Here is a 115,343-nt window from a genome sequence, read left to right as displayed (position 1 = left end):
AACGCAATTGGCGAAAACTCGCTGCTTCGGTGTCACTGCTGACCGTTGCCTTGGTGTGCAGTCAATCGGGACTTGCCGCCGATACTCCGAACTTCGTGCTCTTGATGGGGGACGATCATGGTTGGAGTGAGACGGGGTACAACGGGCATCCGCACCTCAAAACACCGGTGCTGGATGAAATGGCCAAAACGGGACTGCAGTTCGACCGTTTCTACGCCGGTCATCCAACGTGCTCGCCCACGCGGGGAAGTTTCCTGACGGGGCGGCATCCGAACCGATACGGCACATTTGAACCCGGATATTCCATCCGTCCGGAGGAAATCACGATCGCACACCTGCTCTCGTCGGCCGGGTATCGTTGTGCTCACTTCGGCAAATGGCATCTGGGGCCGGTCAAGGCTGCGTCGCCGACCAACCCCCGTGAGATGGGATTTCAAGAGTATCTCTCACACGACAACTTCTACGAAATGAATCCGATCTTCTCTCGCAATGGTCAAAAGCCAAAGGAGTACCCTGGTGAGGGGTCGGAAGTCACGATCGACGAGACAATCAAATTCATCCACAACGCCAAGGAACTAGACAAACCATTCCTAGCCGTCGTATGGTTCGGTTCGCCGCATGAACCGTATAGTGGTCTCGAAAAAGATTTGGCGTTGTATGCAGACTTGCCGGAATCCTACGCCAAACGAACAGTTCGGTTGACCTCGATGAAAACGGGACGGCCGACGACCCGCCCACTTCGTGACGTGCTCCAAGAGCGGTATGCCGAAATCACTGCGATGGACCGTTCGATCGGTACGCTTCGCGACTACTTGAAGAAATCGGGACTACGCGAAAACACGATGGTCTTCTACTGCGGTGACAACGGCAGCCCGCCAAGCACCGACCGCGTTACGACGCCGTTTCGGGAAGACAAGGCCTCGGTCTACGAAGGTGGAATTCGCGTACCTGGCGTGATCGAATGGCCAAGTCGAATCAAGAAGCCGAGCCGGACGCAAGTTCCCGCTGTCACCAGTGATCTTCTGCCAACACTATGTGAGCTGGTGGGAGTGGACGTCCCCGAACGGCCGATCGACGGCATTTCATTGGTCGAGGTGTTGGATGGCACGATGACCGAACGCCCCAAACCGATTGGTTTCTGGCAGTACGACACACAAAATATTCGCGGCCAGACCCCCCTGCCCGAGCCGTACATTGATCCGAAATTGCAAGAGGGAACCACGCCGCTCGTGAAGTACCTGCAAGGCAAACTCACTCGCAGCTTCAATAACTTTGAGCAACCACCCATCAAACCCGCCGACTTCACCGGCCCGCGTTCCTTCGTTCACAACCGCTACAAGCTCGTCATTGATGGCGAAGGTAACGGCATGGAAGTTCCGGAACTCTACGATCTGGTCGAAGATCCGGCCGAATCAAAGAACATCGCGGAATCGAACATCGAACTGACACAGAAATTGACCAAAGAGCTTCGCGACTGGCAAGAGTCCGTACTCAACAGTGTCACCGGCAACGACTACCCCAATTGAAAGCTCATCGTCGTCCGCTACACAATCAATGGACGAAAGAAAACCCCGTCAACTCATGAGAGTTGCGGGGTTATGAGTGAAGGCGCAGGGACTTGAACCCTGGACCTACGGATTAAAAGTCCGTTGCTCTACCAACTGAGCTACGCCTTCGTGGGTGATTGTTAAGCTGTTGAGGAATGTTAGCGTCTGGATTCGAAAATGCAAACCCACAAAGCAACGCGATTCCAAGCTTTGCCGGAATTCCCACGAACCCACGGACTTTGGGGTGGGCTCCTATCTGAATGTTCATTGTGGTGAGTCGTTCGATTTGTTGCCCGTTCAGAACAATTAGAACATTGTTGAAATCCGGTGTTGCGTGTTCATTGAACTATTCCCTCGGTTTCCTGGACACTCCTCCGCCGGCCTCCAGAAGAAGTTTCAGCATACGGCCATCCATTTGTTCGAGAAACGAGCACACGAATGCACGGGTGGCGAAGTCGCGTGTCTGGTCTGTTTGACCACTTCACCCAGAGGTCGCCGACGGCTGCTCGTCGCTGTTTCGCCACTCGCAAATGACCAGGGACAAGTCCGGGAGACTGATTTTGCATGCGGTATCGCTCGCACACGGACAGCATTGATCGATAGGACGCACTTGGTGTGGACGGCGAACCGGAAAGATCGACGACAGCGGTGTTGCTACATGTTCCAATGAGTGTGCGAGCGACATACGCTTGCTCAACCACGACCAAGCAGATCTCGAACCTCATGAATTCACGATCAACCAAGCTTCAAACACTTGAGTTCTCCCCACGAACTCGTTATTTTTCACCTCACCGATCCCTTGGCGCAGTTGGCTAGCGCGCTTCCTTCACACGGAAGAGGTCACTGGTTCGAGTCCAGTAGGGATCACTTTTGAGGCAAGAAATAGCGATGACTTACGACACGCCGAATTGGTCCACTAAGGACAAATTCGGCGTGGTCCATTAAGTGGTCCACTATTCTGTGATTTTTGTTGCAATCTGAGCGGCAATCTGGTGGATATGTCCGGGACCGGCAACGATTCGGCGCTGTCGTATTTCGGCCCCCATGCCGATCCCATCTCGAATCATGTGTGGTTTGGCAACCTCGGATGCTCTGGACCCCTGAATAGAAAAGCATCTCATCCATCTCGGGACAAGATGCGACAGCCGACGCTGCGACTCTCGGTCGAGGCCTGATCTGCCTCGGCGCTGGCGGTCTGGGAGGCTCACCCTTCACCGAACGATTTTCTCGTTTTGTATCGCGTCCGGGCTCCGGCTATCTGGAGCGGCAGGTGCTCCCCGATCGGAACGACGACGTGCGGCGAGTGGCAATTCCTCTTGCACAGATTTCTGAACTTGCAGATGGCGAGGACTGAGATGAACCAGTTCAAGAACCGCGGAAGCGGTTGCCTGCTCGGTTTGGCTGTCGGTGATGCTCTGGGAGCGGCTGTCGAGTTCAAGCCGCCTGGTTCATTTGCGCCCGTGACTGGCTATCGGGCTGGTGGCCCGCATGGTCTCAGCCCCGGGGAGTGGACCGATGACACCAGTATGGCTCTCGCGATGGCCGAGAGCATCGCCCAAGTCGGCTGGGACCTCGACGATCAAGCTCGGCGATATGTCGATTGGTGGCGAAACGGAACTTATTCCGTGAACGGTCGCTGTTTCGATATTGGAATCACGACGCGGGCCTCGCTCGTGCTGTTTGAACGGGATGGGGATGCTCGGAACTCGGGTGATCGGGCCGAGCGTGCCAGCGGCAACGGTTCGATCATGCGATTGGCTCCGGTACCCATACGCTATTTGGATCACTTTCCAAATCAAATCGAGCAACTGGCCACGCTCGCAGCGGAGTCGAGCTTGCCCACGCATGGCAGTCCTCAATGTCTATCAGCCTGTCAGTACATGGCTCTCATTCTGGCCGGGTTGATGCACGGATTGGATCGGGACACAGTGCTGGCTCCTGACTGGGAACCGCTCGAACAACTTCGACGACTTCAACCACTTCATCCTGCAGTAGACGTGGTTGCATTGGGCAGTTTTCGAAGACTCCAGCCGCCAGAAATTCAGGGGAGCGGTTATGTCGTCAAGAGTTTGGAGGCGGCTTTGTGGGCGTTTCACGATGCTCAAGATTTCCGTGAAGCCGTGCTTAAAGCGGTCAATCTGGGAGACGACGCCGATACGACGGGAGCCGTCTGCGGACAGTTTGCAGGAGCGTTTTGGGGAGAAGCCGGCATCCCACAGGAGTGGCTCGACGGACTCGCCAAGCGGGAGATGCTTGAACAAGCCTTAACGGGTTTGATTGTGAACAACGGTTAGAAAGCGGATCTTCGGCAAACTTGGTGAAGCTGGCCCTCGTGGTGCCGCTAATACTGATGGTCCTTTGGAGACTCCAGCAATTTTGACTCGAGGCAGGTCCAGATCATCAAAGTTGCGGAAGATTCACTATCCGACCGTTGTTCACACTCCGTTCCGAAGCGTCCTCCCATCGACTCAGATAGTATTTCTGCCTCGGCAAACGCTGGCGGAAACTCTCACCGGTCCATCAAGTTCGCAAAGAGCTTCCTCTAACTTTGATTTTCTATGGTACTGGAGATACCGTCACGCCATTGTGCTTCAACACCATGACTTCGACAAAAACGTTCTTATCCAACTTGGGATTGCGACCCAAATAGCACAGTATTTCCACCAGTGAAACTCTTCCCAAAAGAGCCTTCCAATTCGACCGATCCATATTTGTGTATGTGTTGTGCAGATTGGACGTTAAAACGTCCGCGAAATCTGTGGATCGGCCACGGCATTCACCAATTCTCAGCGGGGGAAGTCAGGAACGTAGGAATTGTACGGTGACGGGTATTCGATCCGCCTGATTGTCCGGCATTTTGCGAATCGGAATGTGCAAACGGTTGGATGTTCCGTTAAATTATTTGCCTGCCAATTCGTTGCTCAACTCAATTCGCAGGGTCGGATTTGATGGCGAAACAAAATTCGCGGACTCAAATTGAATATACGCCACACACGTTCTTGGATACGGTCCGGAAACACAAGATCCTCCCGGCTGCCGACGTAACGCAGATCGAACAGCAAATTTTGCCGAATGTCGCCAACGCGACCGATTTGGCCCGCAGTTTGGTTCAACGTCAGCAACTCACCGAATTTCAGTGCAAACTCATATTGCGAGGGAAAGCGAAGTCGCTACGTGTGGGCGGGTACGTCGTGCAAAGCCGGATCGGTGCCGGTGGCATGGGCGAGGTTTTCAAGGCTCACCACCACCGTCTCAAACGGCAAGCGGCAATCAAGGTGTTACCGCATACGGCGGTCAAGGATGAAGAAGCGGTCCAGCGGTTTCATCGCGAGGCCGAGGCCGCCGCACAGTTGACGCACCCGAACATCGTGCTCACTTATGATGCCGACGAAACCCGGGGCATTCATTATCTCGTCATGGAATACGTCGACGGCGTGGACCTGTCGGCGTTGGTGAAGCAAACCGGACCGATGCAATTGGAGAAAGCTGTCGGTTGCATTCATCAGGCGGCTCGTGGGTTGGAATATGCCCACTCACAGGGCATCGTGCATCGGGACATTAAACCGCACAATCTACTGTTGGATACCAATGGCACCATCAAGATTCTCGATATGGGGCTGGCCCGCGTCGAGAACGCCGAGAATGACGAACTCACCGCAACCGGGCGCGTGATGGGAACGATCGATTTCATGTCGCCCGAGCAAGCTGCCGACACGAAATCCGCAGATGCCCGGTCCGATATTTACGCGCTCGGCTGCACTTTGTTTTATCTGCTCAGCGGTCAATCGATTTATCCTGCCGACACAATTTACGCCAAGATTTTCGCTCATAAACAGCACCCGATTCCACCGCTAACCGATGCCGCTCCATCCGCACCGCAGAGTCTGGACGATGTCTACCAAAAGATGGTCGCCAAGAACCCGGAAGATCGCTATCAATCGATGACTGAAGTCTTAGCCGCTCTTGAGAATTGCCAGCTCTTGAACGCGGACTCAACGATGCCATCATTCGATACGCAAATGCGCGAGATGGCGACTTTCGACACCAAGACTCCGGAAACGATCGCCTGGGAACACCCCAACAATTCGGGAGCGACGATTCCCAGCTCCAACGCGATGCACGAAACCATCGACACCGCGGTCCTGCCCAGCAGCGAACCCGCTAGCCGTAAGAGCAGATGGCTGGGAATCGCAGCCCTGGCATGCGTGATGACACTCGTCGCCGGAATTGTGATCAACCTCGAAACGCCTGCCGGCACCGTTATCTTGCAGGTGGACGATCCGAATGCGGTCGGCGCGTTCGTCACAATTGATGGCGAGAAGAAAGTCACCATCAAGACCGCGGACAACCCCGTGCCAATTCAAGTTACCGCAGACGAAAAAAGACGCACCCTCAAAGTCACCAAAGACGGCTTTGAGGCCTTCACCAAAGAATTCACCGTCAAGTCCGGCGACCAACAGACACTTCGTGTTCGACTAGAGCCGATCGCCAACGCAACGACTCCAGCAGTCACGACCGCTCCACCAACTCTCTCTCCTGAGCTACAGAGGTTTTCTGACGCGGTATCGAAGCTTCCACCGGAGGAACAAGTCAAAAGGGTGGTGCAGAAACTACAGGAACTCAACCCGCAATACGACGGGAAGCACTCTTATCATATCGAAGAGGGAAAAGTCACAGAGCTGTCTTTCAAGACCCTCGAGGTCGCTGATATCAGTCCCGTGCGAAGTCTGCGACACTTAAAACGTTTGCGATGCACCGGACTCAAAGATTCGAAGGGAAAACTTGCCGATCTGTCTCCATTGACTGGGATGGAATTGGAGTATCTGATCCTCAAATGCAACGAATTAGATGACCTGTCCCCACTAGCGGGTATGCCACTCAGAGAACTCGCAATTCCATTTACAGATGTTGCAGATCTTTCTCCACTCAACGGCATGCCACTTACACATTTGGACCTATGGAGGTCGAATGTTTCGGAACTAGCTCCACTTGAAGCCATGCCACTGACATGGCTTTCCTTGAACACGACCAACGTCTCTGACATTAGCCCACTCAAGGGGATGCCACTCATTTATCTGGACCTGGGGTTAACCAATGTATCTGACCTGACTCCTCTTCGGCAAATGCCACTCAAGACGGTCCTCATTGAGCCAATCCCCGCCGCGGATCTTTCTCTTCTCCGAGAACTACCTTTGGAAACACTCAAGGTGAAGATCGGGCTGTTCGACCAAACTCGTCAGGATCTTGTCCGTTCCCTACCGATTATCAAGCTAAACGGGGATTGGAATAACGAAACCCCCGTTGATGAATTCTGGAGGGAATTCGATGCCGATCGGGCGGCTGCCGAGTCGTTCGCCTTGACGACTACCAAGCTGCCTGCCCAGGAACAAATTGCCGCGGTCGCCGCCAAACTCAAGGAGCTGAACCCAGACCAAGCCATCGAATTCAAATACCTTCTTGAAGATGAAAGGGTCACCGACGTGACCTTGAGTCATGCAAAGAACATCACACCTTTGCGGGCCTTCTCCCATCTCAAATCGTTGACCTTTGTCGACGGGCCTCACTGGCTCGATTTGTCTCCCATCAACTCCCTGCCGATTGAAGAACTCAATTGCAAAGAAACCACTGCATGGCAACAACATTTCATTCTTCGGGAAATAAAATCTCTCAAGACCGTCAATGGTCTACCGGCTCGGGAGTACCTTGACTCGCTGTTAAGCCACACGCAAACCCCCGAAGATCGAGTTGCCGCGGTTGCGAAAAGACTGCAGGAACTCAATCCAGGATTCGACGGAGTTATCCATCACAAAATTGAAGGTGGCGAGGTCACGGAACTGCGTTTGCTGACGCATCATGTCGCCAACATTAGCCCATTAAGAAGTCTGACACATCTAAAGCGGATCAGCTGCACTGGGACTAGCGAACTGAAGGGAATTCTGGTCGATTTGTCCCCTCTGCTTGGGATGAAGTTGGAGAAACTTAGTCTCTCGAGCAATCGCATCACTGACCTCTCACCTCTTGAGGGAATGTCGCTTGTCGAATTGGACATATCCAGAAATAGCCAACTCGACGATCTTTCCCCATTGACTGGCATGCCGCTAGTGTACCTGAGAATGATCGAAAACAATGAGATTCACGATCTTTCCGCGCTAGAGGGAGCACCATTGAAGTTGCTACTCTGCCGTGGAGTTCCGATTCACAACCTATCGCCTCTCAAAGGTATGCCGCTGACAGAGTTGTTGCTCTGGAACACACAGGTGTCCGACTTATCTCCGCTTGCGGGTATGCGACTCACCAGGCTTAGCATCGGTGGAACACAGGTGACGGATCTCTCCGCACTAAAGGGAATGCCGCTCGCCAACTTGAATCTCTGGAAGACGAAAGTTTCAGACCTCTCGCCACTCCACGGAATGCCACTCACCTTTCTAAGCCTTGGACAAACAGATGTCAGTGACCTGACTCCTCTTAGGGATATGCCACTCGAGGAACTAGATTGTCAGAGAACAAGAGTGTCCACCCTCACACCACTCAAAGGCATGCCGCTTACGAGGTTGCATCTTGGCTACACTATGGTTTCTGATGTTTCCCTTCTTGAGGACATGCCATTAAAGAAGCTCTATCTGGGTGACACTCAAGTCAGCGACCTGACTCCACTCACGGGAATGCCGCTCAACGTACTTGAGATTTCGGGATTAGATGTTGTCGATCTCACGCCCATAGCGGACATGCCTCTCGAGTTACTTGACTGCAGAAACACCCTGGTGAAAAATTTCTCAGTACTTAGGAATTTGCCGTTGAAGTCGCTAAGGATTGATATCGGACAGTTTGATGTTCAGCGCGAGGAACTAGTTCGATCACTTCCTATTCAAGAACTAAACGGGACTTGGGATAACAAGACCCCGGTTGACGAATTCTGGAATGAATACGACGCTCGTCGCACGTCTATTGAAACCTTCGCCACAACAACAGCCAAGCGAACTGCCCAACAACAAATTACAGCCGTAGGAAACAAACTCAAGGAATTGAACGCCGATCAAATTGGCGATTTGAAACCGGCCATCGAAGGTGACGCAGTCGTTGATCTTACGCTATATCTAAATAGTGAATCTGAGGACATCACTCCATTGCGGGCCTTCTCTCATCTAAAATCTCTGACATTGGTTGCCGCCCCAGACTACCTGGACCTCTCCCCAATTATTTCTCTCGCGATCAAAGAACTCAACTGCGACGAAGACTTGGCACGGCGACAAGCATTCATACTACAGGACTTCAAGTCCCTCAAGACCATCAATGGCCAACCAGCGCAGGCTTACTTAAAGTCACTGTTCAAGACAGGCTCGGAAGCGTCTACGACCCGATAGACCAAACTACGTCGGCCAGCTGGCAACGGCCGCCCTCCGACGGTGCGATGCGAGTGCCGTGGCTAGCACCAACTGTTAGCTCTGGGGATCTCTAAACGTTCTGCTGTGGCTGAGCGTCAAATAAGGTACAATGAAATCTGAATTCGTACTCTGGACAGAGCAGTCGACTCGGAATGCTAGTCGCCAGCGTCCTACAAGACGGTCGGGTAGCCCCATTCGTCCCAAGTGAGGGTGTCGGCCGCTTCGAACTGCATCGTTTCGAATGTAATGAGGGCGTCCTCCAGTAATTCGATTGCGGATTCGTCTCTTTCGAAGGACTGAAACGCCACCGCTGGCCGCCCTTCGTCGTTTGGTTGTGCTGCGTTTGATCGATGACGAGGATTTTATTGTTGGCCAATGGACACTCTTGACGAACGTGGATTCGTCTGAGGTCTCCGCCCAGACAGTGGCGCTTTGGTACTAAAGGCGCTGGCAAATCGTGTCGTTCTACAAGCTGTTCAAAAGCCACGCTTACCGGAATTGCTGGTGCCCGGTGAGCTGTTGTTGGCTCTTGAGTTGTGCTCGCGCTGGGGCATGATCATGCTGGGGTTGTGGTCTGCATGGGGTGGTGCTTCTGTCGGATCTTGTCGTATGCGATGACGGGCGATCCGCTGGGCGTGACCATACTTTGACTCAGCCTGGAAACTTGGATTGAAGCAGGACGATCGGAATGAGTTTAGATTGTGTGTGTGCGAGGATTTCGTTTTGGGTTTGTCTGATGGCGAGCCTTCTGTGCCATCGAGAAATCGTGGCTGCGAAGCGTCCCAATGTCCTATTGATTTTGACGGACGACCAGGGTTACGGTGATCTCAGTATTCACGGGAATCCGTACTTGAAGACACCGGCAATCGATCAGTTGGGGCGGGACGGTGTTCGTTTTGAACGATTCTATGTGAACTCGTTTTGTGCACCGACACGGGGGGCGTTGTTGACTGGACGGTATCCGCTTCGTTGCGGTGTCTGGGGAGTGACCCACAACAAGGAAACGATGCGGCTGAGTGAAGTCACGATTGCTGAGGCTCTACAGTCAAATGGGTATCGGACGGGGTGTTTCGGCAAATGGCACAACGGCGAACAATTCCCGTATACGCCGAATGGTCAGGGATTCGACGAGTTCTTCGGCTTCTGTAACGGACATACCAATGCGTATTTTGACGCCGAACTGACGCACCAATCGAAGGATGTAAAGACGAAGGGCTACATTACCGACGTTCTCACGACGCAGGCGATTCGCTTCATCGAACAAACGGACGACCAACCGTTCTTCTGCTACCTCTCTTACAATGCTCCGCATTCGCCTTATCAAATCCCAGATGAATACTACGAAAAGTTTCGACAGAAAGGGTTCGATGAGAAAACGTCGGCGTTTTATGGGATGTGTGAAAACATCGACGACAACGTGGGGCGTTTGCTCGAAGTTTTGAACGCAAACCGGATCGCAGATGACACCATTGTGCTCTTTCTAACCGACAATGGCGGGACGGCGGGCGTCAAACATTATAATGCGGGAATGCGTGGCGGCAAAACGAGCGTGCACGAAGGTGGATGTCGCGTGCCGTTGTTCGTGCGGTGGCCGAAACGGTTGCCGGCTTCAAGTGTGGTGTCTCGGTTGGCGTCTCATATCGACATCTATCCGACGTTGCTCGAACTCTGCGATGTCAATCCGCCCGATGGCCCGAAGATTGATGGCGTGAGTTTGGTTCCGCTTCTGAAGAATGCCGATGCCGACTGGAATGAGCGGGTGTTGTTTACTCACAACCCAATTTCCGAATCGAATCGGTATCCAGGTGCAGTGAGAACACCACAATATCGGTTGGTCCGCACGATCCCGGGTCCCCAAGGCGGTTCGAGTGCGAAGCCGAAAGATCGGAACGCGTCGGCCTGGAAATTGTTCGACATGCAGCAGGATCCCGGCGAGAAACACAACATCGCCAGTCAGCATCCGCAAGTTGTGAGAGAACTCAGTGAGCAATACGAAGCCTGGATCGACGACACATCACGGACCCCGTTGGAGCGATTCGCGATTCCCGTAGGCTTCCCCCAGGAAAACCCGGTTACGCTCAATGCTCCGCAAGCGTATCACGACGGGCCCATGAAGTTTGATCATGGACCGGGGTTCGCGCACGATTGGCTTACCAATTGGACTGACGAGGACGCCAAAGTTTGGTTCGACATCGATGTGCAACACGCCGGGACGTACGAAGTCGAAATTCTCTACGGGTGTCCGAAGTCGGAGGCCGGTTCGACAGTCCAAGTCCAGATCGGTGATGCATCCCTGACCGGTCCCCTGCCCGCTGCGGAAGCGCCGGTTCAGCCACTCCCCAACCGAGATGAGCGAAGCCGACAACGTTACGTCAATCGGGATTGGGGGCGATTTCGAATCGGCCACCTTGCTGTGCCAGCCGGTCGGCAACGGTTAGAGTTGACCGCTCAGAAAATTGCCGGCGAGCGGTTCATGGACTTTAAAGGAGTCATGCTGAAGCGTCTCGATTCGTCGAATTAAAACGAGCGGTGAAGGACGAAATCGGTCAACGATTCCAGGATTCGCCGGGCGGGAGAGTCCGGCAGGATCGACAACCGCGAGTTCGCCGCCAAGATCAACTCTTCCGCACGTTGACTGGTGTAGCTCAAGGCATCGGAGGCCTCGAGGTACGGCAGGAGTTTCTCACCCGTGTTTTCGTCGGGGGTTGCGATGAGTTCGCGGATGGTGGTGGCATCGTCCGGAGGTGCGGTGGCGAGTAGTCGAATGACTGGCAGTGTCAATTTCTGCTTGAGCAAATCGGAGCCGAGCGTTTTGCCGGTGCGGTCTTCGTCGCCTGTCAGATCGAGCAAGTCATCTGCAATCTGGAACGCCAAGCCCAGTGATCGTCCGTAGTCTGACAAGGCTTCGATAATTTCGTCGCCAGCACCGGCGTACATCGCACCAAGTTGTCCGCACAGGGCACACAATTCGGCCGTTTTGCCATCGATGATTTCAAAGTACCGTTCTTCGGTGAGATCGATGTTGCCACGTTCGGAAATTTGGGTCAGTTCACCCTCGCACACGACGTTCGTCGCACGACCGATCAGACGGCATGCAGTCGTCGAATCCAGACTCGCCGCCAAGTGGAATGCGTGGGTGAAGAGGTAGTCGCCGAACAACACACTTGTTTCGTTGTTCCAGCGTGCGTTCACTGTTGCGACGTGTCGTCGCGTGTCGGCTTCGTCGAGAATGTCATCGTGAACCAGTGTGGCCGTGTGAATCATTTCCACGACCGCCGCCAGAACATGGTGGTCCTTCCGGATTCCTCCACTGGCGGCCGCCGAAAGCAATAGTAAGATCGGACGCAGACGCTTGCCTTGGAACTGGAGGGCATGCCCGAAAATATCGCGGACGCAGGTTCGGCGACTGCGCAGTTCGTCGCGGAAGATGCGGTCGGCTTCCTCCAACGATCCGCCCAGGAATTCGTGGATGCGGGCAAGCAAATTCTGTCCGGAAACTTGAGGATTCATAGGCCAACCGCCTGAGAACGTTGTGAACGCCAAGCCATAGTGTGAAACATTAAATTGAAGGGCGTTTGATCGCCGTTTGGGAACGAGGTGGTTCAGTCGTTGACTGCGGGAGTTTCACGTTTGAAGTCTCCACTTTTACCACCCCGTTTTTCGAGCAACTGAATCGGTCCGATGGTCATTTCACGATCCACTGCCTTACACATGTCGTAAATCGTCAGGGCCGCGACGCTGGCGGATGTGAGCGCTTCCATCTCCACTCCAGTGCGGGCGCTAATTTTTGTTGTCGAGACGATCTGAACTGTTCGCTCGTCAAGGACTTCAAAGTCGATCGTGACGGAATCGAGACCGAGTGGATGACACAACGGAATCAGATCGGCCGTCCGCTTGCTGGCCATGATACCTGCCAATCGAGCGACTTCGAAGACGTCTCCTTTGGCAAACTTCCGGTCGAGAATCAGTTGTAAAGTCTCGGGCCGCATCGACATGCGAGCTTCAGCGACGGCCGTTCGCGTGGTGATCGGCTTTTCACCGACATCAACCATACGGCTGGCTCCGCGTTCGTCAAAATGGGTCAACTCGGCCATGGAACCACAAGTGGTTTGCGTTTAAGGAAAAACGTCTTCACATTCGCCGCTGCACTATAGTCCGCCCACTTTCGACCGACAACCCCGCCCAATACCGCGAAGACGGCTTCTTGGAGAGCTTGCAGCCCGTACCGGTAGAAATGTCACAATCTGAATGATTTCGAGGGCTGGCAAATGAAACCGAAGTCTGCGACGATCTCGAAAGAACCGTATTGCCTGATCGTTTATTGCCTCCATTTGACAGGGTTGTCGGGATGATTGTCGTACTGCATCCGGGGCGTTCCGAGGAAGAAATTCAGCGGGTTGCTTCGCGAGTTGAAAGCTTGGGCCTTAAAGCTCACGTGATCGTTGGGACGGAACGCACCGTTGTGGCGGCGGTTGGGTCTCAGCGTCGTGATGACGATCGGGAAGCGTTAGAACGCTTGGACGAGGTCGATAAAGTGGTGCCAATTCTGGCGCCGTACAAGGTTGCCAGCCGGGAGACGAAGCCGGAACCGTCTGTGGTTCAGGTTCGGGATTTGGTGTTCGGTGGTGGACATATTGGCGTGGTCGCGGGACCGTGTTCGGTGGAGAGCGAAGAGCAGATCATCGAAACGGCTCATCGTGTCAAAGCAGCCGGAGCGACGGGGCTGCGCGGCGGTGCGTTCAAACCACGAACAAGCCCCTACGCATTCCAAGGGCTTAAGGAAGAAGGGTTGAAACTTCTCGCTGCCGCTCGTGACGAAACCGGTTTGGCTGTCGTGACCGAGGTCATGACGCCTGAACACGTCGAGTTGGTGGGAAAATATGCGGATGTGCTGCAAATTGGTGCGCGGAACATGCAGAATTATCATCTGCTGCAAGCGGTCGGCGAGACGAAAACGCCGGTGCTGCTCAAGCGGGGACCGTCGGCAACGATGGATGAATTCCTGTTGGCTGCGGAGTACGTGTTGGATCAGGGCAATCAGCAAGTGGTGCTCTGCGAACGCGGTGTGCGGACGTTCGAGTCTCACACTCGGTTCACGCTTCCGTTGGCGACCGTGCCGTACCTGCAAGAGCGGACACACTTGCCCATCGTGATCGACCCCAGCCACGGGACCGGAATTGCGTCGTTGGTTCCGTCGATGTGCCGAGCGGCTGTCGCTGTCGGTTGCGATGGATTGTTGCTGGAAGTCCATCCGAATCCGGCGGAAGCCGTCAGCGATGCCGCCCAAACGATTTCCCCCGACACATTTGCCACGATTATGGACGAATGTCGCAAAATTGCTGGCGTTCTCGGGCGAACCGTTGATGGACAGGCTTGAAGTTCCCCAATCTTAGGGGGTAAACTCGAGATGTGCGTTGTCGGTCGTCTTCAATTCGCTCGCCGGCCACCCGCCTACCCCTGTCCCACCATTTTCCAATAGGAGTGTTGCTGATGACCAATCGCAGCCGTCGTGAGTTTCTCGAAAACTCCATGTTTGCAACCGCCGCCGCCGTCGCCGCTGGTGCATCCACTCAAACCGCTTTCGCCAAAGACGAGCAATCAGACAGCCCGAATGAATTGCTGCGTGTCGCGGTCGTCGGAGTCCGAGGACGTGGTCGATCCCACTTAGGAGCATTTTCCGGTCGCAAAGACACCGAAGTTGCGATCATTTGCGACGCTGACGAAGCCGTTGGTCAAGCTCAAGTCGAAGCAATCCACAAGAAGACCGGCAAAAAGCCGAAGTATGTCAAAGACATGCGGGAAGCCTACGACGACAAGAGCATTGATATCGTCAGCATCGCGACCCCAAACCACTGGCATGCCTTGGCAACGATTTGGGCCGTTCAAGCCGGGAAAGACGTGTACGTCGAAAAACCCGTGAGCCACAACGTGAGCGAAGGCCGTCGGATGGTGCAAGCCGCCCGCAAGTACGACAAGATCGTGCAAACGGGAACCCAATGCCGTTCCACCAAAGCTACAAACGAAGCCGTCGACTACGTGCAATCCGGGCAAATCGGCGATTGCAACTTCGCTCGCGGTCTGTGCTACAAGCCGCGTGGTCCCATCGGACCGGCTGGCAAATACGATGTTCCTGGTAGCGTCGACTACGATTTGTGGACGGGACCGGCCGCTCTGCAACCGTTGACCCGACCGAAACTGCACTACGATTGGCACTGGGTCTGGAATACCGGCAACGGCGACTTGGGCAACCAAGGCATCCACCAAATGGACATCTGCCGATGGGGTATCGGTGCCACTTCCGTTGGCAAACGCGTGATGGGTTTCGGCGGACGCTTCGGCTATGAAGACGCCGGTGAAACCGCCAACACCGAAGTCACGTTCCACGATTATGGCGACAAGAAGGTCATCTTCGAAGTCCGTGGTTTGAAGACCGGTGCCGAACGCGGTGCGAAGATCGGTGTGATCTTCTACGGTAGCAACGGCTATGTTGTGATGACCAGCTACAATGGTGGTGCCGCCTTCGACTTGGATGGCAACGTCGTCAAGAAGTTCAGCGGTGGCGATGATCACTTCGGCAACTTCGTGAAAGCCGTCCGCAGCCGCAAAGTCAGCGATCTAAACGCCGACATCGAAGAAGGCCACTACTCCTCCGCGATGTGCCACCTCGGCAATATCTCGATGCGAATGGGCGAAATGGTCACCGCGAAGGAAGCCGAAGCTCGCTTGTCGGACGACAGCGAACTTGCGGAAACTTACGATCGGTTCTCCGCACACCTGCGTGAGAACGGTGTCGATTTGAGCCAAAACAAAATGCACTTCGGACCGATGTTGGAAATCGATCCAGAATCCGAAGAGTTCATTGGCGAGCACGCACGGGCCGCGAATCCTTGGTTGACTCGCGAATACCGTAAAGGGTTCGAAGTCCCCAGCGAAGCAAACTTGTAAGCTCGGCGATTTGGGACGAATGTTGAAATGACGAACAGAGACCCGGTTTCTTTTGGGGGCCGGGTCTTTTTCTTGAAGGAGCGAGTTGCGGATGGCGGAAGTATCGCCAGACGAGCCGACGGACCGACTGCGAGCTTGTCTCAAGCAATATTGGGGATACGATGATTTTCGCCCGCTTCAAGAGCAGGCGATGCGGTGCGTCATGGAGGATCGCGACTCCGTCGTTGTCCTGCCGACCGGCGGTGGCAAATCGCTGTGTTACCAAGTTCCGGCCCTATGCCGGGAAGGTTTGGCGGTTGTCGTTTCGCCGTTGATCTCTCTCATGAAAGATCAAGTCGATGCCCTGCGTGAGTGCGGTGTGGCGGCGGCTTGCGTCAACAGTTCACTTTCCGCGTCTGAGCGGATGGAAGTCGCCTCGGCAGTTCGGCGGGGAGAAATTCGCGTCCTGTATGTCGCACCTGAGCGGATCGTTCAGGAACGAACCAAAGACTTTCTCGAAGACTCCAACCTCAGTTTTATCGCCGTCGACGAAGCCCACTGCATCAGCGAATGGGGTCACGACTTTCGACCGGAATACCGCGAACTCAAGGGACTCCGCGAACGGTTTCCCGATGTCGCATTTCATGCCTACACCGCCACTGCGACCGAACGTGTCCGCTCCGATATCGCCGAAAACTTGGGCCTCAAAGATCACGAACTTCTGGTGGGTTCGTTCGATCGGTCCAATTTGTTTTATCGAGTAGAGCGACGACGCAATCGGCTGTTACAGATTCAAAAAGTTCTCGATCGGCATCAGGGAGAATCAGGAATCATTTATTGCATCAGTCGTCGCGATGTGGACGAACTGAGCGAGACGCTGAACGATCTTGGTTATAAAACCCTTCCCTATCATGCCGGGATGGATGCGGAGGAACGCCAGAAGAACCAAGAGGCATTCATTCAAGATCGCACGGAAACGATCGTCGCAACCGTCGCGTTTGGCATGGGAATCGACAAACCGAACGTGCGGTACGTGATTCACGCGGGGATGCCGAAGGCTCTGGAGAACTATCAACAGGAAGCCGGTCGCGCCGGTCGCGATGGGCTTGAAGCTGAGTGTTGTCTGTTTTACTCCGGTAGTGATGCCCAATTGTGGCGGCGGATTCTAAATGAGGAGTCCGCGGGCAACATTGACGCGGCGATGGCCTCGCTCGAAGCGTTGGATCAATTTTGCACGGGTGTCTCTTGTCGACATCGTTCGTTGGTCACGTACTTTGGACAGGACTGGCCCGACGAACCGTGCAACGCCTGCGACGTGTGCGTGGGTGATCTTGATTTGCTCGATAATCCGCTTGAGACGGCTCAGAAAATCGTCTCTGGAGTTGTCCGGTTGGATCAGCGGTTTGGCGGTGATTACGTCAGCTTGCACCTGACCGGTTCGCGGGACAAACGCATTCTCGAAAACCGGCACGATCAGCCCAGCACTTACGGCATTTTGCAGCAGCACGATCGGCGTGCGGTTCGCGATTGGCTTGAACAATTGGTCTCGCAAGGATATCTCGAAAAAGTTGGTGAGTATCGCGTCATCCACGTGACTGCGAAGGGACGGGAATTGCTACGCGGGGCGGCATCACCGCGATTGCTGCAATCGCGAAAACGGAAATCAACAGCCGAAGCGTCGGCGGAAGTTCGACGAGAGAGTTGGGACGGTGTCGATCGCGGTTTGTTCGAGCGATTGCGGGAACTTCGGAAAGAACTCGCCGATGAACGCGGCGTGCCGGCTTACATTGTGTTCGGTGATGCAACGCTACGGGAATTGGCTCGACAGAAGCCGACGTCGATCGAGGAAATTCAAGAGGTCAAAGGTGTGGGCGAGAAAAAACTTCGGGACTACGGCGATGTTTTTACTCAACACATTCAAGCGTATCTCAAGAACGACACCGATCCGAACCGGACGGCAAAAGCTGGTGTCTCCAAGAACACAGGGCGGAAGATTTCATCGGCCTCACGCCGGGCTTGGCAGTTCTTTCGTGATGGCATGACGTTGGCCGAAGTGGCCGAGACGACCGGACGGGCCAGCAGTACGGTCACTGGCTATCTCTGTGACTTCTTGCAATCCGAGGCCCGGACAGATCCGCTTCCGTGGGTCGATGCCGACACGTTCGAACGGGTTCGCACAAAGGCGACGGAACTGCAAACGGATTCGTCGAAACAGTTGTTTGAAGCACTTGGCGAAACTGTTTCCTACGACGAGATCCGCATCTCCCTGACATGCGTTGCCAACGAATTGGAATCATGTTCTCAGTAGCGATGGTTCAAGGCAATGGTTGAGGGCGGACCGGCATCGTCCACCGCGAGGCTCTCTGTGAAGGGCTCAATCTTCCCTGTCTTGGCTACTGCTCGACAAGGAGTCGATCGATGAGTGAAGAAAATCTGGAATCACTGGAGCCGATCGAAGACGTCATCGATGCCGTTCCGCGTTGCAACGTGTGTGGTCGCGAACTGGAGTTCGGTACGGGCGAATCGCGGCCTGGGCTGATGATGCGTTGCGCTTCCCGCAACTGTGGCGTGGTGTTGGAGCAGCAGGTCGACGGCGACTTTTGCACCCGCACCTTTCAGTTTGCCAAGACGGATCATCCAGCGGCCGAGCGGAACGTCACGAACCACTATTCGCTACTCGTGCTGCCATTCTTGCTCGACGACGCCGACCGTAAGCAACCGTTTGCGGCCATCGACAAGTCTGCGCGTTGGCAACGACGAGAATTCTCGCCGACCGTAAAAACCGATGTGGATCGGACGGAATATTTTCTGCCCTACATTCGACGTTTTCTCTTTCCGAGCTTGTTCAGTTCGGCACAGGACGCCTCGGAGTTGCAGACGTGTCGGCACTACGAATTCCCGCTAGAATTGCTCGGTGGCAGCAGTGATGGCATGCGTTATCAGGCAGATTGCCGGGACACATTCAAAGACCTTAGACAGACCTTTCCGCTGAACTTGGACCGAATCGAGTTGACGGTTTTCAGTTATCGCGTCGGATTTTTGATCCTGAGATTCCGCTGCGATGACGAGGAAGCCACGTTCTTCGATCAGATGCGGTTGGCGCACGTCTTGCGATTCATCCGGAAGCCCCACGACGAATTCACGCTGCCGTTGTTATCGCCACGACCGACGGTGGAAGGATTCTCGTCTGCATCGACCACGTACGATATGCCACGTTTAGTTTCGTGGCTACTGGATGAGTTCCGACGCGATACTCGTCCTTCCGCGAATACCCCAACCGATCAACCCATCGGTGGACCGTCATTGCACAGTCGCTTGCCAGTTCGGTTGGTGTACGATGATCGGCTGCTGGTGTACACGTTTAGTTGTCTCGACAAGGAATCGTGTTTGGACGATCCGGACACCAATCGCACGCTGCTCGCTCGGCATGTCGTGGTGCGATTCGATGACGAGACGCAAGCGACCGGTCGCGCTCGCACGCCGGATCGGCCCGGTGACGATTGGCGACGCAAACGATGGGAAAGCTACTCGAAAGACGGTGGTTGCCTCGTGGTTTTCGACACCGACGAGTATCATCGGACGGCCATCGGCGGGTACTGGGAAACCTATTACTTCGATGTGTTCTTACTCGCGGCGTTGCAGCGAGTGACGTTGCTGTCGTTGTTCGAACGCATGGCGGACATCCGTAGTTTGACAGGCAGTTCTCACGAGTCCCGCGTACAACTCCGGAACATTCGGTACGACTTGTTGGTGTTCAAGAACCAATGTTGTTTCAGCCAGATCACCAACCGCGAACGCGGTTTGACTCTGTGGCGAAAATGGCAGAATGTGTTCGAGACGGAATCTCTCCTACGTGAAGTGAACGAGCAGTCTGAGCAGCTCGATGGCTTCCTAGAGATTCGGTCACGCGACAAGAACGAGCGTCTTCTAAGATTGGCGGGGGTTGTCACGACCATTACTCCGGCAATCTTTGGCCTGGAAGTTGTATTTGGAGAGGAACCGTGGTTGGCGGGCGTGAAATGGGCGTTGTTGATTGCCCTGTTCTTTGGTGTCGGCTTGTCCGCCTTGATTATTTTGAATCGTGAACGACGTGAAATGTAGGTCGAAAGAGGACAGACAATGCGCCCGAAGATTGCCGCGTTTCCGAAGTGTTATCTCGACGACATCGCTGGTTCCAAGACGATGACCGTTTTCGAGTGGATCGAGATGGCCCGTGCGTTGGATGCCGATGGGCTGGAGATGTACGAGGGTTTTCTCCCGAGTTTGAATACCGAAGATGTGGATCGTGTAGGAACCGCGATTCGGGATGCCGGTTTTGAGATGCCGATGCTGTGCTGCTCGCCGGACTTCACGAACCCCGATGCTGACGCTCGAAAGAAGGCCGTCGAACATCAGGCTCGTATGATCGAGGTCTCGCGTCAACTCGGTGGCGTGGGAACGGTTTGCCGAGTGCTGAGTGGGCAACGCTATCCGGACGTGTCCCGCGAAGATGGTCTTCGCTGGGTTGTCGAGTCGATTGAGGAGATCCTGCCAATCGCCCGAGAACATGGGATCGTCTTGGGGTTGGAGAACCACTACAAGGACGGCTTTTGGAGCTACCCCGAATTCGCACAGAAGCAGGATGTCTTCCTGGAATTGTTGGCTGGGATTCCCGAACGGGAGTTTTTTGGAGTGCAGTACGATCCATCAAATGCAATTGTCGCCGGCGACGACCCTGTCGAGTTGCTGCGAAATGTGGCGGATCGCGTTGTCAGTATGCACGCCAGCGATCGGTATTTGACTGACGGGACCACGCTGGAAGAACTTCGTCAATCGGATGGTACTCTTGGGTACTCGCCCAATCTGTGTCACGGCGTGACTGGTCAGGGGCTTAACGACTACGACGCGATTTTTCAGATTCTGGCCGACCACGGTTATCAAGGATGGATCAGTATTGAAGACGGGATGAATGGGATGGATGAAATGGCGGAGTCCCTCGCGTTCCTCCGCCGGATGGTTGAGAAGTACTTCCCCGAAGAGTAATCGGGGTTATTTCGTCATCTCTTCAAACAGTCGTCGTTGCTCTCGCATAGCGGCGACTTTGTCTTTGGGATTCGTGCGGCATTCGAGCAGAATCCAACCCGAGTAGTTCGCCTTCTTCATTAATTGGAACAGTTCGTCATAGGGATATTCGCCGACGTTGAATTCACGGACGTGTGTTGTGCTGGCGAGACGATCTTTGACGAGATTGAAGTTGTGTTCCAACCCTTTCCCTTTGAGATCGACATCGTTGGAATTCCAGCAGACACCAACATTGGGATGGTCGGCGACTTCGAAAATGGCCTCCATCACAGGAAGCTCGCTAGTGCCGCGTCCATGAACTTCCACGCGAATTTCCTGACCATACTTTTGGCCGTAGGCCGCGACTTCATTCAGTGATTTTCCGATCTGCTCAATCGTCTCTTCGTGTGGCACGCCTTTCACGAATGCGTTCGGCTTGACCTTCACACCGCTACCACCGCAGTCGTGCATGAGCTGCACGTACTTCTTGGTGAGCTCAATGTTCTGCTGAAGTTTCTTCGGATCGTTCGAGTGATATTCCGCATTCGATCCATAGCCAACCAATTCGACGGAACTATCCGCGAATCGGCGACGAACGTCTTTTCGTTCGGCAGCATTGAGCGATGGTTCCACACCATGGGCATGTTGTGTCCGGACTTCGACGCCACCGAGTCCAGCTTCCTCACACGAGGAAATTAGTTCGGGAAGCTTCATATCTTTTCCCCAAAGATACGTCACTAAACCGAGCTTCATCTGACTAGCGGACTTCGATTCCGCAGCCGCGAGAGGGGCAACTCCAAGCCCTGTTATCGTGGCGGCAGTAGCGGTGGCGGCGAGGAACTCGCGTCGTGAAAGTGTGGGCATCGGGAACTCTCAGCAAAAATTGAAAATGGTGAATCTGAACGTCATCTGCTATCGAAAACAACGTAAACAATTCTTCCGCAGAATGTGAGTGAGTGGAGATAATTCGGTGGGAATGCCTTGGAGAAGTCTATTCGCTGTCAATGGCTCAATCCATCAACGATTGCTTGCGGATTGCCCCGGTTCGACGCAGAATGAGGACGTGATGCTGTGAGCCCCTTGGGAACCGCATGAGGACTTGATGATGAAGACGTTCTCCCAACCTCATTTTTTGTTCTTGCTGACGATGGGAATTCTGATCGGCGGCAACGGTTCGGCCGCGGAGTTTCCCCAGGTTCGTGGCGTTGCCTCTCAACCATTGGTGGCAGCGACGAAGCGGCTTGTCGAGGCATTGAAGTACGTCGGGGCACCGCTGTACGCAGCGGATCAAAAACGGCTCGAAGCTGCATATGTCAACAAGGACGCCACCGACGCGATTGTGCAAGTCCAAGCGGTTCTCGACCCGTATTGTGTGGCGGCAGTGGACATCAACGCGGAAAGCCGAGTCCATGTGATCGAAGGGCCGGCGAAAAAAGAACTCATCCAGCAAGGTTGGCGAACATTCCTTGTGAAAGTTCACAACCAAGCCGGAATCACGCCGAAGCTCGTGGTGGAAAGTCCGAATGCGAAGCCGGTCTACATGCGGGGGCGTGGTGCTCGGCAACGTCCGCAAACCGAGCAGACACTTGTACCGCCGGGTGAAGTTGAACAGCGTTGGCTCAGTGTCGGGATGTTCGACAAGCCACCGTTGAAACCCAAGTTGTCGGGCTTGGAGCTTGAGTATCGAATCGTTCAACTCTACAGCCGTGATGCCGGGCGGCGTGAAGCGGAGTTAGCGTTTCATGTCGGACAAGGCACGCAGGATCTTGGGTTTCGCAATGCCGTTCCCATTCTGTTTCACTGCGAGCCAGCAGTCGAAGTGGCATTGGAAGTTCGTGATTTCGACGGGTCTCCCACGACGGCCGCTTTCGTGATCCGCGACGAACACGGTCGTGTCTATCCGAATCCAGCCCGGCGGTTGGCACCGGATTTCTTTTTCCACAATCAGATCTACCGAGCGGATGGTGAGATTGTCACCCTGCCCGCTGGTGACTACACCGTGACGGTTTCTCGCGGTCCCGAGTATCACACACAAACGAGGAAGCTGACGATTCCTGAAGATGTTGCCAGTTACAAAACTCGATTCGATTTAACGCGTTGGACGCACGCCGCTGACCGTGGTTGGTGGTCTGGAGATCATCATGTGCACGCCGCCGGGTGTGCTCACTACGACAGCCCAACCGAAGGCGTCACTCCGGCTGACATGCTTCGGCATATTCTGGGCGAAGATTTGAATGTCGGTTGCGTTCTTTCCTGGGGGCCGTGTTGGTACACGCAGAAGCAGTATTTTGAAGGTCGCGTGTCGGCGTTGTCTCGGCCGGATTACTTGATGCGGTACGATGTGGAAGTCAGCGGGTTTCCGTCATCGCATGCAGGGCACTTGTGTTTGCTGCGGTTGTCAGAAGACGATTACCCCGGCACGAAAATGATCGAGCAATGGCCGAGTTGGACGCTGCCAGTGCTGCAATGGGGGCAAGAACAAGACGGTGTCGTTGGCTATTCCCACTCTGGTTGGGGCCTGCAATTGCCGGATGTCATGCCGGATGGCTCACGAAGTTTTGTCGATTATCGTCGTGTGCCGACCGGTTGGAACGGCACGGACGCAAAGACCCTGCCCGATTACGCCATGCCACGTTTTGACGGAATTGGTGCGAATGAATTCATCGTAACTGTCGCCCATGATGCATGCGATTTCATCTCCGCCGTGGATACGCCCGCGATCTGGGAGTTAAACATCTGGTATCACACGCTCAATTGCGGTTTCCGAACCAAGATCAGTGGGGAAACCGATTTTCCGTGTATCTACGGTGATAAAGTTGGACTGGGTCGGATTTACGTGAAACTGAAACCGGATGAAAAACTGACTTTCGATTCCTGGATTCAGGGGGTAAAGGAAGGTCGCAGTTATTGCGGGGATGGGTTGAGTCACGTCTACGATCTGCGTGCACAAGTCGCGGACGGTGACCAATCGGTGGCGCTTGGCGAAATGAGTTCCATGGGGAAGCGGAGTGAGTTAACGTTAGGCGAACCGGGACGAGTAACCGTCCAATGCGACGTGACCGCGATGCTCGATGACAATCCCACACCGGAAGTGAAATCCATTCGGGAACGGCGACTCGACGAAAAACCCTATTGGCATCTGGAACGCTGCCGGATTGGCGGGACTCGCAATGTTCCGGTTGAGTTGGTGGTCAATGGGAAGCCAGTGGCGACGAAGGAAATCCCGGCTGATGGTTCAGTTCAGGCGTTGACGTTCGATGTCGACATTAAGGAATCCAGTTGGCTTGCCGTGCGGATTCTCCCCAGTGTGCACACCAATCCGATTTGGGTGAGCGTGGACGACAAACCCGTCCGCTGTGATGCCCGCAGTGCGGAATGGTGCCGTAAGGCGGTCGACGTCTGTTGGAACTCCAAGCAAGGGCGAATTCGTCCTGAAGAACGCGACGCCGCGCAAACGGCGTACGATCACGCCCGGAAAATCTATGACCGAATCCACGCCGAAGCATCGGCTGAGTGAGTTCCAAGTGTCGCACGCCCGTCGTTCCGGGGAGCGTGCGACATCGTCTGGGGTAGCGTTACGCCGTGTAGCTTTTCATCAGCGAAAGGGCGTTTTTGCAGAGGTGTTCTTCGCTGGGGAACATCTTCCGCCAGATTTTCGTGGCGGCGGCGATTTCTGGCAGTGCGAGACCGAATGCTTCAACCATCAGCCAGCCATCGTACCCCGTTTCTTTCAGGGCGGCGAATGTGGTGTCGAAGTCAACGTGGCCTTCGCCCGGTGTGGAGCGGTCATTCTCGGAGATGTGAACGTGAACGGTTTGATCCGCACATTCCTTGATGGCTTCGGCTAAGTCTTTTTCTTCCAAGTTGGCGTGGAAGGTGTCGTACATCATTTTGAAGTTGGGGTGGTCAATTTCCCGGCAGAATCGAGCCGTGTCCGCTGCGCAGTTCAGGAAGTAACATTCGAAGCGGTTGAGGTATTCGCACGTCAGCATCACGCCGGCATCTTTGGCGTGATCGGCGGCTTGAGACATTGTTTCTTTGCCGTATTTCCACTCGTCTTCCGTACGGCCTTCGCCTGTGAAGTGGCCAATCGTGCTATGAATTGGTCCGCAAAGGTGGGTTGCACCGGCGATGGCGCACATATCGATGATGCGTTTGAGGTGGTCCAAACCGGCTTGGCGCCTTGCGGCATCACTCGAAATCGGGTTGGCATCCGTCGAGCCATGAACCGTCACTGCGGTCCGCTCAAGACCGAGTTCGTCCAGTTTGCTGGCGACGTCTTTGTACTGGCTTTCGTTCGGGCTGAAAATGGGCAGTTCCACGCCGTCAAATCCCCACTCCTTCAGTTGCTCCATTTGAGCATAATTGTCGGGGGTGACGTTGTCGGTCCACAGCAACAAGTTCATGCCGTACTTCATCGGTGCGCTTTCGTAGTTTTTCGTTGAGATGAAAAATGATTGATGGAAAACCGGGTTTTGTCGGTGTTCGGCTCAGTCTGACGCTGAACCGTCTGGGTTTCAAGCGACCCCGAGTGACGGCTGTTTTCAAGAAATATCCGAATCGAAGTGCGCAAAGTTGTTTGGGGGATGCATTCTCTCCGCAAAGCGATTGCGTAGTCGCTAGACTTGGTATGATAGGCAAATCACGACCGCGAATGTCGAAAACTTTCTGTCCAGGGACAAGGTTGCCCGATTCCGTTCCATTTTCGGTTATGCTTGAACTGCACCGACCAAACTGCCGGGACGTGACCTCGCATTGTGTCGGCGACCGATTCCAATGTGCCGGATTCGCAAGTTTCAACACCCTGGTTTCTGTTCACATCGCACGGATTTGGGTTTCCACCGATTCGGTCGCACGCCTGTTTCTCATGAAAAGGATCGTCAGATATGTTGTCTGTTCGAAGAATGGCCCGCTGGCTGACTTGTATCGCCGTTCTCGTTGCGTGTACCGGCGTTTGGGATGGGGATTCCGCCTCGGCGGCGAAACGAACCCGCTCGAAGAAGCGAGCAATTCTGCCCCGTTTGACATTTGACGCCGACGCCGAGCAATTTCAGTTGTTCGATGCGATGCAGGAAGGCAAAGTCGATGTCACTATGGTCCCCAAGGATTCCACTGGTGGCTACATCTTGATTGATAACATTTCCCAGAAGCCGGTTTCGGTGAAGTTGCCGAACGCTGTCGTCGGGGTTCACACGATGCAACAATTCGGTGGTGCCGGCGGGTTTGGTGGCGGCGGATTGGGCGGTGGATTGCAGGGCGGCGGATTCGGTGGAGCCGGTGGCGGTCTCGGTGGTGGTAACCAAGCCCAACCGGTTGGCGGCGGTTTCGGTCAAGGTGGTGGTGCAGGTATCGGCGGTGGTGCCGCTGGTGGATTCGGTGGTGGTGGACTTGGTGGGGCTGGTGCCGGTGGTGCCGGTTTCTTCTCGATCCCACCAGACAAAACCGCACGCATCCCTTACGGCTCGGTCTGCTTGGCTCACGGAGCGATGGAACCAAGTCCACGAATGACGTACCGCATCGTTCCCGTCGAATCTTTCACTAAAGACGAATCCCTCAAAGAATTGATCGGAATGGTCGCTGCAGGACGTGTCAACACCCGCGTTGCTCAGGCAGCCGCTTGGCATCTTTCGAGCAAAATGAGCTGGTCAGAGTTGGCTGCGAAGTCACACATTCCGGCGTTCGGACAACCACGACAACCCTATTTTCACCGAAGCGAATTGATGGCTGCGGTCGGGTTGGTCAAGCAGGCTGAAGCTCAAGCCAAAGAGAACGCGAAGAACAAGAAGCCGAGCGAGAAGGAAGACAATGATCGACGTCGGCAACGTGGACCATTAAAGATCGAAGCCGTCGAATAAAGCAGCATTCATTGCAGTCAAAAATAACGACCTCAAAGCGAGTCGAGAAATCGATTCGCTTTTTTTTCGTTTTCGGGCTTGTCGACTGTGGGGCTCGGTCTAGAACTGGGTGAACGTTTTGAACGTTTTTTTTAGCCGGCAGAAAGATGTTCATAACAAGAAGATCGAACCCTCCCCCGTAAGCGAAAGATGATTCCATGAGCCGAAAACACTTCGTACCCCAAGCAATTGCTGCCCTGACTCTCGCATTCTCCGCATTGACGCTCCACGCTGGCGAAACCTGCAACGCAGGCAAGCAAGCAGACATCGTCGACACAGCCGTTGCTGCCGGTCAGTTCAAGACTCTGGCAGCCGCACTGAAAGCCGCCGATTTGGTTGACGCGTTGAAAGGCGACGGCCCGTTCACCGTGTTTGCTCCCACCGATGCTGCCTTCGAGAAGCTTCCCGCCGGCACTGTCGAAACCCTCTTGAAGCCAGAGAACAAAGACAAACTGACGGCGATCCTGACCTATCACGTTGTCAAAGGCAAAGTGGATTCCGAAGCCGCTTTGGAAGCCGGAAAAGCGAAAACGCTCAACGGCAAAATGGTGCGAATTCGTGAAACGAAGAAAGGTGCACAGGTCAACAAAGCGAAGTTGGTGAAAACCGACATCATCGCGAGCAACGGCATCATCCATGTGATCGACACCGTCTTGCTACCACCGGAGAAAAAGGCCGCGAAGTAATCGCGATCGAATAAGCCAAAAAGAAAAGCCGATGCCACGTGAGAACGTGACGTCGGCTTTTTTCTTTTCACTGTCAGCCGTTCCACCGTACCGACTATTTCTCGATACGGAATAGATGCGTTTCCGTCCGGACGAAGAGTGCATCATCGACAACAGCGGGTGAAGCCATGAACCCGGCATTCATTTCGTTTCGTGCCAGTTCAACGTATTCCGTGCCAGGCTTCACGACAGTGGCGATTCCCTCTTGGCTCCAGAGATAAATGTTTCCATCGGCGAACAACGGGGAAGCCGAGTATTGACCACCCAATCGCTGCCGATAATGTTCCGCACCGGTTTTGGCATCGACACAGGTGAAGATTCCGGCATCGGAAAGTAGATAAAGTTCATCGCCAATCAGCAGCAGCGAAGGCTTCTTGGGGACTTGTCGACCAGAGGTCCAAACGACGTGCGATTCACTGACGTCACCTTTGCCGTCATACCGAACAGCCAGCAGTTTCGACTGCATGAAACTGGTGACAATATAAGCCATACCGTGACCAATCACGGGGCGTGGAACGGTCGAGAAACCCAGACCGCCGTAACTGATTCGCCAAATTTCCTCGCCGCTCGCCGGATCGTAGCCGTAGACCCAGTCGGCTCCGGGAGAGACCAGGATTGGTTTTCCATCGACGTCGACCACATGCGGAGTCGCGTAAGCTTTTTGAAACTCGGCACGATCGTTGAGTTTCCCCGAACGCGGAGTCTTCCAAACAATTTTTCCGGTTCGTTTATCAAGTGCGACAACGAACTGACGATCAATCCCGTCGTATTGAGCAATTAGCAAATCGTTCCACACGATCGGCGACGCACCAGGGCCGTTTTGGTGATCGACCGTCAGTGTCCGTTGTTCCCAAACTTTTTCGCCAGTCTTGGAATCCAGACATGCCGTGCCGTAGGTTCCAAAGTGGCAGAATAGTCGTTCGCCCTCTACGACTGGTGTTGGTGAAGCGTAGCTGTTCAGCGAATGGATCGGCTCCGGGTTTTCGATGTTGAAGACTTCCACATTCTGAAGGATCTTTCCGCTTTCCGCGTCGACGCAGATGGCTCGCAACGACAGGGAACCCACCAATTCCAAACCACGGGAGTTCTTGACCTTCGCCAACCGGGCTTTCTTCTCGGCTTCCGTCAACGTTTCAGCGACTGCGGTCGTGAGCCAAACTCGTCCATCGGCAATCACGGGCGAGGAGTGGCCGTCGCCCGGAATGGCTGTCTTCCAAGAGACGTTTTCAGATTCACTCCACTCCACCGGTAGATTCGTCGCGTCCCCATGGCCGTTCCCGTCTGGGCCACGAAATTGCGGCCAACTCTCCCCGGCCATCGCAAACGAATTCACTAAGCAAAGCGAACACAGCAAACTCGAACGAAAGAATCTCATCAATGCGTTACCTCGGAGGGGTGAGTGAGTGAACAAGGCCAGGCGAGTAATTTACCACGTCCACTCCGAAAGCAACAACCGATCGAATCGGAACAATCGATACGGCACTTGCAATCTGTTGAAACTGAACGGCAATGACGCGGGCGACGATTGCGGTCGATCAAGAAGGTATCGTCCTCGGCAGTTTCCTTTCGTTCCTCGTAGGTTCTGTCTCGAAGAGGCCTGGAGTCCATGGCTTCGACGAGTCCACCGCGAACATGAAAGATCGTATTGCGGTTCAGGAGTTTCGACGTGTGTGGAATCGTGGGTGTTGTTGCCAAGCCGGGGCGGTTGCCGAAGGTTTCCGATTCCACACTTCGGGCGATGAGCGACGCGATTGCTCATCGAGGACCGGATGGACAGGGAACTTTCCGACGAGCCGAAGTCGCGTTTGCTCACCGTCGATTGGCGATCCGCGACCCACAACACGGTCGGCAACCCTGGAACAGTCGCGACGGTCAATGTGTGCTGACCTACAACGGTGAAGTCTACAACGATCGGGAATTGCGGTCCGAATTAGAAACTCACGGGCATCGGTTTTCGACACGCTGCGATACCGAAGTTGTCATGGCAGCGTATCGTCAATGGGGCACTGACTGCGTTAACCGTCTGCATGGGATGTTCGCATTCGGACTCTATGATTTCGAACGTCAGCAACTGTTACTCGTGCGAGATCGGTTCGGAGTCAAGCCGCTTGTGTGGTGCGACGTGGATGATTGCGTTGCGTTTGCGAGCGAACCGGTCGCGTTGTTGGCTTGGTCGGAAGTTTCTCGCCAACCGGATTGGGCGGTGATTAGCCAGCACCTTTCCACATTCCGCAGCACTCTCGGCGATCGCACCGTTTACGCCAACATTCGACAACTTCCGCCCGCGCACTATTTGTTATCCATCGGTGACAAGATCCGAATCGTTCGGTACTGGTCCCACCCCGAACATGAATCCGCTTCCGACATCTCATCGTTCGAGTCGCATTTCGATCAGGCGGTGACTCGCCGTTTGGTGAGTGATGTGCCTGTGGGTTTGTTTCTGAGTGGTGGCGTTGACTCCAGCACCATCGGTACGAAAGCTCACGACTATCTCGATATCGGAACTCCAAGTTTCTGCGTGACCGGAGAACAACAAACGAGTGAAATGACGGACTCTCATTTCGCGAAGCGATGTGCTACTCATCTTCGGACCGACCACACAACGATCACGCTCGACGCCGAGACTTATTGGTCGCGTTGGCAAGAGATGATCCATCGTTTGCAGGTTCCGTTGTCGACGCCGAATGATGTCTTGATCTACGAGATGGCGAAGACGGCGAAACGATCGGTTAGTGTGGTGCTCGGTGGTGAGGGAGCCGACGAATTGCTTGGCGGTTATGCGGCGGTTCAATGGTCGGGACATGACTACGATCGCAGTCGTCAACTCGCGGAGAATCGGTTTGGCGGGTCTTCGGCCGCTCGACGTTTGGCGGAGGTCAGTCTGCAACGCACGTACGGACGCACGCGGTTTGAATCCGCGACCGATCACTTTTTGAGTTCCAACTGTTTGATTCCCACCGCTGTCAAACCGCACCTTGTCGCCCCCGAATTTTGGGAGGATGCTGAATACGATTCCCGATTGACGACCGAGTACCAAACCACGCTCGACGAACAACCAGATCAGGCGACGAGCAATCGCTACGCGCGGTTGTTGCACCGGATCAATCTGGAAGGATTGCTGGGGCGGCTAGATCAAACCACGATGTTGGCCGGGTTGGAAACGCGTGTTCCGTTTACCGATCACGAGTTTGTAGAGTATGCAAGCCGTCTCCCCGTGGAACACAAACTCCGTCTATCGTCCGCCGAGACGGCTCCGTTTTTGTCGGCCCCGGAATTGGCGGCACGGGGAGCGTTTGAATCCAAAGTCGCGTTGCGAGAATTTGCGCGACATCGGTTACCGATTGAACTCGCCGACCGTCCCAAAGCCAGCTTTCCGACACCAGTTGCGTATTGGATTGCCAACGACTGGCGAGAGCGAATTCAATTGCATCTGGCGACCAGTCGATTCATTCGGTCGGTCTTTAATCCGGCGGCGATTAGCGAACTTCGGGAGAACCCGGCCGCAGCGGGGATGTGGCTGTGGCCGATTCTCAACCTGAGTTTTTGGGGTGACGCGGTGCTGTTCTAACTAGGGCAACTCGCGAATTCGAAGGTTGCGGAACTGCACCGGCGAACCCTCGGACTCCAAACACAGAAAACCTTCCGCGGGTTGACACTCCGCCCCGCCCGAAACTTCCTCACCGTTCACCCACAATCGCACTTCACCGTTGATTGCGCGAACGTAATAGTGGTTCCATTCACCGACGCCTTTGCTCAGGTTCTTGGAAGGAAAACTCCGGGCACCGTTTGGAGCCACTGGCGGGAACGGTTTCATCTTGGATAAACCGACCGGAAACACATCGCCGTGGCAGGTGAACCAATCCGATTCCTTGCCAGTGCGTTTCTTGTACTGCTCCGCATAGCCCAGATCGAGGACTTGCACTTCGATTCCACCGCCGGGCAGCGTGCCTCGTTTCAAACCGTCGAAGACCTTGGGCGGAGCCCAGAGGAACACGCCCGAGTTGCCCGCGGATTTCATGTGTCGCCATTCAACGACCAATTCCAAGTTCCGGTATTCCTTCTTTGACCGCGTAACACCGACCGGGCGACCCGTGCAAAAAATAACGCCATCCTTTTCGCTCCAAGTTTCGGGATCGCAATTCGCGTTCTCGAAATCCTTGAGGGACAGTGTCTTCCAGCCCGGTCCCGTGGCGATCTTGAACCGATTCTCCGGAGCAGCTTCCTCTGCGCGAACGTCGGTGGCAACGATCGCCAATAGCATGAACAAACACGGGCTGAGTCGAGTCATCAGAGTTATCTCACCTTCAAAAGATCTTGAGTCAGAAGACCTTCATAGAGTGGAGTTCCCATCAGTGGAAGTCAATGGAACTGAATGTTCCCTGGGAATTCTGACACCCGCCCGACAACTCACAACAGGTTACTGGCCAACTCGGCGAGTGCCGAACGTTCGCCTTTTTCGAGCGTGATATGAGCATACAACGGCTGTCCGACCATCCGGTTGATGAGATAGGTCAATCCGTTGGAAAGCGAATCGAGATAGGGATGATCGATTTGTTGGACGTCCCCCGTCAGAACAATCTTCGTGCCTTCACCCGCTCGGGTGATAATTGTTTTTACTTCGTGCGGCGTGAGGTTCTGTGCTTCGTCGATGATGAAGTAAATCCGTTGCAGACTTCGGCCGCGGATGTAGGCCAACGGTGTGATTTCGAGCTTCTTCGATTCAAGCAACTCTGGAATTCGCTTCGCGTCTTCGGAATCACCGAGTTCATGACGGATCACGGTGAGGTTGTCGAACAGCGGTTGCATATACGGATCGAGTTTGGCAGACACATCCCCCGGCAGAAAGCCGATGTCTCGATTCGATAACGGCACGACCGGACGGGCGAGCAAAATCTGTCGGTAATCTTTTCGGCATTCCAAAGCGGCGGCGAGCGCGAGCAGCGTTTTTCCACAACCGGCCTTTCCCGCGAGCGTCACGAGTTTAACATCCGGGTCGGTCAACGCATTCAACGCGAATGACTGTTCCGCGTTTCTAGCTTTGATGCCGTAGGCCCGATTGGACGTCACTCGTGTGAACTGCAGGTCGGGTGAGCAATATCGAGCGAGCACACTTTTGGAGTGATTTCGCAGAATAAAATTCTCATTCGCCACGGGGTTGATAACTTGAGTCAAATCAGTTGCAGAGACGCGCCCGTCGAGCTGGTAGAACGCATCGACCAACCCCGCCGGCATATCGTTCACGGTGCGTTTGCCGGTGTAGAGTTTGTCGAAACTTTCGATCTTGTCCGTCTCGTAGTCCTGAGCGACCAAGCCGAGTGCCTTGGCCTTCATGCGAAGATTCGTGTCCTTCGAGACCATCACCGTGCGACGAGGATGCTCTTGTTGAGCAACCATTAGTCCGGTATTCAGAATGCGATGGTCCGGACTGTCTTGCAGAAAAGCACGCTGGACTTCGTCGGTCAATTTGCTGCCGAACACAACCCGAATTCGCCCGAGCCCTTCGCCTAAAGATGCCCCACGTTTGGAAAGCACATCTCCGCTGAGTGCATCGAGTTTCCTCAGCGATTCCCGCGCGTGGAAGTTGATATCCTCATTGCCTTTCTTGAATCGATCCAGCTCTTCCAAGACTGTGATCGGAATGGCAATGTCGTGTTCCTCGAAATTGAAAATGCAACTTGAGTCGTGGAGCAACACGTTGGTGTCCAGAACGAAAACCTTGCGTGTCAATTCCGGATCCGAATCCATATGAGTTTGCTCCGCGAGAACTCTGCGGGTGAGATTATCGTTGAAGACGAGCGTAGTTTTCCCAATGAGTTGAGGTCAAGCGTTGATGGGCATCAGGCAGAAGTTCACTGACTATTCGTTCGCATTGATCGAGAACCGTTGATGAGTTGGGGTTTTCATCGACCGTATTTTCCCTGCTGGGCAATTTGTCAATATGGGGAAAAATCCGAATCGCCGTTGCCGAAATCCTCATGCAAAGGTATAAGTAATTGGGTCATGTCGATGGGAGGCGATCGTAAAGTACCTTCACCACCCATTGCCGCAGTTTAACTGCTTCCACAAGTTGGACTGCTACGACGGCAGTCCATGCAGTTTTCCGTGAAGAAAAAACGGGAATGGGGCATGAGCGCTCGAGAACTCTCACTGACACCGGGTCAACCGGCAGCCGTAGAAAGTCTGTACGACGAGGCTTTGCAAGAAGCACTTCGCCACAAATGGATCGAAAGCCAGAAACGTGGCTGCGATCTCGGCGAAAATGCAATCGACGAATGGTACGACCGTTACTGGTCTGCCTATTGCCGCTTCAAGCGAATCGAACATCTCGAAGGCCTTCGTTGTTGGCGGGAATTCGGCTCGGAAGACTTCGGAAATCTGTACACTCTGATTGTTCAGGGTGATCTGTTGGCTGATCGAATTCTTGACCGATACTTCGCCGGTCATGAGAATTTGGACATCATCAACTGGGCCATCGACTGGGGGCTGCCGTTGAATGATGTCGTCGGTGTTCTGGTTCAGCTTGATATGAACCGGGCCCGTTTGGATCGCAGTTGAGTGTCATCAGTTGTTGTTGTGCCGAACGGAAATTCAGGTCGATGCCCGAACATCCCTCCGACACCACGCTGGTCCTCGCAAGTCGTAACCCGAAGAAGAGTCGGGAAATCTCTGCCCTGCTTGCACCGTACGGACTGAAAGTCGTCGGAGTCGATCAATTCGCGAACGTCCCGGAAGTGGACGAAGACCGAGATTCATTTATCGGCAATGCTCAGAAGAAAGCCGCCGAAGTTGCCCAGGTGGTGCGTCGGTGGACCATCGCTGAAGATAGTGGACTCTGTGTCGATGCCCTCAACGGTGCACCGGGTGTATACTCGGCCCGATATGCTCACGAGGATCGACCGGACGGTGAGTCTGTCGATCGGCAAACTCAGGATTCGCTCAACAATGCGAAACTGATTCGTGAGCTTTCAGACATTCCCCGAGACCGGCGGACAGCAAAATACATCTGTCACGTATCGGTGGCCGATCCTGAGGGTGTCGTTCGGTTGGATGTCGAGTGTGCGTGTCGCGGAATGATCATCGACGAGCCGCGTGGGGAGAACGGTTTCGGTTACGATCCGTATTTCTCGATTCCCGAATATCATCGGACTTTCGGTGAGCTGAGTGGGCTGGTCAAGAATTGTCTCTCACACCGATCCCGTGCCATGCAACGACTGATTCCCCAATTGGTCGCTCTGTTGGCCGGCGAACGTCGATAATTCCGCTTCGCTCCATCGCGCACGGCGATCAGCGGATTCGCCGCGATACTTTGGGAACCCTGCTTGAACCCAGAGTGTCTACCTAATCTTCTGCATGGATCTCTAGAGTTGTGAAAAGTTTTTTTAAATTGTTGTTGCATACTGTGCTATCGTGGTAGTACAGTGGCTGGCATGATGTTTCTACGCATTGATCCGCAAAACGGCTTGCCGATCTTCGAACAGATTGCTCGGCAATTGAAATTCGCAATTGCATCCGGAGTGTTGCCGGAACCGGGGCGCGTGCCGTCGATTCGTGAACTCGCGAAACGAACGGCCGTCAATCCGAACACGGTTGCCCGAGCCTACCGCGAGTTGCAAGCCGAAGGTGTGCTGGGGGCGATGCGAGGGGAAGGCTTGTTCGTGACGGAACAAGCTCAAGCCTACTGCCAAGCAGACCGTCGTCGATTGATCGGCGAACGGGTTCGCCAATCGCTCCGTGAAGCCGTCGAGAGTGGACTGAGCACCGATGAACTTCGCCAATTAATCGACGAGGAATTTCACGCTGCTCAGGCAGATGCGCGCGATTCCGCCACGTCGTCGGAAGGAGAGACCGCATGACTGCCACATTTCGTTTTGATGAGGTGACGAAGACTTACGGTTCGCAAATCGCATTGGATCGTTTTTCGCTCACTGGGCATGAAGGTGAGGTTGTCGCATTGCTGGGCGAGAACGGAGCCGGCAAAACCACGGCTATCAAAATTCTACTCGGGTTGATCTCGCCAGACCGCGGACGGTCATCCGTGTTGAACATGAACAGCAAGCTTCATGGTCAGGAGATTCGTCGTCGAGTCGGATACGTGCCGGACCAACCAGCTCTGTATGACTGGATGACCGTCATGGAGATTGGTTGGTTCACCTCGGGATTGTACGCCCCTGGATTTTTCGATGCCTATTCCTCATTGGTGAAGCAATATCAATTGCCGGAGGATCGGCCGATCAAACAGCTCTCGAAGGGAATGCGGGCCAAAGTTTCATTGGCGTTGTCACTGGCTCACGAACCAGAGGTGTTGGTCTTGGACGAGCCAACATCCGGATTGGATGCCGTTGTCCGCCGGGAGTTTCTGGAAAGCATGGTCGATGTCGCCGCCACCGGACGCACCGTGTTCTTGTGCAGCCATCAGATTGCCGAGGTCGAGCGAGTCGCCGACACGGTTGCCGTTCTGCGGGGCGGTCACTTGGTGCTGTCGGAAGAGTTAGCAAAACTGAAGTCGGAAACATGGATGCTCACGGCAGCAACCACCGTCGAAGTCCCCGTGCGTTGGCCGATCGATCTCAAAATTCTGAGCGCTCGGCACGAAGGTCATCATCGGGAATGGTTAGTGCGGGGTGACCGAAAACACATTGATCTGTTTCGCGAGCAGAATCCACATTTTACGAGCTTGCAGACTGACTCACCGAACCTGGAGGAAATCTTCGTTCGCGTCATGCAACCGAAACCGCAGAATGGCCAAACCCGATCCGATGATTGGGCCGACCCCGCGACTTGGGAACGCAAAACGGAGGAGGCCACTTCATGAACGAGTCCGCATTAGCGATTCGATTGCTGTGGAAAGAACTTCGCACGCAAACATCGTTCTTCGTTTCGGTGACGGTTTCAAGCGCGGCCTTTCTGGTCTTGTTCAAGGTGCTGTCGACTCGGACCGAAACCAGTGACTGGGCGATGATCGTCATCGCGATGACAATGCCCTGTCTCTACGCACTCGGTGCCGCTGGGACCGCATTCGCTGGGGAACGGGAAGAAGGGACCGACAAATTCTTACGGTTGCGTGGCGTTCCGCATCTACCAGTGTGGACGAGCAAATTTCTGTTCCTACTTGTCAGTATGTTATTGATGAGCGGTTTGCTGTGGGCCATCGCGGGGGCCTTGGGAACGAACACGGTCGCGGAGACGTTCTACCGATACTTATTGCGCGGAGTTTGTCTTTCGATCCAATTGCTTGCTTGGGGCATATTGGCGTCAATGTTAGCCAGCACAGCACTCACGGCTGTTGTCCTCGGAGTTTCAGCGACGTTTGCGACTTGGACATTCCTCACGATTGTGTCGCCGGAAGTGTTCTCGCCGATTCACTATTTCCTCACGATTGGGCTGGTTGCCATCGACATCGTAATGGTCGATGTTTGGCTACGAACCGAACCCGGTCGGGTTTCGGGTTGGTGGCGACAAGTGGAGGCGTCACGACCGAAGGTCGACCGTCGTCGCAAATGGCGATGGCGAACGACCGAGGTGGCCAACCCAGCACGACGGATTTGGCAACGGCTTTGCTGGCATGAGCGTCAGGAATCTCGTTTCTTGTTTGTCGCCGTTGGATTTCAATTTTGCCTCTCGCTGCTGGCTTTGATTGGCCCGCGTGATCTATTCGAGTTTTGCACCGTCGTCATGATGTTTCTGCTCATCTACACGCCGTTCCATTCAGGATTGAAAGTTTTCCAGGCAGAACAGCGACAAGCACGGTTTCGTTTCTTCAATGATCGCGGTGTTTCCGCCGGCTGGATCTGGATCAGTAAACAGTATGTCTGGATGACAAGAACGCTGATCGCAACCGCCCTGCTCTACGGTGCGGTTTATATTGTCATGACGTCACGAAGCCAGACCGAGGGGGGGCCCGAATCGTTGATCACTGGCGGATATCTGCCGGGCGGGATAGTCATTTGGACGCTGCTTGCTTATGGGATCGGGCAATTGTGTTCGCTGTTGTTCTCGCGAGGTGTGGTGGCATGGTTCATGGCTTTGGTGTTCGCCGCGACGGCGGCATTCATCTGGCAGGAAGTCGCGTTTCTTCATGGTTCCATGATGTTCGTAGCCGCGATTTGGTTGGCGACGCTCATCATTAGCTACGTCCGAACCGGCGACTGGCTTTCGGAACAGACCGGGCGTGTCGCACGACTAAGACTCACTGGTGCGGTCGTCATTCCGTTTGGTGTGCTTGCAACTATCTGGGCGATTTCGCGTGTGCAAACCATTCCCGCGATCGCGACACAACCACTCCAGGCGGGATGGTTCCCTGTGCAGAATTCAACGAATCGGGCGATTGATGACACGCTCCGAACCGCTCAAGACGATCTTCTCCAGCATGAAAATTTTCGCGATTTTCAACACGTGCACGCCATCGACGGTCTGCCACCGACATGGGCCAGTCTCACTTGGGAACAGCAGAGTTTTGTCACTGATAATCAATCTGTTATCAAGAAGCTCATAACCGCTCTGGATGAGTCGTCTTCCTCGTTGGCTCCGTCAACTCGGTTCGAGACTGCCACGGTATCCGAAGTCAATTTGCGAGTGATCCGAACACTACTGTGTTGCGATGCTCGTCGTCTTGAAGCCGACCGCGAATTGAATACCGCCTTCGATCGGTACCTGACGGTCTTGAAAATTGCGCGGCTTCGAGCGAGAGGCCAAACATGGAGGCAATGGCGAGAAAGCAACTTGCGTCAGACTCATCTGCTTCGCTGGCTGCCGGGGTGGGTGATGGCGGCGGGGCAACGCTCTACCCGTGTTCGGCAAGCACTCGTCCGGCTGGTCGAAGAGTGGAACAAGTTTCCGACTGCGGCACTCGCATTGAACAACACCGTCCGCGTGCAATGGCATGAGTTGTCGGCATGGACGGCCCTGCGAAATTGGCCAATCGCCAAAGTGCCGTCCCGTTACGACGGTTCAAGGTTCCTAGGTGATATCCGCGGGAAGGTTTACTTGCAGATGCCGTTCGAACAAGCACGTGCCGAGCGAATTCTGCTTTGCCGATATGCAAGACTGTTCGACCGATTGACTCACGAATCACATTGGAGAGCCTATGGTACCAATGCAACTGGCTCTTTAATTTCGTTGCAAGCTGACTCGTCAGAAATGGCCGACGTGAGTTCCCAGACCATCGAAGCCTGGCTGGCGTCTTCCCCGATGGCTGACGATTTTCCCGTCCCGGGCAGCGAGGATATTCTTCGTCAGGTGACCGATCGAGAAATGGCTTTTCGCATGGCAATCATTGGATGTTGGCTAACAGATGCGGCACGCGAAACTGGTGACTATCCCCGAACCCTTGTCGAAGTCGCCGAGCAATTGCCGCCGGATTTGACACCGGGAGACCCCTGGTACTGGGACGACTTTCTCTATTTCCCGGACGGCATGCAGCAAGCTTCCTTGATGCGGAACAATCGACTCTGGGTCGATTACAGCGATCCTCCCCTGATCGCCGGTCGGGGATTCAAACTCCCGATGTCCGGACAATCAGATCAAGTCGGCTCTATAACTTCTTCTGGGATGCAAGAGGTCGAGGGAGTCGGTGTAACGGTTGTTGTTCCGTTGTGGCCAGACAACGAAGCACCCGGCGCAATCGCGTTGCCGCCGCTGGCAGACCACGCCAATTCCTTCTAGAATCGGAGTTCAAACCGACCGCTTTGAAGTTGATCGAATGGCAGAACTATGATCTGGGCTCAGAACGAAATCCGGCTCCCCGCGTACTCGCGAGGTTGTCATATTGTGACGCGGCAAGTCGTTGATGGTTGCCCCGAGTTGGCGGAGGTTGGTGTTGGCTTATTGCACGTCTTTATCCTCCACACGTCCGCTTCGCTTTCGATCAACGAGAATGCCGACCCGGATGTCCCGATCGACATGGAACGCTCGCTCAGCGCGATCGCACCGGAGAGTTTTCCGTATCGCCATACATGTGAGGGCCCCGATGATATGCCCGCCCATGTGAAGTCTACATTGACCGGAAGCAGCCTGAGTATTCCGGTGCGGGATGGGCGATTGTATCTCGGAACTTGGCAAGGGATTTATCTCTGCGAACACCGTAACCGAGCGGGATCGCGAAAATTAGTGCTGACTCTCCAAGGTAACAAACGGTCAACGAATGATTGACAATGACCTCTCAGTCATCACAATGGAATTGCTCGTAGGCGCTGCGGCACTACTTCATCGAGTCGGCGAATTCTCTGGATTTCAGTGCTCGCGTTGATTCGACTTGCAGACGGATCGAGAAAGGACAACGTGATGGCCTTGAGGACACTCCGACCCAACGCAAAGATTCTTGCTGCGTTTGTTCCGATGTGGCTTTGCTTACTCGACCTGGCCATTGCCGACCCTCCCCAAATCGAGGTGCACGTTCCGTTTGAACGCCAGAATCCCTCGTCAATTTATTCGAACATTGCCGAGGCGACTCGCGACATATCTCAACTGGACAACGGCGAAACCCATCACCACCACCCGGTTCGCTTGAACGCACGACCAATTGTGTCTCGATTCGATGTGGCGTTATCCAAACCGCGTCGAGTTTTGATCAGCCCCGACGGTTCCATGCTGGTTGCCGATTGGGGGGCCGATGTGGTGCTGAAGATCACAACGACATCGGAAGTCACTGTGTTCGCGAGCAACTTGCACGAACCGGCGGGCTTGGCACGGGATGCGGCGGGAAATTTGTACGTTGCGAATCACGCCTCGGGAATTGCCGGGGAAGGGACGGTTGTGAAAATCTCTCCCGGTGGAATGCCGATTGTGTTCGCGGATGGACTCTGCGGCCCGACCGGTTTGGCGTTTGATCCCCAAGGCACACTTTTCGTGGCGGATTTCCAAGGAGATCGGATCGTTCGGATTACGCCAGACGGCGACTCCCAAACGTTCGTGGACGAACTTCCCACACCGGCGGCCTTGGCGTTCGATCAACATGGCTATCTTTACACCGCTAGCTCAACGGAAGGCACCGTCTACCGAATTGATGCGATGGGCAATCGGTTCATCGTCTGCCAAGGACTCACGGTGCCATCGGATCTGGCGTTTGATTCGCAGGGGCATCTCATCGTCACTAATTACGGCGGCACGGAACTGACCTATGTCGATCCAATGGGCACCGGCCGTATCTTCGCGACGGTTCCAAAGGGGACGATTGGTCTCGATTTCGACGCCGATGGCAACTTGGTGTTCGTCAATTGGGATTTTCAGACGCTCATGAAAATCACGATGAACTTGCAGATTCCTTGTCCGCATTGCGGGCAAACCATTCCGCTGCAATTACGACCGAGGCAGCCGAAACCCACACGATCCAAGCCATCCGGTCCGGTAATTTAGACCGACCAATGCCACGCTTTACCATCTCGCGGCACGACCATCCGGAAGTCCACTGGGATTTCTTTCTGGAAGACGGCGAAGAATTGCTGACCTGGCGACTAACGCATCCGCTGGATGTCGAGGAGCCGATCGCCGCGAAGAAGTTGCCAAGTCACCGGTTGATCTATTTGGACTACTCGGGACCCGTCAGCCGAAACCGAGGAACTGTCACTAAGCTGGTGACCGGTCATTTCGACTGGCTCACGGGCGACGCGAATGCAACAATCATCGAGGTGCATCTCACGAGCACTGAATTCCGTGGCCGTTGTGAGTTGCGACACATTGACGACGACGACTGGGCCTGCCGGTTCCAATCGTCATAGATCGCAGCGGACTACGGTGTCTGCGAGATTCAATGACCCTGGCCCGGAATACCGTTTAATTGCGTTTTTCGTGCGTACTTGGTTGGGGTTGGCTGGCGATTTTGGGGGCGTTTGCCAGACCGCCAACAATCTGCACCGCACCGTCGACAACTTTGACCGATTCCAATTGGATCGCTCGTTTCGGATTGCTGGCTAGATCGATGATCGCGACATCGTGGCCATTCGATTGACGCCACTCAACGTCGAAACCAGCTTCCTCAATGTCTTGGGTTAACTCGTGGAGCGTTTCTTCGAGGGGAATCGGAATGAGACCTGCTCGAATTTGTTCAACTTCCAACGCCAACCGGAGGTCGGACGTCACCCAAGGTCGAACAATCACACTCGCAATGCCGTCCCATGCCTTGTATTTCATACGGAAACCGAGTCGCAGAACATCGGTTTGCATAAGCACACGCGGATCGCGAATCCCATCCGGAACAAGTTTCGCAAATTCCGGCCGTTGGAGTTCTTCGACGACCCAACTGTTAACTTGAGACTGTTCGAACGTCGCTGTCCATCGATCGCTATGGTTGATGTCGTTGACCAACCCCGTCGTCGTTTGGACGAGTTCCTTCGCTTCCTGCTGTCGGGTTTTGGGATCGCTGGGAACTGTCGAAGCTGCTTGGGTGTAGAATTCGGGAACTTGCCACAACGCCCAGAAAATCGCGCCACAAGCCGCCATCGCAAGCAGTGCGAAAGACACGCCCATGAAAATCCACTTTTTGCGTGCCATTGCAGTTTCCTTCCCGCAGGGAAGTGTGATTGAGAATTTCTCAGGCACCGGCGGGACACTGTCGGGCCGACCGGGAGAAGACGTTCAAGTTTTGAACATCGTATGTCTCGTAGCGATTATGGTCAAGATGAGGATTGAACGGGTTCGATGCCGTTCCGACCGAATTCATCCGGCAACTATTCTCTGAACGCGACAATACGACCGATTTGACATTCGCTTTGGAAAACCCGAGCGAAGCACCGGGAATTTGCCGGACAACAATCGAACGACCAATTAAACTGGTAACGCATCTCGAACTATTCCCGGAAAGTTGTGTATCGCCATGCGTCGTTTCCTCTACCCGATTCTCTTAACGATCATCGTGAATTTGGCACCGCCGAGCGTGCAAGCGCAACCAGGCGGACGACAGCCGTTGTTGCCGACGCCAAGGATTCTCAACCGTTACGGTTTGGAGTTGGCTTGGTGGAATCGGGCGGTGCTCGATCCCGCACGTGATGAGGTCGCCCATTTGACGGCTGACGAAGAGATCGTCTTTGTGCAGTCGACCGCCGGAACCGTAACGGCTTTCGACGCTGATAACGGCATCAAACTTTGGGCGATTCAACTCGGCTATCGCGACGCCCCGAGTTACCCGATCACCACCAACGCCAAGTTGGCATTGGTCACGACGGGCTCATATATCTTTGCAATCGACAAATGGAAGGGCATCGTGATTTGGCAGATTCGTTTGCCAAGCCAACCATCCACGAGTCCGACGCTCGACGAACGGCGGATGTTCATCGGCATGCTTGACGGCACGATGTACGCGTACAACTTGAAGAAGATTCAGGAACTCTTCGAGGATGCGAAACTTCCTGAGTGGTCCTATCAAACCATCGAGTGGAACTTCCGAACCGATGGTGCTGTCGCGACACCGGGTGTACCAATCGAGCCGGCGTTGTTCTTTGCAAGTGCAGACCGTTCCTTGTATGCAGTCACCACAAAGGACCGGGCTTTGAAGTTCCAATTGGAAACCGATGCCTCAATCACGGCTCGTTTGGCTCACGGGAATGGGCTGTTGTATTTGGCCTCGGAAGACTTCAATGTGTACGCGGTTGATGAAGTCACCGGTCAGATTCGTTGGCGATTTGTCGCTGGATTGCCAATCCGCAAGCCGCCCATCGTCATTCTAGACGACTTATTCATCGCTCCCGAACGAACCGGGGTGTATCTGCTGGATGCCGTCACCGGTCGACAACGAACGAATGGGTACTGGCCTCGGCTCGACAAGTTCGTCGCTGCGACTGAGAATCTCTACATGATGACGGATCGCACGGGGAATGTTGTGCTGGTGAATCGTGAAACGCTCGGTGTCGAAGGCGTCTTGCCGCTGAACCGGTACGATAACATCATCTACAATGACCGGACGGATCGCTTGATTATGGCGACCAGTCGAGGTTTGGTGGCCGTTGTCAAAGAGATTGGTTCGGAGTTCCCGAAGTATTACCAATCGCCTGAGAAGCAACCGATTCTGCCGATTCTTGCTCCAGAGAATGAACCCGAAGCGGACGACGCCACCAACTGAGACGAATCACGACTCGGAATTGTCATCGAGGATCCGCTCAATGAACTCATAAGCGGCTTGCCGAATTTCGGGCGGGAAATCGTGTTGGCAATCGGGATAGACGATTTGCAGCCGATCTGAAACTTTGTGCCGTTCGAAGACGGCGCGGATTTTCGGTTCGGCTTTTTTCACGCCTCGAAAGTCGAAATTGGAATCGGCGAGTGGTGAGCTTGAAAAGAATCCGCGGGGTGCGAGGGCGGCACAGAGTTCGTAGAAGTCAAAGGGCACACGATCGGGATTCAAGTCGTACTCGGTTCGCAATGCGGGCATGTAACGATCGCTCGTCCATCCTGCGATTTTGCCCCCGTAGTAATCGTGGAACGGCGTCCAACCGCAACTTGAAACGATGGCTTTCAACCGTTGATCAAACATCCCCACGAAAATGGCATTGTGTCCGCCGAGTGAATGGCCGATGACAGCCAATTTTTCTGAGTCGACTTCCGGCCGTGCGACGAGCAAATCCACGCCCCGAATGTGATTGACGAGTCCTTTCAGCGTGCCGGATTTGTAACCATCGGCGGTGAAATCGTAGCCGACCAAGTCACCAAAGGGCGGATAATCCGGAGCGAGCACAACGTGTCCACGACTGGCAAGTTCTGCGGCGTATTGGCGGTTCGGTCGGTTGGCTTCGCCCGCAACGATGAGTTTCCCGGCGGTTCCCGTTGGATGCAACGCAAGAATGCCACTGCGTTTTTCGTTAGACTTGATGTTCTTCGGCAAGTAGAGATGCGCCGTGACTCGTCCGTTCGCGTCCGCCACATAGGAGATCGTTTGGCGAACGAAATCGTCGGTTTCGACGCTCGACGTTACCTTCACATCCAACGGTGGGAATTGGGAGCGATCGGGAAGTGGTCCCGTGACTTTCTGGAACGCTTTGAGAATGGATTGACGACGTGATTGCCAATCATCGAGCGATTGAATCGGCCGGATCTCGGCATTCGGACCGCGATACCAATTCAAATCCGAATGCAACGCTTCCGGCATCTGTGCCAATCCGACATGGCTAGCGGATAAGCACAAAACCGTGACTGCAATGTTTGTCAAACGCATTGCATCCAACCCTTTCAACGTACGAGAAGTCTGAACGCTATGAATCGATCCTTAGGAACCGATTCTAGAGAATTGTCGGTTCGCGACAACTCACGCGTGGACTTCACCGTTTAAAGGGCCACATCGCACTTCACGAGGCGACTTTCAGCTGCAATTCTTCGGCGTTCAACGAGACCAATGTGATACCGACCTTGTTGGCCAGATCGATCACCTTGGCTTCATCAAGCAGGATCGTGCGACCAGACTCGATCGCCAGAACCCTGGCACCGGCTTCACGCATGGTTTGAATGGTTTGCACACCCACGGTGGGAACATCGAATCGCATGTCTTGATGCGGTTTCGCCACCTTGACGACGGTGAACTTGCCACGTTTGCAGAGTTGGCCCGAGCGTCGGATGCAGGCATCCGTTCCCTCGATGGCTTCCACCGCAACGACAGCCTGATCGCTGACGGTCACCGTTTGACCGACATCGAGCCGACCCATTTCCTTGGCTAGTTCCCAGCCGAATTTAATATCCCGCCATTGGGCAGGCGTGGGTTTTCGCTGAGTGAGGAATCCGTGTTTCACGAGCAGCTCCGGGCAGTATTCCAGGGCTGAATCAAAATGAATGCCGTCCCGCCCGAATTCGCGAATGACGGCTAACAACAGTGTATCGTCTCGACGATCTTTCACGGCGTAGTTGTAGATCATGTGGATCGTCCGCCAATCCGGCAGATGACGCAGCACACGAAAACGGGCCAAGAGCGTCGTCTTTTCGACTTTTCCCGCCATCACCACGCGGTCGATACCAGCCCGCTTGAAGAGACGGATCGCTTTGCCGATGCGTCCGAGTGGCGCGGTGACAAAGTCGTCGCAGATTTCGCCGAGTTCGTCGGGAGCCATCCCAACAACACCCACGGCGAATACGGACAAACCTTGACGGCGTGCCGCTTCCGCAAACGAGATAGGAAACCGCCCACCGCCGGCCAGTAACCCGACCCGTTGCGGTTTGCGTGTATGATTTCTTCCGAGCAGGGGAATCGTACCGTCCATGATTGCTCTTCAACTACTCCGCGTTGGCATCCTGCCAGTGCGTTTCTCGAACAAATTCAAAATCTGAATGATCTCGAATTCAGAACTAAGCCGCATCTCGTCGTTCGGAGACGTCGTCGTTGGATTCGAGTTTCGATTCCAACTTCCTCACTTGTTTGACAAGTGATCGCAACGTCTCTCGCATTTCCGGTAATTTCTTGGAGGCCATCATGACCTTAAAAGATTGATCGGCTTTCATCGCCGGATGCCCGATCCAAGTTTCGCCCGCTGGAACATTTTTATTGATTGCGGCACGAGCACCCACAACAACGCCATCGCCAAGTTGCACATGGTCTGCCACGCCCACCTGCCCTGCCAACACGACGTATTCCCCCGTCGTGACCGAGCCTGCCATGCCGACCTGTGAGACGATGAGATTGTGCCGTCCGACTTCGCAATTGTGTCCGATCTGAACGAGATTGTCGATCTTCGTTCCGGTTCCGATTACAGTTTCGCCGATCATGGCTCGATCAATCGCGGCGTTGGCTCCGATTTCGACATCGTCTTCGATGCGGACGGAACCAAAATGTGGGACTTTCTCGTGTCGGCCGTTGACCTGACGGTAGCCGTATCCGTCGCAGCCGATCACCGTTCCGGCATGAATCAGCACACGGTCACCGATTTCCGTATCCGGGTAACACACGACGTTGGCGTCGAGCACACAATCGTCACCGATTTTGGTCCCTGCACCGAGGACAACGCCGGGATGGATGTCACAACGATCGCCAATCACGACATCGTCATCAATCGTAACGCCCGGATGAATGTTCGTTTCGCTGCCAATGCGGGCCGATTCGGAAACGTTTGCATGTTTCGAGATTCCAATTTGGCGACGCTGCCGTGATGGACGGAGAATCGTCAACGCGACGCTCATCGCACTTTTGGCGTTTTCCACAAAGAGTTTCGGCTTCGTGCAGCCATCCATTCGCGGAGAATCGGCCAAGCTTTCTGTCACAATGACCGCACCGGCTTGGGAGTCGCGGAGACGGTTCAGGTTCGCCTCATCGGCGACGAAGGTAATGTCCGTAGGTTGGGCTTTGTCGATTGCTTGGGCACCGGTGATTTCAAGATCACCGTTACCGACGAGCTTCGCAGAAAGCTCCTTGGCCAACGTCGCAAGTCGAACAGATCCCATCCTGGAGTCCCTTCCGGAGTGGTCAGCGTTTGGCAGTTATGAGGGAGCGGGCGGAGTTCGCCTGCTAGAATCGTGAACTTCTAGCGAAATTTTCTAGCCGCCGCAAGACCGATTTTGGGGAATCACAATAGCGACGAGGTGGAATAGGAAGACTGGCGAAACATTCATCCTTGGAGAATGTTTAGGAGTCGGCGTGTGCCGGTTTGCACGGTTTACCGCATTTTGAAGGAGCAACCGATTGCGAAACCGGCTCTTGATCCGATGAGAAGGGACGTGCCAATCGAGGTTCGTTGGAAAGGGATTCGGAATGCTGAATCGAAGTCAGATGCTGGGATGCTTTGCATCGGTCGCCACCGTGATGATGATGGCCGTGAATTCGGTTCAAGCCGCCGAACCGATTCCCCCCGCCATGCCAGCGGTGGGCCCCATCGGCAACGGGTATGACTACTACCGAGAGTATCCCAATCAGGGGTACCCGCCGAGTGCTGAAGCAGGTCATCCCAACTACGATTTGCCCAAGAAGCATTACGACGTTTGGTATCGTCCGAAGTTGTTCGGCTGGACGAAGTCTCTGCGGTGTGCGAAGAAAGACACCTTCCGCCCCCGTGGGTTCGGACGTTTGTTCGTGGAACCGGATACCCCGAAGCGGATGGACTATCACCGTGCCGTGCTCACACAACCGGTCAGCGGATATGGTCCGTCATACTACTACCGGACTCCGGACCAACGTTGCAAATGCGAATGCTGCTGTGAGGACTGTTTCAGCGATTCTGATGGGGATGGCACCTGCGATCGTTGCGAAGAGTAACCGCTCACCGGTCCACTTGGCACGTCTTCAGGAGTCGTGCCATTTGGTCCTTGGTTTGAGAATCGGCCGCCGAGCAGTTCATCGCCTTCATCATCTTCCGATGATCGCGACGTCTGTCTTTGGCGGCGTACGATTTGTGCACGCCTTCGCAGTCGATCAGCCACAATTTCCATGTGCCGTCATTATCGAGCGACGGGAAAAAGTGACGGGTGCAGACACCACGCCAAGCCAGACCGGCTCGGTGAATTTTGGAAAGCGTCTTCGCAACCGACGCCAGCAATTCGGTTTGCAATTCGTTGCTCAGTCGTTGCCAACCGCCATTCTCGAAGAGCTCGTGCAAGGAGTGCGGCGGTGGCACTTCCTTCAAGATGACCGCTTCGCGAAATCGCAACATGCCGTGACGCAACAACGCGATTCGCTCCGGCACACGCAGACCGATTTCCTGCAGCCGTTCAATTCCCAGCCACTCCCGGTGTGGGAAGCTTTTGAGGAATTGACCAGATTTGAGATCAGTCATTCTCGGCCAGACCCGTCGCCGTCCCCAATTCAATTTAATGAACGACGGAACGGCTTTCTTGAGGCCTGGCAGTGCCATGGGAATCACGGCGCGACCACGATGACCGTGCACACTCAAGCGAGTGAGTGAAAACAGACGATCGAGATTCGTCAGCCCACTGCGATGCATGATCTCGCGGGCTTCGGACGATTCGTAAATCGCGGAGCCCGAGAACGGTGACGGCCAACTCATGCGGAGAGGTGACGGCCAATCGGTTTGTACGGGAAATGCCCAACTAGGCCGCGCGAGTGTTTCTGTGAGAGGCATCCAAAGAACTTTCGGTCACGAGGTGTTGAATCCACGGTTCCGCAAACAATTCGGAAACCTTGTTTTCGACTTTCTTCTGTGCACGACGGTGATTCAAAGGTTTCTCAGGACGTAACCCTGCTGTTCCGTGAGCCACGTGGAACACGTCTTCGGCCATCGTACGAACGGGAACCAGTCCCGTCTGGAAACCGGCATCCCAAATTTGTCGGGCGATCGCGTAGCCACCGCCTTTCATCCCGTCTTGATGGAACGACAAGCCGTGGGTTCGCAACGTTTCCGTACGGTACATCGCACAGTAATCACGTGGATAGTGCCGCTGCTTCCATGCTTCCGCCGTTTTCAATCCCAATGCGGATTTCAAACGATTGGTAGCGAAGCCAAAGACTCGTTTCTGCCACAGATAAAGGGGATGTTCGAGTTCCAGTTTCCACGCACCGGACGCCGCGACGCGATCATCTTGTTCCAAGATGGCGATCATGTTGTCGAGCCACGCATCTCGGCGGACGAACACATCGGAATGCATGGTGACGTAGTATTTGCCCGTCGCCACTTGCAGGCCTTGGTCCCAAGCGGTGAAGACATTCTTTGGCCAATTGTCGGAGGTTTCTTCCGGACGCTCGATGAGGTGAATCCAATCGAGCGAACGGAGATAGTCGAGACTTTGGTCTTTCGAGCCATTGTCGATGACAATCACTTCTAGATCGTAGTCTTCCGAATGCTGGCGAATTGACCGCAGACACGGCTTGGCGTATTCCTCGACCTGCCAATGCGGAATACAAATGGTAATTCGTGGACCGACCGATCCCATATCTCGACCCTTGACGTTAATGCATGACCTTCACAAAACATCCGGTGAAAACGCAGTATTGGTAGCCCCACGATTACTGCCGAAGGACACGAATGTCTTCCGCGGATGCGGTTGGGTAGAGTTGGCGATGTTCTTGGTCGAAGTTTTTGACGAAGGCTCGCACATTGACGTTGTGATCGTCACGTCCGAACAGCGGTTGTTTGGCGAGCGATTCTTCCGCACTCAAACCGCGATACTTGATGTCATAAAGCGAAAGAAATTTGGCGGTTCGTGTCACGCCATGTTGGCAGTGAACGAGCATCGGATAATTGTTGGGGTCGGAGAGGATCTCGAGATGATCGGTAATCGTCGGATCATCCGCTTCGACGTTAAGCGTCATCGGAAGTTCGATGAGACGCGCACCGGCATTGGTGACAGCCTTTCGTTCACCGTCCCAACGCGGTTCGCCCATTTCACCGGGATTGCACAAGTTGACCACGGAACGAATTTGGTATTTTTCGATGACTTCATCGAGGACATCGGGTTCCAGCCAAGCGGCTCGGTAGACCAAACCTTCGTCGTGGGTCGCGAGGTGTTTGTAGCGGTGATGCTGGTGATACGCGTATCCGCCAGCCAACACGCCCACTACGGCGGCGAGGCCAATGCCCCAGAGAGTCGTTCGTCGTTGCATGAGGGAGGCTCCGAGTGCGAGTCCATTCGAGTGTCGGATGCTGGCGTAAAATCGTCAGCGTCGCGAGGGTTCTAGGACATCATTGAAACTTCGTCAATCGGTCTTTTGGACTTGCGCGTGAGCAGCGGTCGGCATTATGATGTCAAACTCACGAACACTCCCCTGCCCGAAGACCCGAGCTTGCTTCCCCAAAAGTGACTTCCAAGAGGCGAAACAACGACAATGCCCAAACCGCCAAGCACCGGCTTGATTCATGGAGACTGCCTGACCGAACTGAAAAAACTGTCGGACGGATCGGTCGATTTGGCCTTTGCCGACCCGCCGTTCAATATTGGCTACAGTTACGATCAGTACGACGACAATCTCCCCTCCGATGAATACGAGCAGTGGTGTGAGGAGTGGATGGGGGAAGTCGTGCGGGTGTTGAAGCCGAACGGAACCTTTTGGTTGGCGATCGGTGATGAATATGCCGCTGAACTCAAAGTGTTACTGACACGCACCTTGGGGATGCACTGCCGAAGTTGGGTCGTGTGGTACTACACGTTTGGCGTCAACTGCAAACACAAGTTCAGCCGTTCTCATGCTCATCTGTTGTACATGACCAAGGACCCTGCGGAGTTCGTCTTCAACGTGGACGACCCCGCAGTCCGTGTGCCTTCGGCTAGACAACTTGTGTACAAAGACAAACGGGCCAATCCCAAAGGTCGGCTTCCGGATGACACTTGGATTGCTCCCCCTATTCTTCGCGATCACGAGGGATGGGTTCTCAGACCGCAGGATGTCCCGGAGAGCTTTCAAGCCAGTGAAGACACCTGGTATGTGCCTCGGGTTGCCGGCACGTTCAAAGAGCGGAAAGGATGGCACGGTTGTCAAATGCCGGAGCAAGTTCTCGCCAGGATTATCCGAAGTTGCTCCCACGAGGGTGATCTCGTTCTCGATCCGTTCGCGGGTAGTGGCACCACGTTGGCGGTTGCGAAGAAACTTGGTCGTCAGTATCTCGGGTACGAGATCAGCGAGGACTACGTAAGTTGGGCCAGCGAGCGGTTAGATCAAATCAAGACTGGTGATCCACTCGACGGAGCCGAAAACCCGCTTCGAAGCGTACCGTCCACAAACAATGGAAAAAAACTCAAAGAACACTGAGACAAACATGGCGACAGTTGAGTTCATCGCAAATGACGAACCGGAAACCGCTCGATTCGGGTGTGTCTTCGGTACGGTTTGCGTGCCAAATTTGGTCGTGGGATTGGTCGGGGATCTGGGCGCTGGGAAGACTCGGTTTGTGCGAGCCGTTGCCGGTGAACTTGGCGTGCCGACTGAAATGGTCAACAGCCCCACATACATCCTAATCCATGAATACGCCGGACGGTTGCCGGTGTTTCACTTCGACACTTACCGACTCCGTGACGAAGACGAATTTTTGGAACTTGGCGTCGACGAACTATTTTCCGCCGGTGGGGTTTGCCTGATCGAGTGGGCGAATCGCGTTGAGGAGATTTTGCCCGTGGATCGGCTGTGGATTGATATCACCGTCACCGGGCCGGAGAGTCGGAAATTCAAGATCACTTCCAATGGCGAGCTAACCGATCGTGTGTTGGCGGAGTTGCGAAAACGAATCGATTCAGCGGGGCTCTAGTTGCAATTGAGCAGGCTTCACATCGACCGCGATGCCGGTTTGCCGAATTGGTTGGTGTCCGGTCCAGAGAATCCCTTGCACCATCAATCGCCGATACTCCGGCAGTTTCCAATTCTTGTGGAAATGACCGCCGCTGAAGCCAAACGAACGCCCGCCGTCCTCACGTTCCCATGCCCATGCGACCGGTTCTTCACGGTCTTCGATGTCGGCGAAGATAAGACCCACGTGGTTCTCACGCTCGGCTGGAAACTTCAAGCGATAGTAGAATTCCTCGTGGACATTGAACGGCTTGATCCCGCGAAGAATCGGGTGATCAATCGTCGCGGGACGGGCGGATGTCTCGACGACTTTGTATTTGCGATCCGGTCCGCCATGACAACCGCCGAACAAGGAAACGTATGCGGGAACATCCTCGGCATCACGGGTTCCCATGCCCCAGTGCAGACAGACGAAACCACCACCCCGCTGGGCAAGGTGTTTGAAGGCGGCCAGTCTTTTCGCATCCGCGCTGAGCCACTTCGCTCCTTGGGAAAGGAACACGACAACCACGTCGGCACCGTCGATGAGATCCGGTCCTTCGCTCCAAGCGTCGTCGGCGGAAACGACAATCGTTTGCAAGTTTTCAAACGGTTGCAACATCTCCGCCATCAGATTGACGCCCGCCATGTACTCATGCGTGCGAAATGGGTGCCCATCCGGTTTTTGCCCGAGCAAGAGCACTCGCTTCGGACGCGGATTCTCCGCCGCGACGGCCAACGGCACCGGCTGAAGAAGACAACCGAAAATCAACACAAATAGAATCCGCATGAAGACACCTGTTTCTGAGCTGAACGAATTGGACTGCCGTCTACTCCTGCATCAGATTGAGAAGCCTAGCTAGCGGACGGGGCATGAATACAGGACCGTCGAAGAAGTAACTGATCACGTTCACGATCACGTAGAAGACGATCAGACCGACAACTCCACCGACAATTTTTGTGGTGTTGTTATCGTCGTCCTCGGCGTCGGGAGCGTGTGGGTCCTTCACAGACGGACCTTCCCATTTGGTCTCTTTCTCCTGCGTGATGAGATCCAAATCGGGCTGGTAGTAATATGTCAACCATCCGTTCAACCGCATCAGGAACAAGGCGGGAATTCCCATCAACGCGATGGCTCCTAAGATCATCGCCAACGGGCCCAGAAGTTGTTTGTAGTCGATTTCCGTGTAGGCGTTTTCACCTTCGGACGTGAGAAATGCCTTCATGGCGATCATCTCGCCTTCGCCGGTATCAAACCAGAACCCTTTCGGTGACTTCGACTTATACGAAAGGGGCATTGCCGGGCCGTCTTCGCTGTCGCCGCCGGTTTTCGGTTCCTCGAAGATTTCGACAGCACCACGTCGGGCGTTCATCTCCACTTCGTCGATGATCGTCGTGAGTCCCTCGCCGAAATTCAGAATGAGAACCGTCATCATCAAAATGGCGGGCAGCATGGTCAGGACGAAGAACATCGCCCAATGCATCGCTGGCTTCGCGACGCCCTTGGTAAAGAATGGCGGCATCGTCTTCCAGAAGCACCATCCCGGCCACTCTTGCGGCATGGCGAAGTGGGACATGGCGATCGGGAAGAACGGGATCAAGGGCACACACCCCAGTAAAATGATTCCCAGCCCGTTGATCAGTTGCAGATCGTTGATCTGCATGATGCCATAAATCAGCGGTCCAATGATGATTGGAAACCCGCCGATCAATATCCAACCGACGAATTTGAATCCGTTGGCAGCGGATAAGAAGAAATCGAATCGAGGATGCTTCCACACTTTCCGGCGGGTGTCGTGTGTGAACTGAATGATTTCGGTGTGAAGCAACCACAGCCAACCGGGGATCACCGGCAGGAATGTGCAAGTCACCAGCACCCAGAACGCTTTCAATGGGCCGCGACTGCAATACAGCACCATGAACAAGCTCAACAACCCAAGCAATCCGCAGATGACATGATAGATCATCGTCCGAAACGCGACTTTTTTGTGTTCCAGCAGGAAGTTCCACGCATCGGGAACGCCCTTACTGAAGTACCTGGCTGGGTCGGGGCCGCCGCGTTTTTTTAGCTTCTTTTTGCGTGCCGAGAGTTGTCCGGTTTCCAGGTCGACTCCGCACTTATCGCATTCGATGTCGTCCTCATCGGCTTCCGCACCGCATTTCGGGCAGATTCGGGTGTTGGCATCCTCCACACGCGAAAGATCCATCCGGGCCAATACGTCTTCGACATCGCCACCGCCGCCACCACTTGGCGAGGACGCTCCGCTGCGTTTGCGACGAGGGCCTGATGACTTCTTGGCTCCCCCACCCGGCACGTTGACTTTGCCGCCGCAAGCTGGGCAACGGATCACCCGACCACGGGTTTTATCGGGAAGTGTCAGTCCTTTTTCGCATTCAGGACAACGAATTTTCACCGGCATCGAAAAACTCCCAGCGAACCAAACTCAACATTGAAAACGCTCACCGGGAGCTGAGTCAGTTGAAGTGTTCTTGCTACAATTTCCCTGTTGTGCACTTTACCATCTTTCCGAGGGCTGTCATGTCGATTCCCCACGAGACTGGAACTCAAATCAAATTGCGTGGTGGTTCAGTCCGATTCCGGCGCTTGCCAGGGAATCTTTCCATAGAGTCGAACTTGATTTTGCAATTTGTTGGCGAGTTCTCGATACACGCGAGGGTTTTCGGATAACAAGTTTCGCTCTTCGAGCGGATCATCGTCGAGGTTGTATAACTCTTGCTTGCCGAACGGGCTGTTCTGAAGCAGTTTCCATGGACCGCGTCGGACGGCATCGATGGTTTTGCCTTGGTATTGCAGACCGCCTTCACGACGACGGAAGAACGCGATCGGCCGCAATGGCTCCTGTGCCTTCCCCTTGAGCGTGGGCAAGAAGCTTCGTCCGTCGAGATCGGTGGGCTTCGTCGCAGTTGTGGCATCGACGATCGTGGTGAAGATATCCATGCTCATGGCGGTGAATTGTGTTTCGGTTCCCGGTTCGATCACGCCCGGCCATTTGGCGATCGTGGGGACTTTCAAGCCGCCCTCGTAGACGGTTCCTTTCCCCGCCCGTGTCGGTCCGTTGTTCGCTCCGACGTTGATTTGCCCGCCGTTGTCGGAACTGAAAATCACGAGCGTGTTGTCGGCTTGGCCGGTGGACTCTAGGCACGTCAACACTTTGCCGATCCCGGCATCCATATGTTCAATCAGTGCGATTAACTTGGCCCGTCGTTCCGAGATTCCCGTTTCGCGTTGACGGACTTTTTCGACCCATTCCGCCGGCGGTTGAATCGGTGTGTGCGGCGCGTTGTACGCCAGGTACAGGAAAAATGGTTCAGACTCGTCGCCCCGAGACTTCAGGTAGTCGCATGCCCAATCGGTAAACAAATCCGTCGCGTGACCCTTTGGATCGATCACCTCTTGATTCCGTCGCATGTAATTGACGTCGTGACGACGGTGCTTGTAGTAGTCGTCCATCATGTCACCAAGAAAGCCGTGAAACCAATCGAATCCGCGTTCGTTTGGTGTATTCGGAGACTCCAACCCCAAATGCCATTTTCCGATGATGGCCGAGTGATACCCCTGCGTCTTCAAAACCTTCGGTAACAACGTGGACTCGGGAGACAACCATCCCCAGCTGTTGTTTGCGTGCGTGCGGATCACCCCCGGAACACCGACCCTGTCTTGATATTTGCCGGAAAGTAACGCCGCCCGTGTCGGTGAACACACCGGACAATTGGCGTAGAAATTCGTGAATCGCAGTCCGTCGCTGGCAAGTTTGTCCAAATTAGGGGATTGCAAATCCGGAGCACCATAGCAACTCAAATCCCCATAACCGAGATCGTCCGCCAGGATGACGATGACGTTCGGCGACTGCGGTTTTTCTGCGGCTTTGGTGCTTGTCTGCAAGAGACCCAATGCAACGACCATGACCGCGAGGCCAGTCAACGCGACGAAATTGGTCGTCCATCTCGGGCGGCATAAGCCTTGTTTGCGGGACATAAAGGGATTTCCGAAAGAGCGATTTTCTGAATGGGTTTTCTGAGATTGTTGAGTATCCAAGTCTGACTGCGGTAGGTCAACTTCGCCGCTAAATTCGGTAGGCTTGCCATCGCAATCGGAATGGGTGATGCTTGAGATTCTTCGGAATTCTCTTCTCGAAAGGCCAACGATGTCGCTCCAACGTGGTTTGTTCTGGGCTCTAGCCTGTATTGTGATTGGTGGAAGTTCGACCTATGCGGATTCGCTCCAAGGCAGCCGTCCGAATATCATTTTGGTCATGACGGATGATCAGGGGATGGGGGACTTGTCCTGCATGGGAAACAAAGTCCTACGGACGCCGCATCTCGATCGTTTTCACGCGATGTCCACGCGGTTCACCGACTTCCACGTGAGTCCCACCTGTGCACCAACGCGATCCGCGATTTTCAGTGGCCGACATGAATTCCGGAACGGCGTGACTCACACGATCAAAGAACGCGAACGGATGGCGCTTTCAACAACCACTTTCCCCGAACTTCTTCAGAAAGCTGGTTACGAGACCGGCATTTTTGGGAAGTGGCATTTGGGGGATGAGGACGAATATCAGCCGTACAACCGCGGGTTTAGTGAGACCTTCATTCATGGAGCCGGCGGAATCGGGCAGGCGTATCCTAGTAGCTGTGCGGACTTCCCACCCAACCGCGAGAAGGAAGGGCTTTACTTCGATAATGTGATTTTGCACAACGACACCATCGTGCAGACCAAAGGGTTTTGCACCGATGTGTTTTTCCAGGCGGCGTTGGGTTGGATCAAGCAACAACACGATCATGAGAAACCGTTCTTCGCGTACATTGCCCCCAACGCGCCGCACGGTCCGATGATCGCTCCGGAAAGGTATAAGCGTCGCTTCCTCGATATGGGCTGGGATAAGAATACCGCCGGACGTTACGGGATGATCGAAAACATCGACGATAACTTCGGTCGTCTGATGGAAAAGCTAGACGAATGGAAACTGTGGGACGACACACTCGTGATCTTCATGACCGACAACGGTCAGGCGGGGCGACGAGCTCAATTGAACGGCAAGCGGACGACCATATTCACCGCAGGATTCAAAACCGGGAAAGGTTCGCCCTATGAAGGTGGAACTCATGTGCCGGCGTTTTGGCGATGGAAGGGAAAGCTCAAGGAAGGCGTGGACATTCCGGCGTTGACGGCTCACATCGATCTTTACAAGACGTTCTGCCAGTTGGCCGATGCCGAAATCCCGAACGGCATTCAGCCGATCGATGGACGTTCACTCATGTCGTTGCTGGAAGATCCCAATGCGGACTGGGCGGATCGTCATTTGTTCGTTCACAAGGGGCGTTGGGAGAAAGGCGCCGATCCGAATAAGAGTCGGTTGAAAGATTGTGCCGTCCGCACGCAGCGATGGCGTCTGGTCAACAACAAGGAACTCTACGACATCTCGAATGACCCGTACGAGTCGACGAACGTAATCGACGCACACCCAGAAGTGGTCGCCAAACTTCGTCAGGAATATGACGCCTGGTGGAAAAAAACCGTGCCGTTGATGGTTAACGAAGACGCTCCGTATGCCAAGCAACAGCCGCAGGCGGTTCGATATCAACGCCAACTCCGCGAGCGGGGAATTCCGCAGTGGACACCACCCGAGCTATAAGCCTGGGAATGCACACCGGTCGCAGTTCAAGACTTGGTTACGTTCGGGAAGCGTTCAGCAACGATTATTCGGCCATCGCTTCCTGAATGATTTCCGGCGTTGGACGTTCGGCAGACATTGGCGGAATCGCGGGGGCCAGGGAGGAGGCATCTGGAAGCGGACAACCGCAGGCCCGGTACGCTTGTCGAGCCGCCAACCGCACTTCCCCAACCGGTTCAAGGGGGCAACCGTTCGGCAGTCGTCCCCAACCGATCTTGAGAAGTCGTTTACGGATCGCGGGGGAACAGCAAGTTTTTGCGTCGCAGAAGTTCTCGCCGTGTTCCACGCTATCACGGACGGCTTCCGCAGCGGCCTTACGGACTTCCGGGAAACAGTTCTCCAGCCCGGCGAGCAGTGCTTGTTCGGCAGCCGGGTCACAGGCACAACCGGACTCGGCCACGCTCGCCAACGCCGCTTTGATTTGTGGAACCTGGGCTTTCTTCTTCGCGACCTGACTCGCCAGCCGCACGGAATCGCTGGGAGAATGGGCCAAGTCAGGATGGACAAGCGATTTCAGCGGCGAGACTGGCTTCAATCCCGGAATATGATGTTCCGCCAAAGCGGTTACGTGTTCCGTCTTGTCACCGATGTGTTGAACACATTTCTCAAGCCCCAAGAATTGCCAAATCGTGAATGGTCGAGGCTCGCAGACTGGGGCTGTCGGCAACTTCGGAGGCGGATGCGGACTCACGCACCCCGATGCCGTCAACCAACTTGCCACCAGACAAATTCCGAGCGACACGCGACGAATGGCTTCGCCGCTGCTCTGCTTGATTGTCTGGTAAGAATTGGTCGCGAATCGCAACGGATGGTCCTTCATCCTCACAATGGCCCTCTACCTAATCGGAATTATCGGCAAAGTCGCCCCAGAAGGATGAACGCAATTCCGTCGCCACGCAAAGTCGGATCGTGTCGAGACTTCTGACAAGTGAAATCCTTGTGCCATCAAGGCGATGTCGTGTCGTCCGCGTCGGAAGGACTTCCTAGATCGAGTGTCAACGGTTGCGAAACCGGCTCCAATGAGGTTTCCAAGGGCCAATCGCGTTCGCTGCGAAACCCGCCGATCGAGCCGCTCACATGGATCGTCCACGTTCCCGGTGGCACATGGGGGAAGTCGAACGCACCTTGGGCATTCGTTTTCGTCGAGAGTGGCTTGCGAGGGTCGTCCGTGCTGTCGTCACTGGTCTTGGCGGGCGTGGGTGTCATTTTGACGTCCGCATTCGCAATGGGACGATTCAAGTAGACCACACGACCAGTCACGGACGGCAGACGGGCTTCGCGGCGAATTTCGGCGGTCGTTGGATCGAGAATCTCGAGTGGTTTGGAGAAAGTCGGACCAATGTTGCCCACCGCGTCAATCCCGCGGACCAGCAGATTCACCACACCCGCTGGCAATCCCTTGAGCGGAACTTGGACAATCCATCGGCCTTGGTCGGAAAGTAATGCGAGTTTCGGTTTGACACCCTTCGGGAATTGCCCATTCCGTTCGACATCGACGACCACTTCCACATGTTCGGTGCCGGCAAGCCCGGCGTCATCGGCGTTGATACTTAACGAGACCGTTGAATCCAAAAGCAGTTCGGCGGGAGAAAGAACGTCCACTTGGCGAATTTTCGGCCCGTTGTCATCGAACATCAGGGGAACCAGTGCCCTCGCCTGCTGTCCGGCACGACTGACGACAGCAACCAAATTGACCCGCTCCTCACCGGTGGGAACAACTGGCATCAGGAAGTCAAAATCCGTGACACGGGTCTCCCAATCCAATTGCCCATCCTCGGAAACACCGTGCAACATCGCACGGATCTGACGATCACTTTGCAGATGCAACACCTGATTCTCCGGCCAACGATTTTGGGCGTTGTCCAGTCCAATCGACAAACGCAACGGTTGCCCTTCGTGTCGACCACGTGGAGCATCGACTTGCATGCGAACCGGCAATGCGGGGCTCTTGGACGTGAAAGCCGTGTCGTTGGCGGGAGACAGGAGCCGAATTGTCGGCGGCCCAGTTACCGGCGGTAGATCGACGGTGCTGCGATTCGCGTCCACATCGTAGTGGAGAATCCGAGGCCATCCCGCAATGTCGAGTGTGACGCGATAGTTCTCCCAGCGATCGTCAAGAGCATCAATCACGAGCGTTTGTTCGCGGTGATCCGGCTTCAGCACCGTGGAACGGTAGGACAAAACGTCACCGTTGGTCGGGGTCGCCAATGAAATCCGCACGGGAATTCCGTTCGCGGGGATCGGTAACGAATCGGTCCAACGAACGCGAGCGGAAATCTGACGGCGACTCGCGTTGTAGTCGACCATCGTCGCAACGCTCTCCAAAGGATTCCGCGGACGACCGTGCCACGACAAGCACGACGCTTCTCCGGTTGCCAAATCGCGTATGAACACGAGCAGTCCCTGAGAAATGTCCCAGGGCTGTTTAAATTTCGTCGTCGGGAAGACCAACGGAATGTCGGTATTGCCCGCCGGAAGTGTCATCTTCGGGATGACACATAGCGGGGCTGCGAACTCGGCCGCCAATAGAAGTTGATCAGCGGCCGATCGTGTCAGCTTGTGATTTGGAATCGCGATCCCATCATCGCCGGGATGTCGAAAACAACGGACCTCGACCGTTCGATCATTCGGGGTTGGATTGGAAAGTCGGCAAATACTTCGCTGGGATTGGTTCGGCCAACCAACCACGTGCTGCACCGATCGATTTTGGCTCACGGTTGCATTGGGCGATTCGGCCCAATACGCCAATGCCGTGCTTTCGGCGAACCAGGGAATTTCCAGGCGATCCGTTCGAAACGCATCCCGTGGAAGCCCGTCGGTCGAGTTCACGGCGTTCGACGGAGTGACCAATCGCAACACCATTTGGCCGGGCGTGACGTAGCCGGGCGTGATTCGGATCGTACCGATCACTTCTCGTCGCTCGTCGGCATCGAGGATCAAACTCGGTGTCATGTCAGGGGGAGTTGTCGCGTAGGGAGGAAATGACAACGTGATGGAACTGCGATCGATCGTTTGCGTGGCCAACTCCGGTGAGAGCGCACATTGAACCTCTTGCGGAAGCTGCGACATCCAGAACCAGACCGGCAACACCGTCGACGAACGATTGTGAAGTTGCAATCGCCACGTGATCCCACCGCCCGCGCTGTCGGTGTCATCGTCGATTTCGATCGATGCGTTCAAAGACGGTTCGCTCAACCGAATGGATATCTGAGAATCGAGACGCAACAGCGTTTGCGCCAGTTCTTGTTGTTCCCACCGGAGTCGTTGGCGTTCTGCGGGAGCGGTGTCCGCATCGAAGCACAAACGTCGGCGTAGTTGAAACCGAAGAATGCTTTCCCAGTCGGATTTGCGAAGTCGTTTCGTCATCGCTTCGACAGATTCGGGCAAGCTCTCCCGCGGGTCCATCAACGGCAATAGATGAGCGACATCCGCTTCCCCGTCCGGGGCGACGGTCGCCAACACCGTGGGAATCCTAGCCGAACGAGCTTCCAACTGTTCGGTCAATTGATTCACGCACTTGCGGAGGTTCGATATGGCGGAGCGATCCTTCGATGATTGCCAAGTCGTCGCGACTTGCTCCAGTCGGCTATAAGCGTCTTGCAGTTGACGGTAATCTTCGTCGGCTTGCCCGTCCATTTTCGAGATCGGCCGCAGCAGACCGGCGAACGCGACTTCTCGACGAGTCCGCCCCAACAACGTGGCCAAGGAAACCGGCTGGAAATCGACTTGTTGAGTCTGCGTCGCCACATGCAATGGCTCGATCAGTCGTGATTCATTCGCCTCATGAGCCGTCAACCACGCCTGCCACTTCTGAAGTCGCGTGTCTGTCGGATAGAGATCGGCCAGCAATTGACCTGGTTGCAAATATGGGTTGATCGCGTGGTCCTCATCCAAACCAAGCAGTCCCCGCAGTCGCGTCTCAGCGGCTAAGATCGCACGACGGCTACGCCCGATCTCGGGGATCGCTTTCACATCTTGCGACGCAAGCAGCACCGCTGTACGCTGGATGTGATCGATGTAATCCAGAAACGCATCGGTCAGCGACGGGTTCGGGACACGAGCTTCGTTGATGAGCTTGCGATAGTCGAGCACTCGAGCGAGGTTTGAATCCAACGTCTCGTAAGCCGTGACGAGGTTCTTCGTTTGCATGGCGAGGGAACGGAAAAGCGATTCACACTCTTGATACAGTTCGATGGCCCCCTGGGGATCATCTTGACCAGAGTGCGACAGCATTAAACGATCTGCTCGAACGCACAATCGGTCAATCGCGAGAATGTCGTCAGCTAACCAATGGACCGCCACACTCGAAGCGCCCAAGCGTTCCGCGAGAAGATGCGTTCTGATGGCGAGTCGAATTGGATGAGCAGTGAGATGCTGGTTCTGTTTTAAACGGCTGAGAAACTCACACTCGGCGAACCGCTTGATGAGTTTGGGGTCAATTGTTGTCTCGGTAAGACTTTTGCCAGTGTCGTCCTGAGAGATTTGCTCGAGCAACTGGCGGGCATTCGCTGTCTCGACCGTCGGTTGCTCGCTGGAAAGACCGGCCGCCGTTTCTGCCAATGCCAACGGCCACGGGGTTTCGTCCCATGCCAACTGATCACCAATTGGGCAGGCGAATCGCTGCGTCCATTGGGGAGTGAATGACAACTCTCCTGTGCCGCCTGCGAGAATCGATAGATCCTCACAACGACTCAGCAACCATGGCTTCAAGGACTTGGTAACATGCGAACGCGATTGAGCGGCCACTCGCTCCAATGAGATCAGCCGATCACCCAGACAACGCCAACTCGCGGGGGCGAGTTGTGACTTCAGACGTCGGCGACGCAGCGAGTCACTGGGGCGAAACGTTTTCAAGTCATCACGATACCGCCAGCATTTCGCGAGAAGTTCTGTCGCCGTCAAGTCGGTGAAAGCGGGTGAGGAGCCGTCCGCCAACGGTTTCGCGTCCTGGATGGGAATCTGCCAACCGGCTTGATCGTCGTCCGCATCGGCTGGTTTAGCCACTATCGTTGGTAACGCGGGTTGAACGGGCATTTCGTCATGGATCAGCCCGCGACTGTCGAGTACTTCCACGTCTCGAAATCGGCTGGCGTATCGCAGGAGTTCTTGCAGATCAATAACCTCGTCAGCGTCCGAGTCGGCCGCCCCGCCCCAACCCGCCGCGACAATCTCGAAAAGCCCCGCCGATGGTTCCGTGTTTTCGGTGATGTCTTGAGGACGAGCCAGCACAACTTGCAGGTTCGGACAATCGGCAATCGCCTGCGCTATATGGCTGCGGACTGATTCGTACTCGTTGACCAGCAGACCAGCCCGCGCGTCGATCACGACTTGTTCCGCGTCCAGAAGCAACGTCACACGAGCAGCGGTGGACTCCGCCAACGCTTGCGAGACGTCCTGGAAATGGATGAGTCCTTGCTCGGGATCTGAAGGGTCTACGTGTCCGCAGAAGTACAATATCCCCTCGCGACAAGCCAAGGGGAATTCGGTCATGCAGATCACCTGATCGTGAGCCGACAACCTGGCCGATGCCAACGTCGAACGGATCATCGGAAGCAATTTCGTTGTTGACGAGGGGGCGATCAGTTCGCTGGGGACTGCGACCGTGTCCTGCTCTGCTCCAAGAAGCGAAGCGAACACATCGTCAAGCGGCCGACGAAGGGAGGTGATTGTCCGCGTCAACAGATCATCCGCGAGTTGGCTCGGGAGTGCCTTCGTGCTGATGAGCAAAAACTGGTGCTTTGGCCGATTGAACGGACTGACGATCGTCCAAACGAACGCCGAAAGACTGCCAACCAATACTAGCAAACACAACAACAGCCAGCGGCGATTGCGACGGTACTGCGGTGAGCCGGCCAGTTGCCAAGTGCGTGGTGTGGTGGACGTGGGCTTCTCGTCCGCGTCGGATGCTTGCTCATCGGAAGTCGTGACGGGGGCGGCTGGGGCGTCTTCGACTGGGGAATCGGGTTGGTCTTCGGGCGGATTTTCGACGGGGGGAGTGTTGGAGTCGGCAACGGTATCCATAAGTCGCCTTTGTTCCTAATCAACCGCCAATCAAAACTGTCGGCGTACCCAAAACGATGGTCCCGCCATGAGCCGTCTGGTCACCCATTCTCGCTGCCGGCAAACCACCCAGAAGGACGGTTCCCGATCCTGCGGCGATCAAGTCCGGAGGCCCAACGCAGACACACATGGACGTCGCAGTCGCCGCCGGCATATTCGAAATGAGCACCGTCGGAGCCCCTGGCGTCGAAATTGGTCCACCCACGTGCGGAACAATTCCAGTCACCATCGGACAAACATGCATGTCACCGACACGAGCAGCGGGCTGTCCCATTGGAATTCCTCATCGTCTTCAGTTGCACGAACGCTTGATCTGTTCCGAGCAACCAGCATTGGAGATCGCGTTCGATTGGAAAACTCATTCCGATTAAGCCGATTGTCCGAGCAACACCGATGAGTCCGACTCTTTCGGATCGGCGGGAGATGGTGATTGCAAAATCGTTTGTCCTTCGCCCACCCACTTCAAGCGGACATCCGTTGGAGTCGCGTCGGCTGGGATGGGCAAGAGTTGCAAGACCTGCAAGCCGGCCACGATCGGCAAGTGCTCCGGTGGTGGGATCGGCTCGACATCGGACGGACCGAGGGAATCCCCTGCCCAATAAACCATGCACAATAGCCACCGCCAAGCATTCTTTTTCGACGTGGCCAACGCAATCGGATTCAATTCCCGGCGAAGCGATTCTTCGGGCTGTTCGCGGAAATTTCGCAGACGCTCGATGACTGTTTCGGCGGTTGTCTCGTCATTGACAGTGGGAACTATGAAGCACAACGGAAGTAGCCAATCGAGTCGTTGCATTTCCGTCATCAACCCAAGCAACACCATCGCGGCGGAGTTCCAATCCCCATCGGCCACACATTCGTCGATGCATGCGTGCGGATCAGGCTGGGCGGCAAATCGCGTTGTCTGTTCCTGAGTCAACCGACAGCCGGCGACAATCTCGCTCGTCGTCGCCTGTGGTGCAATTTTCGGAACGGATGCCGATGCCGAATCGGATGAGTCCGAGTCGTCTCCCGTCGGATTGGAGTTCGTCGTGCGTAGCACATGAATCGTGAACGATCCCACCGTGAGGACATCGTCCTGATTCAACAACCCGTCCGCTGCGGCGACTTCGTTGAGTTGGAGTTCGGTCGCATCGCTCGCAACGTGAAACTCTGCGGTCGGTTGGCAGGCGATCGTGAAATGTTTCCCGGCGATGGCGTCGTCGTTGAGTGTGACGTCGTTCCAGGGATCACTACCGAACGAGAGCGTCTGCCCGTCGCGAATGAAAATCCGCCGGGCGTTTCCGTCGCGAGTGTCTTGGATGTTCAGCAGTATGGACATGGAACTTGATCGGTGCGAAGACGAATTAGTTGATCATCACGATTCCACCTTGGAGCGTGACTTCGGCGGACCCGGATGCTTCGAGAATGGCCGACGAACTGAGTTCCAAACTTGCGTCGGCGGAGACCGTGATTTGGGCACCGCTAATCGTAACGCCGGACTCGGACAGCTCGATCGCACTACCGCCGACCGAAAGCGTGATGCCTTCGGGCGTGATTTCGATTGAGTTGCCCCCAACTTGCAGCGAAATCGAACTCTCTGCTTGCAGCGAAATCGAATCCCCGGCTTGCTGGACGATATTGCCAGCCTCACAGTTCACGCTCAGATCGCCTTCCGCAATCTCGACGGAACGGTCTCCAGCATTCACCTTGAGTTCGTCGTCACCTTCCTTGATTTCAACGGAGCGGCCGCCGGAATTCAGCGTCAGCGAGTCGTCACCTTCATCAATCGTGACGGTCCGATTGTTGGAGACTTTCAGTTCGTCATCGTTGTCGACGACACGCGAAAAGTCGTTCGTGGAGTGAAAGAATATCCCTTGCGTTTCCGAACTGTCATCCTCGGTGAAAATGAGTTGATGTCCAGAGCGGGTTTGCAGAATGGTTTGGTTCGTGAGATCGCCATCCGGTGGTAAGTTGGCGGAATTGTGTAGCCGACCGATCACCACCGGCCGATTCGGATTTCCGTTCTCGAAACCGCAGAGAACTTCGTCGTCGACTTCCGGAACGGAATGACCGCCAAAACTATTCGACGCCCACATCTGGCAGACCCGCGCCCATGCCGTCGAGGCGGCGGATTCGTCGTCCTGGCCATCCCAGAAAAACCGCAGCAGCAAACGGCCGAGGTTCAGCGGGTCGGCATTGTCGATAACTTTCGCGGATTGAATCCCATCGATCCGCGCCCGATTTGGAATCGTCGGCAAACCCGGCAGGCGATCCGCACGTACAAAGTCGTACTGTAACTCGATGTCGAGATCGTCGCTGGTCGCGACGTCCGGTTCGTATCGGCAGTTGGTGACTTTCAGGTTCACATTCGTGATTACGACCTTCTCGCTCTCACCGGAATCGCTGCCACTTTTCAGGCGGTCAACCCAGGTCGAATTGAATGCCCGACCGACTTGAATGGTGGGGTCATCGCTGCGAGCGGTTAGCGTTTCAAAGCGTTTCTGCCAAGTGGCATTATATGCCTGTGTGCAGGTTTCGGCGGCATCGTCCAGCGACAAGTCATCCTGCGAGTCGAGGGTGCGTTGCAAAGTCTGTAGGTCGGTTCCATAACCGCCATCATCCAATTGGACCACCAGATTCTGTGGGTTTTGATAATCGTAGCCGGTCTGCTGAACAGTGTTCGTGCAGAGGTGATGACGCGCCCGAACTTCCTCAGGGTCGTCAATCGAAATGTCGGGAAGCGAGGCGGGGTCGGCAACAATTTTCATCGTTTGCGAACCGTCCGCATGGATGAAAAAGAACGTAAGTCCTTCGCGTTGCAGCAAACGGTAGAGGAAATCGAAATCCGATTCGTTGTATTGGGCATCGGAAACGCGAGTGTTCGGTGTGTCAGCGATGTCGACATCAACTTGGGCATCCGCACAGACCGCCGACACGATATCGCTGACCGTCATGTTCGCGAACGTGCGGCAATGGCTCGTCTGCGTGAGCAGCCATGCCCAAGGACGGAATGTGAAGGTGTACTCGTCGAGCGGATTGTCCTTGATGGAATCGCTCTCGCACGTTTGTTCAAAGTCGGTGATCACGCCATGAAGATACGCATCGCCGTACTCGATCGTGCAACCGGTTCCAAGCAAATCCGTGTATGCGACGGTTTCGTTCTGCGATTGGACCACGACCCGATACGCAAAAAGTTCGCCCATCCGTTCCGACCCTTGAACGGAATTCAGCAGGAGAACGTCTTTGCCGAATTCGGTTGTGAGTTTGGCGAACCGATCGTCTTGTGTGAACGTCTGGTCGGACATGCGATCTCACTCCTTCGATGGAACGACATTGGTACGGCGGCGGAGCAGTTCATCACTCATTGTCAAATCATCGCGGTCGGACGATTCCTCACCAGACAGCAACCACGTGTTGAATCCGAGTTCACAGCCCACGTTCTTGGGCGGTTCGGGCTCGAAGCCGAGTCGCGTTTGGGGCACGTCTCGTCCGGCGAGAATCAAAGTGACATCGCAAGCGAGTTCGTTGCCGACATAGTCAGTGATTGCGTCGGCGAGCAACGTGTGAAGATCGCCACCGGGCAGCAATCGTCGAAACAAAGGAGCCGGTACCGGTCCGAGAATCACCCGACAACGCGACTGCCGATCCCACAACGTGTCACCCAAAACGGCCGAGACACCAAGTTGGTTACTCGTGGATTCCTCACCGAGTCGCGTTTGTGCGGTTTCGGGAATGCGGACCCAATGGCCGGTGAACGATTCGACGTCCACCGGTACACGGAAGATATGTCGTAACAGGCTGATCAAACCTTCCGCGTTGCGTGTCTGCCGACTCAAGTGCCCCGCGAAGTGCAACTTCGTGGCATCGGGAACGGCACTGAGATTTCGTTGCGACGGCAAACCGATTCCCAGCAACGACCCCAACACGACGCCGTAGTGGTCTTCATCGGGGCGATCGTATTGAACCGTCGGCTGTGCGGTGGCCCAAGCTCGATAGAACAACAGCATCATTCGATGATGGAACACATCGAGAAACGCTCGAAATGTGGGGTCGTCGAAATGCTGTTCCCGTTCGAGTGCGTACTCCGTCAGATGCAACGGCAATGGACCGTTCGGCCCAAGCAGACCGAAGAACTTGCTAAACAGTTCATCGGTGGTTGGTTGCTCGTGGACATCCTCGGAGTCGACCGTGTCCGCCGGTTGAAATTCCGTGAGGTTGGCCGGTGAAAATTCCATCCCCGGCGAATGCCGAAGTCGGACTGGATCGTCCGCCGGATGCGACGACGTGCCCAACCGTGGATACGCTGCGTGTTGATTCTCCAATCGACGGAGCACTTGCAAGAATTGAAACCGCCACGGTTCGGCGTGGAGTTCGTCTTTCCAAGTTTCGTGCTCGCTCGCGTCGGGGGTGTTTACAGGGTCGGTCGTTGGCCGATGCGTGGAGCCCATCGCATCACCTCCCCTCGTTGATGAGTCTTCAAGACGGTTTGCGTGAACGAATTGATCGAACTCAGCCGCGTGAAGAATTGTTCCAAGACGGCGGTCAACAAGAACGCACTCGCACCGACGAAACTTTCCTCATCACAAGTCACGGTCAATCGCGAACCGCGTCCGAAAGCCAACGGGCCCGGCAGCGGAAGACGTTCTGTAACGGATTCTGTCTCCAACGCGGTGATGCCACGAATCTGCTTTTGAACGGCTGGAAGCGAAACGTCACCGTACAAAGCCAACGTGTCTCGCAGGACGTTCGCATTTCGTTGGGGATCGTGACTGGTCAACGCCAAGTGGTTCATCGAAAGATGATTGATCAATCGCCAACCCAACTCCGGATTGGCAAGTGCCAACGAATCCTGAGCCGATGTCGGACCGTGCACGCAGCGCACGGAAAGAATCGGAGCGTATTGATCGAGCGTGAGTTCCATCGTGCGTGTTCCGATCGGCAATTCATCACAGAGATGCCGATTTGTGCACAGCGTTTCGACCGAAAGCGTTTGGATGTCGGACGAGTACGGAGCCTCGTTGGCATCGACGAGAGAGAGGAAAACTTCGGAGCCTTTCCGATGTGGTTTCCGCGTCGCATTGGCAATATGCGAGTTTTGCCGCAGCCGCCGACGCACGGAAAAATACGCGTCTTGCGGTGAGTCCAATCGGCTTTGATCAGCGGAATAAAACGGCAAGAATTCCTGCACGATATCTTCACGACTGCCAATGCCGGTCACTTTTTGCACCGCGTACACTTCGTAATCGAGTGGCCGCATGCGGTCGGGAATGAGATGGTGTTCGGTCTGTCCGTGATTGAGGTGAATTCGTCCCGGTCGCTTGGAGAACAGATTGATTGCGGGCGTGCAGAACAAACTGAAATCGTCCTGACGAATCGACCGTTCCAGCGATGACTGAAATTGATCGAACAGAAACAGGACCTCAAGCTGCGTGGCCGCACACGACTCGACTGCTTGTTCCAAGCCGTCGAGTTCGAAGAAATGAAACCGCTCGGGGCAAGCGAAGTATTCGCGGAGCAGACGGAAACCGGAGAATGCGTTTTCGCGTTGTGGTAACAGGGCGTTTTCGTCTTCCATTCCTGGCAGCGAAATGGCGGACGGCGGCAGAATCACTTCGGATGTGTTCGCCGTTGTAGCCGGAATCGGCTGGATTGGTTTTGCCGTCTGAACGGGACGAACGACGACGCCAATGGCATTCGCACAAAGCTGTTCCAAGAGCAGAGCGTGGCTGTTCCCTTTGAGAAAAATTGGCAGACGATCCAAATTTAATCGTTCGAAGGAACCGCCGTCGATCGTGTTGAGTTGAAGTCGGAGGACCGCTTGCACGCCGTTCGTCACGGGGAGTTGGTCCGCAAACCCGCCGCGTGGAGCGTACTCGGCCGCCCCAATTTCGAGCGGCCACAGCGTGACATCATGAGCCGTCCGAAACTCGCACCGCGTGCCACCGGCCTGGGTTTCCGGAGCACGCATCACCGTGCCCCGTGGCAATGGAATTCCCTGCGCGAGTTTTCGCGTTGGGTCCGGTGTGAAGTGTACGATCGTGGTGGACGGAACCGGTGCCAAGTATTCGGGATAGATCACGTCCAGCAAATGCTGCGTGAACTGTGGGTATTCCGAATTGATTTTGTGCTGCACGCGAGCCGACAGGAAGGCGAACCCTTCGAGTAACCGCTCGACATACGGATCGGCACACTGAAATTGATCCAACCCGAGTCGACCGGCAATCTTGGGATAGTCGCGGGCAAACTCGCCACCCATCAGGCGAAGATGACGCAACTCCTGATTGTACAAACCGAGCAGTTCCGCGTTCATCGAAGGCCTCGCTCGTAGTTTCCAGCCGGGAGATGACCCAGACGCCCGGTTTCGAGATCCACTTTGGATTGAAAGTCGATCGTCACCGGAGCCGACCAACCGATGAGATCGGCCTGAATCGTCACGCGGAGTGCTGTGGTATCGTAGGATTCGTGATCCCGTTGCACCGTGACTTTCAGCGATTCCGGTGCAATTCGTGGATCGAACGTCAGCAGCGAATCACGGATTTGGCGAGCGAGTTTTTCGATGGTTAAACTCGCGGCTCGCGAACCTGTCAGATCCAGCATACCGTAATTGAGCACGCTGCTTTGCAATTCGGGATAGGCGTCGAGATCGGTGGTGGCGTGCAGATGAACGGTGCCGAGCAACGTCGCCCAGTCGGTTCGCACACGCGCACGGATTTGGTCCGGATCGAACGCCGGTTGTGCGGGGGCTTCAGTGGTCTTGTGCGGCTGATCATCGCGGAGCCGATCAATCAACGACGGCTGCAACGCGGACCGAGCCTGTGAATGTGTGAATTCCATAGGTCGCTGGGAGCAAGACGGTCCATCGGGGGAAGCACGCTGATTCGGCTGGGGAGGCGGTCGTCAGCATGGAAAAAACGGACTGGATGAACGTGCCACCCAGTCCGCGAATCGTCTGGTACTACGCAACGAGGTTGGTCGCCACGTCGTAGCTGAACTCTTTCTCGCCGCCAAGTTTCGCTCCGTCGTCGCCTTGTTCTTGGTATTTAAAGGTGACTTTCTGGAACGACAAGTGAACGACTTCGTCGATGCCTTCGGATTTTTGATCCACGCTGACTTCGACGCTGGTGACGATGATCTTTTCGAATTCGTAGATCACGTACTCGACTTGCTTCTCACCACCGGCTTTGCGGACGGTGAGTTTGCCGGTCGGGATGTGACGTCCGTTGACGCAGCACTTGGTGAGCATCGCGGAAGACGCATCGACCGACTTGACGCACATCAGTTTGTTGATGTTCACACGACCGACGCCACCGCCGAAACCGTGAGAGAAGTCGCCCAGTTGCTCGACGCTCCATTTGTAAGTGTGGATGTCGATCTCTTTCTCGTGCGCGCTGTCCCGAGCTTCACCAGGAACGCCATCGAGCTTCAGAAACATATCAACGGCCATGAAAGACCCTTTCTATCGAATCGGCGGTTGTTCGTCCGCCGGGAGAAAATGAATGAAGTTCGAGAACCGAAGTTCAAAATTTCGATCAGCCGGCGGGCAATCGTGAGACGAGTCGGAGCGAAACCGTGAGGCCTTCCAACTGGTAGTGCGGACGCAAGTAGATGCGGGAGGTGTAGTAACCCGGATTGCCTGGCACGTCTTCCACAACCACTTTGGCGTCAGCGAGAGGTTTCTTCGCTTTGACGATTTCCGAGGAGTTGGCGGGATCGCCGTCCACGTAGTTGAGAATCCACGACTGCAACCATTGCTCCATGTCGGCTCGTTCTTTGAACGAACCCACTTTGTCGCGAACGATGCACTTGAGGTAGTGAGCGAACCGAGCGGTCGCAAAGATGTACGGCAATCGAGCCCCGAGATTCGCATTGGCGGTCGCGGCGGGATCGTCATACTCGGCTGGCTTGTGCAACGACTGAGCGCCAATGAAGGCGGCGAAGTCGGAGTTCTTTTTGAAGACCAACGGAATCATGCCGTTCTTGGCCAACTCGGCTTCGCGACGATCGCTGATCGCGATTTCCGTCGGGCATTTCATGTCGACGCCACCGTCGTCCGTCGGGAAGACGTGAACCGGCAAGCCTTCGACGGCACCACCCGATTCAATCCCGCGGATTCGTGAGCACCAACCGTACAACGCGAAGCTGCGGGTGATGTTCGCGGCCATCGCGAACGCGCTGTTCGCCCAGGTGAACTTCTCGTGAGTTGCACTAGCGGTGTCTTCTTCGAAGTCGAATTCATCGACCGGGTTCGACAACGCACCGTAAGACTGACGAGCGAGGAATCGCGGCATGGCCAAACCGATGTAGCGAGCATCGTCGGCTTCCCGCAGCGAACGCCAACCAGCGTATTCGGCGGTTTGGAAGATTTTGGTCAAATCGCGAGGATTCGCCAACTCTTGCCAAGAGTCCATTTGCATCAAGCCGGGGTCGGCTCCGCCGATGAACGGGGTGTGGCTCGCCGCACACACTTTGGACAACTCGCCGAGCAGTTCCACGTCTGGCGGGTTGTGGTCAAAGAAGTAATCGCCGACCAAGCATCCGTACGGTTCGCCGCCGAACTGGCCGTATTCTTCTTCGTAGACCTTCTTGAAGATCGGGCTTTGATCCCAAGCGGTGCCTTTGAATTTCTTGAGCGTTTTGTGCAGCTCGGTCTTGGAGATGTTGAAGACGCGAATCTTCAGCATTTCGCTGGTTTCGGTGTTGTTCACCAAGTGCGACAAACCACGCCACGTGCCTTCCAGTTTCTGGAAGTCCGGGTGATGAATGATGTGGTTGACTTGCTCGGTCAACTTTTTGTCGATCGCGGCGATCATGGCTTCGATCGTGCGGACGACGTCTTCGGAAACCAATTCCTCGTCGGCGAGTGCTTGAACGGCGAGCGTTTGCACGGCGGATTCAACGAGATCGCGAGCTTGTTCACTGCGTGGTTTGAATTCCTGCTCCAATACGACCGACAAAGCATCGGCGGTGGGGGATTCTGTCAACGGATCGGCAACTGCGGTTGCGGTATCAGACATGGATTAGTTCTCCTCTTTCTGGGCGTCTGCATCGGCAGAGCTGTCAGCCGCTTCCGCCAGGGATTTGAGCAATTCAGGATTTGTCAGCACGCGGTTCATCAAGTTTTCCGCACCAACTTTGCCGTCCATGTAGGTCAGCAAGCTGGACAACTGCTGACGGGCTTCCATCAGTTTGCTCAGCGGTTCGACTTTGGTCGCGACCGCGGCGGGAGAGAAGTCGTCCATGCTTTCGAAGTTCAGACTCACCGACAGTTCGCCGTCTTCGTCGGTCAGTGTGTTCGGCACACGCACGCTCACATGAGGAGCGGCGGCTTTGAGTCGTTCATCGAAGTTATCGCAGTCGATCTCCAATGCCTTTCGCTCGCTCACCGGAGCCAAAGGTTCTTCCGGTTGGCCGGAAAGATCGGCGAGCACACCCATCACGAATGGGAGTTGCACCGTTTTCTCGGCACCATAGGTTTCCACATCGTATTCAATTTGCACTCGCGGGGCTCGATTCCGCGCGAGGAACTTTTGGCTGCTTTCCGGCAAGACGCACCTCACAGTTTAAAAGGGGATTTCATGGTGCTGACGGTACGCATCCGACATCACCATTCGCTGACAAGATTCGCGGGCCCGATACGACTTGTCCGATGGGGAAGAGCCAAAGGGTTACGCGATGTTGACGTTTTGCAACGTCGACTAAGACTAGGTCATCCAGTCCGTGACGCGTTGATTTTTCGCAACAACGCATAGGAATTCTCACAGACGTGACAACCTCAGAGAACAAACTGCACGGTCGTTACAGACCAACCGTGCAATCAAGGAGACAATTACTCGGAGTGACTTCGCGTGCCGCACACTTCCTCCGCTTGCGGCAAGCCTGCGGAGGCCATGTCTTGCAAAATGTCGAAGAAACTCATCGTCGCCAGCCGCTCCGCACGTTGCAGTAACAAAGGGACCGGGCTGGACGGTTCGTGTCGTTGGTAGTATTCGCAGATCCGTCGCAATGCCGTGACGACCTCTTGCCGCGACGAAATCGTGGCGGGACTGGCAATGTGTTTCGGGGCCTGGGGAACGTTGTGTTCGCTCGCCGATGCAGGCGATTCGGCTGTGCAATCTTCGTTGTTCGATTCGCAATCGGCATTCGCGACCGGTCCGCGTTTCCCGTCGAACTCGATGAGGGAACTTTCGATGCGTTGTAACATTCGACGCAGCGGACCAAACTCCGGCGTGCTCACCGACCCGACTCGCTGTGCGAGACGGTCTTCAAGCCGATCGAGCGACGCCAAACTTTCGCGTGCCGTTTGCTGCATCGTTTGAAGTTCGTCGCGATCGCAGGCAAGGAACACGGCGTCAATTTCGGCTGCCGACCGGGCATCGGTACTGCTTGCCTCGGACGATTGACTGCTGATCAACTCCCGCAGGCACACCGGCCGATGGCCAACCGCCTCGACAAGTGGAGCCGTTTCGATTGTGGTCAGCATCCGCTCGGGATGAGTCAAATCGGCGAAGGCGTTGATGCGGATCGTGGGGTCGTTGTCGTCGTCCGGGTCCAGCGTCGGGTGGAGTGTGTCCCACTCGGTTTCGATCCAGTCGGCTAACAGATCCAATGCGGCCGGGAGCGGATGGAGTCCTTCGAGATTCACCAAGGATTCCGCCAACCGCACCCCCACTCGCAAATCGTGCGTTCGCTGACAGAGTTCGAGACTCAAGGATCGGAGCGACTTCCAATCCGGCGCTTCCGCCTCGATCAGCGTGTCACCGAATTCTTGTTCTTTGCGACCGTACGCCGCCCGTTCCATGTCGCCGAACTGTTCGTCGTATTCCAAGTTCGGACCGCTGGGGTCGCTTTGCGAGATCGGATTTTTGAGCGGTGTGAGTTCATCAATCCACGGAGACATGCACGTTTCCTTCCACGGGAAGATCGGTTGAGGCATGAGACGCCGTCTGAAGAATCGCCCGCCCCGCGATGCCCAGGAATGTCACCGCAAGCACCAAGGACATCGCCAGCATGGTGCGACTGGCGAACCGGCAAACTCGGTCGGTCGTGCGTTGTCGCGGATGCCAAACCAGGCGTTCTTGCAGCGTTTCGGCATGACGTCCAAACGGAGCAGCGAATCCCAGAGCGGGTGGTGTTTCGCCTGTTGCCATCAGGAAGCATCCGGCGACCGGCAACGCGGTGTGCGGGTCGGGATCGTCCTCGCGTTCGGCGATTCCTCCGACGAGAATCTCCGTCAGGGTTGGACGCAGAATCACACGGATGTCGCTGAGCAGTTGATACAACAACGAATTCCCCGCATGGGCGAGCGCGTCAGGACGCTGAAAGATTTCGTAAATGTGATTCTCGATGTCCGCACAAGCCAAGTCCGCGATTGATGCCAACTGCGTCTTTGTCGATCGACTCTCGACATTGCAATGACAACCCGGCAGAAGACTTTCGGCGGCGTGCGGTCCGAGTCGGCGAATCAGCTCCACAAAACCGGGATGCTCTTGCCAACCATCGAGCACAACAGAAACCGTCGCGTCGAGCTGAAGTGACTCACGGGCTTGTTCCAAATCCCATCGCAATGCTCGCGCGATCTCACCGGCATAACCGGCATGCCGCAGCAGGATCGAAGCAGGCAGTCGGATCACGAGATGATTGATCGGGCACAACGGCTCACGGACCTTGACCAATCGCTCGCAAACTTGTTGCAACCGATTCTGGGCGACCGATGCTTCGGCGTCCGTAAACAAATTCGTCAGGGCTTGTCCGGGGTGTTCTTGAATGAAGGACAACAGGTGTCCGCCCGACGTCGCCGTTGACGCATCGGCTTCCCAACCCACTTGCTGCAGTGTTGTCAGCAGCGGATCGAACGTGTCCGCCGACGACTTGCCGCTTGAGGTTTGCGTGATGGAGTCCAGTCGACGCAGTGTCAGGTTGAGCAAACCACAGTCGATCGGGGCAAGCGTGATCGCCTGGGAACTGGCGAGCCATTGAATCGTGGCTGCAGAATCGGCCTTGGTGTCGGAGCGAAGGACGGAGTTGGTACGGCTGACGAAACGGGTTGATTCCTCAGCGGTCGGGCTGCCTAACAGCAGGTGAATTGGCAACGATGCCGGTGTGATGCCACGGGATCGCATCGCTCGAACTCCTGCGGAGATTTCCCGGTCGATGGCTCGGTCAGGGAAAAAGACGCCGCCAGACCAGATGCGAATTGTCAGCCAGGTGGAAAGCGAAACGGCGATCAGCAACCCAATCAAGATCGCAATTCGGGTCCAACTCATGTAGTTGCCCAAATTGACGAATCGCGGATCAAAACCATAGATGATCCACAGGGATGTGGTCACGATCGTCAAGATCACGCCGACGCTGATCCCCACACGGATCGGGAACCCCCAGCGGGCGGGAGCCGTGATGACGTTCAGAATCTGTTGTGGGACGTTCATGGACGTGTTCCCAGAGGGATCGACTCAAGTGAGGTGTTGGCGGCGAGCGAAGTGGAGTTCAGCGGGTGATCGAGTGCTACGGCTGATACCACAGGTGGTAACCGGCAATGTTGACGATGCCGAGCATCAACACGAGCAAGACCGACCAAACGAACTGTTTTCGACCAGTCAACGGAGCCGCTCCCGGTAGCGTTCGTTCCAGCGGTCCCAACTCGGGGCGATCGTCTCGCAGTCGCAACCCGATCGCGGCTTGTCGCAACCAACTTTCGAGATCGGGCGGATACGACATCGACCGAGAAAACTCTCGGTCCAATTCGCCACTCCGATAGAATCCCCGGAAGCCCAGCAGCACGCAGTTGTAGAACACTTCGTACGCGTTGCGTTGCGGCATCTCCGATGCTTCCGCCGCGTAGTGGAAGAACTGTTCGCTACTCAGACGGGAATTGAACAGCGTGATTTCCAAGATGTTGTCGTTCCACCAATCCGCACCGTTCCACGGCGTATCGACGAGCATTTCGTCAATCCAACTCACCAACGCATAGCGAGTGAGATCCCACTCACGACAACAGCCGACGATTGCTTCACCACGTTCCATCAGTTTTCGGATCGCGTGTTGTTCGGTGGAGGGATCAAGCGTGCGACCCTGCGCAATCTGATCGAGCAACGTGAGTACACGCTGAAAAATCGGATCGACAGCCAGTGCGAATCGAGGTGTCATGGGGCGTTCGCCTTTCACGCATCGGGTTCGGAGACGGCAAACAACGCGAAACGCAGCGAGACCACACGCGGGCCGTTTTGCACTCGCAATTCGGTTCCGCCGTGACGAAGTTCTTCGGGGTTGGCGATCAGCGATTCTCGAATGCGAACGCCAATCGATTGCGAATCGACGACATCCCGCCAAACACGTCCCTCGTTCTGAGTGACTTCGTAGAAACTCCACGCCGATCGCGTTGGTAGATCGCGAACCACACGGTTGAGTGGCACAAGGTCCAAACCGGATGCCCGTTGCGAGTACAGCGATTCCACTTGCCCGGCACTACCGAACTTCCAATCGAGCATGCCCGGACTGAGCAGTTCCCGGACTTCGCTCGCCGACAAGGAACCGCGATGCACACCGATGAACCATTGCCAATCCGGTTGGAACCACTGTGGATCGAGGACCGCCGTTAACCCGGCTCCCGAACCACGGAAGTCACGTTTGTGATAGGCGTAGTCGCGGACGTTCTCCAAGCCTGCTTCGATCAGTTCACGAAGACGACGGAACACGGTGCCCAGGTCGTCGTGATCGTACGCGGGGATGTCGGCCACTGTTCGCTGAGGACTGAATAACGCCAACCGGCCCACGATCTCGCAGAGCAACCGGTAAACTTCGACCGGACGAGGACGCGATGTCAGCAGGGCCGTCAATTGGGCATGAGCTTCGTTGAGTTGCCCCAACATCAGAATTCGATCGAGATCACCCGGCTCTTGGGCCTGAATATGCAAACCGCGACTGGCAAGCTGCTCACCCAGCACACCGAGCTTGTAAGCGATGCGGTCGTGCAATCCGCGAAGTAAGTCCCGATCCAATGGCGACCACGCCGATACCGACAACAACGGTGGAATGTAGTGGAAGTCGATCTCCGGCACGCTTCCTTCGGCGGAGGATCTTGTCACTTGAGCGATCGGGAGAACATCGTAGCCGTCGAGATCGTCGGTCGAGAGCAACAAACGAACGTTGAGGTCTCGCAAGCCGATCGTCTGATCGTTGCCACCTTGGCTTTCATCTTGCAAAGCGATTTGGCGTTCCACGAATCGCGTGCGAGATTCACTTTGGCCGAGTTGCGAGACGTTCGTCGTGCCCATCCGAAATCGTGGCACACCGAGATAGACACGAACGACGGGCGACGTGTGGAAGGCTTCTGTAAGATCAACGGTCGCGGCGTCCTCATCGGCCCAGGCGTTGCGAAGACTGAGCCGATCCGGTGTTTGACCCTGTTCGAGCGCGATCAGCGTGCCATCGGGCATTCGGGCTTGAATCCGGTCGATCTGAAGTTGCGAGTTCGTCAACGCATCCCGACTGAACTCCAAAGATTGCAACCCGTAACAGTAGGGATGATCCCACTGCTCCGCCGTTTGCAACCGCTCGGTCCAGAACCGATCGGCCGCTTGAAAGTGTTGAGGTCGAAGGAACAGACCTTCATGCCAATGAACGGGAAGATGTCGCATCGATCAACCAGGCTCGAACAATCACGAGAAGCACCCCGATGCATGGCCGGTGATTCGAGCCGATCAATTTTCGTTGGCCGAACCGCTGGCAACGCATCGGATGTTGCGTTTTTGCCACACTTCAGTCTTCCCTGTTTTTCCCGGTCCGCGTTCGGATTCATTCGGGAACTCTGGAGAAAAGACGTTGACTTCGGGATCCAGAGGAAGTGTGCCAGTTGTGCGGGTTTTGCGGATTCGAAGTGCGGCAGCCGACGCTCAAACCTTGAGGCAATCTGTCGTTCGGGATGCGTGTTTGTCCCGTTGATTTCCCTCCGGCCGCAAATTCCGCAAACTTTGCCTCAGTCCCCTCATCGGAACGGTCGATAGTGGAAGAGACGTGTGTGGTCCGAGGGTTGCCTTGGATTCCGCCGGTTTCGGATGTCCTCACGAAATCGATCAATATGTGGGAACGGCTCCATCACCGACGACGAATGCGGACGCTGCCGTTCCTTGCGGTGGCGGGGTGGATGCTGTCGCTATGGAGTGTCAGCGGTGCGGCGGAACCGGAAGCATCGCGGAACCGCATTATCGCCCTGCTTGATGACGCCCGTGCGAACGCCAACGAACCGCCACCATCGGCGACCGTCACGCAGGCACACGCACACGTCTCGGGAGAGCGTTTCGTTGCACCAGTGATGACGGCCAGTCACGCGATCGCGTTGCCGCCGTTGCCCGATCCGATCGAGGAAGGCGAGTATCTCCCAGAAGTGGAATCCGTCAACACGAATCCAAATTTCGAGTTGGCTCCCGTTCCTGCGGTGGAAGACTCGTCGCAACTTGCTCCGGAACCAACGCTCGCGGTCACGGACGATTGTCCGGATTGCTGGCAGGATGAGATTTACATCGACCCGCTCGCGGAACCGGGCGGTCCTGGGTTGGTCGCGGTGGCGAACTTGGAAACGTGGGGTTGGAACCATCAAACCGGCGACTTTGGTTTGGGCAGCCAACAGGTTCCGTTCGCACTGTTCGACATCGACTCCGCGAAACCGTTGTCTCAATTGCGATTGCGATTCGATAGCCGCTACGGTCTGGCGTTTCCCGATCGCTCGGAATACTTCTGGGCGGAGCCGGAATTAGGGCCGAAACTTCCGGAGCACAGCGTCGATTACCAGCGGTACAGCGTGCGACAGGAAATCGGCGGCGAATCGTTCAGCGTGTTCACGGAAGTCCCGTTGCTGTCGATTGATCCGGTCGTCAATCCGAACACCACGGGATTGGGCGACGTGATCGTGGGGCAAAAGTTCCTGCTCACGAACGCCAAGAATCGCAAATGGCAAGTGGCTCAAATCTTGACGACGGTCCTAAATACCGGGTCGATTCATCGGGGGCTCGGCAATGGGAATACCGCGTTGGAACCGGGAATTCTCGTCCGCCGCACACTCTCGGAAACGACTTACCTGCACGGTGAACTCAAGTACTGGATCCCGCTGGGAGCCGACCCGAAGCACTCCGGGGAAATCCTGCGATACGGGCTCGGCTTGAGCACCGTCGCCTACCAGACCGATTGCTTCGCGATGATGCCGACCTTGGAAGTCATCACTCACACCGTCACCACGGGGCAGAAGACCACGCCCACCGGTGAGGTGGTGGATGTCGATGGCGAAACGTTCTCGAACCTGCTGTTCGGCACACGCTACGCCTGGGGACCGCCGGGCGATTTGGGACTCTTCGAGATCGGTGTCGCCGGTGGCTTTCTGCTTGGCAACGACGGTTTCGATGATGCTCGGATGACCTTCGATTTCCGCTGGAGTTTCTGACGCTCCCGTTTGCTTCCGAATGAACGGTCAGGCAGAGTTTGCGGCCATTGCCGACGCTGCGGGGGTGTTTCAAGTCTCTCCGATGGAACTCCGATGAGCACTGAAGAGATCTCTCAACCTCCGCACGAGTTCAGCGAGACATTCCCGTTGAACTCTTCCCATTGGTTTGATGCTTCGCGTGCAAACCGATGGGCGGTCGTTTCATTTGGCGGGCATCGATTCCATGGCAACACCGGTTCCGACGCAACAGTCCCCACCGCAACCGACGTCGTCATGGCGGGGATCGACCAAGCTTCCCGAACACGTACCGACACACGATTGGCAAACCGAAACCCCGCCACCGCGTCGCAACCGCACGGTTCCGAAGTTCTTCGCCGTGGTCTGCTTGCTGATTGCTCTCGGGTTCTTAGCGATGTTCGTCGTGACCGCCCTCGATGCTCCCGCGAAAACGCCGATCGTGTTCGTCGATGGCTACGCGACCGATGCGGTGGCCAATCGCTGGGGTGAGGAAGACCTGCAACGATTCGCCGCATTGGACGGGCAAACCGCGAGCGTTGTGAAGTTGGCCGTTCGGAATCGAGCCGACTCGGGAGGGTTGGTCGGGTTGGCGGAGGTCATCCGTCGACAGCGTCAACAAATCGCCGCCGCTCAGTGTTTCGTCTTGGTGTTGAACGCCCCGAAAGGTGTCAACGATGCCAACGAACCGGCGTTTCTCCTACCGAAAAGCGATCCGCTCGACAGCACCACTTGGGTTTCCCTGCCCGAAATTCTCGACCAAGTTGCAGTCAGTTTGCAGGAGGAACTTCCCGACAACGCCGAACAAATTTCGACGTTGCTGATGATCGACGCCCCGGATTCGCGGTCGAACTTGGTGGCAGGGATGGTTCGGAATCGGTTCAGCCCGGTCACAGTGAAGTGGCTCAAGTCCCAATATCGAGAGAATCGGTATCGGCAATTCAGTGTGTTGTTGGGTGGTTCTGCCGATCAAACGGCGACCGTGTCGGATGGTCGTGGAGCTCGGGCGTTCGCGTTCGCGGTGGCATCCGGTTTGGCGGGACAGGCGGACCGAGACGGCAACGATGTCGTCACGCTTGAGGAATTGTCGACGTGGGTCACGAAGCGAGTCGATCTGTGGTCGCATCAACGATATGGTCAACGGCAGATTCCCCAACTGTTGCACGCGGGGCCAAGTGATCTGGCGGTGATCCAAAGTCTGGTGCCCTCCTCGCTGGCGACGTGGAAACGCACCGCGAGCAATCTCGCGTCCTCGAATAACCCGATCAGCTTGCAAGCGGTGGATGGCTTGTGGAGTCAGTGGGAACGCTTACGAGCCCTGGGCGTGTGCACTCGGCATCCGGTGCATTGGCACGAGATGACCACACAATTGATTCGCCTGGAATCGTTGGTCCGAGGCGGAAACAACACGAAAAATTCCGCTAGGCAACTCCACGCGAATCTGTCCATCGGCCTGGCACAATTGGAGAAGAATCCCAGCGTCACGAGTGGTTTCAACGTTGGTGATGTCGAGTTGTATAACGCTTCGATCGCCATGCGACTTGGGTTGTGGAGCGAAGGCCAAGTGCAATGTTTCGAGCAGTTCCGCCGAAGCGTCTGGAATGCCACCACGTGTGCCGACCTTCAAACCGCGTTGCAACAGTATCGGGAATCGTCGGACAGTCTCCCGTGTGATCTGGCACGGTTGGTGGAACTCGTCGTCAAAGAGGCTCCTGAAGCGAGTCGCGAACATCATGAGCTGATCGGGCGATTCGCGCAGCTCTGCATTCGCGTTTCGGACGCTCAAGGACCCGCTGATGCCCGGAATTATCACGAGTTGGTTCCCGTGTTGACCCATGCGGAGACGGCTCGTCGTGACTTGCTCGATGCGATCTTGATCGGCACGCCGGAGATTTTGCAGGATGCCGAGACGAGTCAACTTGGCATCGAACAAACCCTCGTGGAATTGCAGCGACAAACGCAGTTCCATCAGGAGTTGCTCAGTCATCGCGATCGGATTTGGGCCACGATCCCGGCTCTCATGCGACTGCAAGATACGCTCACGGGACGTCCTCGCCAATTGTTCGCCGCGACTTTGGGTGGCACTGTCGAGTTGTTGCAGACGATTGATGCCAGCCTGCGGGAACCGGGTTCGATCGGGTTGGATCAAGTCGAGAATTGGCACTCGCAGATCGTGGCCCGTAGCAATGAAGTGCAAGCGACGCTGGACCGCATCTACGATCAATTCCTCACCGCCGAAGTGCTAACTCCCGAGGACCGAGAGCTGGTCGAAACCCTGCTCGAAACGGGATTGCTCGCGAGTCATGTGGATTCGCTCAATCGCACTCCGTTGCAACAACGGCGAACGTTACGCGATCGGTTAATCGCGTTGGATGACAACATCGAACCGCTGCCCACGACCGATCCGGACTTGCCCCCGTGGGTTCGTGAGCCGGTTTCGGAGACCGATCTTCCGTTGGCCTGGTTGTTCGATACCATCACCTCGGAACGCACGCCGTTGGTCGATTTATCCAAGGTTCCCACCGCGACCGAGTTCCGGCATCGACTGGTCATCTTTCGCGAACGGTTGGGGCGTGTGGCGGAAACTCTTAGCCGCCGACAAGCGAATGGCGAGAAGCATAACATCTCCGAATTGCGACGCATCGGCTGGAAGTTTCGGTCCCTCGCCACTTGGCTGCGGTGTGCGGAAGCGGATCAAATTGCCCAGACCGTTCACAACCAAGCTTGGGCGGTTCGCTGCTTCGGACAAGCCCGTTCCACCCTCGATGATTTCCTCGCCGCCAACCGACCGGGGCGTCCACCGTGGTTCGAGACGGCTGCGGAGGCGTTGCTGTCGGTCGGCAAAACGTTGCTGCATCCGACACTCAGTGACGGACGGGAAGTGGCGGAAATCAATCGTCGGAAGGAACGTCGTCGAGCGGTCCTCACGAGTGGTCTGCCGATTCGCGGTGTCCCGGTTCCGGCGGCGTTGCCCGATGACCCGCTGAAAACCAAACTCTCGCTGGTCATTCCACCCCTGCTCCAGCAACAGTTGCCACCAGGTCGGGTCGCGATTGGCGTGGGATTGAACGATGAAAATCGTCATCTGACCGGAGCCGCCGTTTCGATTCGTCGAGGAACCGAAGCACCGAAAGTCGTCGAGTGGACGAATCCGACGGGCGTTGACGTCACACGTTGGCGAGCGGTTGCGGACTTTCGCGGTCATCACTTCTTCGATTCGCTTTCGCTGAAACCCGTGGGCGGCGTGAGTGTCGTCACAAGACAACCACCGATCGGACCGGCCCAAGTGGTCGTCGAAGGGGGCGACTTCGAGGAGCAGGCCATCATGTTTGTGCTGGATTGCTCCGCTTCCATGACCGAGTCCATCAGCCGCGAAGGACAAACCGGCGAAGTGCGGAAGCTGGATGCGGCTCGGGCGGCCTTGCTGCAACTTCTCGAATCCATGGAAGATCGCAACAACTTGCACGTCGGTGTGATGTTGTACGGGCATCGGGTGGCGGCGGGGGTGAACTCGGCGGCCGGTCCGCAATGGCAACGGCGGTACATCTCCCAGTTCCCCTGCTCTGCCGAACTTCGTCCGTATGAGGATGTCGAAACCATTCTGCCACCCGGACGGTTTCGGTCCCTGGAACACGATCTCGTCGCCCAACGACTCCGTCTGCTGTTGCCTTGGGGCGAAACGCCGTTGCATCTGTCCTTGACGCAGTCCATTCGGCAACTCGGACGACTCAACGGCATGCGACACCGCACGGTGGTCGTGATTACGGACGGACGGAATTATCAGTTCGATCCCGCAGCCGACAAACGGCGCACGGTTGCGGATGTCATCACCGAAGCGAATGCGGCGGATGTTGCGGTGCATCTCGTCGGGGTCGGCATGCCCGATGATCAACGGGATCGGGCCCGTGTGGAGTTCGGACAAATCGCCAATGCAACCGCCGGTTCGTGTGATGTTGATGTCGATGACGCCGACCGCTTGCGAACCAAACTTCGGGGGCTGTTCGATCTGTCGCGGTTCTCGATCGCCAATGCGATGGGGCAACGGTTCGAGAAAATGGTCGGGCAACCCGTCACGATTCCCGCACCGAAATCCACACCGGAAACCTGGACGCTGCAATGGAAGAATCAACTTCTCGATTTGACCATTCGAGGCAACGAAGTGTTGGCGTTCCGGAACTCCCCGGATTCCGAATCGCTGGAAACCGTGCGTTCGCAGCCCATTCCGATTCGGGTCAGTCCGATTGTGGACAACCATTCGCAACCGACCGGATGGCAATGCGGGTGGTTGGCTCCGCAGTTGGATGACGATCGGCTCACGTTGACGGCTCGCATCTCGAACGTCGACCAAACTTATCTCGATTGGGACGGCCGATTTCTCGTGATTGCCACTCCGCAAACTCGCGATGGGGACTCGATTGGCAATCCGATCGTGCTGTGGGAGAGTTTCCGTCAACCGCACACGGCCGATCCCACGTACTCGTGGACAATCACGCGGTGGCCGAGCGACGCCGCCAGCGTTCGTTTGACGTGTTGGTTCCCGAAAGAACAGCCGTCGGTTCAGCGATTCGAATGGGCCACGATGCTCGCGAAAACGCAGCAAGGTCAGCCGATCGGCCCCAGTGATCCGGCGAATCTTCAGTGGCAGATTCGCGTCGACGACGGAGCCTTCACCTTGATCGAACGGTTCGGGAACACTCGCGGTTCCGCCGAGCGATTCGTGCTGCAATGGGATTCGTCGGCTCCCATCACCGAAGCCACGCACCGCCGAGACGACCGCAACCAAGTCGCCGTTCACACCTGGAAAACGCAAGCCGTCGATGTCTCGCAATTGGCGATCGAACGTCTCGATCTGTTCCAGTTCAAGCAGCACGCCGCCCGCATGGCCGACTCCGTAGAACTCCCGATCAAACCCCGCACCCGCACCATCCCCCTCACAAAATTCCCCCGCACCGTCATCACCCGATAACCGCAGCAAACCGTTCTGAATATTCTCAGAAACCCCCGGCGAACGCACGGGAAGGCATTTTGCAGAATATCCAGCACACATTCCGTTTGACTGGGCGGTTGCGACCTCCGTGGGGAGCGTTGCGTCGACGAGAACGGGGCGGTCGGACTCTGCATGGGGTGGTGGGAATTCGTCTAGACGCGCATCGGACTCCTAGATGGTAGGAGGTACATGTGATGTCTGAACGAAATGAGAATGCGACGATGCCGTTGTTGGTCGATGAACCGACTGCCGCCGAGATGCTGTCAATCTCACCCCGCAAGTTGTGGGGATTGGCCGATGCGGGGGAGATTCCCTGTCTGAAGGTTGGCCGCTTGAAGCGGTACGCGGTGCGGGATTTGTTGGCCTGGATCGAGGCGAACACGAAGGGGGGCGATCAATGACCGATACCCCCATCACGAAATTCCTCGACGCCCTGGATCAAACGATCGGACACAAAGCCGAGCCGAAAAACGACGGGTATCTCACTCGATGTCCGGCTCACGATGACCACAATCCCAGTCTGTCGATTGGGACTGGTGACGATGGGCGGGTGTTGTTGAAGTGCTTCGCCGGTTGCAAAGTCGATGCGATCTGTGACGCGGTCGGTCTGACGGTCAATGACTTGATGCCCCGAGCCGATTCACTCCCGCCGCCGAAGAAGAAGTCTACGATCGTAGCAACTTACGATTACCACGACGAAGCTGGCGAGTTGTTGTTCCAAGTCTGCCGATGTGAACCGAAGACGTTCCGCCAGCGAAAGCCTGACGGCAACGGTGGGTGGGATTGGTCGGTCAAGGATGTGCGGCGGGTGCCGTATCGGTTGCCGGGGTTGTTGGCCGAGCCGACGCGGTGGGTGTTCGTCGTCGAGGGCGAGAAGGATGCGGATTGTCTCGCCGCTCACGGATTGATCGCCACGACGAACGCGGGCGGAGCCGGAAAGGATTTTACAGAATATACAGGACACTTTTCGGGGCGGAACGTCGTAATTCTGCCCGATAACGATGATCCCGGCCGATCCCACGCCGAAGCGGTGGCCCGAAGTTTGAACGGGATCGCCGCCGAAGTGCGAGTCGTCGATCTGCCCGGACTGCCGGACAAGGGTGACGTGTCGGATTGGTTCGCCGGTGACGGGACGGTCGAAGAATTGCAGAAGCTGGTTCGGTCCGCAAGTTCGTGGGAGCCACGGGAAACGGTCGAGGAGTGGCCGTCGATTGTGTCACTCGATAAATGCATCCTGCCAGAGTTTCCCACGCACGTTCTGCCGGACGTGCTGCGGCAATGGGTCGAGGAGGAAGCCGAAGCGACGCAGACACCACCGGATTTGGCGGGGATGTTGGTCATGGCGGTGGTGGCCTCGACGATTGCACGCCGGGTGGAAGTCGAGCCACGTCCGGGTTGGCGGGAGCCGGTCAACGTGTTCATAGTGGTGGTGCTCGATCCGGCGAATCGCAAGTCGGCCGTGTTCTCCGATGCCATGCGGCCGTTGGAAGAAATCGAAGCGGAGATGATCGAAGATGCCCGCGTGTCCGTGGCCCGTGCTCAGTCGGAACGGCGGCAACTCGAAAAGCGACTGCAAGCCGCTGAGAAACTTGCCAGCACTGGCGACAGTCACGCCCGCCATGAAGCCGGTCAGTTGGCCGAAGAATTGGCGAAGATGCCCGAACCGCAACTGCCCTGCCTGATCATCGACGATGCCACCGAAGAAGTCGTCGCCCAGATTCTGGCGGAGCAAGGCGGGCGGATCGCCTCGTTCTCGCCGGAGGGTGGTGTGTTCGACTTGATGGCCGGGAAGTACAACAAGAACGGTGGCACGAATTTCACGATCTACTTGAAGGGCCACGCGGGGGAGAATCCACGTTCCAATCGGGTGACGCGGGAAGCGGTGCGGATCGAGCGGCCTGCCCTCACGTGTGCCTACACGATTCAACCGGCGGTGATTCAGGGACTCGCCGACAATCCGGCGTTCCGTGGACGCGGGTTGCTCGCCCGCTTCGGCTATGCAATCCCCCGCAGTAAGATCGGCCACCGACAGATCGCTCCACCGCCGATGTCCGATCCAACCCGCGAAGCGTATCGGAATCTAATTCGTGGCCTGTTGGCAATCGAGGGAGAAAACGTGTTGCGGTTAACCGGCGACGCCTCCGCTGTGATGGTCGAATGGGAGCAATCCATCGAGGCGATGTTGGCCGATGACGGTCCTTTGGAGTCGATCAAGGATTGGGGCGGCAAACTCGCCGGGGCCACGCTCCGGTTGGCGGCGGTGTTGCATTGTGCGGAGCATCGCAGGCCGAGTGGTCGGATCGAGAAGCCCACGATCCTGGCGGCGATCGAGTTGGCGACCTATCTCATCCCGCACGCGGAACACGCCTTCGATCTGATGGCCGCCAATGATTCCGCCGCCGAAGACGATGCCCGCTACATCCTGAATTGGATCAAACGTCACGACAAAAAGGAGTTTACGAAGACGGACGCCCAGCAGCACGGAAAACGCCGATTTCCCAAGGCGGACGATATCAATTCGGCGATCGAAACCCTGATCCACCGCAACTATCTCCGCCAGCGTCCCACCGACAGCAGCGGACGCGGACGGCCACCATCACCCACCTACAACGTGAACCCCCAGGTGTTCCATGGCCATTCGCTCGAAAACCGTTCTGAATATTCTCAGAAACCCCCGGCGAACGCACGGAATGGCATTTTGCAGAATATCCAGCACACATTGCCGCGAACCCGATGAACACCCGCCCCACAAAAAAAGCCCCCGGCAAACCGAGGGCGAATTCCAGGGATTTTTCATCAAAAAGGTGGTCCCGACAGGACTCGAACCTGTGACTTCCACTTTGTAAGAGTGGCACTCTAGCCAACTGAGTTACGGGACCAATTGGTGGATGGGTATTTTATCCATCGCGGCGAAATCCGCAAGGGTAGGAGTTGGACAGGTTTTGGCCGGGGAAGGTTCGGGGCGGACCACGAAAAAAGCCGAACGATCGGGCGTGATCGCTCGGCTGGGGTTGGTTCCTTTTCCGATTAGTTGAGCAAGGCGTCGAAGTCGGCGAAGACTTCGTCCAGGCTTGATGATTCGGAATCGGTGTTCAAGTCGAGGGCCAACGGGGTTGATTCCGGCGTGGAGTCCGAGTTGTCGGAGTCTGCAACCGGAGCGATGGCAAATTCCGAGGCAACCATCGTGTCGACCGGGTTGAGCGGTGGCACGATCGGCATGGCCATTCGCGATCGCTCGGTGGTGGCTCCCCAGAAGAACAGGCCGGTGGTGTCGGGACCGGTGACATCGCTGAACAATGGAACGACCTGATCGAAATCGTTGCCGTTGATGGCGGTCGGTTCGACGTCGTTGGTGCTGATGACGAACGGATCGGTGTCGAACAGCGTGGACAAGGCGGTTCGGTTGTTTCCGGTCGCCGGGTCCCAGAGGAAGATGTCGTCGAGACGGTTGTCATCGAAGTCACCGATGGCAATCTTGCTGTAGGCATTGCCGTTGAGTGCGGTGGGTTCGATGCGGTTTGTCTTGCTCTCGACGAACAACACGCCGCTGCCGACCACATCGGCGTCGAACGTGAGGATTCGGTTCTTCCCGGTCGTGAGGTTCACGAGGAACAGGTCTTGTGGATCGCCGAAGTCGAAGTCCCCGCCACGAATGTGCTGGAAGTCGTTGCCGTTGATTTCACTCGCGGGCACGGCGTTGGTTTGGAACGAATCGACCGTGGTGACGGCCGCGGGCACTTCGGCGATGAAGTCGAAGGTGCGGTTGCGTCCGGTGGTCGGGTTCCAGAAGAACATTTCGTCGAGGTTGTCGTCATTGAAATCGCCGGCGGCCACTTGGGTGAAGTCGTTGCCGTTGATGGCGGAGTTGTCGATGACGGCGGTTTCCACGGTTGCAGTCACATCGGTACCGGCTGCTCCACCGGTGAAGTGGATCAGACGGTTGCGACCGGTCAGCGGATTCCAGAAGAAGATGTCGTCCCCGCCACCCGCATCGAAGTTGCCGACGAGGAACTCGGCGAAATCGTTCCCGTTGAGCAACAGCGGCGGAATGACCGCGTTCTGTTCCCGACCATCACCGAAGACAATCCCGTTGGCTCCCGTGATCGGGTTCCAGAAGAAGATGTCGTCGGCGTCGTCTCGGCCGGGCACGCTGTTATCGAAGTCCCCGGTGATGACCCGAGCTTCGCCCTGCACACTCGACGGTGCGTCGGGAGCATCGGTGATGACCACAAAATCGATCGGTTCCACCAGTCGATCATCGTTGAGAATCGTTCCGGTGGCGACGTTGTCGGACGGGGTGTTGTACCCGAGGCCCGGTTCGACCGTGAAGATGACCGTCTCGGCCGGTTCCACGGTGAGATCGACTTGCGGATCGGCATTGACGACGACGGTGTCGCTGCCCGCTGCAAACGTGATCGTCGCATTCGGGCCATTGAGACTCGCCAGGCCTCGGAGTGAGTAATCCACCTGGAAGATGGCGGTTCCCGAGAGCGTGAGATCGACCGTCAACGCCTGATCCAAACCAAACCCTTGACGACGGAAGGTGTAGATCAGAATGCCCGCACCGTCTTCGTCGACGGCAGCCGGGAAGACTTCGGCGGTCACGGTGGTATCGTCGTTGACGATGGTTCCCGTCGCCGTGTTCTCCGTCGCGGCGACGTAATCCATGTTGGGAACGATGGTCAATGTCAGGGATTCATCGTCTTCGAGGTCCATATCCGCGATGGGTTGGAGCGTGACGATGGCTGTGTCGCTGTCGGCGGCGAACGTCACGGTTCCGGCCATGTCACTGAAGTTGTCCGCTCCGTTGACGATGAAGTCTTCGTTGAGCAACGCGGTTCCGTCGATGGTGAAGTCGGCGGTGAGCGGTGCATCGAGCAACCCGGTGCGGGTGAACGTGTAGACCAGCGATTCGCTGCCATCCTCGAAGACGGTTTCCGGAGCCACGGTGACACCGACTTCGACATCATCGTTGAGGATGGTCGCGGTGGCGGTGTTGGGGGTGTCCAAGATGTATCCGCCGCCGGGCACCAAACTCAGCGTGACGGTTTCGTCGAGTTCGATGACGGTGTCGGCTTCGGGCGTCACAATCACTTCGATCGTGGAGACCGAAGGTGCGAAGGTCACGATTCCCGAATTCGGATTGAAACCGGATGCCCCTTGCACGGTGTAATCGGATTGGTCGTTGCTTCGGAAGGACGCCGAACCGCCGACCTGGAAGCTGACTGTGGTCGGTGTGTCGAGCAACCCGGTTCGCGTGAAGGTGAAGATGATGTTGCCACCCGCATCTTCCGCCACGCTGTCGGGGCTCACGTTGACACTGATTCCGGTCTCATCGTTGAGGATGGTTCCGGTGGCGGTGTCTTCGTCTCGCAGTTGATACCCCGGTCCCGGGACAACACTGAGGACGACGTCTTCATCCGGTTCCAAGTCGGTGTCGTTGGAGGGATCGACCGTCACCAACACTTGGGTCACACCCGCTGGGAAACTGACGGTTCCACTGGTTGCATCGAACGACGCCGCACCGGTGACGGTGTAGTCTTCATTGAAGATGGCGGCACCACCGACATCGAAGCTGGCGACCAACGGTTGATCCAACGGCCCGACACGGAAGAACGTGTAAACGAGGGTGTCGGCTTCGTCTTCGATCGCTTCGATCGGATCGACCAAAACACCCACACCGACTTCATCGTTGATGATGGTGCCCGTGGCACTCACGGGGTTGGCCAACACGTAGTTGGTTCCGGAAGCCAACGTCAGCGTGACGGTTTCATTCAGTTCCAGCACGCCATCGACGGTGGGGTCGATGGTGACAGTGGCCGTCGTGCTTCCTGAGAGGAAGGTGACGGTGCCGGCAGCTTGACCGAAGGTGTCCGAACCGGAGACGGGAACGGTGTAGTCGTCATTGAAGACGGCGGTTCCGCTGACGGTGAAGTTCACGGTCAGGTCTTGGTCGATCACACCCGCACGCGAGAAGGTGTAAACGAGGTTGTCGGAACCGTCTTCCAACACGGAGATCGGCGTGTCCAAGCTGAGGCTGACAGCGGTGTCGTCGTTGTCGATGATTCCGACAGCTTGGTTGGCATCCGCGACCAAATACCCACCGCCCGGAACAACCATCACGACCACCGATTCGTCGGCTTCGAGACTGGTATCCGTGATGGGATTGATCGAGAGCGTGGCCGTGCTGCTGTTAGCCGCGAACGTGATTGATCCCCCGCTGGCGGAAACGTTGGTGGCACCGGCGACGGTGTAATCGATTCCGAACTCGGCGAGCCCAGCCAACGTGAAGTCGATCGTCAATTCCTCATCCAGCGGACCGGTTCGCGTGAACGTGTACGCCAGCGAGCTTCCGCTGTCTTCGTCCACGCTGACCGGCGAGACGGCCGTGCTCACTTCAACGGTTGGTGGAAGAACCGTCAGGACGAAGGTTTCCGTCAACGGACCTTCGGTGAGGGTTTGTCCGGTCAGATCGATGTTGGCATCGCCGATGAATCCGCTGACGGGGTCGAGAATCAAATTCCCGTCCTCGAATGTGACCGTGATCGGTCGGCTGAATTCGACAGCGGCGGTGTAGTTGATCGTCTGTCCCAGACCATCCGAGGTTGGCAGCACGACTTCGGTGGTGTCCTCGGTCGTCAACATGGTTTGATCGGCCACGCTGAGGATATCCGCCAGGGTGGCGTCGGCATCGACAATCGAGCCGTAACCAATCCCGTCGGCAATTCCCGCATTTGTGACGTTGGTGAGTTCGATCGAGAAGTACTCGAAGATTTCATCAATGGAGTCGGTCAACGTGGGAATCGTGATGCTCTGAACCAGTGGTCCGGCGTCGGTGAAGACGAGGGTGCCACTCGACGGAGTGAAATCGAAACCACCGATGGCGGACACATCTTGAGTGCTGAAGTCGACCGTGATGTCTTGCCCGGCTTGCGGAAGTTGCGTGACCGAGACGGAGAACGTCAGGCTGCTGCCTTCGATCGCCGTGACGTTGTCGATCTGCACTTTCGGGGTGTCGTCATCGAGAATCAAACCACGGGCTCGGCCATCGAGAATGACCGGGGCAATCGGCGGAGCCGGCACACCGTTCGGCAGCGAGAGGTCGATGAAGAAGTCTTTGTCCGCTTCGGCGACATCGTCGTTCGTGATTGGCACAGTGATCTGACGCGTGTCGTCGCCGACGCCTTCGAGCCATTCCAATCGCCCACTTTGCGGCGTGACATCCGCCAGTGTTGCGGTTCCGAGGATGGTGTTGAAATCGACGAAGTAGTCGCCCGTTTGCGGTCGGTTCAATAAGGTGACAGTGAAGACCGCTTCCGTGGGGTTCATTGTGTCGTCGGTTTCGAGGACGGTCACATCGTTGATGAAGAAGCTTGGAGTGTCGTCGTCACGGATGGTTCCGGTGACGATGACTTCACCGTTGACTTCACCCACCAGGTTCGCGGTTCCCGGCGTATCGAGTTCCATAACGAGCAGGAAGTTCTCGCCGATGCCTTCGGGAATGTCGTCACCGATGATTTGCACCTGCACGTTGTACAACCCAGGTTCCGTGAACGTGAGCGACGAATCGAGCAGCACATAGTCATCCGGCGTGACGGCGGAACCGTCGATCGTACTGAAGTTGACGGTGACATCTTGATTGAAGTCGCCAGTCACAGTGACGGGGTACTCCAAGATGACATCTTCGTCGGCTTCGGTGATCGTCGCGGAACCGAGTTCAACGACCGGTTCGTTGTCGAGGATCGTGCCGGTCGCCACACCGTCGGCAATGCCAATCACCCCGGTTCCCATGCCGATGATCAAGCCGCTGTTGTCGACAACCACACGTCGGGGATTCGACAAGTTCAGGTTGAAGTCTTCGGCGGCTTCGACGTCAATGTCGTCAATGATCGGAACCGGAATCGGCACAACCAAGTTCGCCACCGATGAGGCATCGAGCGACGCTTGCTCTGTGATGTCGCCGCTCGCGTCTTCGATGAACACGCGGTAAATCGGCGATGGGCCCGGCTCGTACTTGAGAATCAAAGTGCCGGTGGTGGCGGTGAAGTCCACGTCGGATGTGGCCGGGTTCAAGGACGACGTTTCCGACGTGCTGAAATCGACGGCTAAGCTGTCTTGCGGATCGGCCAGCAATGCGACCTGGAAGACGATTTGGCCATCATCTTCGAGGGCCTGCGGATCGGGGACATTCGTCGGGAACGAGAACTTTGGATCGTCGTCGATGATGGTACCGACCGCGGTGCGGTTCATGTCCCGTTCGGCATCGTCGGCCCCAAGGATCCGGGCGTTGACCGGCGTGGCGGACAACTCAAGCGTGAAGGTTTCGTCTCCTTCGATCATCGTGTCGCCGAGAATCGGCACATTGATAATGCCACTACTCTGACCTTGGTTGATGATCAGAGTGCCGGTGAAGGCGGTGTAGTCGACATTGGCGGTGGCTGTGTCGCCGTTGTCGGTGCTAGTGAAGACCGTGTAATCGACTTCAACCACAGCGTTGGTTTGCTCGGACAACGTGACCAGGAACTGAGCTTGCGTGGTTCCGAAGTCGCCTTCCTCAATCATGATGTCATCGACGGAAAGCGTGACACCGAGCAAGTCGATCTCGAAGCTTGTATCGCCATTGTCCTGGTTGGCTTGCAACGCGTTACTCGCAAGATCGCGGACGCCGGTGGTTGGGTCGTTGTCGATTTGCAGTTGATAGTCACCCGGCGGGAACAACCCGGACACATGGTTCAAGACCACGATGTCGGTTTGACCGTTGTAAGTGAAGATCACGTCGGCACCAACGGTTCCCGGATCGCCAATTGTTAGTGGCACGCCGTCGCGAGTCAGAGTGAACTGAGCCGCCGTGACGGTGTTGTCATCCAGACCGATGCCGTCAAAGTCGTCGAGGTTGATCTGAATTCCGAGGATGCGTTTGTTCTCGAACTCAGCTCGTTCCGGCGTGGGATCGGCATCGACGGGGTCGGGGCTTTGGCCGAAGATGAAACTCATCGTGGCTCGTGGACCGTTGAAGTCGGCCCGCTCGATGGCACCGCGGTCGATGAAGGCGTTCGCTCCACCCCCGACCGGCCCTTGAGCGGGATCGTCCACTCGCAGCGTGCCGAAGCGGTCGAACTCTGGTGCGACGAGGTTGGAGATCGGAATTCCGAGTCCACCCGTGACCGCCGTGACGACGTCGCGTTGTCCGAGCGTGTTCAGCGAAGTGTCGACCGCGAAGTTCGGATCGGCATTCGTGCCCGCGGCCAAGTAGAAGTTTCCATTGGCGGGGTCGATGAAGAGCGGCTGTGTCGCTTGATCGACGACGATGTCTTCATCTCCGATCATGGCATTGGAGTTGAAGGTGGCTCCGGCGATGAGGCCGTTTCGGTTATTGCCCGCGTAGACGTTGTAGTTGATCACGGTCCGCGTGTTGGACTGGCCCGACGTGTTGTCGGTTTGAATCCCGGTGGCGGTGTTCGCGATGATGTTGTTCAGAATCGTGGGAGCCGCGTTCTGAGTGACTTGAATCCCAATGCCATTCGGCTGTTCCGCACCGTAAACGGTGTTGTTGATGATCCGAGCCAACGGCACGGCGGAGTTCGCCACGTTGCCCGAGTTCGGGTCACCGCTGACCAAGATTCCGCCTTGGCCCTGATCGCCGATCACCACGACGTTGTTGATCAGCACGGCTCCGGGAGCCAGTCGGGCGGTGTTCAGCGTCGGGAAGGCGATGGCCCCACCCAATAACGGTTTCGCTTCCGGATCGCGAGCCGCATCCACCGAGATGCCGAAGTTCTGGGAATGAGCAATCTCATTGCCACGGATGATGATGTGGCCCTGATCACGCAGGCGGTTTTGATCGCCCTTGCGATGCACTTGAACCGGGTCGAGAATCGTGAGCAGACCGGCATTGGTGGAGTCGACCGAGGTGGCCCCTTCCTTGTGTTCGCCGGCGAGATGCACCAATTCGCTGTTGTCATGCGAAGTCGCGGTGATGTCGAAGTCGGGCAGCAAGTCAGGCAACACGGTATTCGTGCTGTTGATCGCGTCAGCAATCAAGCTGCCCATCGTGTCAGCGGTCGTGCCAATGTTGAACGGAATTCGCACGTTTCCGTCGGTGATGCTGTTGTTGCTGTCGAACTCGAAAGTGATCGTCCAGACGCCATCACTGATGGTGAAGGTGTCTTGGTCAGTGACGTCGGTTCCGGCCGGAGCACTGAAGGAAACTGCACTTCCGGTCAGACGGTCGTTGGTGTCGAACTGATTGGTCACGAGAATCGTGCTGTCGAGTTCCGACGCCAACACACCGTAGACCTCACCCGGGCGAATTTCGAGTTGGTACGCACCGGCGGCGATTTCCGGAGTTGCCAATGCGTTCGGACTTTGCGGAACTTGGAAGAACCCATCGCCGGTGCCGTTCGAGTTCGTCACCATTTCACCACGCTCGGCGAAACCGATGATGATGTCGTCGATGTAGAACCCTTCGTAGTCGTTGTCGTCCGAACTTCCATCGCCGTTGCCGCCGACGTCGTTACCGTTTCCGTAGACTGTCGACGGGATTCCCCCGAACGGAGTGGACTGCGGGTACAGCAAGTTATTGCCTTGGGCACGATCGGGCATGTTGCCGTAGGTCGAGAAGTCGAACCGGAGCAACACATTTTCTTGACCGGCGTAGTTGGCCAAGTCAACGCGGGCTTGTCGCCAGCTTCCGCTGTTGTCGAACAGTTCTTGGATGTCTTGGCGAGGATCGCCCAATCCAAATGCAGGATTCGCGACCGGACCGAAAGCGTCTGCGGAGACCGAGGCCTGTTCAGGCAATTCGGAATCGTCGATGTTTCGAACGCTGTTGTTCGTCGTGAGCAATTGCCACGTCACACCACCATCGGTCGATGCTGCGACGCGAGCACCGTCTTGGAAGTCTCCGTCGAGTCGATTTGAGTTCTCAGTTTCCAGGAAGTAGTTGAAGTACAACGTGGGTTTGTCGGTCGCGTCGTGGTTCGCCAAGCTAAACGGACTGGTGATCAAGCTCCCGTAAGCACCACCGGGGGTGTTGTAGTTATTCCCGATATTCGGATTGGTGGTGAGGTCTTGTTGAATACGGTCGTTGATAACCCCGTATTGACCGTTGTTCGACTGGTAGGTGAAGTAATTGTTTAAACCGTTGGTCGTCGCATATTGTTCGAGACCAAAGTAGAAGCTGGCACCCCCGGCTTGTTCGGAGAAGGTCCCACTATCATTTCCGCCGGTGATGTCTTGAGAATAACCGCCGGTTCGGGAACCGTCGGGCGAATTGCTGATCCCGTGTCCGGCATTGCCACCTCGAAGAGCCGTCGGGTGCCACAGGTTGAAGTCGAGTGGCGAGAACGCGATGCCGCTCAAAGTGGGACCAACGCTAATGGCACTTGCGTCCGCAATGCCATCCGAGTCGGTATCGAAGGTATTGGCTCTTGGCGTCGCGGTCGTTCCTGCGATATCGAAGGCCACCAATTGGCCACCGACACTGGCGAAGATCGTTGTTTCAAGATCGGCCGTGCCATCTGGGACTTCATCCGGCAGACCATCGGCATTCGCATCCACACTATCGATGACATCCAGGTTCTGCGGTCCGAAGGTCAAACCTTGAATCGCACTCCCACCTAGCCCCAAGGCTGAAATATCAATCTGTGTCCAAGAGGATATGTTGAATGTTCGGCTACCGCCAGCGTTGCCGACAGACGTAGACCAAAGCGTACCGTCGCTCATCGCAGCATAGAGAGTATTTCCACCGGTTGGAGGCATCGTAAGGCTTGTCACATCAGCGGCATTTGGCAAGTCGCCGATTCGATCTGGTTCTTCGGTGTTCGGATTCGGGTTGGACGAGTCGTTATCGTCGGCATCGCCATCGTCGCCCATGGCATAGATACCACGCTCAAAATTAAGCGTGACGGTCGGGCTATTGTCTCGATCAAATGTGTTGTTTTGAGCACCGAACCGTTGGAAGTTACCATCGCCTCGTCGCCAATGAGCGATACCACCCCAAAATTGACTTTGGCTCCCACCTGTATTTTCTGTTTGCACGCCGCTACTACCGGGGCTTACCAGATTGACTTCGATCAAGCGTCCTCGACTCCCACTGTTACCGATCGCGTACAGAGTGCCGTCTTGTCGGAATTCGAGATCGTTCGGGGCATGGTTTGGCAGCAGACCGAGGGAGTCAATTTGTTGGCCTGTAAACGGATTGTACGCGAACAGGCTGCGTCCGCTGTTACCGAAGAGGAGCACATCTTCAAACGTGTGTGGGACGATGTGCGTTTGCAGATCCAAGGTTGTTTCGATGGGCAACAGCGGTCCGGTTGTCGGTGTGACGGACGAGGTAATGCCGAGCGAGTTGGCACCCGTGGTATGACCGACGAAACCGATGTGGTCTTCGACGATTCGTTGCACCGAACTGATCGGCTCCAAGCGAACCGTGGGGTTGCTCGACCCGGCATTGAACTGAGCGTTCAACGCGGTTGGCAACTGCGAGTTCGCGGAGATCGCCACGTAGTACGTTGCCGATCCGCTGGTCGGAAGTTGCGTGGTCCCGATGAACGGATCCAGGTTTCCGAACGAACCCCGTGAGAGATCGTCTTGGTCGTCCATCTGACCACCACCGGCTTGATCGTCTTCGATGTCGGAATCGCGACCGACGAAGATCAGGTTACCGGCGGAGTTGAAGACCGAAATCGTTGTATCCGGTCGTGTGAGACCGTTGGCATAGTCGATATCAAAGACCGTTGCGAAGTTTTTCCCGCCGGCACTCAACCCGCCGATGGATTGAATCAATTCGATATCGAGCTCGAATTGGTACCAGTCCACTTGGTTGGGGTTATCAATGTTTCCACTGACACCCAACGCAGCTCGGTCGGAGGCGAGCAAGTTGCCCAGGTCTTGGGCATTGCCCCGCGAGTTGTTGTTATTGTTGTCCGCGGTTTCGGCCATCAACGGCGAATGCCCTGGCAGACCGGTAATGTCGATTGCCGTGGTAGCGTAAGCGATTTCCGAGAACTGCACCGTGGAGCCGGGAATCTCGTCGCGTTGTTGCAAGCGAATTTGCAGTTGATATTCGCCGCTGGTGACGCCACCAGTGGTGCTCATTCGCGGCTGCCCGCCGACGGTTGTCAGCTCGCTATTGATGTCGGCATTGCCGAAGAAATCACGTGTTACGGAGGCACTTCGCACGCGGACGAAGTACGTTTGCTTGTTCGTTCCCGTTCCCGGCAGGATCAGCCGCATGCCGGGATCGAATGGGTTGTTGGTGTAGTAGTCGCCACCGAGTTCGGAGAATTTTTCGAGCGAATACGCTTGCGTATCGAACGAGAATCCAGCCGTGTTCAGCGAGCTGAAGATGTCTCCGTTATCGAGTGAAATGGCACGCACGTCACCGTTGACACGGATCAATTCCACAATCGCATCGAGCGAACCACCGGTGCGGTCGATGTCCAACCACACTTCGGTGCCGGGAACGCCTTCGAAACTGTAAACATCGACATCCGTCGGATCGTCAAAGTTGATCGTCCCACGGACTTCGAACCCAAGACGTCGATTCTCGTCGCCACTCTTGAGGTCCGGTGCGATGGACCCCAGCAGTTGAGCATCGCTCGGCGTGTTGTTCACAAACTCCGTTCCAACGGCCTGCTCGCGTTCGTTGACAACTTCCACGTTGCGGTCGTTGCTGAGTCCGTCGAGTCGAATGCTGTGCCAATCACCTGCACTTGGTGTTGTCGCCGATCCGTCGTTGTTGGTATCGGTTTGGAGTGTGCCGTCGAGTTGGAAGCTGGCTCCGACGGTGTCATCCGACAACGACGTGAGAATCACCGGGCGACCCGGTTGACCGATGAACTGCACGCGACCACCGATGCGGTCGTCGATGTCGAGTTCCAACCCGGTCGCGAGGAATCCAGCACTCGAACCATCCAGCTTGACGACCAAACTGCCTTCGGTGCTGCTCTGAACCCGAAGTCCACCGAACGTGTGATGGTTGTTCGAGCCGATCATGTCCCGCAGAATGTGCACGATATCGACATCGTCCCAGACGGTTTCCGTCGCGAGCACCTGACCACGGATCGCCATCCCATTGAAGTCGTTTTGCTCCATCCGGTTGTTGCGTGCCAGCGGACCGAAGTTGCCGTTGTATTCCGTGTAGCGATCGGAAAAGCCGGTGGCTCGCCCTTGGTCGGTGTTCAGAACCGCCGTGAGAGAGTTGGCATTGATGTTGATGACGTCACCGGCATTGCCAACGAACTCGTTACCGACAATCACCGGCTGAGCGCCTTGGACGTAGATCAACGAGGCTCGGTTGGTGCCACGACCATTGCGATTTCCGCCGGTCCCCCCAGTTCCACTGGCGTTGTTCTCGAACGTGCTGTTCGCGACGCGAACGTCTGCTTGTCGGATTTCGATGGTGTTGAAGCCCGTGAAACCACCAGCATCTTGAACGATTCCCCCACCAAAGGCGATGAAAGCGTTGTCGATGTAACCGACGGTGGCGGCGTTGAACGTCAGACCGCCCCAGTCACCCGCCGCGGCCCCTTGGAACGGGCCCATCCCTTGGTTTTCAACTCGGGTGTCGAATGTGCCACCGATCCCGTAACGACTATCGCTGAGACTGGTGATGATCACCGGTTGCGATTCGGTTCCTTCCGCGATCAGAATCGCACCGCCGCGTTCCGCTTCAATTCGACCCCCATCGGCTTTCACAACAATATTCGGATCGATCACCAAACGTCCGGCAACCCGAGCGATGTTGTTCGTGCCATCAAAGAACGGACCGCCTGGTTCACCGTTGATCAGGACGTTCTCTTGAATGATGTGGACGATGTCCGTGTCATCGAACCGTGCCAAACCTTCGAGTCGGTCCACCTCTTGCCCGGAAGCCGTTTCCGTGCGGATGAACATCCCGTTCAGCGAGTTCTCGGTCACCGAGTTGCCGTAAATATCCGGCCCAATTCGGTCGAGGCTGTCCCGGAAGCTGTCTGGACTTGCGGAGATGGCGGCACCGGAACTCAGCGTAATCGTGTTGTACGTGACGGTAGGACGCGCGTCGATCAAGTGAATCGGTGCATATGGCGACTCAACGGAGTTCACGGAGACGCGACCACCGGCATACCGGAACTCGGCTTGGTTAACGAAGTTCAAGAAGACGGGGTTTTCGATGGCGTCTTGAACCGAGGGGCGAAGCGGACCCGACATCGACAATTCGTCGCGAAGATTCGCGTCGAACTCGTCTCGGAAGAGGAAGTCCGAATCGTTCCGGAAGACCAAACCGCCCCATTCGCCACCTTGCGGTGCTGGTGTGGGACCAGCGGTGTCTCCGCCGACCGAATCGTCACGGAACGACGTGAAGAACACGTTCCGCAACGGCGTCCCGAGGACTTGCAGAGCGGCCCCGTTTTCGTCGATCCCTTGCGACGTTGTTCCCACGTCGATGTTAGCGGCACTCAATTTGAAGATCGCGCCTTCATCGATCATGACGGTCACGCCCGCCGGGATTTCAAATTCCTGTCCGTCTTCGAGTGGATCAAACGAATTGTCGAATCCGATGAGGTAAGCGGCATCACTGCTGTTCCCCAGGATCCGAATGACATCGATTGGTGTCGCACTGGCATTGGCGAATTCGATCGCATCGTCGATGTTGTTGAACGGATTTTCGAGCGTCCCGACGTCGGCAGCGAATGTTGTCGGGTTGATGCGGTCTGGGACATCATCGACCTTATCGACGAACAGCGTGGACGTCGGAGCGGCCACTTCAAACGAGAATTCGAAGGTTCCACCGGCTTTGCCGTCGGCATCGCCATCGAGTGCGTTGGGACCGGACATCGCACCGGGGTTGTCGGCGTCGGTCAACGCATTCGCTGCGGCCGTCGTGACGTTCAAACTGAGTTCGTACTCACCATCGGTGCGGCCACCCGACCCGCTGTTTGCGACACTTGGGTTGTAGTCCGAGTTGCCAGCACTTGTGACGCCGATGTAGTACGTCCCGGCACCGAGCACCAGATCAAGAAACGCATCGCGACCGTTGTAGTCGTTGTTCTGAGCGATGACATTTCCGCTGTCATCGAAGACCGTCAGCACGCTATCGAGCAAGCTCGCATTGTCTTGCCGTTGAGCGATGATTTCGGCGGTGAACTGCGAATCGTCTTCCGCGATTGAGAACTCGTAGAGGTCGATGTCCGTCGAATTTGCCGGTGCGAGCCGCAAGAGGTGAACGATGTCGTTGTCGCCGGGGTAAGTTTCGCCCAAGCCCGATGCGATACCCGGAATACCAGGACCAGCCCCAGTGCCGGCAAGATATGCTTCAATGTCGGAAGCGTGACCGAGACCCAACGTGTGACCAATCTCGTGTACCGCAATCTCGAACCAACTTCCCCCGTAAGGGCTGGTTCCATAATCGGAAATTGCGTTCATCAACGCGACCGGAACACCGGTGTTCGTGGTCCCCGCGATGCCCCCCAAGCCCTCTGGCGGCACGACTGGAGCCACAGTCCGTGGGTCCCCGGTGACGATTGTCGTGCCGATATTGGAGTCGTTTTCGATGAACTGGATCCCGGTGTACCGACCGTACAACTCGAAGATCTCTCGGGTCCGTTCCTTTTGGTTCTCGGTGATTTGGTTGAAGAGCGGGCTGCCCGTCACTGGATCGACGCCGTAGTCCGATCGGAAGTTGTAGAAGTATTGCGGAATTCCCGATGGGGTGACCGAGCCCACACTGTTGGCACCGTTGTGCGTTTCACCACTGATGACCGAACCAGGGAACGCGACAATATCTTGAATATCCCGGTGACCAGGTTCGTCGTTCGATCCCACACCGATCGGCAAAGCAATCTGCCCTTGCGGTTCGATTTGCGAACCGATCACAACACTCGACGAGCCCAGCGAACCGAGATCAGTCGCATTGGCGAAACTGGAATTCTCGTCATCGACAATGAAGGCGTCGTTCGTATTGGCGGTCAGACGGTACGAGCCGATCGTTGTACCACCGTTTCGCCCAGAGCCATCGGTTGGATCGTATGTTGTGTTCCCGTTGCTTGAAACACCGATGTAGTACGTTCCCGCGTCGAGGTTCAGTACGCTCAGGGTTTCTGCAACGCCAATCCCCTGCGTGTTCTGCGAAGCAATCTCCGCACCGGTGGCGTCGAACACACGAATGGCACCATTGAGCTGATCACCCATTGTCACATTGAACGGGGTGAGCGTGATGTTCAGATTAGTGCCGTCGTTACCGATCTCGATCTGATGGAGGTCGTAATCGTCGTCTTGGAACGTGGTGCTCGCGTTGCCGTCGCCGATAAATCCAACAATGTCGAGTGAGGTTTCCACATCTCCACCGGAGAACAGTCGACCTGCGTTCTCGGCGGTGTCGAGGGTGTCACCGGCTTCACTCGAGGTCCCCACTCGCAACTTGAAGACCCCTACTGGGAGGTCTTCTTCAAATTGAAGTGAAACGGAATTGGATTCGGTGAAGAAAGTGACGGATTCCGGAGTGAATACGCCGATTGTGCTCGCATCCGCGGAGTCGACGTGAATCAGTTGGTAGAACGTTGGGTTCTCGGCGAGGGCGGCGTCGAGCGGATCATTCGCGTTGAAATAGACGTTCACGCGATCTTGTAAATGGAGCCGATTGGTGCTTGTTCCCGTGCCAACCGCCCCGCCCATGGTCTCGTCGGCGACATTCACGGTCAGTTGTGGCGTGAACGGTGCTCCGGTTGGAAGCAGTGACATGCCGACCGGGTCGAACGTGCGAATTTCGACGGACGCACCATCAGATGTGGCAGTCACTCCACCGACGGCTTCGGAAATCGGCGTGGTGGTTCCAGGGACCACACCCAACCGGATGGTATTCGCGATGCGGGTGGCGATCTGCGTGGCCGGTTCGGCGTTGCTCATGTTGATCCGAACATTCCCGGTAGCTACGCCGGTATTGTTGGTGTCAAACTCGAACGTAATCGTCTGCTGTCCCGCCGTGAGGGTGAAGGTATCACCGTCAGTGATACGATTGGGATCGTTGATCTGCAGCAGTGTCTCACGAAGGATCGGCTGCGGAACCACCGCGACGGCTTGCGGACTGAGATCCAACTCAAAGCTAATCGTCTGATCGGCACCGTTGTTGAACGCTTCCCCATCCGTGTTTTGCAGTGGGTCGCTGCCCGTTCCGACCAAAATGATTTGGTAAAGGTCGTCTGGAAGGTTCTCCGCAAATCGCACGACAACTTGATTGGTCTCATCCCCGATCAACGCTGCACCGGGCGTGATGGTAATATCGTCTCCGTTGCCGAAGACGCCATCGTTGCTGCGGACAAACTGAATCGAATCGAGCGACGCGGGGTCAATCTCTTGGCCTTCACTGAAATCGAAGGTCAACGTGCGAAACGCTTCGTTCAGTTGCGTGTCTTCCCCCGGGAAAACGGGCTCGCCGACACTGGGCTCGATACCGATCAGCTGAGGAGCGGCTAACAGCACTCGCTCTTCAAGTGTTTCCAACGGCCGAATGTTGCGGTGCGAGAAAGACTGTGGACGCCGTCGACGTAGACCCGCCCGAGGAACGCTCTTGCTACCAACAGCCATGCGTGAATAAACAGCGTCAAGCCAATGCTTGAGTACCATCGTGTGAGTCCTTGTGTGGGCCTAAAGACGGTGGAGTCAGTAAGAAATTTGACACCGAAACAAATACGGTATATGGAAGTTTGTTAATCCGATCAAGGGCTTGAATTTCAGGCTTGGAGGTTAGAATGGTCAATCATTCCAATTTGCCAAACCGCCCAGTCATTGCCGAGAGAGAAACGACAGACTGACGAACGCTTGAAGCGGAGAATCACTACTGTCCGAAATCGCACAGCAGCAAATCCAAATTTTCAGCGTAATGAGCAGTTCAGGGGGTTTCCAAGTAAAATTCGGAGCTTTGCACAAAATTCCCACAGGGTTGTGAGGAGTTTGTGCAGATCGGGACAAAAATCGTCCACACCAAGTTGGCCCGCACATTGCAACAGCAAGGGAGTAGAACCCTCATACAGATGTTGCAAAATGATCCGTTGCAAAATCGCGCGACTTGCTCAGGATTCCACAAAATTTGTATCATATTGCAATGGTCATGGGTAGCGTCAAGCGATGAAAACATTTTTACATTGAGGTCCAGATGATTCGATTCGTCTTGAACACCGTGGTTTTTTCGAGCTGTTTCCTCGTCAACACGACGCCAGTGTCGAAATTGTGGGCAGACCCACCACCGGTGGTTGCCGAGAAGTCCGATCGACCTTCGCTCACCGAGCGGCAGATTGAGACGCTCATCCAGGATTTGTCATCTCCAAAATTTGCGCGTCGGCAAGCCGCGACCAAGACGCTGGCAACGGGCGGTGCAAACGTTGTTGATCCCGTCTTGAAGGCGGCCAAAACGCATGAACTGGAAGTCGCAACCCGAGCCGTTCAGATTCTGGAGTTCCTGTTCCTCTACGGCATTCCCGAGACCTCCATGGAAGCTCAGGTCGCGTTGGAGGAGTTGGCCGACCGCACGAAACGTTTCCATTCCGGAACTGTCATTCAGAAAGAGGCGAACGACGTTCTCGCGTTGAATTACCATCTTCGGGAAGAACGAGCGTTGGCCGCCATTCGCCGGTTGGGGGGCATTGTCCGGTATCGTGAAGGGCTGGACGGCAATCTCCAAAACGTCACTCGGAATCAGCCGCCGGAAATCGTGATCTTGACGCTCCAAAAATGGAAAGGCAAGTCCGAGGATTTACAGTACATCAAACGGCTTGATCGACTTCAGCAACTCTATGTGATCCGCAAGGAAGTTGGCGACATGGAGTACGTCAATGCGATATCAGAAGACGATGTCGCCGAAATCCAAAAGGCGTTGCCGCAAGTCGATGTCAGTTGGCGTGGACCGGCGTTTTTGGGGGTCAGCGGAGTCGCGTTGCCGGGACGAGGGTGTGAATTGAGTACCGTCAGTCCTAACCAAGCGGCTGCGAAAGCCGGCCTTAGGAAGAATGATCTGCTGCTGAAATTCGATGGACAGGACGTCGACAACTTCGAACAACTCGTCCGATTGATCGGCCGTCACGATCCAGGCGACAAAATCGCTGCAACGGCACTGCGGAATAACCAATTGTTGGAATTCGAAATCACGCTGGAAGGCTGGAAGTGATTCGCGTGGAACCGGGAACGCATGAAGAGAGTGTTCCCGGTTGGGATCGCTGATCGCACTACATCCCGTACCGCGAAGTTCCGGTCGACTGTTTCTTGTTGAGGCGGTTGTTGGTGTGCAAGCCTTCGAGGATCAATTCGGCGATGCTAGCTCGCAGTGCCGGTGCGTACGAGCTTTTCTCGAGTTCCGGTGCAAGTTCGGCCGCGATGTCCTCGACTTGGCGGCTGAACCCTCGGATTTGATCAATCAACTCGAGATACGTTGACGTCGAAACAGAATCACCGACTTCGAGCGTCTTCCCAGTCTCAAAGTACTCGACCACGTTGCGAAACTGCTTCGTCTTGAAGTGTGCATCAAAGACGTTCTTTGTGGCTTCTTCGACGAGACGCATCACCAACCGGTCTTCTTCACCGGCTTCCTCCGTCATCGTGAGTTCCATCTTTCCGCGAGCGCCGGCGGCAATGTACGCCAAGTCGCTGAGTCTCGCGACGGTCGTTTCCTCCCCAGCCACAACCGCACGACGTTCCGCGTTGGAAACCATATTTTCATAGTTGGCGATGCTCATTCGCACCGAGACACCGCTCGCGTGATTCACATGCGGACTCGTCCGAGCCAACATGCTGGCTTCTTCGACGATCTCCTTCATGAACTGCGGAACCGCGACCGAAACCGATTCTTCCTCACGTTCGGTCCAGGCATTTTCGGCGGTAATTTTCACCGAGAGATCCCGACTGAGTGGATAGTGCGTCCGGACCACGGAACCGATCCGGTCTTTCAATGGCGTCACGATGCGTCCGCGGTTGGTGTAGTCCTCAGGGTTAGCACTGAACACCAAGCACAAATCCAACGGTAGCCGCACGGAAAACCCACGGATTTGCACATCACGTTCTTCGAGAACATTGAACAGACCCACCTGAATTTTCGGTGACAAGTCCGGCAATTCGTTCATGCAAAAGATGCCACGATGACTCCGCGGAATCAGCCCAAAGTGCATGACGTCTTCGCTGGCGAGATGCCGACCTTCCGCGTGTTTGATCAAATCCACTTCACCGACCAAATCCGCGATCGTCACATCCGGCGTTGCCAGCTTTTCATGGTAACGGTCTTCACGATGCACCCAAGCAATCGGCGTTTGATCGCCCTTCTCCGCCACCAAATCCCGTGAATACTTTGAGAGTGGATGGAGCGGATCGTCATTGATTTCCGATCCCTCGACGATCGGCTGCCATTCATCTAGCAGAGCGGTAAGCATTCGCAGCATCCGCGTCTTCCCTTGTCCACGCAGTCCTAGAAGAAGCATGTCGTGCTGGGAGAGGATCGCGTTGTAGATTTGCGGGAACACGGTTTCGTCGTAACCGAGAATGCCCGGGAACACCGGTTCGTTCCGCCGAAGCTTCGCCAGCAGATTGCGACGCATCTCCTGCTTGACCGGCAAGCTACGGTAGCCGCTCTCACGAAGTTCACTGAGTGTTTTCGGTCGGTCGGTCATGGATTCTCTCGGCGGGGAACGATGGCGGGTCGCGATTTCTTTCATGTCTGAGTTCAATCGTGCAGATTATAGGTCCGACAGAAGATCGGTCAACGTGCGCGGGGCGAGTTCCGAAAATCTGCACGGCCGAAAACGACCATGGAGTTGACGTAACCCATTAGAGAGGCGATGCTCGCATGAGTATCGCGAAACAAGGAAATCGAATGACAACCGCCATTGAAAACGCCCTTCATCGGGTGATAAATCGAGAAGCATTGACCGTCGCCGAAACCGAAGCGGCTATCGGTGAAGTGATGGATGGAAACGCGAAGTCGACTCAACTCGCCGCATTGTTGGCCACGTTAGCATTTCGCGGGGAAACCGTGGATGAAGTTGTCGGGGCCGCGCGGGCAATGCACTCCCGTGCGATCCGCATTCCCACGACACAAACTGGGCTACTCGACACTTGCGGAACGGGCGGAGATCATCTTCACACCTTCAACATCAGCACCGCGACCGCAATCGTCGCTGCCGCCGCCGGTGTTCCGGTCGCCAAGCACGGCAACCGAAGCGCATCGAGTCGAAGTGGATCGGCCGATGTGCTGGAAGCATTAGGAGTCAACGTCGAATTGAAACCCGTTGCGGTCGCCGAGTGTATTCAGCAGGTTGGCATCGGTTTTTGCTACGCTCCGCTCGTGCACGGTGCCATGAAGCATGCCGCTCCCATCCGACGCGAATTGGGTCTACGGACAGTCTTCAACCTGTTAGGACCGCTGACCAATCCCGCGAATGCTGAGTTCCAATTGCTCGGCGCCAGTCGCGTAAGTTCAGCGGAGTTGCTCGCCGGCGCATTGGCGAGTTTGGGGCGACGTCGTGCGTTCGTCGTCTGTGGAGCGGATCAACTTGATGAGGTCGCATTGTGGGGGGAAACCACCGTATTCGAGGTCGGAAGCGATTCGGTCCGCAAACTTACATGGACGCCAGACGATTTCGGTCTTCCCACCTGTGACGTGGCGGAACTGAAGGTCGATTCCCCGGAGAAAAGTGCGGAACGTATTCGATCCATCTTCGCCGGTGACACTGGACCATCGCGTGACATCGTCGTAGCGAACACCGCCGCGGCGCTACTCACAGTGAATGCCGTTGCGGATCTTCGCGCGGGAGTCGCGAAAGCTGCGGAAACAATCGACTCCGGAACCGCACAAGCGACACTCGAAAAGCTCCAGGCATTCACTCAGGCACACACCGGGTCGTGAAATGTCCGCGAATCCATTTCTGCAGGCGGTTCTCGACGAGCCAGAAGATGACCTGGCACGCTTGGTGTACGCGGACTGGCTCGACGAGCAAGGCGATCCACGTGGAGAGTTCATCCGTGTCCAAGTGGAGTTAGCGGCCCTCACTCCCGCCGATGATTCCTGGCGAGACTTGAAGAACCGCGAAACCGAGTTACTGAACCGGCACCTCGCGGAGTGGTTCGACGGAATGCGTCGCGTGCGGCATGGATTCTCGCACTGCCAATATCAGCCATTTTTCGCGGGCAAAGGAAGTTGTCAACTCGTTCGCGGATTTCGGGAATCCGTCCGTGTTCGCACTCGTGTGTTCCTAAAACATGCGGCAAAGATCTTCGAGCAAATGCCGTTGCGGCGACTCCACCTATTCTATGACGACCATGGGGAGAAGGAATTTCAGCGTTTTGCGAAGTCTCCGTATCTTGAGAAACTCACAGAATTGACCTTCGATTGGCAAGGCAGTGTGGAACCGCAGCTGCGAGCAATCCTAGCTCATCCGCATAGCCAGAGTCTCCAAAGCTTGGAATTGCGGAATACGAGTTTGGCAGAAGTCGTCGGTCCATTGCAAAAGGCGAACGACCTAACACACCTGCGTCGACTCACCATCAATGCCCGTTCGTACTACATTCCGAGGGAACGTCCACTTCTACAAATTAAGGCGGTCAAACAATTCGCAAAGTGCCAGATACCTCGTTTGGAGCACTTAGCGATGACAGGTTTTGCAACCGAGACCGAAATCTTAAAACGACTACTAAACCGCACACCTTGGCAGGAAACCGTCAAGAGTTGGGATTGGTCAGGACATGATTTCGACGATGACGGAATGGAATTTTTGACATCACTTGGAACATCATCTCAGTGGACAGAGCTTCGGCTCGGTGGGCAAAATCAACCGGCTATTCAGCCCGCTGCGAGAGCAATTACGGGTCGTGGCATGCAGTCATTGGCTGCGGCGGATTTCTCGTCACTCAAGGTTCTTGATGTTTCCTCACAGAAAGTTGGCTCTGGCAAGCTTCGCACGTTGCTAAAGAATCCGACCCTCACCAACCTAGAGGAACTCGATCTCAGCTTTAACCGACTCAGAGATACAGGCGCAGCAGTACTAGCGAAGTCAAAAGTCTTGGGGCAACTTAAAACACTTCGGGTCAATCAATGTGAAATTCGTGAGACAGGACTTGAAAGTTTGATGAACTCGGACTGTCTAAGGAGTCTACGGCGTTTGTTCATCGGAGGTAACCCAGTCGGCCGTGAGGCAATTCAAAAGATTGTTGACTCGGCACTCATGCCGCAATTGAAGACTTTGTATCTCAGTCGAATCCCTCGACAGAATCAAACACAATTCAAGTGTCTTGGGAAATCTGATGCGGTCTCAGGTCTTGCAGAGCTTGACTTGAGTGGTCAGCCGCTTCAGAAGAAAAGTCTGTTGGCATTGGCGAGTTCTCCTCAACTCCATGATTTGGCACATTTGCACTGGGGGGTCGGCAACGCAGCCCGACCTGCGGAGTTATTGGAGATTGCCGAGGACCGCTGGCCGGGGCGTTGTCGCTTCTGATGACCCGCAAGACGAGCATTCACGAATAGGTCGAATGGACCATGAGTCAAGCAGCGGATAGTTACAATAAAGAGGCGTCGAGTCCTCCCGCCCCCAACCGCTATCGACTTTGGATTTTCCGATTGCTAACCGTCGGATTGGCTTTGATGGTCTTTCTCATAGCGGAGTTCGCCTGCCGGCTATTCGGGCTCGGTCACCCAAGTCTTGGGCCGGATCCTTTTGCAGGTTTTCACGAAGTTCGACCGCTCTTCATACTCGACGAAGCGAAGCACGAGTACCGAATCCCAGAGTCTCGATACAACTTCTTCGCGCCGGAATCATTCGCACAAAGCAAGCCGTCCCGAGCGAAACGCATATTTTGCTTGGGTGGGTCAACCGTGCAAGGCCGACCGTACTCAACGCCAACCTCGTTCCCCACTTTCCTCGAGATGGCATTGGACGAAGTTGACCAGTCGAACGACTGGACTGTGGTTAACTGCGGCGGAATCTCCTATGCGAGTTATCGGCTCGTACCTATTCTGGAGGAAGTCCTAAACTATGATCCGGATTTCATCATTCTCTGCACAGGGCACAACGAATTCTTAGAGGATCGCAGTTATCAGCATCTCAGAGACGCATCACCCGTCTTGAAGCGGGCTCTCAGAGTAAGCTCGAAGTCGCGACTATTCAATGTAATTAATCGTTGGGTACATACTGATGCTAGTGGGCTTGTCATGTCAGCCGAGACTGACCCAATGCTTGACTACAAGAACGGACTCGCAGCCTATTATCGCGATGATCAGTGGCGAACCAATGTGGTTGCACATTTTGAGTTTAACGTACGCCGCCTCATTGGGACTGCAGAAGTCGCGGGTGTGCCGATTATCCTTGTGATTCCGCCCTCGAATCTTTATGACTGTCCTCCGTTCAAATCTGAAGTTGCGAGTGGTCTTGATCCTGAAGCACATGCGGCTTGGCGAGAACTATTAAGACAAGCCCAAGAAACCATGCGGGCAGATCCGCAGGGGGCAATTGCGATCTTCAAGGATGCTATTGCAATTGACGGTCGGCATGCCGCGACGTGGTATGAGCTTGCGAAATGCTACCAGACGCTTGGCTTACAGGCTCAAGCCGAGGAAGCTTTTGTGACCGCTAGGGACGAAGATACTTGCCCATTACGGATGTTGAGTGTCATGGAAGATGCCTTGCGTCGTGTGGCAGATGAATGTGATGTCCCTGTTGTGGACTTGAGTGTGCAGATGCGAGATGGTCATTCGCTCGTGGATCATGTCCATCCCGACTTCGATGCTCATCAGAAGATCGCGAAACAACTTGCTGAGGTCTTGGCGGAACACGATTGGTGTCAATTGGACTCCGGTTGGAATGAGCGAGTCGATCAGTGTTTTCGAAGCCACATGGATTCGCTCGAGGATTTCTACTTTCTGAAAGGTCAGCGGACCCTCGACGCACTTCAGGGGTGGACGCAAGGTCGATCGGACGGTCTACCGGCCGAGCAACGATTCCCGAATCGTATTCCATAACTAGGATGTTGCATGTCGTATTATTGTCTGTCTTTTTTCAAAGGGTTCAATATGAGGCTGTTTTTTCAATTGATGCTTGCTGCTGCTAGCATGTTCGGTGTTAATACAGCGAATGCTGCGGAATCCCGAATGAACGTCGTACTCATTGTTGCCGACGATCTGGGGTTCCAAGCCGGCTGTTTTGGGAATCCCGTCATCAAAACGCCGAATCTCGATCGGTTGGCGAAGGAAGGGGTTTGGTTTCCGCGAGCACACTGCACGACTGCGAGTTGTAGTGCTTCTCGTAGTGTTTTGATGACAGGGATGCAGAATCATTCCATCGGGCATTACGGCCATGCCCACGGCTCCAACCACTTTAGCACTTACGAATCTGTCAAGTCGTTGCCGGTTTTGCTAGCGGAAAATGGCTATCGCACGTGCTCAATTGGCAAGTATCACTTGGCCCCGGAGTACGTCTATCACTTCGACACCTATCGAAACTCTGGTGTGCAAGGGAATCGGAACTCTGTTCGCATGGCCTTGAATGCCAAGGAATGGATTGCCGAAGATGATGAGCGGCCATTCTTTCTATATTTCTGTTCAAGTGATCCGCACCGCGGTGGCGGTCCCGACGGGTTCGCAAACCACAACGAAGACCCTGAGCACTATCCCGGTATCACGCCAGTTCGGTATCTGCCCGAGGATGTCATTGTTCCTAAGTGGATGAATGACACATTAGTCGCTCGGAAAGAACTTGCGGAATACTATCAGGCGATTAGTCGACTCGATCAAGGGCTGGGTGTTCTGTTCGATGCACTTGCAGAGCTAAATCACACTGACGATACCGTTGTGATGTTTCTATCTGATAACGGTCCGCCTTGGCCAGGTGCAAAGACGAATCTCTATGAACCTGGTTCCCGGCTACCATTGATTGTTCGACATCCAAACTTGAAAAAGCCCGGCTCAAAGAACAATGCGTTGGTAATGTGGACCGACATCGCACCAACGATTGCGGATCTCTGCGGTGTTGGCGACTTCAAGGCTCCGATTCTTCGCCCGCGGGAGAATGTCGGCAAATTGAGCACCAACGGGCCCAAACGACCCTATCGGTTTCATGGTCGATCGTTTCTACCTGTGCTCGATGAGGAGAATCCTGAAGGGTGGAACGAGAATTATGCGTCCCACACATTCCATGAAATTACCATGTACTTTCCGATGCGGATGATCATGAAAGGTGATTACAAATACATCTTCAACATCGCAAGCCCCCTGCCCTATCCATTTGCGTCTGACCTTCAGTCTTGCCCCACGTGGCAAGAGGTCTTGGAGTCAAACGCCGAAATTTATGGGCAGAGATCTGTCTACAACTACATCAATCGTCAGCGGCATGAACTTTATGATGTTAAGTCCGATCCTCACGAAACGAAGAACCTAGCGACCGATCCACAGTTTCAACCCCTCCTCAAGGAGTTACAGGAAAAACTGCAGGACTATCAGGAACAAACGCGTGACCCTTGGAAATCAAAATGGAAGTACGAGTAAGTTCATCGCAGCGGTTCTGGTCGCAACTTGCTCTCGTTCAAAGTCTCATCATTCGTGCTTGCCAACGGGTATTCAGAGGTGGCCGTGAAGGTGAGACTAGGATTGATCTGGTTTTGCGGTGTAGAGATTGTGTTCGCTAATATAGATTTCCACGCTTGGTGGAAGTAGATAGCGAACACTTTTTTGCAGCTGCACACGTCGACGAATGTTTGACGAAGAGATTTCGATTCCGGGGATCTGCACGGTTTGGACCGCTTTTGCGATCTGTTCGCCGACGATGTTTTCCACGTCGCTGATTATGTCATCCCCGCGATTGACTGCAACAATCGTTGCCAGTTCAGCGATCCGTTGGGGATGACGCCAAGTCGGGAAATCGCGGAGCGAGTCGGAACCAATGAGGAAGAAGATTTCGTCACGCGGGTTTTCATCTGTGATTTCTTGGAGCGTATCCACCGAATAGCTTCGACCGCTGCGTGTCAACTCTCTGCGGTCGAGCCGAAAGGTTTCATTCCCCGCGATAGCAAGGCGAAGCATGGCTTCTCGATGCGTCGATTCTGTGATCAAGAGGTCCGTCTTGTGGGGAGGATCGCCAGCAAGAACGAACCAGATTTCGTCGAGATCCAGACTGTCGCGGCATTGTTCGGCTAGTACGAGGTGCCCGAAGTGAATCGGGTCGAAGGTCCCTCCATAAATGCCTATTCTCATCACTACGTTCCTTCAAGTAATGAAATCACAAATGCCGAACCGATAGCTACTCGTCCTGCCGTGTTTGTGTAAGTACCATTCCTAGTGCTAGTCGTCAGTTACTCTCGATAGAACTCCACGAGGTCTGACTTTAGGGTTTTAAGGCTTGGCTCGTGGACATACATCATGTGTCCGCCACGATAGTACTTCAATGTGACATTCTCTTGCTGCGGTTTTCTGAGCATGAGATGCCGGAAGGTGTGGACGGTCCCGTAGTACGGTGTGGCGAGATCGTAGTATCCGCTTGCAACAAAGACCTTGAGAAACGGGTTCTCAGTCATGGCGGAGCGTAAAGACTCCGTCGAAGAAACATATCGATTCTCAAATGGTTTGTAGCTCCAAGGATGCACTTGGCTACTGAGGATTTCATAGGGTTCAGTCTTTGTCGTCTTCAGCTCGGTTCGAAGGTAGTGATACATTGCCGAGGTGTAGGCCCCCGATAACGCTGCACTGCTGGGGTCGTAGGAGTACGAATCACCGGTTGAGTCGCGGTCGGCTCCCTTGTATCGGCTATCGAGACGACCGACTGTTTCGTCTTCGCGACGCATCAGCTCCTTTGCGAAACGCGACATCCGAATTCGGAGGTTCGATTGCAGGACATAGCGACGGGAAAGACCTGTGTACGCAGCAATTTTGTCAGCGATTTCTCGTTTCGTCTTGTTAGGCAAGTCGTCGCCTTTGAGGAGTGCTGTCGCGTAATCGTTGAGAGTGAACTCTTCAACTTCCCTCAGGAACTTTGTGAGTGGCTGTGATTGGTATTCGTCCGCGAGTTGCTTGTGATACCAGGCCGTAGCGGCATAGCTGGGGAGAAATGCGATGTAAGGGAGATCGTTGTTTTCGCCAAAGCGAATCGTCTGGAAATCGAGGACTGACGAAATCAACACGATCCCGTTGAGTTCCAAATAGTATCGGCTGCGTAGACGGTCAGCTAATCCGGCGGCTCGCAGTGTGCCGTAACTCTCACCGCAAAGATACTTCGGAGACTGCCAGCGGTTATACTTTGTCACGTAGTGATGAATGAACTGACCGACAGAATTCAAGTCCTCACGATAGCCGTGGAATTGCGATTTCTTCTCATCTTTCTCGGGACGACTATAACCGGTACTGACCGGGTCGATGAACACTAGGTCGGTAACGTCGAGCAATGAGTGTGGGTTGTTGACGAGTTTGCCGAGTACCGGTTCGGGCTTGGCATTATCATTGAGTTTCACACGTTTCGGACCTAACATGCCCAAATGCAACCAGACGGAAGACGACCCCGGGCCGCCATTGAAGCAAAATGTCAACGGTCTTTTCTTCGCGTTTTCAGAACGATTGACAACGTACGCAACGAAGAAAACTTCGGCTGTTTTCTTCCCCTCGTCGTTAACGAGTGGCAGCGTGCCGGCGGTGGCTTCGTAGGCAATGGTTTTGTCACCGATTTTGGCGGTGTGTTGCGTGATGCTGTGTCCGGAGTCTCGAGGTTTCGACTGTGGATCGGCACTGACCTCAATGACTTGTTCAAGCTGAACTGGGGATTTCGCGTTTTCGCCGGGCTCGTCTTGGGCCAGGGAGACTTGAACAAAACAACCGACAACCAGACTGAACAATATCCTCGTCTTTGGTGAGGTGATCAAATTTTGCATGACGTTAGTTCATCCTAGACCGAATCGAGGTCTTCTCTGTTTTCACGGGAGCTGAACGGTGGCTGAGAATACTTCTTGGTTTACCTAAATTAACAAGGCGGATGGGCAACGAACAGGTCGGTGGGGAACTTTGATTCTATCGGTTTCGAATTCGATCACCTTCGATCACTTTGCCAAGGCGTGATGTTATGCTCGCAATTGAGGGAATGGCGTGATCTGATGGGACTTCGCTGCGACGGGTCAGCGATTGTCTTGGACTGCGGAGATTATGGAGTTGGAATGGTTGCAATTCTTGGTCTCTCGGCGTTGTACCACGATTCCGCAGCGGCTTTGATGATCGATGGGGAGATCGTCGCGGCTGCCCAGGAAGAGCGGTTTTCGCGAATCAAGCACGACTCATCGTTCCCTGTTCATGCGATCGAATTCTGCTTGAACCACGCGGGGATTTCACAGTCGGAATTGGATTGGGTGTGCTACTACGAGAAACCATTGCTTCGGTTTGACCGAATCTTGGAAACGTACTTGGATGTCGCACCACGAGGCTTTGTTTCGTTTGCTCGGGCGATGCCGGGTTGGCTTCGGGAAAAACTCTGGGTTCGTCGACAATTGACTCGGGTCGCGAGTCGAACGACCGGCAATGCGGTGGTGTTTTGTCGGCATCATGAGTCCCATGCAGCAAGCGCGTTCTTTCCATCGC

The 115,343-nt window shown here is 55.5% G+C and carries 73 protein-coding genes and 3 tRNA genes (2 of these 76 cut by a window edge); 37 read left to right on the top strand and 39 right to left on the bottom strand.

Annotation, left to right across the window (positions count from 1 at the left end):
- On the top strand, positions 1 to 1,526 hold the 3' portion of the coding sequence (locus G6R38_RS01615) for a sulfatase family protein (RefSeq protein ID WP_166819941.1). 4 nt of this gene lie to the left of the window's left edge; only the last 1,526 of its 1,530 coding nucleotides appear in the window; its start codon lies beyond the left edge, outside the window; it ends in the stop codon at positions 1,524 to 1,526.
- Positions 1,527 to 1,603: 77 nt separating this feature from the next.
- Here the strand turns inward: G6R38_RS01615 and G6R38_RS01610 are convergent.
- Positions 1,604 to 1,676: transfer RNA gene (locus G6R38_RS01610), tRNA-Lys, on the bottom strand.
- A 664-nt stretch (positions 1,677 to 2,340) separates the two neighbouring features.
- On the opposite strand from G6R38_RS01610, the gene G6R38_RS01605 reads away from it, so the two are divergent.
- The 3 genes from G6R38_RS01605 to G6R38_RS01595 all read left to right on the top strand — a co-directional run bounded on the left by G6R38_RS01605 (position 2,341) and on the right by G6R38_RS01595 (position 8,908).
- A tRNA-Val gene (locus tag G6R38_RS01605) sits at positions 2,341 to 2,414 on the top strand.
- A gap of 488 nt (positions 2,415 to 2,902) precedes the next feature.
- On the top strand, positions 2,903 to 3,841 hold the full coding sequence (locus G6R38_RS01600) for an ADP-ribosylglycohydrolase family protein (RefSeq protein ID WP_166819940.1): 939 nt from the start codon (positions 2,903 to 2,905) through the stop codon (positions 3,839 to 3,841).
- 654 nt (positions 3,842 to 4,495) lie between these two features.
- On the top strand, positions 4,496 to 8,908 hold the full coding sequence (locus tag G6R38_RS01595; RefSeq protein ID WP_166819939.1) for a protein kinase domain-containing protein: 4,413 nt from the start codon (positions 4,496 to 4,498) through the stop codon (positions 8,906 to 8,908).
- Positions 8,909 to 9,099: 191 nt separating this feature from the next.
- On the opposite strand, the gene G6R38_RS01590 is transcribed toward G6R38_RS01595, so the two are convergent.
- Positions 9,100 to 9,237 carry a hypothetical protein gene (locus G6R38_RS01590; RefSeq protein WP_166819938.1) on the bottom strand — a complete coding sequence of 46 codons (138 nt, stop codon included), beginning with the start codon at positions 9,235 to 9,237 and terminating at the stop codon, positions 9,100 to 9,102.
- Positions 9,238 to 9,665: 428 nt separating this feature from the next.
- On the opposite strand from G6R38_RS01590, the gene G6R38_RS01585 reads away from it, so the two are divergent.
- Positions 9,666 to 11,450 (top strand): arylsulfatase, encoded by a 1,785-nt coding sequence (locus G6R38_RS01585; RefSeq protein ID WP_166819937.1) that lies wholly within the window; start codon positions 9,666 to 9,668, stop codon positions 11,448 to 11,450.
- Here G6R38_RS01585 and G6R38_RS01580 read toward each other — a convergent pair.
- Positions 11,447 to 12,439 carry a polyprenyl synthetase family protein gene (locus G6R38_RS01580; protein WP_166819936.1) on the bottom strand — a complete coding sequence of 331 codons (993 nt, stop codon included), beginning with the start codon at positions 12,437 to 12,439 and terminating at the stop codon, positions 11,447 to 11,449. The two genes, G6R38_RS01585 and G6R38_RS01580, sit on opposite strands and share 4 nt — an antisense overlap.
- A gap of 92 nt (positions 12,440 to 12,531) precedes the next feature.
- A complete protein-coding gene (gene moaC / locus G6R38_RS01575; RefSeq protein ID WP_166819935.1) occupies positions 12,532 to 13,023 on the bottom strand; it encodes a cyclic pyranopterin monophosphate synthase MoaC in 492 nt (163 codons plus the stop codon).
- Between the two features lie 254 nt (positions 13,024 to 13,277).
- On the opposite strand from moaC, the gene aroF reads away from it, so the two are divergent.
- From aroF to G6R38_RS01550, 5 genes are all read left to right on the top strand, one after another.
- Positions 13,278 to 14,306: a 3-deoxy-7-phosphoheptulonate synthase gene (gene aroF / locus G6R38_RS01570; RefSeq protein WP_166819934.1), complete on the top strand. Its 1,029-nt coding sequence runs from the start codon at positions 13,278 to 13,280 to the stop codon at positions 14,304 to 14,306.
- A 113-nt stretch (positions 14,307 to 14,419) separates the two neighbouring features.
- On the top strand, positions 14,420 to 15,874 hold the full coding sequence (locus G6R38_RS01565) for a Gfo/Idh/MocA family protein (protein ID WP_166819933.1): 1,455 nt from the start codon (positions 14,420 to 14,422) through the stop codon (positions 15,872 to 15,874).
- Between the two features lie 91 nt (positions 15,875 to 15,965).
- Complete coding sequence (gene recQ, locus G6R38_RS01560; RefSeq protein ID WP_166819932.1) at positions 15,966 to 18,161, top strand: DNA helicase RecQ; 2,196 nt, start codon at positions 15,966 to 15,968, stop codon at positions 18,159 to 18,161.
- 110 nt (positions 18,162 to 18,271) lie between these two features.
- Positions 18,272 to 19,954, top strand: coding sequence for a hypothetical protein (locus tag G6R38_RS01555; protein ID WP_166819931.1), 1,683 nt, complete (start codon positions 18,272 to 18,274; stop codon positions 19,952 to 19,954).
- 18 nt (positions 19,955 to 19,972) lie between these two features.
- On the top strand, positions 19,973 to 20,875 hold the full coding sequence (locus G6R38_RS01550) for a sugar phosphate isomerase/epimerase family protein (protein ID WP_166819930.1): 903 nt from the start codon (positions 19,973 to 19,975) through the stop codon (positions 20,873 to 20,875).
- Positions 20,876 to 20,881: 6 nt separating this feature from the next.
- Here the strand turns inward: G6R38_RS01550 and G6R38_RS01545 are convergent, their stop codons facing one another.
- Positions 20,882 to 21,757, bottom strand: coding sequence for a sugar phosphate isomerase/epimerase family protein (locus G6R38_RS01545; protein ID WP_166819929.1), 876 nt, complete (start codon positions 21,755 to 21,757; stop codon positions 20,882 to 20,884).
- 238 nt (positions 21,758 to 21,995) lie between these two features.
- On the opposite strand from G6R38_RS01545, the gene G6R38_RS01540 reads away from it, so the two are divergent.
- Entirely contained in the window at positions 21,996 to 24,410 is a 2,415-nt protein-coding gene (locus G6R38_RS01540) for a CehA/McbA family metallohydrolase (protein WP_240928023.1), read from the top strand.
- Between the two features lie 58 nt (positions 24,411 to 24,468).
- Here the strand turns inward: G6R38_RS01540 and G6R38_RS01535 are convergent, their stop codons facing one another.
- A complete protein-coding gene (locus G6R38_RS01535) occupies positions 24,469 to 25,311 on the bottom strand; it encodes a sugar phosphate isomerase/epimerase family protein (protein WP_166819928.1) in 843 nt (280 codons plus the stop codon).
- Positions 25,312 to 25,779: 468 nt separating this feature from the next.
- Here G6R38_RS01535 and G6R38_RS27780 point away from each other — a divergent pair, with 468 nt between their 5' ends.
- Together G6R38_RS27780 and G6R38_RS01525 are read left to right on the top strand one after the other, a co-directional pair.
- Positions 25,780 to 26,748, top strand: coding sequence for a hypothetical protein (locus G6R38_RS27780; RefSeq protein WP_206028424.1), 969 nt, complete (start codon positions 25,780 to 25,782; stop codon positions 26,746 to 26,748).
- A gap of 197 nt (positions 26,749 to 26,945) precedes the next feature.
- The gene (locus G6R38_RS01525) at positions 26,946 to 27,473 is read left to right on the top strand and encodes a fasciclin domain-containing protein (protein ID WP_166819927.1); all 528 of its coding nucleotides are present in this window, start codon (positions 26,946 to 26,948) and stop codon (positions 27,471 to 27,473) included.
- Positions 27,474 to 27,567: 94 nt separating this feature from the next.
- Here the strand turns inward: G6R38_RS01525 and G6R38_RS01520 are convergent, their stop codons facing one another.
- The gene (locus tag G6R38_RS01520) at positions 27,568 to 28,887 is read right to left on the bottom strand and encodes an outer membrane protein assembly factor BamB family protein (protein ID WP_166819926.1); all 1,320 of its coding nucleotides are present in this window, start codon (positions 28,885 to 28,887) and stop codon (positions 27,568 to 27,570) included.
- Between the two features lie 291 nt (positions 28,888 to 29,178).
- Here G6R38_RS01520 and asnB point away from each other — a divergent pair, with 291 nt between their 5' ends.
- Complete coding sequence (asnB, locus tag G6R38_RS01515; RefSeq protein WP_166819925.1) at positions 29,179 to 31,080, top strand: asparagine synthase (glutamine-hydrolyzing); 1,902 nt, start codon at positions 29,179 to 29,181, stop codon at positions 31,078 to 31,080.
- Here the strand turns inward: asnB and G6R38_RS01510 are convergent, their stop codons facing one another.
- Both G6R38_RS01510 and G6R38_RS01505 read right to left on the bottom strand, forming a co-directional pair.
- Complete coding sequence (locus tag G6R38_RS01510; protein WP_166819924.1) at positions 31,081 to 31,800, bottom strand: 3-keto-disaccharide hydrolase; 720 nt, start codon at positions 31,798 to 31,800, stop codon at positions 31,081 to 31,083.
- A 119-nt stretch (positions 31,801 to 31,919) separates the two neighbouring features.
- Positions 31,920 to 33,257 (bottom strand): PhoH family protein, encoded by a 1,338-nt coding sequence (locus G6R38_RS01505; RefSeq protein ID WP_166819923.1) that lies wholly within the window; start codon positions 33,255 to 33,257, stop codon positions 31,920 to 31,922.
- Between the two features lie 345 nt (positions 33,258 to 33,602).
- Here G6R38_RS01505 and G6R38_RS01500 point away from each other — a divergent pair, with 345 nt between their 5' ends.
- The 8 genes from G6R38_RS01500 to G6R38_RS01465 all read left to right on the top strand — a co-directional run bounded on the left by G6R38_RS01500 (position 33,603) and on the right by G6R38_RS01465 (position 41,224).
- Positions 33,603 to 34,067 (top strand): hypothetical protein, encoded by a 465-nt coding sequence (locus G6R38_RS01500; protein ID WP_166819646.1) that lies wholly within the window; start codon positions 33,603 to 33,605, stop codon positions 34,065 to 34,067.
- 41 nt (positions 34,068 to 34,108) lie between these two features.
- Positions 34,109 to 34,768: an RdgB/HAM1 family non-canonical purine NTP pyrophosphatase gene (rdgB, locus tag G6R38_RS01495; protein WP_166819922.1), complete on the top strand. Its 660-nt coding sequence runs from the start codon at positions 34,109 to 34,111 to the stop codon at positions 34,766 to 34,768.
- A 171-nt stretch (positions 34,769 to 34,939) separates the two neighbouring features.
- The gene (locus G6R38_RS01490; protein WP_240928022.1) at positions 34,940 to 35,365 is read left to right on the top strand and encodes a GntR family transcriptional regulator; all 426 of its coding nucleotides are present in this window, start codon (positions 34,940 to 34,942) and stop codon (positions 35,363 to 35,365) included.
- Positions 35,362 to 36,324, top strand: coding sequence for an ABC transporter ATP-binding protein (locus G6R38_RS01485; protein WP_166819921.1), 963 nt, complete (start codon positions 35,362 to 35,364; stop codon positions 36,322 to 36,324). Before G6R38_RS01490 ends, G6R38_RS01485 begins: the two co-directional genes overlap by 4 nt.
- Positions 36,321 to 39,173: an ABC transporter permease gene (locus G6R38_RS01480; RefSeq protein ID WP_166819920.1), complete on the top strand. Its 2,853-nt coding sequence runs from the start codon at positions 36,321 to 36,323 to the stop codon at positions 39,171 to 39,173. The genes G6R38_RS01485 and G6R38_RS01480 overlap by 4 nt, the downstream gene beginning before the upstream one ends.
- Before the next feature lie 48 nt (positions 39,174 to 39,221).
- Entirely contained in the window at positions 39,222 to 39,659 is a 438-nt protein-coding gene (locus G6R38_RS01475) for a secondary thiamine-phosphate synthase enzyme YjbQ (RefSeq protein ID WP_166819919.1), read from the top strand.
- Between the two features lie 132 nt (positions 39,660 to 39,791).
- Positions 39,792 to 40,862, top strand: a complete 1,071-nt coding sequence (locus tag G6R38_RS01470) for an NHL repeat-containing protein (RefSeq protein ID WP_166819918.1) — start codon at positions 39,792 to 39,794, stop codon at positions 40,860 to 40,862.
- Positions 40,863 to 40,870: 8 nt separating this feature from the next.
- Entirely contained in the window at positions 40,871 to 41,224 is a 354-nt protein-coding gene (locus G6R38_RS01465; RefSeq protein WP_166819917.1) for a DNA polymerase ligase N-terminal domain-containing protein, read from the top strand.
- 55 nt (positions 41,225 to 41,279) lie between these two features.
- On the opposite strand, the gene G6R38_RS01460 is transcribed toward G6R38_RS01465, so the two are convergent.
- Positions 41,280 to 41,996, bottom strand: coding sequence for a hypothetical protein (locus G6R38_RS01460; RefSeq protein ID WP_166819916.1), 717 nt, complete (start codon positions 41,994 to 41,996; stop codon positions 41,280 to 41,282).
- Between the two features lie 322 nt (positions 41,997 to 42,318).
- Here G6R38_RS01460 and G6R38_RS01455 point away from each other — a divergent pair, with 322 nt between their 5' ends.
- Positions 42,319 to 43,560: an outer membrane protein assembly factor BamB family protein gene (locus G6R38_RS01455; protein WP_166819915.1), complete on the top strand. Its 1,242-nt coding sequence runs from the start codon at positions 42,319 to 42,321 to the stop codon at positions 43,558 to 43,560.
- 6 nt (positions 43,561 to 43,566) lie between these two features.
- Here the strand turns inward: G6R38_RS01455 and G6R38_RS01450 are convergent, their stop codons facing one another.
- The 3 genes from G6R38_RS01450 to lpxD all read right to left on the bottom strand — a co-directional run bounded on the left by G6R38_RS01450 (position 43,567) and on the right by lpxD (position 46,856).
- Positions 43,567 to 44,649: an alpha/beta hydrolase family protein gene (locus G6R38_RS01450; RefSeq protein WP_166819914.1), complete on the bottom strand. Its 1,083-nt coding sequence runs from the start codon at positions 44,647 to 44,649 to the stop codon at positions 43,567 to 43,569.
- Between the two features lie 130 nt (positions 44,650 to 44,779).
- Positions 44,780 to 45,682, bottom strand: a complete 903-nt coding sequence (locus tag G6R38_RS01445) for an LpxI family protein (protein ID WP_166819913.1) — start codon at positions 45,680 to 45,682, stop codon at positions 44,780 to 44,782.
- A gap of 85 nt (positions 45,683 to 45,767) precedes the next feature.
- Positions 45,768 to 46,856: a UDP-3-O-(3-hydroxymyristoyl)glucosamine N-acyltransferase gene (lpxD, locus tag G6R38_RS01440; protein ID WP_166819912.1), complete on the bottom strand. Its 1,089-nt coding sequence runs from the start codon at positions 46,854 to 46,856 to the stop codon at positions 45,768 to 45,770.
- Between the two features lie 307 nt (positions 46,857 to 47,163).
- Here lpxD and G6R38_RS01435 point away from each other — a divergent pair, with 307 nt between their 5' ends.
- A complete protein-coding gene (locus tag G6R38_RS01435; RefSeq protein ID WP_166819911.1) occupies positions 47,164 to 47,664 on the top strand; it encodes a hypothetical protein in 501 nt (166 codons plus the stop codon).
- Between the two features lie 4 nt (positions 47,665 to 47,668).
- Here G6R38_RS01435 and G6R38_RS01430 read toward each other — a convergent pair whose 3' ends face one another.
- The 3 genes from G6R38_RS01430 to G6R38_RS01420 form a co-directional block, all read right to left on the bottom strand.
- A complete protein-coding gene (locus G6R38_RS01430) occupies positions 47,669 to 48,487 on the bottom strand; it encodes a lipopolysaccharide kinase InaA family protein (protein ID WP_166819910.1) in 819 nt (272 codons plus the stop codon).
- Positions 48,456 to 49,295 (bottom strand): glycosyltransferase family 2 protein, encoded by an 840-nt coding sequence (locus tag G6R38_RS01425; RefSeq protein WP_166819909.1) that lies wholly within the window; start codon positions 49,293 to 49,295, stop codon positions 48,456 to 48,458. The genes G6R38_RS01430 and G6R38_RS01425 overlap by 32 nt, the downstream gene beginning before the upstream one ends.
- A 73-nt stretch (positions 49,296 to 49,368) precedes the next feature.
- On the bottom strand, positions 49,369 to 49,965 hold the full coding sequence (locus G6R38_RS01420; RefSeq protein WP_166819908.1) for a fused DSP-PTPase phosphatase/NAD kinase-like protein: 597 nt from the start codon (positions 49,963 to 49,965) through the stop codon (positions 49,369 to 49,371).
- Between the two features lie 222 nt (positions 49,966 to 50,187).
- Between G6R38_RS01420 and G6R38_RS01415 the strand changes: the two genes are divergently transcribed.
- The gene (locus G6R38_RS01415; protein WP_166819907.1) at positions 50,188 to 51,108 is read left to right on the top strand and encodes a DNA-methyltransferase; all 921 of its coding nucleotides are present in this window, start codon (positions 50,188 to 50,190) and stop codon (positions 51,106 to 51,108) included.
- Positions 51,109 to 51,115: 7 nt separating this feature from the next.
- Positions 51,116 to 51,601, top strand: coding sequence for a tRNA (adenosine(37)-N6)-threonylcarbamoyltransferase complex ATPase subunit type 1 TsaE (gene tsaE / locus G6R38_RS01410; RefSeq protein WP_166819906.1), 486 nt, complete (start codon positions 51,116 to 51,118; stop codon positions 51,599 to 51,601).
- On the opposite strand, the gene G6R38_RS01405 is transcribed toward tsaE, so the two are convergent.
- From G6R38_RS01405 to G6R38_RS01395, 3 genes are all read right to left on the bottom strand, one after another.
- Positions 51,587 to 52,408, bottom strand: a complete 822-nt coding sequence (locus G6R38_RS01405) for a ThuA domain-containing protein (RefSeq protein WP_166819905.1) — start codon at positions 52,406 to 52,408, stop codon at positions 51,587 to 51,589. The genes tsaE and G6R38_RS01405 overlap by 15 nt on opposite strands.
- 40 nt (positions 52,409 to 52,448) lie before the next feature.
- On the bottom strand, positions 52,449 to 54,038 hold the full coding sequence (locus tag G6R38_RS01400) for a hypothetical protein (RefSeq protein WP_166819904.1): 1,590 nt from the start codon (positions 54,036 to 54,038) through the stop codon (positions 52,449 to 52,451).
- Between the two features lie 167 nt (positions 54,039 to 54,205).
- The gene (locus G6R38_RS01395) at positions 54,206 to 55,615 is read right to left on the bottom strand and encodes a sulfatase-like hydrolase/transferase (protein ID WP_166819903.1); all 1,410 of its coding nucleotides are present in this window, start codon (positions 55,613 to 55,615) and stop codon (positions 54,206 to 54,208) included.
- Between the two features lie 169 nt (positions 55,616 to 55,784).
- Between G6R38_RS01395 and G6R38_RS01390 the strand changes: the two genes are divergently transcribed.
- Positions 55,785 to 57,275 (top strand): arylsulfatase, encoded by a 1,491-nt coding sequence (locus tag G6R38_RS01390; RefSeq protein WP_166819902.1) that lies wholly within the window; start codon positions 55,785 to 55,787, stop codon positions 57,273 to 57,275.
- 64 nt (positions 57,276 to 57,339) lie between these two features.
- On the opposite strand, the gene G6R38_RS01385 is transcribed toward G6R38_RS01390, so the two are convergent.
- From G6R38_RS01385 to tssK, 15 genes are all read right to left on the bottom strand, one after another.
- The gene (locus G6R38_RS01385) at positions 57,340 to 58,134 is read right to left on the bottom strand and encodes a hypothetical protein (RefSeq protein ID WP_166819901.1); all 795 of its coding nucleotides are present in this window, start codon (positions 58,132 to 58,134) and stop codon (positions 57,340 to 57,342) included.
- Positions 58,135 to 58,259: 125 nt separating this feature from the next.
- Positions 58,260 to 63,335, bottom strand: a complete 5,076-nt coding sequence (locus G6R38_RS01380; protein ID WP_166819900.1) for a carboxypeptidase-like regulatory domain-containing protein — start codon at positions 63,333 to 63,335, stop codon at positions 58,260 to 58,262.
- A gap of 19 nt (positions 63,336 to 63,354) precedes the next feature.
- On the bottom strand, positions 63,355 to 63,648 hold the full coding sequence (locus G6R38_RS01375; RefSeq protein ID WP_166819899.1) for a PAAR domain-containing protein: 294 nt from the start codon (positions 63,646 to 63,648) through the stop codon (positions 63,355 to 63,357).
- Positions 63,649 to 63,741: 93 nt separating this feature from the next.
- A complete protein-coding gene (locus tag G6R38_RS01370) occupies positions 63,742 to 64,695 on the bottom strand; it encodes an FHA domain-containing protein (RefSeq protein ID WP_166819898.1) in 954 nt (317 codons plus the stop codon).
- A gap of 25 nt (positions 64,696 to 64,720) precedes the next feature.
- Positions 64,721 to 66,661: a type VI secretion system Vgr family protein gene (locus tag G6R38_RS01365; protein WP_166819897.1), complete on the bottom strand. Its 1,941-nt coding sequence runs from the start codon at positions 66,659 to 66,661 to the stop codon at positions 64,721 to 64,723.
- 6 nt (positions 66,662 to 66,667) lie between these two features.
- On the bottom strand, positions 66,668 to 67,804 hold the full coding sequence (tssG, locus tag G6R38_RS01360) for a type VI secretion system baseplate subunit TssG (RefSeq protein WP_166819896.1): 1,137 nt from the start codon (positions 67,802 to 67,804) through the stop codon (positions 66,668 to 66,670).
- A complete protein-coding gene (gene tssF, locus G6R38_RS01355) occupies positions 67,768 to 69,666 on the bottom strand; it encodes a type VI secretion system baseplate subunit TssF (protein WP_166819895.1) in 1,899 nt (632 codons plus the stop codon). Before tssF ends, tssG begins: the two co-directional genes overlap by 37 nt.
- Complete coding sequence (gene tssE, locus G6R38_RS01350; RefSeq protein ID WP_166819894.1) at positions 69,663 to 70,190, bottom strand: type VI secretion system baseplate subunit TssE; 528 nt, start codon at positions 70,188 to 70,190, stop codon at positions 69,663 to 69,665. The genes tssF and tssE overlap by 4 nt, the downstream gene beginning before the upstream one ends.
- Before the next feature lie 121 nt (positions 70,191 to 70,311).
- Positions 70,312 to 70,800: an Hcp family type VI secretion system effector gene (locus G6R38_RS01345; protein WP_166819893.1), complete on the bottom strand. Its 489-nt coding sequence runs from the start codon at positions 70,798 to 70,800 to the stop codon at positions 70,312 to 70,314.
- A gap of 85 nt (positions 70,801 to 70,885) precedes the next feature.
- Complete coding sequence (gene tssC, locus G6R38_RS01340) at positions 70,886 to 72,370, bottom strand: type VI secretion system contractile sheath large subunit (RefSeq protein ID WP_166819892.1); 1,485 nt, start codon at positions 72,368 to 72,370, stop codon at positions 70,886 to 70,888.
- Between the two features lie 3 nt (positions 72,371 to 72,373).
- Positions 72,374 to 72,901: a type VI secretion system contractile sheath small subunit gene (gene tssB, locus G6R38_RS01335; RefSeq protein WP_166819891.1), complete on the bottom strand. Its 528-nt coding sequence runs from the start codon at positions 72,899 to 72,901 to the stop codon at positions 72,374 to 72,376.
- 281 nt (positions 72,902 to 73,182) lie between these two features.
- A complete protein-coding gene (tssA, locus tag G6R38_RS01330) occupies positions 73,183 to 74,253 on the bottom strand; it encodes a type VI secretion system protein TssA (RefSeq protein ID WP_166819890.1) in 1,071 nt (356 codons plus the stop codon).
- Entirely contained in the window at positions 74,237 to 75,781 is a 1,545-nt protein-coding gene (locus G6R38_RS01325; protein ID WP_166819889.1) for a type VI secretion protein IcmF/TssM N-terminal domain-containing protein, read from the bottom strand. The genes tssA and G6R38_RS01325 overlap by 17 nt, the downstream gene beginning before the upstream one ends.
- 76 nt (positions 75,782 to 75,857) lie before the next feature.
- Entirely contained in the window at positions 75,858 to 76,499 is a 642-nt protein-coding gene (locus G6R38_RS01320; protein ID WP_166819888.1) for a DotU family type IV/VI secretion system protein, read from the bottom strand.
- Between the two features lie 14 nt (positions 76,500 to 76,513).
- Positions 76,514 to 77,989, bottom strand: coding sequence for a type VI secretion system baseplate subunit TssK (tssK, locus tag G6R38_RS01315; RefSeq protein ID WP_166819887.1), 1,476 nt, complete (start codon positions 77,987 to 77,989; stop codon positions 76,514 to 76,516).
- Between the two features lie 365 nt (positions 77,990 to 78,354).
- Between tssK and G6R38_RS01310 the strand changes: the two genes are divergently transcribed.
- From G6R38_RS01310 to G6R38_RS01295, 4 genes are all read left to right on the top strand, one after another.
- On the top strand, positions 78,355 to 79,785 hold the full coding sequence (locus G6R38_RS01310) for a transporter family protein (RefSeq protein ID WP_166819886.1): 1,431 nt from the start codon (positions 78,355 to 78,357) through the stop codon (positions 79,783 to 79,785).
- A gap of 223 nt (positions 79,786 to 80,008) precedes the next feature.
- Complete coding sequence (locus tag G6R38_RS01305; RefSeq protein ID WP_166819885.1) at positions 80,009 to 84,766, top strand: vWA domain-containing protein; 4,758 nt, start codon at positions 80,009 to 80,011, stop codon at positions 84,764 to 84,766.
- A 215-nt stretch (positions 84,767 to 84,981) separates the two neighbouring features.
- Complete coding sequence (locus G6R38_RS01300; RefSeq protein WP_166819884.1) at positions 84,982 to 85,188, top strand: helix-turn-helix domain-containing protein; 207 nt, start codon at positions 84,982 to 84,984, stop codon at positions 85,186 to 85,188.
- Positions 85,185 to 87,524, top strand: a complete 2,340-nt coding sequence (locus G6R38_RS01295; protein ID WP_166819883.1) for a DUF3987 domain-containing protein — start codon at positions 85,185 to 85,187, stop codon at positions 87,522 to 87,524. Before G6R38_RS01300 ends, G6R38_RS01295 begins: the two co-directional genes overlap by 4 nt.
- 68 nt (positions 87,525 to 87,592) lie before the next feature.
- Here the strand turns inward: G6R38_RS01295 and G6R38_RS01290 are convergent.
- Positions 87,593 to 87,666 (bottom strand) — tRNA-Val (locus G6R38_RS01290).
- Positions 87,667 to 87,814: 148 nt separating this feature from the next.
- The gene (locus tag G6R38_RS01285; RefSeq protein ID WP_166819882.1) at positions 87,815 to 103,390 is read right to left on the bottom strand and encodes a Calx-beta domain-containing protein; all 15,576 of its coding nucleotides are present in this window, start codon (positions 103,388 to 103,390) and stop codon (positions 87,815 to 87,817) included.
- 529 nt (positions 103,391 to 103,919) lie between these two features.
- Here G6R38_RS01285 and G6R38_RS01280 point away from each other — a divergent pair.
- Positions 103,920 to 104,927 (top strand): PDZ domain-containing protein, encoded by a 1,008-nt coding sequence (locus tag G6R38_RS01280; protein ID WP_166819881.1) that lies wholly within the window; start codon positions 103,920 to 103,922, stop codon positions 104,925 to 104,927.
- Between the two features lie 58 nt (positions 104,928 to 104,985).
- Here the strand turns inward: G6R38_RS01280 and G6R38_RS01275 are convergent, their stop codons facing one another.
- Positions 104,986 to 106,416, bottom strand: coding sequence for a sigma 54-interacting transcriptional regulator (locus G6R38_RS01275; RefSeq protein WP_166819880.1), 1,431 nt, complete (start codon positions 106,414 to 106,416; stop codon positions 104,986 to 104,988).
- A gap of 203 nt (positions 106,417 to 106,619) precedes the next feature.
- Between G6R38_RS01275 and trpD the strand changes: the two genes are divergently transcribed.
- The 4 genes from trpD to G6R38_RS01255 all read left to right on the top strand — a co-directional run bounded on the left by trpD (position 106,620) and on the right by G6R38_RS01255 (position 112,277).
- A complete protein-coding gene (gene trpD, locus G6R38_RS01270) occupies positions 106,620 to 107,651 on the top strand; it encodes an anthranilate phosphoribosyltransferase (RefSeq protein ID WP_166819879.1) in 1,032 nt (343 codons plus the stop codon).
- 1 nt (position 107,652) lies between these two features.
- Positions 107,653 to 109,236: a TIGR02996 domain-containing protein gene (locus tag G6R38_RS01265; protein WP_166819878.1), complete on the top strand. Its 1,584-nt coding sequence runs from the start codon at positions 107,653 to 107,655 to the stop codon at positions 109,234 to 109,236.
- A gap of 41 nt (positions 109,237 to 109,277) precedes the next feature.
- A complete protein-coding gene (locus G6R38_RS01260) occupies positions 109,278 to 110,756 on the top strand; it encodes a tetratricopeptide repeat protein (RefSeq protein WP_166819877.1) in 1,479 nt (492 codons plus the stop codon).
- Between the two features lie 129 nt (positions 110,757 to 110,885).
- On the top strand, positions 110,886 to 112,277 hold the full coding sequence (locus G6R38_RS01255; RefSeq protein ID WP_240928020.1) for a sulfatase family protein: 1,392 nt from the start codon (positions 110,886 to 110,888) through the stop codon (positions 112,275 to 112,277).
- A 96-nt stretch (positions 112,278 to 112,373) separates the two neighbouring features.
- Here G6R38_RS01255 and nadD read toward each other — a convergent pair whose 3' ends face one another.
- Entirely contained in the window at positions 112,374 to 112,982 is a 609-nt protein-coding gene (gene nadD / locus G6R38_RS01250) for a nicotinate-nucleotide adenylyltransferase (protein ID WP_166819875.1), read from the bottom strand.
- A gap of 98 nt (positions 112,983 to 113,080) precedes the next feature.
- On the bottom strand, positions 113,081 to 114,646 hold the full coding sequence (locus G6R38_RS01245; RefSeq protein ID WP_166819874.1) for a S10 family peptidase: 1,566 nt from the start codon (positions 114,644 to 114,646) through the stop codon (positions 113,081 to 113,083).
- Between the two features lie 279 nt (positions 114,647 to 114,925).
- Between G6R38_RS01245 and G6R38_RS01240 the strand changes: the two genes are divergently transcribed.
- Positions 114,926 to 115,343, top strand: partial view of a carbamoyltransferase family protein gene (locus G6R38_RS01240; RefSeq protein ID WP_166819873.1) — the 5' portion only. The gene runs 1,307 nt beyond the window's last position; 418 of the gene's 1,725 nt are visible here — the first part of the coding sequence; its start codon is at positions 114,926 to 114,928; its stop codon lies beyond the right edge, outside the window.

Source organism: Thalassoroseus pseudoceratinae (assembly GCF_011634775.1).
In the GTDB taxonomy this organism is placed as follows: Bacteria; Planctomycetota; Planctomycetia; order Planctomycetales; family Planctomycetaceae; genus Thalassoroseus; species Thalassoroseus pseudoceratinae.
This window is presented reverse-complemented; position numbering and strand designations above follow the sequence as displayed.

Excerpts from the sequence above, each read along its gene's own strand:
- G6R38_RS01490 (WP_240928022.1), top strand. The coding sequence starts at position 34,940 with ATGATGTTTCTACGCATTGATCCGCAAAACGGCTTGCCGATCTTCGAA.
- G6R38_RS01260 (WP_166819877.1), top strand. The coding sequence starts at position 109,278 with ATGAGTCAAGCAGCGGATAGTTACAATAAAGAGGCGTCGAGTCCTCCC.
- G6R38_RS01540 (WP_240928023.1), top strand. The coding sequence starts at position 21,996 with ATGATGAAGACGTTCTCCCAACCTCATTTTTTGTTCTTGCTGACGATG.
- rdgB (WP_166819922.1), top strand. The coding sequence starts at position 34,109 with ATGCCCGAACATCCCTCCGACACCACGCTGGTCCTCGCAAGTCGTAAC.
- G6R38_RS01585 (WP_166819937.1), top strand. The coding sequence starts at position 9,666 with ATGGCGAGCCTTCTGTGCCATCGAGAAATCGTGGCTGCGAAGCGTCCC.
- G6R38_RS01600 (WP_166819940.1), top strand. The coding sequence starts at position 2,903 with ATGAACCAGTTCAAGAACCGCGGAAGCGGTTGCCTGCTCGGTTTGGCT.
- G6R38_RS01275 (WP_166819880.1), bottom strand. The coding sequence starts at position 106,416 with ATGACCGACCGACCGAAAACACTCAGTGAACTTCGTGAGAGCGGCTAC.
- G6R38_RS01545 (WP_166819929.1), bottom strand. The coding sequence starts at position 21,757 with ATGCCCACACTTTCACGACGCGAGTTCCTCGCCGCCACCGCTACTGCC.
- recQ (WP_166819932.1), top strand. The coding sequence starts at position 15,966 with ATGGCGGAAGTATCGCCAGACGAGCCGACGGACCGACTGCGAGCTTGT.
- tsaE (WP_166819906.1), top strand. The coding sequence starts at position 51,116 with ATGGCGACAGTTGAGTTCATCGCAAATGACGAACCGGAAACCGCTCGA.
- G6R38_RS01395 (WP_166819903.1), bottom strand. The coding sequence starts at position 55,615 with ATGTCCCGCAAACAAGGCTTATGCCGCCCGAGATGGACGACCAATTTC.
- G6R38_RS01320 (WP_166819888.1), bottom strand. The coding sequence starts at position 76,499 with ATGACACCTCGATTCGCACTGGCTGTCGATCCGATTTTTCAGCGTGTA.
- G6R38_RS01255 (WP_240928020.1), top strand. The coding sequence starts at position 110,886 with ATGAACGTCGTACTCATTGTTGCCGACGATCTGGGGTTCCAAGCCGGC.
- G6R38_RS01285 (WP_166819882.1), bottom strand. The coding sequence starts at position 103,390 with ATGGTACTCAAGCATTGGCTTGACGCTGTTTATTCACGCATGGCTGTT.
- G6R38_RS01295 (WP_166819883.1), top strand. The coding sequence starts at position 85,185 with ATGACCGATACCCCCATCACGAAATTCCTCGACGCCCTGGATCAAACG.
- G6R38_RS01550 (WP_166819930.1), top strand. The coding sequence starts at position 19,973 with ATGCGCCCGAAGATTGCCGCGTTTCCGAAGTGTTATCTCGACGACATC.
- tssC (WP_166819892.1), bottom strand. The coding sequence starts at position 72,370 with ATGTCTGATACCGCAACCGCAGTTGCCGATCCGTTGACAGAATCCCCC.
- tssK (WP_166819887.1), bottom strand. The coding sequence starts at position 77,989 with ATGCGACATCTTCCCGTTCATTGGCATGAAGGTCTGTTCCTTCGACCT.
- nadD (WP_166819875.1), bottom strand. The coding sequence starts at position 112,982 with ATGAGAATAGGCATTTATGGAGGGACCTTCGACCCGATTCACTTCGGG.
- G6R38_RS01420 (WP_166819908.1), bottom strand. The coding sequence starts at position 49,965 with ATGCAACGACGAACGACTCTCTGGGGCATTGGCCTCGCCGCCGTAGTG.
- G6R38_RS01385 (WP_166819901.1), bottom strand. The coding sequence starts at position 58,134 with ATGAAGGACCATCCGTTGCGATTCGCGACCAATTCTTACCAGACAATC.
- G6R38_RS01480 (WP_166819920.1), top strand. The coding sequence starts at position 36,321 with ATGAACGAGTCCGCATTAGCGATTCGATTGCTGTGGAAAGAACTTCGC.
- G6R38_RS01435 (WP_166819911.1), top strand. The coding sequence starts at position 47,164 with ATGCTGAATCGAAGTCAGATGCTGGGATGCTTTGCATCGGTCGCCACC.
- tssG (WP_166819896.1), bottom strand. The coding sequence starts at position 67,804 with ATGGGCTCCACGCATCGGCCAACGACCGACCCTGTAAACACCCCCGAC.
- G6R38_RS01450 (WP_166819914.1), bottom strand. The coding sequence starts at position 44,649 with ATGCGTTTGACAAACATTGCAGTCACGGTTTTGTGCTTATCCGCTAGC.
- G6R38_RS01465 (WP_166819917.1), top strand. The coding sequence starts at position 40,871 with ATGCCACGCTTTACCATCTCGCGGCACGACCATCCGGAAGTCCACTGG.
- G6R38_RS01595 (WP_166819939.1), top strand. The coding sequence starts at position 4,496 with ATGGCGAAACAAAATTCGCGGACTCAAATTGAATATACGCCACACACG.
- moaC (WP_166819935.1), bottom strand. The coding sequence starts at position 13,023 with ATGGCCGAGTTGACCCATTTTGACGAACGCGGAGCCAGCCGTATGGTT.
- G6R38_RS01455 (WP_166819915.1), top strand. The coding sequence starts at position 42,319 with ATGCGTCGTTTCCTCTACCCGATTCTCTTAACGATCATCGTGAATTTG.
- G6R38_RS01505 (WP_166819923.1), bottom strand. The coding sequence starts at position 33,257 with ATGGATTCGGATCCGGAATTGACACGCAAGGTTTTCGTTCTGGACACC.
- G6R38_RS01470 (WP_166819918.1), top strand. The coding sequence starts at position 39,792 with ATGGCCTTGAGGACACTCCGACCCAACGCAAAGATTCTTGCTGCGTTT.
- G6R38_RS01345 (WP_166819893.1), bottom strand. The coding sequence starts at position 70,800 with ATGGCCGTTGATATGTTTCTGAAGCTCGATGGCGTTCCTGGTGAAGCT.
- aroF (WP_166819934.1), top strand. The coding sequence starts at position 13,278 with ATGATTGTCGTACTGCATCCGGGGCGTTCCGAGGAAGAAATTCAGCGG.
- G6R38_RS01430 (WP_166819910.1), bottom strand. The coding sequence starts at position 48,487 with ATGCCTCTCACAGAAACACTCGCGCGGCCTAGTTGGGCATTTCCCGTA.
- G6R38_RS01415 (WP_166819907.1), top strand. The coding sequence starts at position 50,188 with ATGCCCAAACCGCCAAGCACCGGCTTGATTCATGGAGACTGCCTGACC.
- G6R38_RS01500 (WP_166819646.1), top strand. The coding sequence starts at position 33,603 with ATGCAGTTTTCCGTGAAGAAAAAACGGGAATGGGGCATGAGCGCTCGA.
- G6R38_RS01375 (WP_166819899.1), bottom strand. The coding sequence starts at position 63,648 with ATGGGACAGCCCGCTGCTCGTGTCGGTGACATGCATGTTTGTCCGATG.
- G6R38_RS01565 (WP_166819933.1), top strand. The coding sequence starts at position 14,420 with ATGACCAATCGCAGCCGTCGTGAGTTTCTCGAAAACTCCATGTTTGCA.
- G6R38_RS01425 (WP_166819909.1), bottom strand. The coding sequence starts at position 49,295 with ATGGGATCGGTCGGTCCACGAATTACCATTTGTATTCCGCATTGGCAG.
- tssA (WP_166819890.1), bottom strand. The coding sequence starts at position 74,253 with ATGTCTCCGTGGATTGATGAACTCACACCGCTCAAAAATCCGATCTCG.
- G6R38_RS01405 (WP_166819905.1), bottom strand. The coding sequence starts at position 52,408 with ATGCGGATTCTATTTGTGTTGATTTTCGGTTGTCTTCTTCAGCCGGTG.
- G6R38_RS01510 (WP_166819924.1), bottom strand. The coding sequence starts at position 31,800 with ATGACTCGACTCAGCCCGTGTTTGTTCATGCTATTGGCGATCGTTGCC.
- G6R38_RS27780 (WP_206028424.1), top strand. The coding sequence starts at position 25,780 with ATGTTGTCTGTTCGAAGAATGGCCCGCTGGCTGACTTGTATCGCCGTT.
- G6R38_RS01300 (WP_166819884.1), top strand. The coding sequence starts at position 84,982 with ATGTCTGAACGAAATGAGAATGCGACGATGCCGTTGTTGGTCGATGAA.
- G6R38_RS01520 (WP_166819926.1), bottom strand. The coding sequence starts at position 28,887 with ATGAGATTCTTTCGTTCGAGTTTGCTGTGTTCGCTTTGCTTAGTGAAT.
- G6R38_RS01445 (WP_166819913.1), bottom strand. The coding sequence starts at position 45,682 with ATGGACGGTACGATTCCCCTGCTCGGAAGAAATCATACACGCAAACCG.
- G6R38_RS01475 (WP_166819919.1), top strand. The coding sequence starts at position 39,222 with ATGATCTGGGCTCAGAACGAAATCCGGCTCCCCGCGTACTCGCGAGGT.
- G6R38_RS01390 (WP_166819902.1), top strand. The coding sequence starts at position 55,785 with ATGTCGCTCCAACGTGGTTTGTTCTGGGCTCTAGCCTGTATTGTGATT.
- G6R38_RS01380 (WP_166819900.1), bottom strand. The coding sequence starts at position 63,335 with ATGGATACCGTTGCCGACTCCAACACTCCCCCCGTCGAAAATCCGCCC.
- G6R38_RS01245 (WP_166819874.1), bottom strand. The coding sequence starts at position 114,646 with ATGCAAAATTTGATCACCTCACCAAAGACGAGGATATTGTTCAGTCTG.
- G6R38_RS01535 (WP_166819928.1), bottom strand. The coding sequence starts at position 25,311 with ATGAAGTACGGCATGAACTTGTTGCTGTGGACCGACAACGTCACCCCC.
- trpD (WP_166819879.1), top strand. The coding sequence starts at position 106,620 with ATGACAACCGCCATTGAAAACGCCCTTCATCGGGTGATAAATCGAGAA.
- G6R38_RS01365 (WP_166819897.1), bottom strand. The coding sequence starts at position 66,661 with ATGTCCGACCAGACGTTCACACAAGACGATCGGTTCGCCAAACTCACA.
- G6R38_RS01400 (WP_166819904.1), bottom strand. The coding sequence starts at position 54,038 with ATGCCGGTGAAAATTCGTTGTCCTGAATGCGAAAAAGGACTGACACTT.
- tssF (WP_166819895.1), bottom strand. The coding sequence starts at position 69,666 with ATGAACGCGGAACTGCTCGGTTTGTACAATCAGGAGTTGCGTCATCTT.
- G6R38_RS01370 (WP_166819898.1), bottom strand. The coding sequence starts at position 64,695 with ATGTCCATACTGCTGAACATCCAAGACACTCGCGACGGAAACGCCCGG.
- tssE (WP_166819894.1), bottom strand. The coding sequence starts at position 70,190 with ATGGAATTCACACATTCACAGGCTCGGTCCGCGTTGCAGCCGTCGTTG.
- G6R38_RS01485 (WP_166819921.1), top strand. The coding sequence starts at position 35,362 with ATGACTGCCACATTTCGTTTTGATGAGGTGACGAAGACTTACGGTTCG.
- G6R38_RS01280 (WP_166819881.1), top strand. The coding sequence starts at position 103,920 with ATGATTCGATTCGTCTTGAACACCGTGGTTTTTTCGAGCTGTTTCCTC.
- G6R38_RS01460 (WP_166819916.1), bottom strand. The coding sequence starts at position 41,996 with ATGGCACGCAAAAAGTGGATTTTCATGGGCGTGTCTTTCGCACTGCTT.
- G6R38_RS01580 (WP_166819936.1), bottom strand. The coding sequence starts at position 12,439 with ATGAATCCTCAAGTTTCCGGACAGAATTTGCTTGCCCGCATCCACGAA.
- lpxD (WP_166819912.1), bottom strand. The coding sequence starts at position 46,856 with ATGGGATCTGTTCGACTTGCGACGTTGGCCAAGGAGCTTTCTGCGAAG.
- G6R38_RS01325 (WP_166819889.1), bottom strand. The coding sequence starts at position 75,781 with ATGAACGTCCCACAACAGATTCTGAACGTCATCACGGCTCCCGCCCGC.
- G6R38_RS01265 (WP_166819878.1), top strand. The coding sequence starts at position 107,653 with ATGTCCGCGAATCCATTTCTGCAGGCGGTTCTCGACGAGCCAGAAGAT.
- G6R38_RS01305 (WP_166819885.1), top strand. The coding sequence starts at position 80,009 with ATGGCAACACCGGTTCCGACGCAACAGTCCCCACCGCAACCGACGTCG.
- G6R38_RS01555 (WP_166819931.1), top strand. The coding sequence starts at position 18,272 with ATGAGTGAAGAAAATCTGGAATCACTGGAGCCGATCGAAGACGTCATC.
- G6R38_RS01525 (WP_166819927.1), top strand. The coding sequence starts at position 26,946 with ATGAGCCGAAAACACTTCGTACCCCAAGCAATTGCTGCCCTGACTCTC.